Below are 115,343 nucleotides of genomic sequence, written 5' to 3' on the forward strand. Positions count from 1 at the left end.
TGACGGGAATGCTCCGGGATGAACTACTGGCCCCTCCTCGGCGTCGCCTGGGTCGTCGTCGGCTTCGTCCTGCGCGCCAACCCGGTGATCGTGGTCGTCAGCGCCGGACTGGTCAGTGGCCTGGCGGCGGGCAAGTCGATGCCGGAGCTGCTGGCCCTGGTCGGCGACAGTTTCATGTCCAATCGCGCCTTGCTGCTGTTCGCGATGACGCTGCCGACCATCGGCCTGCTCGAACGCGCCGGCCTGCGCGAACATGCCCTGCAATGGATCGCGCGCTGGCGCGGGCTGACCCTGGCGCGACTGCTGATCGTCTATCTCGGCGTGCGCCAGGGCCTGAGCACGCTCGGCCTGATCGACATCGCCGGCCACGCCCAGACCGTGCGACCGCTGCTGGCACCGATGTCGGAATCTGCGGCCAACCGTACTCCCGGCCTGCAGGAGCATGGCCCGCTGCCGCGCGAGGAAATCCAGCGCGTGCACGCCCTGGCCGCGGCCACCGACAACGTCGGCCGCTTCTTCGGCGAGGACGTGTTCCTGGCGTTCGGCGCGGTGCTGCTGATCCAGGGCTTCTACGCCGAGCACGGCATCACCCTTGAACCGCTGCAGATCGCGCTGTGGGCGATCCCAACCGCGATCGCCGCGTTCGTGATCCACGCCGTGCGCATCGTCTTCTTCCAGCGCGGTCTCGCCCGCCGGATGAGTTCCTCAACCGACCGTCCGGAACGACGCAACGATGCTGTCGATTGAGCATTTCTACATCGTGCTGGCGCTGTTCCTGTTCTTCGCCGGCGGCAGCAACCTGCGCGAGGGTCGCCATGCCCATGCCGCATTCTGGTCGTTGCTGGGCGTGCTGTTCGCCACCGGCAAGCTGGTGCTGACGGCAAGCAAGGCCGGCAATCCCCTGCCATCACAGCTCGCCGGCGCCGCCGTCATCGTGCTGGCGCTGCTGGCCACGCGGATGCGCCGGGAACACATCGCCGAAGCGCCCGAAGCGCAGCGCCAGGCCTCTGCATCGCGGCTGGGCCATCGCCTGTTCGTGCCGGCGCTGCTGATCCCGGCGATCACGGTGCTGATCGTGCTGTTCGGCAAACACATCGTCATCTTCGGCACGCCGTTGTTCGGCGAGGGCAGCATCACCCTGATCGGCCTGGCGCTGGCCTGCGTGCTGTCGGCCCTGGCCGCAGTCGTGGTGACGCGCGAGCGGCCGATCCGCGCCGTCAGCGAGGGCCGGCGCCTGCTCGACACGATGGGCTGGGCGGCGTTGCTGCCGCTGGTGCTGGCCACGCTCGGTGGCGTGTTCGCCGCCAGCGGCGTCGGCGATGCGGTGGCGTCGATCGTGTCGGCGGTGATTCCCGCCGACAGCCGGTTGGCCTGCGTGCTGGCCTACGGGCTGGGCATGGTGGTGTTCACGATGATCATGGGCAATGCATTCGCTGCGTTCCCGGTGATGACCGCCGGCATCGGCCTGCCGCTGCTGATCCATCAGCACGGCGCCGAACCGGCGATCCTCGGCGCGCTGGGCATGCTGACTGGCTACTGCGGGACGCTGATGACGCCGATGGCGGCCAACTTCAACCTGGTACCGGCGGCGCTGCTGGAACTCGATGATCCCAATGCGGTGATCCGGGTGCAGATCGCCACGGCGGTGCCGCTGCTGCTGGTGAACCTGGTGCTGATGTACTGGTTGGCGTTCCGATGACAACAGCGGCCCGTCAAGGACATTGCATCCGATTCCAACCGGGCTAAAGTCCATGGATTCCCGCCTTCGCGGGAATGACGATTGAACCCTCATGACTGACCCACTCCCCACCGTCCTGCTCACCGGTTTCGCCCCGTTCGGCGGCGAAGACAGCAATCCGAGCTGGGACGCCGTGTGCGCGCTCGATGGCGAGCAGATCCTCGGCCACCGCATCGCCACGCGTTGCCTGCCGGTCGAATTCGGTGCCTCGCTGCAAACCCTGCGCCGTGCGCTCGACGAGACGGCGCCGGTGCTGGCGATCTGCGTCGGCCAGGCCGGCGGCCGTGCCCAGATCGCGCTCGAGCGCGTGGCCATCAACGTCGACGATGCACGCATTGCCGACAACGCCGGCGCCCAGCCGATCGACGAGGCGGTGGTGGCCGGCGGCCCGGCCGCGTACTTCAGCGACCTGCCGATCAAGGCGATGCTGTCGGCGCTGCGCGCGGCCGGCATTCCGGCCGAGGTCTCGCAGTCGGCCGGCACCTACGTCTGCAACCACGTCTTCTACGGACTGATGCACGCGTTGCGAAGTGTGCCGGGCGTCCGGGGCGGCTTCATCCACATTCCGTATGCTCCCGCGCAGGCCGCGCGACACCCGGGCGCGCCGAGTCTGCCGCCAGGTGTGGTGAGCCAGGCTCTGCGCCTGGCGGTCGCCACCGCGTTGACCGTCGAACACGATGCCCGCCTCGCCGCGGGCACCACCTACTGAAGGACACCCTATGCGCAAGACCGTTGTCGCTGCCCTGCTGGCCGCGTGCCTGATCTGCCCTGCCCTGGCGCTGGCCGCCACGCAGTCCCAGTACGACAAGAAGGCTGCCGAGTTCGCCCAGAGCGGCCAGCAGACCGTGAGCCTCTACGTCGATGTCGACCTGGGCGCGCGCAAGAATGGCTCGGCCAGCGAGCTCAACCAGGCCCATCGCGCGTTCAACAGCAATGGCTACCAGGTGCAAAGCGTGGTGGGTTACACCGAGAACGGCGACCTGCAGGGGTTCTTCGTCACCTACGTGCGTCGCTGAGGGATTGCCCTCCCCTGGCCGCCGTTGGCGGCCGGTCCCTCCTCCGCCAGGAGGAGGGTGCGTGATGCCGGTCAGGTGCGCGGCAGCGTGACGCCGACCTGGCCCTGGTACTTGCCGCCGCGATCCTTGTACGAGGTCTCGCAGACTTCGTCGGACTGGAAGAACAGCATCTGCGCCACGCCTTCGTTGGCGTAGATGCGCGCCGGCAGCGGCGTGGTATTGCTGAACTCCAGGGTCACGTGGCCTTCCCATTCCGGCTCGAGCGGCGTGACGTTGACGATGATGCCGCAGCGCGCGTACGTGCTCTTGCCCAGGCACACCACCAGGGTGTCGCGCGGGATGCGGAAGTACTCGACCGTGCGCGCCAGCGCGAACGAGTTCGGCGGGATGATGCACACGTCGCTTTCGATGTCGACGAAGCTGCCGCTGTCGAAATGCTTGGGATCGACGATCGTCGAGTTGATGTTGGTGAATACCTTGAACTCGCGCGAGCAGCGCACGTCATAGCCGTAGCTGGACGTGCCGTAGCTGACGATGCGGTGGCCGTCGGCGGCGGTCTTGACCTGGCCCGGCTCGAACGGCTCGATCATGCCGTGCTGCTCGGCCATGCGACGGATCCAACGGTCGGACTTGATGCTCATGCGGGTGCGGGGGCCTTGGGCAACGGGAACGGGGATTGTGTCAGCCGGAGCGGCAACGGGAAACAGGCGGGCGGCAGGGCCTCAGAGCAGCGACACCGACAGCGGCGTCGCCACCTGCGGCCGCCGGGCCAGCTCCACGGCGATCCGTCGGGCGGTGATGCGGTAGGCCTGGGCCGCGGCGCTGTCCGGGGCGGCGGCAACCACCGGCACGCCGGCGTCGCCCTGCTCGCGGATCGCGATCTCCAGCGGCAGGCTGCCCAGCAGGGGCACGCCGTACTGGGCCGCCATGCGCTGGCCGCCGCCTTCGCCGAACACATGCTCGGCGTGACCGCAGTTCGAGCACACATGCACGGCCATGTTCTCGACCAGGCCCAACACCGGCACCTGCACTTTCTCGAACATCTTCAGCGCCTTGCGTGCGTCCAGCGTGGCCACGTCCTGCGGCGTGGTGACGATGACGGCGCCGGCCACCGGGATCTTCTGCGCCAGGGTCAGCTGGATGTCGCCGGTGCCGGGCGGCAAGTCGACGATGAGGTAGTCGAGCTCGCCCCAACGGGTTTCATTGAGCAGTTGCGTCAGCGCCGAGGTCGCCATCGGGCCGCGCCAGATCATCGGCGTGTCCTGCTCGACCAGCAGGCCGATCGACATGGCTTCCACGCCATGTGCGCGCATCGGCTCGATCGACTTGCCGTCGGGGCTGTCCGGGCGCCCGGACAGACCGAGCATGGTCGGGATGCTGGGGCCGTAGATGTCGGCATCGAGCACGCCGACGCGGGCACCTTCTGCCGCCAGCGCCAGGGCCAGGTTGACGGCGGTGGTCGACTTGCCGACACCGCCCTTGCCCGAACCAATCGCGATCAGGTTGCGCACGCTCGGCATCGGCGTGACGTTGGGCTGCACCGCATGCGAAACGATGCGCGCGTGCAGCTCCAGCCGCGCCAGCTGGCGGCCCGTTGCGGCCACGGCAGCGGCGACCTCGCCTTCCAGCCACGGCCGCAGGGCCTGGTTGGGAAACCCGGTGACGATCTCGACCACGACCCGGCCTTCGGCCTCGACAGCACGGATGCGGGCGCCCGTGTCGCCCAGCGTGACCTCGGTGTCGGGCAGGCGAAGGGCGGCGAGAACGGGAACAACGGCTTGCAGGGACTCACTCACGACAGCGACCTTGATCTTTCTTCGTTGCGGCAATGCTCGGGGCCGCCATGTTACGTGCTATTGCGTGATTGCCCCCACGTCCGCCCGGCAACGACCGCGCGAGGGCCCCCGGAGTCCGTCGACAATGGCCGCGATGCCGCCAGACAGGGACATTGCCAAAGCACCCTCCACGCCCGGTCCATACGCCAACGGATGCGGTATAAAGGTCCGCAACCGCACCACGGTGCGGGCCTTGCCGAATACATCCCTGGGAGGGGACCCATGCGTACGAAGTTGCTTGCCCTGCTGTTCTTGACTGCATTGCCGTTGAGCCTGCTGTCGAATGCCGCGTCCGCGCAGACGCCGGCGCCGGTCGGTCACTGGACCACCATCGACGACAAGACCCAGAAGCCCAAGTCGATCGTCGAGATCTACCAGACCAAGGACGGCAGCCTTGCCGGCCGCGTCACCGAGATCCTGCAGTCCGACCGCGGTCCGAACCCGATCTGCGACAAGTGCTCGGGCGAGCGCAAGGACAAGCCGGTCAAGGGCATGGTGATCCTGTGGGGCATCAAGCAGGACGGCGACGTCTGGGAAGGCGGCAAGATCCTCGACCCGGCCAGCGGCAAGATGTATTCGGTCAAGGTCACCCCGATCGAAGGCGGCCGGAAGCTGGAAGTCCGCGGCTTCATGGGCCTCTCGCTGCTGGGTCGTACCCAGACCTGGGTGCGCAAGTAATTGCTGTAGCCCCTCTCCCGTCGGGAGAGGGGTTGGGGTCAGCCCTCCGGGCAGCTTCTTCCGCGGGCGGGAGAAGGGAGCGGCAACGCGCGCATGCGATAATCCCCCGCTCTTTACGCGTCCCGGCCCCCCATGTCCCGCGAGTTCGTCGTTTCCTGCGCCCTGCCCTACGCCAACGGGCACCTGCACCTGGGCCATCTGGTCGGCTACACACAGGCCGACATCTGGTGCCGCGCGCAGCGCATGGCCGGCCACAAGGCCTGGTATGTCTGCGCCGACGACACCCACGGCACGCCGATCATGCTCGCCGCCGAAAAGGCCGGGCAGTCACCGGAAGCCTTCATCGCCGGCATGCAGGCCAGCCATGAGCGCGACTTCGCCGAGTTCGGCGTCGCCTTCGACCATTACGACTCGACCAACTCGCCGCGCAACCGCGCGTTGACCGAGGCAATCTACGCCAAGCTCGACAACAACGGCCACATCAGCCGGCGTTCGGTCGAGCAGCTGTACGACCCGGTCAAGGGCATGTTCCTGCCCGACCGCTACGTCAAGGGCATCTGCCCCAACTGCGGCACGCCCGACCAGTACGGCGACAACTGCGAGAACTGCGGCGCCACCTACTCGCCCAGCGAGCTGAAGGAGCCGCGCTCGGTGGTCAGCGGCGCGACGCCGGAACTGCGCGAGTCCGAGCACTTCTTCTTCGAGGTCGGCCAGTTCGACGCCTTCCTGCGCGAGTGGATGTCCGGCGACGTCGCCGCTCCCGGCGTGAAGGCCAAGCTGCAGGAGTGGCTGGACGCCGAAGGCGGCCTGCGCGCCTGGGACATCTCCCGCGACGCGCCCTACTTCGGATTCCAGATCCCCGGCCACCCGGGCAAGTTCCTGTACGTCTGGCTCGATGCGCCGATCGGCTACCTGTCGAGCTTCCAGGCGCTGTGCGAGCGCGAGGGCCTGGATTTCTGGTCGTACCTGACGCGTGACAGCAAGGCCGAACTGCACCACTTCATCGGCAAGGACATCGTCAACTTCCATGGCCTGTTCTGGCCGGCGGTGCTGCACGGCGCCGGCTTCCGCGCGCCGACGCGCCTGCACGTCAACGGCTACCTGATGGTCGACGGCGCCAAGATGTCGAAGTCGCGCGGCACGTTCGTGATGGCGCGCACCTACCTCGATGCCGGCCTGGATCCGGAAGCGCTGCGCTACTACTACGCCACCAAGACCAGCGGCGGCGTCGACGACCTCGACCTCAACCTGGCCGATTTCACCGCCCGCGTGAACGCCGACGTTGTCGGCAAGTTCGTCAACCTCGCCAGCCGCTGCGCCGGCTTCATCGAGAAGCGCTTCGACAGCCAGCTCGCCGCCGCGCTGCCCGATCCGGCTATGTATGCACGCTTCGTCGCGCAGCTGGCGCCGATCGCCGAAGCCTACGCACGCAACGAGGCCGCGACCGCGGTGCGCCTGACCATGGCGCTCGCCGACGAGGCCAACAAGTACATCGACGAGCACAAGCCGTGGGTGCTGGCCAAGCAGGAAGGCGCCGACGCGCAGCTGCAGTCGGTGTGCACGCAGGGCCTGAACCTGTTCCGCATCCTCAACGCCGCGCTCAAGCCGGTGCTGCCGCGCGTGGCCGTGCAGGCGGAGACGTTCCTGGCCGCGCCCGTCGCGCAATGGAGCGATCTCGAATCGCCCCTGCTCGCGCACCGCATCGGCACCTACACGCCGCTGTTCACCCGAATCGACCCCAAGCACATCGAACACATGATCGACGCATCGAAAGAATCGCTGAACCCCGACAACGCCAACGCAGTTGCAGACACCGCCGCGAAGACGACCGCAGCCCCGGCCAAGGCCGAGAAGGCCGCGCCCGCGGCACCGGCGGCCGCCGCAACGGCCGGTGCGACGGCTGGCGCGACCATTGGCATCGACGACTTCGCCAGGCTCGACCTGCGCATCGGCAAGGTGCTGGCGTGCGAGTTCGTCGACGGCTCCGACAAGCTGCTGCGCTTCGAACTCGATGCCGGCGAGCTGGGCAAGCGCCAGATCTTCTCCGGCATCCGCGGCTCCTACGGCGAACCGGAGAAGCTGGTGGGTCGCAGCGTGGTGTTCATCGCCAACCTCGCCCCGCGCAAGATGCGCTTCGGCATCAGCGAAGGCATGATCCTGTCGGCCGGCTTCGATGGCGGCTCGCTGTTCCTGCTCGACGCCGACGGTGGCGCAGAACCGGGAATGCCGGTCCGCTGACGGGAGGGGCCTGGGCCCCGACCGCTGACAGGCGAACAGGTCGCGGCGCAGGCCGCTCCCACATCAGCCGTCTGCAACCATTCCATGAACGTCGACCTGACCGAGCGACTCGACCGCATCCTGCCGCAGACCCAATGCGGCCAGTGCGGGTTCGCCGGCTGTCGCCCGTACGCCGAGGCGATGGCCGCGGGCGAGGCCGACGTCGACCGCTGCCCGCCCGGTGGCGATTCCGGGGCGCGTGCACTGGCGCGGCTGCTGGGTGTCGAAGCCCGTCCGTACGACCGCACGCGCGGCGCACACAAGCCGGCCCAGGTCGCGGTGATCGTGGAAGCCGACTGCATCGGCTGCACCAAGTGCATCCAGGCCTGCCCGGTGGACGCGATCATTGGCGCGTCCAAGCACATGCATACCGTCATCGAGCCGCTGTGCACCGGCTGCGAGCTGTGCGTGCCGGCCTGCCCGGTCGACTGCATCGTGCTGGCATCGCCCTAGCAGCGGGCTCGCTGCTACGCCGTCATAGCGCCGACAGTTGCTGCTCGCTGCATGCCGAGCACACGCGCTCGACCTTGTACCCCTTCTCGCGCAGCTTGCCGACGATGCCGTCGTCACCGAGCAGGTGCAGCGCGCCGACCACGACCAGGGTGTCGCCCTTCTTCGTGTTGTCGAGCATGCCCTGGATTTGCGGCAGCCATGCCTGGTTGCGCTCGACGTTGACCATCCGGTAGGTCTGCGGGGTCTTGTCGCGCATCTCCTCGCGGGTGAGCTTGTCGAGCCGTGCGACGTCGCCGTCGCGCCAGGCCGAGTGCAGATCGCCCAGCATCTGCGGCATCTCCAGCGGCTTGTCGAGGAATTCCTTCAACGAGACGATCTGCTCGTCCATCGGCGATGCATCGAGCACCTGCAGCTGGGTGTCGATCGACTCCAGGCCTGCGGTCGGCTTGTTGGCGGTGGCCGCGCGCTGCATCAGGTACTGGTCCACGCCCTTCTCCGGGCTGAAACCCAGCTGCTGCGACATCCCCAGCATCAGCGACAGGTTGATGAACCACGGCTCGTAGGCATCGAACTGTGCGATCGAGGCACCGCGCTGTGCGAGGATCCGGGCGAACTTCTCGCGCAGCGCTGCCGGCAGCACCTGGGTAAGCGTGCGGCCGTCGCCGTAACCGGCAGCGGTCAGGAACTTCTGCGCCATCGCCGGATCGGCCATCTGCTCCGGCGGAACTTCGAACACGACCTTGTCGGAGGCGGCGAAGGCGCTGTCGATGTCAGGCGAGAGCGGGTAGTCGTCGACCTTGAGCAGGTGGAACGAACCGAGCAGGTACACCGCGTTGTCGGCGTCCGAGACCTTCCACAGCAGCGGCAGCGGCGGCGCCTTGGCAGTGCTGGCCGCCGGCTCCGGCGCACGCGCCGGCGTGGCCACGCGCTCGACGGCAAACGCCACCGACGCCAGTCCGGTGACGGCGAGCAGGGTCAGGCAGAACATCTTCAGGCGACGCATCGGAACAGTGTCCTTCGGTTTTCAGGCGCGCCCCGGTCAGGGGCGATGTGGGTCAAGCGGTCGGGGCGGAGCCGTCAGGGTGTCGCATGCGCATAGGTCTTCTCGCCGGCGTTGATCGCCAGGTCGAGCCGGTTCTCCGGCGGCGGCAGCGGACAGGTCGCAAACGCGGTGAACGCGCACGGCGGGTTGTATGCCTGGTTGAAGTCGAGGGTCACGCTGGCATCGGCGCCAGGCTTGGGCGCATCGAGGAAGCGTCCGGCCGGATAGCTGCCATGGCCGCTGGTGCGGTCGGCGAACACCAGGAACAGCGTGTCCGCGCCCTCGTCGAGCGCCTCGATCCGGTACTGCTTGCCGCCACGCTCGAACTCGAGCGCGCCGGGGTTGGGCACTTCCTCGGTGATGCCGATGATGTTGGCGATCGGCAGGGTCTTGCCCGGCGGATGCGGCACGTAGTGCGCCTGGACTTTCCAGTCCGTGCTCGCCGGCCAGTACTCGATGCCGCGGAAGCCGGTCCGGCTCTGCGCATCGGCATGCTTCACCCGCAGGGCGTAGCGGTCACCGCGTTTGATCACGGTAACCAGGCCCTTGCCTTCGTCAAACGCCAGCACGCTCGGCCCGGTCGGTGAATCGTCCGCGCGCAGTTCGGTGGCGCCCTTCAGCGGTTCGCCGTCGAGGGTGACGACCAGGCCCTTCTCCGGCACGAAGCGCAGGTGGCCGTTGTTGAGGTCGATCATGCCGAAATGCTCCGGCCCGACCGCAAGCTGGATGCCGTTGCCGGCCGAGGCGCCGAAGTAGTGCGGGCCCGGATCGATCCAGTGCAGGCCGACCACGCTGGTCCAGCCGTCGGGCCGGGTCAGGTTGGCCACGCGCTGGCTGCGCCACTGTTCCAGGTCGCGCGAGAACGCGACCTGCCTGGCCTGGTCCTGCGCGGTCTTGTCGACGGAGTCCTCGGCGGGCTTGCTGCAGGCGCCGGCCGCCGCGACCACGGCCACGAGCAGCACACTCTTTGCGAACTGCCATTTTGCTGTTGCCGACATTCAGCGTCCTCGCAGGAACCAGCGGTCGATTTCGGGAAGGGTGAAGCGCGCCCAGGTCGGGCGGCCATGGTTGCATTGCCCCGAGCGCTCGGTGGCTTCCATCTCGCGCAGCAGAGCATTCATTTCGGGCAGCGTGAGGCGGCGGTTGGCGCGCACCGCGCCGTGGCACGCCATCGTCGACAGCAACTCGTCGCGCGCCGCGGCCACGCGCCGGGATTCGCCGTGCTCGCGCAGGTCGGCCAGGACGTCGCGCAGCAGCGCTTCGACATCGCCGTGCGCGAGCAGCGCCGGCACGCTGCGCAGCGTCAGCGACTGCGGACCGCTGCGGGTCACCTCGAAGCCGAGCGCAGCCAGCGTCTCGCCTTCACGCTCGGCCACCTCGGCCTCGCGCTCGGACACCGCCAGCGTCGCCGGCACCAGCAAGGGCTGCGTGCGCAGGCCTTCGCCGTCGTGGGCGCTCTTGAGTTTCTCGTAGCCGATGCGCTCGTGGGCGGCGTGCATGTCGACAACGATGAGACCCTCGGACGTCTCGGCGAGTACATAGATGCCGTGCAGCTGCGCGATCGCGTAGCCCAGCGGCGGCAGCGTGGAATCGCCACTTTGCGGCATCGCCATCGGCGCCGGGGACGTCATCGCCGGTTGCGCTGCACCGTAGAGTGCGGCGTAGCCCGAGCGCGCCTCGGCGACCTGCATCGGCAGCGGGGACTGCTCCTGGCGCCAGAACGGATGCGCGGCAGAGGCGTGGTCGGGCTGGCCCTCGTACGAAGGCGTCGCTGCCCAGTTCGGGGTCGAAGCGCCCATGCCCATGGCGCCACCCATGGCGCCATTTGCCGTGATCGCACCCGGCACCATGCCGGCGCGCGTCTCGGCCAGCGCGCCCTGCAGCGTGCGATAGACGAAATCGTGGATCAGGCGCGCGTCGCGGAAGCGGACTTCGTGCTTGGCCGGATGCACGTTGACGTCGACGCGGCGCGGATCGAGCTCGAGGAACAACACGTAGGCCGGCTGGCGCCCGTGGAACAGCACGTCGGCATAGGCCTGCTTGATCGCATGGGCGATGCTGCGGTCGCGCACGGCGCGGCCGTTGACGTAGAGGTACTGCTGGTCGGCGCTGGCGCGGTTGTAGGCCGGCTGGGCAATCCAGCCATGCAGGCGCAGGCCCTGGCCAGAACCCTCGGTGTGTGCCCCGCCGGCATGGTCGACGCGCAGCACGTTGCGCGCGAACTCCTCGCCCAATGCTTCGTGCAGGCGCACTTCCGAGAGCAGGTCGCCCTCGCCCTTCCAGCGCCGCGACGGCTTGCCGTTGTGCGAGACGCGCAGCTCGACATCCGGGCGTGCCAGCGCCAGCTGGCGCAGCCATTCCTCGATGTGGCCCAGCTCGGTGCGCTCGGCCTTGAGGAACTTGCGCCGCGCGGGCACGTTGAAGAACAGGTCGCGCACCTCGACCGTGGTGCCCTGCGGGTGCGGCTTGGGCACGACCGCGCCGATGCGCCCGCCCTCGACGTCAAGCGTCGCGGCATGGTCGTTGCCGGCACGGCGGGAGGTCAGTGCAAAGCGGCTGACCGAAGCGATCGAAGGCAGCGCCTCGCCGCGGAAACCGAGCGTGGCCACGCCTTCGAGGTCGTCGAGCGAAGCGATCTTGCTGGTGGCATGGCGCTGGATCGCCAGCGGCAGTTCGTCGGCGGCAATGCCGCCGCCATCGTCGCGGATGCGGATCAGGCGTACGCCGCCCTCTTCCAGGTCGATGTCAATGCGGTGCGCACCGGCGTCGAGCGCGTTCTCCACCAGTTCCTTGACCACGGATGCCGGGCGCTCGATGACCTCGCCGGCCGCGATCTGGTTGATAAGGGTGTCGGGGAGTTGGCGGATCGTCACGGCCTGGGCGACGCAGTCCTGCGTCGTCGGAGGAAACGATGCAGATGATAGCCGACGCGGGCCCCGATCCGAGGGTGCAACCTGCGCTTGATTCGTGCCGGTTTCGAGGTGACCCGCGTTTCAGCGCCGGACAGGCAGATTGCCAGCAAGCCGGCTCGGGGAAGCCTCGCCGCCGCAGCGGCCCTACGGGCTGCCGCCACCGGCTCCCACGTCTGCGGTCACATAGCTGGCATCGGCGCGCGCCGCGTACAGCGTTCCCGGCGGCGGCTGGCGGGTGAAGTAGGTATTGACGCCATCGAGCACCGCGCGCGCGAGGTTGCGCTGGTGCGCGGGGTCGGTCAGCCGGCGCTCTTCGTCCGGGTTGGAGATGAAGGCGGTTTCCACCAGCATCGCCGGCATGTCCGAGGTCCGCAGCACGGCGAAGTTGGCACGCTCGATGTGCGGCTTGTGGTTGCTGCCGACGCGCTTGAGCCCGTCCAGGACGTGCCCGGCGGCGTCTTCGGACGCCTTCATGTGGCCGCTCTGGGTCAGGTCGAGCAGCACCGAAGCCAAGGTGTTGCTGGTCTGCTCCAGGCGCACGCCGCCGATCAGGTCGGAGGAGTTTTCCTTGTCGGCCAGCCAGCGCGCACGCTGCGAGGACGCGCCCTTCAGCGAGAGCACGTACACCGACGAGCCCTTGGCCGAGCGGTTCTCCGCCGCGTCGGCGTGGATGGAAATGAACATGTCGGCCTTGGCCTGGCGTGCCAGCTGCGCGCGTCGCGGCAGCGGGATGAACACGTCGGTATCGCGCACCAGGTGCGCCTTCAGGCCTGGCGTGGCGTTGACCTGGCGCGCGAGCTCGCGGGCGATGGCCAGGGTGACGTCCTTCTCGCGCTTGCCCGACGGACCGAGCGCGCCGGGATCCTGGCCGCCGTGACCGGCGTCGATGGCGATGACCAGCGGGCGCATGCCGCGACCACGCATCACGTCCTTCATGGTCTTGACCGGCGCCTGGCCGGGCGCGGGCGCGACCGTCGACGCCACGGGTGCCGGGGGCGTGGTTGCGGTGCCGGCGACGGCGGCGCCCGGCATCAGCGTCGGCTGGCCAGTGGCGATGCGCGTCGGCACGCCGGTCGCGACCGTGGTCGGCAGGTTCGACGGGGCGGTGGCAACCGGGACCGGCGCCGGGCCCGGACCAGCGTTGCCGGCATTGGTGGCGACACTGTTCGTCGGCACGGGCGCGGTGGACACGGCAGGCGCCGCACCGTTGCGACCGGCCACGATCGCCGAGATCAGGCGGGTCGTGGCCTCGGAAGAGGCGGCGCTGACCTCGCCTGGCGAGGCTGGCTGGCCGGCAGCAGAAGCAGCCGGGCCGTTCGACGCAGCATTCGAAGCGGATGCGGACGCGGTCGTCGGGCCCGATCCCGGGAGCGAGGTCGCCACCGCAGTGGACGACGCAGGCTGCAGGGCCGGCGCAGCCGGCTCGGCAACCGTGGCGACACCCTCGATGGGTTCGGCGCCATCACCGGGCCACTCCAGCACCAGGCGCGGACCACTGGCGCCCTGCTCGATGCGTGGCTTGAGCACGGTCACCGGCTGCGACAGGTCGAAAACGATGCGGGACGTACCCGCAGCCGGCTGGCCGGTGCGCACGGACTTGATGACGCCGGCGCTGGCAGGGAGACGGAAATTGCCGGACAGGCTGGATGCGGGCAGGTCCACGACCAGGCGGTCGGGGTCTTTCAGGCTGATCACCTTGAATTCGCCGGCGCCATCGAGGGCGATCTCGGCGCGGGTACCCGTTGCCCCGGCGCTCAATTCCAAGCCTTTGATTTCACTGGCATGCGCCAGGTTCCAGGCAAGGGCGGTGAGCAGCGCGAGGCCGAGCAGAAACTTCTGGACGGTGGCGGCCTTGACGCGCATGACCGGTAGTCAACCACCGAGTCATGGAATTTGCAAGCACTTTTCCCTTACGAATCCACGACCTGCCGAACTTTCCTGTGAAACCGTTCAGGAGTCGGGCGCAACCTCATGGCTGGCGGCGGCGGACTCCAGCCGGCCCAGCCATGCCTCCCCCACCGCCGTTCCCGGCCGCAGGCGGGCCTGGCGGCCCTTTCCATGCATCCCCAGATCCACGGTGAGATCGGCCACCGGCAACGCGCCGGCGCCCCGTTCGGGCCATTCGACCAGCCACAGGCGAACTTCCGCACCGTCGAGACCGAGGAATTCAAGTTCACCTGCATCGGAAATCCGATACAGATCCAGATGCCATGCTTCGCCGCCATCGGCCAACGGATAGCGTTCGACGAGCGTGTACGTCGGACTGCGAATCGCACCTTGCACACCGAGCGCGCGCAGCAACGCACGCGCAAGCGTCGACTTGCCTGCACCAAGATCGCCATGCAGATGCACCACCGCATTCGCCGGCCGCGTATGCGCCAGCTGCGCACCCAGTGCGTCGGTCGCGTCGGCATCGGCCAACCAGATTTCATTCATGGCCTGAAGATTTCCCTGCAACATGCATCAACGCTCCGGATTGACGAAGTGGCGAAGCCAAGGCATCACATCGCTCGGCAACAGTCCGCGCTCGCCGCCTTCGTGCGCGGCTGCATCGCCTGCCGCTGCATGCAGCAGCGCGCCCGCGCTGGCCGCATCGAATGCGGAAAGTCCTTGCGCACGCAACGCGGCGATGACACCACTGAGCACATCTCCCATGCCACCGACGGCCATGCCGGGATTGCCGGCCGAAATGACGCGAGGCGTTTCGTGCGCTGCTGCAACGATGCTTCCCGCACCCTTGAGCACGACCACGCAGGCATAGCGTTCGCACAGCGCCCTGGCGGCGGCGAATCGATCGCGCTGCACATCTGCGGTACTGATGCCGAGCAGGCGCGCGGCTTCACCCGGGTGTGGCGTCAGCACTGCATCGGCAGGCAAGGCGAACGGATGCGTCGCAAGCAGGTTGAGCGCATCGGCGTCGAGCAGCAGTGGCCGGGCACTGGCGACTGCGCGTTCGTAGAGCCCGCGTCCCCATGCGCCCAGCCCCAGGCCGGGCCCCAGCGCAATAGAACCGGCACGATCCAGCCCGGGCTGCAGCGATGCCGCATCGTCAACGACATGCACCATCGCTTCGGGCAGGCGCGCCAGCAGTGGCGCGACATGTTCGGCACGCGTGGCCACTTCGACCAGGCCGGCGCCGCTGCGCAATGCAGCCTGCGCGCAGAGCATGATCGCGCCACCGCTGCCGGATTCGCCGCCGATGCACAGGACGCGACCGTTGCTGCCCTTGTGACTGTCGCGTTGGCGCGGTGCCAGCCAGCGCGAGAGCGCGATCGGCGTGAGCCGATGGGCGCGCGACGCAGCGCCGTCGAACCATTCCGCCGGAATCTCCAGTGCCGCCAGTGACAGCGCGCCGACGTGGTCGAGTGCCGCACCGGTGCGCAGCCCGGCCTTGCCTGCCATGAACTCGATGGTGCGCGCGGCGACGACGGCATCGCCGACCACGCAACCGCGATCGGCATCGATGCCGCTGGGCACATCCAGTGACAGGACCGGCGCGGCCTGCGCATTGATCGCGGCAATCAGCGTCAGCGTCGCTTCATCGGGTTCGCGCGACAGGCCGATGCCGAACAGCGCATCGACGACCACGTCGGCCGATGGCAGCACACCCTCGAACAGTTCGACCGCGCCACCGACGGCGAAGTAATCCTGCGCCGCGCGTCGCGCGACCTCGCTGCGAGGGACCTGCCCCGGCAGATGCACCACCACGACCTGGCGGCCGGACTGGCGCGCATGCCGGGCCAGCACGTAACCGTCGCCGCCGTTGTTGCCGGGACCGCAGACGACGACGATCCGCTGTGCCTGCGGCCAGTGCGTCAACAGCTCGCGCCAGGCAGCCCGGCCGGCCCGGCGCATCAGCTCGAAGTCATCGCCCAGCGCCTGCGCCGCGCGCGCCTCCACCTCGCGCAGCGCGGCGGCGTCGTAGAGCGCATCGGCGAACGCGTCGGATAGCGGCACGGCTTCGTGTGGCATCACCTGATTCTATACTTGTGCATCGTGAAACCCCCTGCCGCCCCATTTCCTGCCCTGCCCGTCGCGACGCCCGACTACGCCGCGCTGGCGGAGCGTGTGCGCCTGCTGGCGCGCGAGTTCGGTTTCCAGCGCTGCGGGATCACCGACATCGACCTGGGCCAGGACGAGGCCCACCTGCGCGATTGGCTGGCGCAGGGCCTGTACGGCTCGATGGACTGGATGGCGCGCCACGGCGACCTGCGTGCGCGCCCGGGCGACCTCCACCCCGGCACGATCCGCGTGATCTCGGTCGGACTCGACTACGGCCGCGATGGCGACGAAGCGTGGGCGACGCTGGACGACAGCGAGCGCGCCTACGTCGCCCGCTACGCCCTCGGCCGCGACTACCACAAGCTCATGCGCCAGCGCCTGCAGCGCCTGGCCGACCGCATCGCCGAAGAAGTGGGCCCGTTCGGCCACCGCGTCTTCGTCGACTCGGCGCCGGTGCTCGAACGCGCACTGGCGCGCAATGCCGGCCTCGGCTGGATCGGCAAGCACACCTGCCTGATCGACAAGGAAGGCGGTTCGTTCTTTTTCATCGGCGAGATCTACGTCGACCTGCCGTTTCCGATCGACACGCCGGCGAGCGCGCACTGCGGCACCTGCCGCAAGTGCATCGACATCTGCCCGACCCAGGCGATCGTCGCACCGTACCGGCTCGATGCGCGCCGTTGCATCGCCTACCTCACCATCGAGCACGAGGGCTCGATACCGGAGGAGCTGCGCCCGCCAATCGGAAACCGCATCTTCGGTTGCGACGACTGCCAGCTGATCTGCCCCTGGAACAAGTTCGCCAAACGCACCGACGAGGCGGATTTCCGCGCCCGCAACGACCTCGACAAGGCCACGCTGGTGCAGCTGTTCGCATGGAGCGAGGAGGAATTCCTGCAGCGCACCGAAGGCACTGCGATCCGGCGCAGCGGGCATGAGCGCTGGCTGCGCAATATCGCAGTCGCATTGGGCAATGCGCGCGGCAGCGCCGAGGTTATTTCGGCGCTGAAGTCGCGGCGCGAATCAGCCAGCCCGATGGTGCGCGAACACATCGAGTGGGCGCTGCGGCGACATCACGCGGGGTGACGGGCCTGGATCCCGGCGTTCGCCGGGATGACGGTGGCGCGGATGACGGCTCGCGTCAGCGCAGTCGCGCCAACAGCTCCCGCGTCACCGGATCGTCGGCCTGCGCTTCGCCCGCCAGCGCCGGCAGCAACCGGCTCGCCACCTGCTTGCCCAGCTCCACGCCGAACTGATCGAAGGCGTTGATGCCCCAGATCACCGACTGCAGGTAAACACTGTGCTCGTACATCGCCAGCAGCGCGCCGAACGCCTGCGGCGTCAGTGCGTCGAGCAGGATCATGGTGCTCGGCCGGCCACCGGCATAGGCACGGGCCGGATCGTCGCTGGCCTGGCCGTTGGCGAAGGCCTCGGTCTGCGCCAGCAGGTTGGCCTGCAGCGCGCGGTGGTTGTCAGGGTACGGCGCATCGGATCGCACCACACCGATGAAATCCGCAGGCACGATCGAAGTGCCCTGGTGCAAGGCCTGGAAGAAGCTGTGCTGGGTGTCGGTGCCGGCACCGCCCCACCACACCGGCACGGTGTCGACCGTGACCGGGGAGCCGTCCGTGCGCACCGACTTGCCCAGGCTTTCCATCACCAGCTGCTGCAGGTAGTTGGACAACAGCTTGAGGCGCTCGTCGTAGGCGAGCACCGCCTGCGTGGCATAGCCCAGGCCGTTGCGGTTCCAGATCGCGGTCAGGGCGTGCCAGGCGGCCAGGTTCTGCGGCAGTGGCGTGACCAGGACGTGCGCGTCCATCTGCGAGGCGCCATCGAGCATCGCCTCGAACGCGTCCATGCCGATCGCCAGTGCGATCGGGAAACCCACCGCCGACCACAGCGAATAGCGACCGCCCACCCAGTCCCACATCGGCAGGATGCGCTCGGGCGGAATCGAGAAGGCTTCCGCGGCGCGCTCGACATTCGCCGACACGGCAAACAGCCGCTCGGTTCCGCCCAGCCAGTCGCGCAGGATCGCGCCGTTGAGCAGCGTCTCCTGGGTGCCGAAGGTCTTGGAGATCAGTACCGCCGCGGTGCGACGCGGATCGAGGCGGGCCAGCACGCGCTGGGCGGCGTGACCGTCGACGTTGGACAGGAAGTGGACGCGGAAACGCCCCGGCGCGGCGCCCGTCAGCGCATCGACCGCCAGGCGCGGACCGAGGTCGGAACCGCCGATGCCGACGCTGACGATGTCGGTGACGTCGCTGGCAGCCAGCGCATCGACCAGCGCACGCATGCGGGCACGCGCTTGCAGTGCCTGCGCATGCGCGGCACGCGCCACCGGCGACGCCGACACGTCGCCGCGCAGCGCGGTGTGCAGCACGCTGCGGCCTTCGGTCAGGTTGATCTTCTCGCCGTCGAACTGCGCCTGCAGCATCTGCCGCACGCCGGCCTGCTCGGCCAGTTCGAACAGCGACGCCAACGCATCGCGGTCGTAATGCTGGCGGGCGAAGTTGGCGTAGACCGGACCGACGCGCACGGCAAACTGCTGCGCACGCGCCGGGTCTGCGGCGACCAGGTCCTTCAGCGGGGTTTGGATGACGCGCCCTGCCTGGGCGCGCAGACGGCTCAGACGGGCATCGGCATCCATGGGCAGGTCAGGCTGCCTGTGCCGGCATCGAACGGTTGGTGTGCGTCAGCGCGTTGTGGCGGTCGACATAGACCAGCGTCGGCTTGTACTTGGCTGCCTCGGCCTCGTCGCAGACGCCGTAGGCGCAGATGATCACCAGGTCGCCGGGCTGCGCGCAGTGGGCGGCGGCACCGTTGACCGAGATCACGCCGCTGCCCTCTTCGCCACGGATGGCGTAGGTGACGAAGCGCTGGCCGTTGTTGACGTTGTAGATGTGGATCTGCTCGTACTCGCGGATACCCGAGATGTCGAGCAGGCGCCCGTCGATCGCGCACGAACCTTCGTAGTGAAGCTCGGCGTGGGTCACGGTGGCGCGGTGGATCTTGGCCTTGAGTACGTTCAGTTGCATTGTGTGGGGCTCCGGCCGCGGGCATGCGGACGCGTCAGACCGCAAGTCTAGCAGCGCATGGCGCAGTGCAACATCTCCCCGCCCCCCGGATTGACACCGCCAGTGGAACGGTTCAGACCGCCGTGGAAGCCCGGTTCGGCGGACGCTTCAGCCGCCGAATTCGAGGTTGTCGATCAGCCGGGTCCGGCCCAGGCGGGCCGCGATCAGGGCCACCCGGGACCCGCCTTCACCGTCCGCCGGCTCGGTCAGGTCCTGGCGCCGCACTGCGGCGTAGTCAGGGACGAAGCCGTCCGCTTCCAGGCGCTGGATCGCCCCGGCCTCGACCGTCGCACGCGGCGTGCCGGCCGCGATCTCTTCGCGCATGGCCAGCAGGCAGCGGTGGATCGCCGCCGCCTGGCCGCGCTCGTCCGCAGACAGATACTGATTGCGCGAACTCATCGCCAGACCATTGTCCTCGCGGACGATGTCGGCACCGACCAGTTCGATCGCGAACGCCAGGTCGCGGACCATGTAGCGGATGACCGCCAGCTGCTGGTAATCCTTGCGGCCGAACACGGCCACGTCCGGCTGGACCTGGTTGAACAGGCGCGACACCACGGTGGCGACGCCGTCGAAATGCCCCGGGCGATGAGCGCCCTCCAGGGTCGTGCTGACGCCCGGCACCTGCACCCGCACCGTCGCCTCGACACCGTAGGGATACATGGTGTCCACCGACGGCAGCCACATCGCATCGCAGCCCGCCGCTTCCAGGCCACGGGCATCGGCTTCGGGCGTGCGCGGGTATTGGGCGAAGTCGTCGTTCGGGCCGAACTGGGTCGGGTTGACGAACACGCTGGTGATGACGCGATCGGCATGCTGGCGCGCCAGGCGAACCAGCGAGAAATGGCCTTCGTGCAGGTTGCCCATGGTCGGCACCAGCGCCACGCGCAGGCCGTCGCGGCGCCACTGCGCCACCCGCGCTCGCAGCGCGGCAAGTTCGGTGATGGTCTCGATCATGGCGTGCTTGTCGGAGCTTGCCTTGCGGGAGTCTGCGTTGCGGTGGTTTGCGACGTGCGCGCCGGAAGTGACGGGAGTGCGGCGGTCAGGCATAGGAGTGTTCGGCATCCGGGAAGCTGCCGTCGCGAACGGCCTGGGCGAAGGACTGGACAGCGCCCGCTACCGAGCCGCCCTCGGCGAGGAAATCCTTGACGAAACGCGGCCGGCGATGGCCCGAACCCAGGCCGAGCAGGTCGTGCAGCACCAGCACCTGGCCGTCGCATTGGGGGCCTGCGCCTATCCCGACGGTGGGAATGGCCAGGTCGGCGGTGATCGCCGCGGCGACAGGGGTCGGCACGCATTCGAGCACCAGCAGGGTGGCGCCGGCCTCGGCGACCGCGCGCGCATCGGCGCGCAGGCGCGCAGCCGCGGCTTCGTCGCGACCCTGGACCTTGTAGCCGCCCAGGCGCAACACCGACTGCGGCGTCAGCCCCAGGTGGGCGCAGACGGGAATCTCGCGCTCGACCAGGAATCGGATGACCTCGAGCTTGTGACCGGCCCCTTCGAGCTTGACCATCGCCGCGCCGGCCTGCAGCAGCTGCACCGAGGCATCGAGTGCGCGCTCGGGCGTGGCGTCGGCCTGGAACGGCAGGTCGGCGATCAGCAAGGCCTTGTCGAGACCGCGGGCGACGCAGGCGGTGTGGTAGGCGACGTCGGCCGTGGTCACCGGCAGCGTGCTGTCGTGACCCTGCACCACCATGCCGAGCGAATCGCCGACCAGCACCAGGTCGACGCCGGCGGCGTCCATGGTGCGGGCGAACCCGGCGTCGTAGCAGGTCAGCATGACCAGCCGGCGGCCGTCGCGCTTGGCGTCGGCCAGGGCCGGCACGGTCCAGGGCTTGTCGTTGGGGGTTCCGCTGTACATGGCGTGGGGTACCGGTTGTCGGCGCGGGTTGGCGAGGCACGGGGTTCACCCGCTGGGTGCGACGGCGACCGCCAGCCGGGGACGGCTACGGGCGATCGCGGGCTGGATCGACGAGAAGATCGGCATACGTTACCGCCTCGACCTCCCCCGGTTCCATCTTCGCCAGCGCCTGGTGCGCCGGGCCGATGCCGGGGATGACCGCGCCGGGGGCGATTTCGAGCAGCGGCACCAGCACGAACGCGCGCTCGTGCAGGTGCGGGTGCGGTACATGCAGGCCCGGTTCGTTGATCTGCGCGTCGCCGTAGAGCAGCAGGTCGAGGTCGAGCGTGCGCGGGCCCCAGCGATCGCTGCCGTCGGCCTGGCGGTCGCGGCCGGCGGTGCGCTCGATCGCGAGCAGGTCGGCGAGCAACTGCTGCGGCGTCCGCTGCGTTTCCAGCATCGCCACGGCATTGATGAAATCGGGCTGCTCGGTGACGCCCCACGCCGGCGTGCGGTACAGGCGCGAGGCTTTCAGCAGGCGCGTGCCGTCGCTCGCCGCCAGGGCGACAAACGCCGCGCGCAGGACGGCGATGCTGTCGCCCAGGTTGCTGCCCAGGCCAACGAACGCGGTGACTGTCATGGCCGGAAGTTCCGCCCTGCCCGCCTCATTCCTGGCTGGTGGCGGGCTTGCGGCGACGGCGGCGACGCTTGCGCGGTGCATCGTCGTCTTCGGCCTGCGCGGCGCGCTCGGTTTCCAGCTCGGCGATGGCAACGGCATCTCCGGGATTGGCCTGCGCCTCGCGCCAGAATGCGACGTCTTCGGCGTGCTCGTCCGACGCGGTCAGGCGCAAGCCGAGGAAATCGAACGCGGCGCGGAAACGCGGATGGGCAAGCGTGCGGAACACGCGCTTGCGCTGGCGCAGCGAGAAACGCGACTGCAGCAGCCAGATCTCCTGCATCGGCAGCGAGAAGCGGCGCGGCAGCGCGATGGTTTCGAGCTGGTGCACGGTGACGCGGTCGGCGGCGCGTCGCTGCGCCTCGGCCGTGTGCATGCCCTGCGCCTGCAGCGCCATCAACGCGCGGCAGTACGCCGGCCACAGCAGCAGCGCGAACAGGAACGCGGGCGATACCGGCTCGTCGTTGGCCACGCGCGCATCGGTGTTCTTCAGCCCTTCCAGCACCATCTTGCGCAGCGCACCGCTGCGGTTCGACTTGAGCGCGGCGGCGGTTTCCGGCAGCAAAGCAGGCAGCAGGCCATGGCGCTCCAGGCCGAGGAAGCTCTTGACCGCATTGCCCGACAGGAACAGCTTCAGGCATTCCTCGAACAGGCGTGCCGGCGCGGACTCGCGCAGCAGCGGCGCCAGCACCGGGATGGGGGCCGCGGTCGCAGGTTCGATCTCGAAATCGAGCTTCGCCGCCAGGCGCACCGCGCGCAGCATGCGCACCGGATCCTCGCGATAGCGCGTCTCCGGGTCGCCGATCAGGCGCATCAGGCGGTTGCGCACGTCCTCGAAGCCGCCGACGTAGTCGCGCACCGAGAAATCCTCGATCGCGTAATACAGCGCGTTGGCGGTGAAGTCGCGACGGACCGCATCGTCCTCGATGGTGCCGTAGACGTTGTCGCGCAGCAGGCGACCGCCTTCGTGCAGCTCGCGGTCGCCGCTGCCGTCATCGGTGTTGGCGCGGAACGTCGCCACCTCGATGATCTCGCGGCCGTAGACCACGTGGGCGAGGCGGAAGCGACGGCCGATCAGGCGGCAGTTGCGAAACAGCCCCTTGACCTCTTCCGGGGTTGCATTGGTGGCCACGTCGAAATCCTTGGGGTGGCCGCCGATCAGCAGGTCACGGACTGCGCCGCCGACGAGGAAGGCGTCAAAGCCACCCTCGCGCAGGCGATACAGCACGCGCAGGGCATTGGGGCTGATATCCCGGCGCGACACATTGTGCTGGTCGCGCGGAATGGTTTGCAGCCTGAGTTGGATTTGGTTGTCGGATTCCATCGAGCGGGCGTTGCCGCAGTCCATTTTGGGTGTGGGAGGCCATTGCCCAGGGCAGCGGCGCCGCATATACTAGCAAGCCGCGCTGGGTTGAGAGCTTCGCGCCGGGGGTTACGTTCCACTACCCGCTTTATCTGCACCCTTCGTCTAGAGGCCTAGGACGGTGCCCTCTCAAGGCATCAACACGGGTTCGAATCCCGTAGGGTGTACCAATTCCGAAGCCCGCGCAGCGATGCGCGGGCTTTTTCTTTGGAGCCTCGCAGCCCCCGTAGCCCGGGTAAGCGCAGCGCACCCGGGGGGCGACCGCCGCCGACCCCGATTCGCTGCGCTTACCCGGGCTACGGTGGTGGCGCGGCGAATCGCTACAATACGCAATGCCCGCCAGGGCCCTTCATTTCACGGAACCATCGCCATGCCCTTCGTCGTCACCGAGAACTGCATCAAGTGCAAGTACACCGACTGCGTCGAGGTGTGCCCGGTCGACTGCTTCCATGAGGGCCCGAACTTCCTGGTGATCGATCCGGACGAGTGCATCGACTGCACCCTGTGCGAGCCGGAATGCCCGATCAACGCGATCTACCCGGAGGACGACGTGCCGGCCGGACAGGAGGCGTTCGTCGCCCTCAACGCCGAGCTGGCCAAGGCCTGGCCGGTGATCACCACGCGCAAGGACGGCATGGCCGACGCCAAGGAATGGGAAGGCAAGCCTGGCAAGCTGGATATGCTGGAACGCTGAAGCGGCTCCGGCAGGACGAAACAACGGGATGAAAAAAAACGGGCGCCGATGGCGCCCGTTTTCCTATGCCGCCGCGGTGGCTCAGCGAGCGACCAGGGCCGTGCGCAGCGTGTCGATCAGCTTCTTCGGCGCGTCGCCCGTGGCCGGCACGCCACGCGGGTCGACTGCGGCGACGTAGGCGCCGACATCGGCACCGGCCACGCGCACCAGGAAGTTGCTGCCTTCGTAGCTGACGTCATACACGCCCATGGCCTGGGCGCTGCTGGTGATCGTCACGCCTTCGACGGCCGCCAGTGCGGTGCCGACCTTGGCAAACACCTCGTCCCGCGTGCCGGTGACGGTGAAGCCGGTGCCGGCCAATGCGGGGTTGCCCAGCGCGGTGGCCGGGGTCGGCAGGTTGACGGCGGTGTCGGTGCGCGGCGCGTCCAGGTCCGGCGGAACTTCCAGCGGGCGCATCTCCGGCGCCTGCGCGTACAGGTCATTGCCCTTGCGGAACCAGCTACAGCCGGAACCGGCGGCGACACCGGCCAGCACCAGGGCGGCGACGGCGACGCGGGACATCGAAACGTTGGAACTCATGTAGCTCTCCTGCAGGGTCAGGCCGCGAGGGAATCGCGGCAGGCGTGTTCGAGTTCGCGGACGAGCATGTCGATCGTCGCGACGGAAGCAGTATGGGCCGCAGACAGCGGCAGCAGCGGCAGGCGCAGGCCGTGGCCGATGCCCTGGCGCTGCAGCAGCGCCTTCACCGGGATGGGATTGGGTTCGACACCCAGGAAGTCGTAGGCAGCGTGCATGCGCGCATCCAGTGCCTGCGCTTCGTCGCGACGGCCGCCACGGGCCAGGTCGGCGAGGCGCCGGAATGCATGCGGGAGCACATTCGACGCCACCGAGATGACGCCGTCGGCACCGGCCAGCATCGCGCGGCACGCGGTCGGGTCGTCACCGCTGAGCACGGCGAAGCCCTCGTCCTTGAATGCCAGCAGCGCAGCCATGCGCTCGGGTTCGCTGCGCGCTTCCTTGATGCCAATGATGCTCGCGTGCGGCGCCAGTTCGGCAACGGTTTCCGGCAGCAGGTCGCCGCCGGTGCGGCCCGGCACGTTGTAGAGCACGATCGGCAATGCGCCGTCGTCGGCGATGGCGCGGTAATGGGCGACCAGGCCAGCCTGGGTCGGGCGCACGTACGGCGGGGTCACCACCAGCGCGGCATCGGCGCCAAGGGCAGCCACGCGTCTCGTCAGCTCGATGGTTTTGGCGGTATTCGAAAGACCGGTACCGGCGAGGACCGGGATCGCACCGGCGACGCGTTCGACCGCGGTGCGCAGCAGCGCGTCGTACTCGGCGTCGAACAGCGCGGCGGCCTCGCCGGTGGAACCGGCGACCACGATGGCCTGGGTGCCTGCCGCCAACTGCTGTTCGAGCAGTCGCTGCCAGGCGTCAAAGTCGATTTCGCCGGACGCGGTGAAAGGCGTCGCCAGCGCGGTGATGCTGCCGGAAAGTCGCAAGTTGGGGTGCTCGGTACGCTGTTTACGGTGAATCCCGCACGGCATGTGCGGGCGCTGGATCGGTGGCCTGGCGGTCGTCCGGACCGTGCCCTGCCAACATGTTCTGCCGGCGGCCGGACGGCCGATCGGACGGGTCGTTCGGCCGGGATGATCGCACGGGATGTTACTTGCGGGCCGAAAGCGCGGGCAAGTATGCTGCCCGGCAACCACAGCCCGCTCACGGGCCGCCATTCAGTATCTGAGCACGTTGCTCCCCAAGCAGGCGCCGCCTTGACCGATTCCGCTGCCCGGCCGTCGCCGAACGAAAACCACCTCCTGATCAACGCCTACACGACGCATCCGGAGACACCGCTGTTGTCGGTGACCCGCCGGATCGCCGATTCCGGCTGCAACCTGGTCGATGCGCGCCTGGCCACGGTCGGCCGCGACGTCTCTGTGACCGTGCTCGCGGTCGGCTCCTGGGACGCGGTCGCCAAGCTGGAGGCCATGCTGACGCGGCTGGAGCGCGAGGAAGGCCTGAAACTGGTCTGGTACCGCACCGGCGCCAAGCAGGTGCAGTCCAACCTGCTGCCGTACGTGGTCGAGGTCGTCGCCGCCGACAAGGCCGGGATCCTGTTCCAGCTGGCCGACTTCTTCGATCGCCAGGGCATCACCATCGAAAGCCTGCACAGCTCGCGCTATCGCGCCATGCAGACCGGGGCGGAGATGTTCTCGGCGCAGATCACCATTGGCGTGCCCTCGAGCATGCACATCGCCGCCCTGCGCGACGACTTCCTCGAGTTCTGCGACCACCTCAATCTCGACGCCATCATGGACCCGATGAAGTTCTAGGAATTCCGTGGTAGCGTCACGACAAAGCACGGCGACCTTCCCAGCGGAGTCGCCATCCCGGACGCAGTGAGGGGCTGCACCCGGGTTGCAGTAACGCAGAGCAGGTCCCTCACTGCGCTCGGAAGCACAAGGCGAAATGCCCGACACCGGCGACCGTATTGCAAAGGACGTCTCCGAACTGCCCCTGGCGCTGTCCAGCGGCCAGACTGCGCAGCTCAAGGATTTCGCCGGCCAATGGCTGGTGCTGTACTTCTATCCCAAGGACAGCACGCCCGGCTGCACCACCGAAGGCATCGACTTCAATGCCCTCCTGCCCAAATTCAAGAAGCTTGGCGCGACCGTACTGGGCGTCTCCCGCGACTCGCTGAAGTCGCACCAGAACTTCTGCGCAAAACAGGGCTTCAAGTTCGACCTGGTCAGCGACGCCGACGAGGCCCTGTGCAACGCCTTCGGCGTCATCAAGCTCAAGAACATGTACGGGCGCAAGGTGCTCGGCATCGAGCGCAGCACCTTCCTCATCGATTTCACCAGTGACCCCCAGGGCGTCATCGCCCAGTCATGGAGACCGGTGAAAGTCCCCGGCCATGCCCAGGCCGTCCTCGACGCACTCAAGGCTGCCGCAACGCAGTGACCCCCTTCGCCCGCCACCCACGCTGCCGTCCCGCCCCGCGGGCCACGGCAGCGTCGCCGTGTCCGCACCCCGTCCACGCGTTTCATCGTTCCACCCGGCCGTTCACCATGTTCAACCCGCATCGGAGCATTCGATGACCAGAAGCAAGCGGATCTACGTGCTCGACACCAATGTGCTCATGCACGACCCGACCGCGCTGTTCAAGTTCGAGGAACACGATGTCTTCCTGCCGATGCAGGTCATCGAAGAGCTCGACAACGCCAAAAAAGGCACCTCCGAAGCCAGCCGCAATGCGCGCCAGGTCAGCCGCTTCCTCAATGAGCTGATCCAGGCCGAAGGCACCGACAAGATTTCGTCCGGCATCACCCTCAGCCGTCCGCAGGGGCTGCAGCTGCGCGGCGAGCAGAGCATCGGCAAGCTGCGTTTCCAGACCCGCGACTTCGACTCGGGCAAGCGCTTTGGCGCGGTTATCCCGGACAACCACATCCTCGGCTCGATCCTGTCGCTGAAGGAGAGCGACCCGGGCGTGCCGGTGGTGTTCGTCTCCAAGGACATCAACCTGCGCATCAAGGCGTCCATCGCCGGGATCGTGTCGGAGGACTACGAGAACGACCGCGCCCTCGACGACTTCAGCCTGCTCTACACCGGCGCCACCGCGCTGCCGGAAGACTTCTGGCAGCGCTTCGGCAAGGACCTGCGCTCGTGGACCGAGAAGGGCCGCACCTTCTACGAGATCTCGCGCAACCGTGACAGCGCCGAGGACGACAACTGGCATCCGAACCAGTTCCTGTACCTGCCCGGCGACGACGAGTCGCAGATGAAGGTCGCGCGCCTGACCGACAGCAAGGTCGTGCTGCAGATCGTCGACGACTTCCGTCACCACCAGCATGCGGTGTGGGGCATCACCGCCCGCAACCGCGAGCAGAATTTCGCGTTGAACGCGCTGATGGACCCGGAGATCGACTTCGTCACCCTGCTCGGCACCGCCGGCACCGGCAAGACCCTGCTGGCACTCGCGGCCGGCCTGGCGCAGACGATGGACCAGCAACGCTATCGTGAAATCATCATGACCCGCGCCACGGTCAGCGTCGGCGAGGACATCGGCTTCCTGCCGGGCACGGAAGAGGAAAAGATGACGCCGTGGATGGGCGCGCTGACCGACAACCTGGAGGTGCTCACCCACAACCAGGACGGCGGCAGCTGGGGTCGCGCGGCGACCAACGACCTGCTCGCCAGCCGCATCAAGATCCGCTCGCTGAACTTCATGCGCGGCCGCACGTTCCTCAACCGCTGGCTGATCCTCGACGAAGCGCAGAACCTCACGCCCAAGCAGATGAAGACGCTGATCACGCGTGCCGGCCCTGGCACCAAGATCGTCTGCCTGGGCAACGTCGAGCAGATCGACACGCCCTACCTCACCGAGACCACGTCGGGCCTGACCTACGCGGTGGACCGCTTCAAGAACTGGGACCACAGCGCGCACATCACGTTGCGTCGCGGCGAGCGTTCGCGCCTGGCCGATTACGCTTCCGAAGTCTTGTAACGCGAAGGAAACGACGCGCGCAGGGGTTCGCCCCTGCGCTGCTGCCGATCGTTCCTTCATCGGCGGGGCAATGCTGAGCGGCGACCCGCGCCGGCTGTGGCTTGCCTGCTGGTCATCGGCGGTTCGCGCTGGGTGGCGTGGCCGGTTCGGCGCTGCTTCACCACTGGGGCCACCGCGCCCTGTACGTGCCGGCGGCATTGACCGGCGCGACCGCGGCGACCTACCTCGCCTGGACGCGAGGTCCGACGCGGAGCGCGGAGGCGGCCTGACACCCTATCGCTTCCGACACGCGGGCACAGGCAAACTGTGGCGATGAACTCCGCCCCCCGCCCTGCCTGTGCCCTGACCATCGCCGGTTCCGACTCCGGCGGTGGTGCCGGCATCCAGGCCGACCTGAAGACATTCGCCGCCCACCGCGTGCACGGCCTGAGCGCGATTGCCGCGTTGACCGCGCAGCACACGCGCGGCGTCACCGCTGTCCACGTCCCGGACGTGGGCTTCCTGCGCGCGCAGATCGATGCCTGCTTCGACGATTTCGCGATCGCCGCGGTCAAGCTCGGCATGCTCGCCAACGCGGCCGTCATCGCAGCGGTGGCCGACGCGCTGGCGCACTACCGGCCTTCGCACATCGTGCTCGACCCGGTGATGGTATCGACGTCCGGCGCACGCCTGCTCGAAGCCAGCGCGCTCGATGCGCTGCGCACGCGCCTGATGCCGCTGGCGACGCTGGTCACGCCGAACCTGCCCGAGGCCGAATTGCTGCTCGGCCAGCCGATCGCCGACGTCGACGCGATGCATGTCGCCATCTCGCGGCTGCATGAGCTCGGCGCCCGCAGCGTGCTGCTCAAGGGAGGCCACCTGCCGGGAACCGGCGACGTGGTCGATCTGTTTTCCCATTCCGACGCTGATGCCGACGGCACGGTGCGCGTCATAGCCCACCCGCGCCTGCAGCTGGAAGCACACGGCACCGGCTGCACGCTGGCATCGGCGGTGGCGGCCAATCTCTGCCTGGGTCGCGAGCTCGCCGACAGTTGCACTGCCGCCGCCGACTACGTCCATGCCGCGCTTGTCCGCGGCTATCGCCCCGGCAACAGTGACATCCTCGTGCTCGACCATTTCGGCGCCGCGCCCCATGAATGAGCCCCTCGCGGTGCAACCTCTCGAACTGGATGTGCAGGCCGTCGACGGCCATCGCTGGACACTTCTGGCGCGCATTCCCGCCAATCCGCAGGCGAGCCTGCTCTGGCTGCCGGCGCTGGGCGTGGCCGCGAAACACTACCTGCCCTTCGCCGATGCCCTGGCGGCGCGCGGGGTTGCCGTGTTCCTGCACGAATGGCGCGGCGGCGGTTCGAGCAACCTGCGCGCCGGCCATGACACCGATTGGGGCTATCGCGAACTGTTGTGCAACGACATTCCGGCGAGCGAAGCGGTGGTCGCCGGGCACGCGCCGGCCGTGACGCAGATCATTGGCGGCCACAGCCTGGGCGGGCAGCTGGCCTGCTGTCGCCTCGGTCTGTCCCCGACCACCGCGCAACGCCTGTGGCTGGTTGCCAGTGGCGCGCCTTACTGGCGCGCGTTCCCGCTGCGGACCAAATGGTTCCTGCCCTTTGTCTATCGCTTCCTGGCGTGGCTGGCCGACCGCCACGGTGCCCTGCCCGGTCGCCGGATCGGGTTCGGCGGACAGGAAGCGCGTGGACTGATCCGCGACTGGAGCCGCAGCGGCCTCAGCGGTCGCTACGCCGCCGGCGGGCTGGACATCGACCTGGATGCGGCGATGGCCGCGGTCGAAATCGAGGCGCACGGGATTGCGATGGACAGCGACTGGCTGGGGCCGGAGTCGTCGCTGCGCTTCCTGTTGTCGAAGCTGCGGCACTCGCAGACCCGGGTCGATGTGCTCGATGCGGCTGCGCTGGGTGTGCGGGCGGATCACTATGCGTGGATGAAGCAACCGGGGGCGGTGGTGGAGAGGTTGATGGGGTGAGGGGGGCCTTGTCCCGCCGCGTATCTGGCCCCGGGTGCGCTTCGCTTACCCGGGCTACGGGGCCGGATGGGTGTGTTTGTTTATGGGGAATTTACGCGCGGGGCGTGATCGCGGAATAGAGGCTTTACGGGACCGGTACCAACAATGACGCCGTGGCCAATCGGGCCTCGAATGTCATTCCCGGGTATCCGCAATGTCCCTTCATTTCATCCGCGTGCGCGAAGCGTCCGTGCCGTTGCTGTTCGCTGCCTGCGCGGGTATCGGCCTGCTTGCCATGGGCAGCCAGGCGCGCGCCGCGACGCTTTCCGGCAACGCCGCGCTGACCAGCGACTACGTCTGGCGCGGCACCACCCAGACCCAGGGCGATGCCGCCGTGCAGGCCGGCTTCAAGCTCGCCGGCGATTCGGGCTTCTACGGTTCGGCATGGGGCTCCAACGTCGAGTTCGCCCCCGACACGCATGCCAGCAGCGAGCTGGATTTCACCGTCGGTTGGGGCGCCGCCCTGTCCGACAAGTGGGCCGTCGACGTCAACCTGCTGCGCTACCAGTACCCCTCGACCACGGTCGACCTCAACTGGACCGAACTCAACGGCACCCTGACCTACGACAGCAACTACTGGCTGTCCATGGGCTATTCGACCGAAGCACTCGGCGGCGAGGAGGACGGGCTCTACACGCAGGTTGGCGCCAGGTTCCCGATCAACGATGCGTTCCGTCTCGAAGGCGCGGTTGGCTACTACACCCTCGACGGCTATAGCGCCGCTGCCGACAGCTACCTGCACGGCCAGCTCAGCGCGGTGTGGGCAGTGAAGGCTCCGCTGGAGCTGCGCGTGACCGCGCACGCGACCGATTCCAATGCCGAGGACATCTTCGGCGAAACGTTTGCAGGCAACCGCATCGAAGCGGCCCTGCAGGCTTCCTTCTGACCGGGAGAGACGACATGCCTGGCTGGCTTGCCCTTGTTTGCGGAGTCGCGGTGGCCGTGGCCTCCGCGTACCTGCTGTACGTGATTCTTCGACCCGAAGATTTCTAAGCCTGTATGACGGCTTGAGAGCACAACAATGACCGAGACACTACTTGTACTGGTGCTTGCGATCGGCCTCGGCTGGCCGCTCGGACACTACCTGGCCCGCGTCATGCGCGGCGACCGCTCCTGGGTGGACCGCGTGGTCGGCCCCGTCGAACGCGTGATCTACAAGGCACTGGGCACCGACCCGCATCGCGGCATGAGCTGGCGCGGTTACGCCAAGGCGTTTGCACTGAGCAACCTCGTTGTCGGCCTGGTGGTCTGGGTGCAGTTCATGACCCAGGCCTGGCTGCCGCTCAACCCCGATGACATCCCCAACATGCGCTGGGACACCGCCCTGCACACGATGGTGTCGTTCCTGACCAACACCAACCAGCAGCACTACTCCGGCCAGGCGCAGTTGAGCTACCTGTCGCAGATGATGGGCATTGTCGGCCTGCAGGTCGTCACACCGGTCATGGGACTGGCGCTGGTGGTGGCGACGCTGCGCGGATTGTTTGGCGGTCGCGGGGAAATGGCCCGGGCCAGCGCCACCAGCGGTCCGGTGATCATCGGTCACGGCACTGACGACACCCAGGACCGCGACGTCGGCAACTACTGGGCCGACGTGACCCGCGCCACGCTGCGCTTCGTGCTGCCACTGTGCCTGGTCTGGACCATCCTGCTGGCATCGCAGGGCGTGCCGTCGACACTGCAAGCCGGCCCGCAGATCACACCGGTCGATGCCAGCGTCGAGATGAAGACGCAGAAGATCCCGCTCGGCCCGGTCGCCCCGATGGTCGCCATCAAGCAGCTTGGCTCCAACGGCGGCGGCTGGTACGGCCCGAACAGCGCGGTGGCATTGGAGAACCCCACGCCGTTCTCCAACCTGCTCGAATTGCTGGCGATCCTGTTGATCCCGGTCACGATCACCTTCATGGTCGGCCCGTTCACTCGACGCAAGCGCCTGACTGGCCTGGTATTCGGCACCATGCTGGTGATGTCGGTGGTCTCGACCGGCCTGTCGATGGGCTTCGAGGCGTTTTCCTCCACCCGCGCCGACGTGGCGTTGATGGAAGGCAAGGAAGTGCGCCTGGGCGTCGAAAACTCGGCCCTGTGGTCTGGCATCACCACGCAGGTCAACAACGGCTCGGTCAACGCAATGCACGACTCGCTGGCGCCGCTGACCGGCGGCGTGGCCATGGTCAACATGCTGATCAACTCGATCTGGGGCGGTGTCGGCTGCGGCCTGCAGCAGTTCCTCGTCTACCTGCTGCTGGCCGTGTTCCTGGCCGGACTGATGACCGGGCGCACGCCGGAACTGTTCGGCCGCAAGATCGAAGCGCCTGAAGTGAAGTTGCTGGCGTTGCTGATCCTGCTGCAGCCGGCGGTGCTGCTCGTCTTCACCGCGGTCACCCTGATGATCCCGTCGATCACCGGCAACTCCAACCCGGGCTTCCACGGCATCAGCCAGGTGTTCTACGAGTACGCCTCGGCGTTCGCCAACAACGGCTCCGGCTTCGAAGGCCTGGGTGACGCCACGTACTGGTGGAACCTGAGCTGCGCGCTCGTGCTTGCACTGGGCCGTTTCCCCGCGCTGATCGTGCCCCTGGCCGTGGCCGGCCTTCTGGCGAAGAAGCGCGTCGCTCCGGAAAGCAGCGGCACGCTGCACGTGGAGACGCCGACCTTCTCGCTCACGCTGATCGCGGTGATCGTGATCCTGACCGTCCTGCAATTCATGCCCGCCCTGGTAATGGGCCCAATCGCCGATCACCTGACCCTGTACGGCGCTGCGCCGTCAGGGCTGTGAGGTAAAGAACGTGACTGACACCATGCAAACCCACCTGGGTACCGCCCGCCGCCAGCCGGTGGCGGGCCTCGACGGCGCGGCACTGCGCACGTCGCTGATCGATTCGTTCCGCAAGCTGTCGCCGCGCCAGGCGGTGAAGAGCCCGGTCATGGCCATCGTGCTGCTCGGCACGGTCCTGTCCGCCCTGATCACTGCGGCCTCAATCGGCGATGCGGCGCCGGGCAATCTCGCCTTCGGCATCGCGGTGACGCTGATCCTGTTCGTGACGGTGCTGTTCGCCAATTTCGCCGAAGCCGTGGCCGAAGCGCGCGGCCGTGGCCAGGCCGCCTCGCTGCGTGCGGCACGACGCGACCTGGTGGCGCGCCGCCTCAACGGCAAGACCCGCGTCGGCGGCGAGAGCCGCGTCGCTGCGGCCACGTTGCGGCCCGGAGACCGGGTCATTGTCTCGGCCGGCGAACTGGTACCCGCTGACGGCGAGATCGTCGAAGGCGTGGCCACCATCAACGAGGCGGCCGTCACCGGCGAGTCCGCGCCGGTGCTGCGCGAGGCAGGCACCGACCGCTCTGGCGTTATCGGCGGCACCAAGGTGCTGTCCGACGAGATCGTCGTGGAAGTCAGCGCCGAACCCGGACACAGCTTCCTCGACCGCATGATCGCGCTGGTCGAGGGCGCCAACCGGCAGAAGACGCCGAACGAGATCGCGCTGACGATGCTGCTGGCGGCGATGACGCTGACGTTCCTGATCGTCGTCGCCACCCTGCCCGCACTGGCCGGCTTCGTCGGCGCCAGTCTCGACCCGCTGCTGCTGATCGCGTTGCTGGTGTGCCTGATCCCGACCACGATCGGCGGCCTGCTGCCGGCAATCGGCATCGCCGGCATGAACCGCGCACTGTCGGCCAACGTGCTGGCGAAGTCGGGCAAGGCGGTGGAAGTGGCCGGCGACGTCGACGTGCTGCTGCTCGACAAGACCGGCACGATCACCCACGGCGACCGCCAGGCCACCGTGTTCCATCCGCTCGCCGGCGTCGACCTGAGCCAGCTGCGCGACGCAGCGCTGCTGTCCTCGCTCGCCGACCCGACCCCGGAAGGCAAGTCGATCGTGCGCCTGGCGCGCGAGCTCAAGAGCACGGTGCCGGAACCCGAGCGCGCCAACTACGTGCAGTTCACCGCGCAGACGCGCATGTCGGGCGTCGACCTGCCGGTCGAAGGCGGCAACGACCGCGTGATCCGCAAGGGTGCGGGCGACTCGATCGGCAAGCACGTGCAGGCGCTCGGCGGCCAGATCGTGCCGGAGCTGGCAGCGCGCATCGAACAGGTCGCCCGCGGCGGCGCCACGCCGCTGGTGGTCGCCGAGGGCCGTCATATCCTCGGTGTGATCGAGCTGAGCGACGTGGTCAAGCACGGCGTCAAGGAGCGCTTTGCCCGACTGCGCGCGATGGGCGTACGCACGGTCATGATCACCGGCGACAACCCGCTCACCGCCGCTGCGATTGCCGCCGAAGCCGGCGTCGACGACTACATCGCCGAAGCGCGCCCCGAGGACAAGCTTGCCCGCATCCGTGCCGAACAGGCCGGCGGCCGTCTGGTGGCGATGGTCGGCGACGGCACCAACGACGCGCCGGCACTGGCCCAGGCCGATGTCGGACTGGCGATGAACTCGGGTACCCAGGCGGCCAAGGAGGCCGGCAACATGGTCGATCTGGACTCCGATCCGGCCAAGCTGCTGGCAGTGGTCGAGGTCGGCAAGCAACAGCTGATCACCCGCGGCGCGCTGACCACGTTCTCGCTGGCCAACGACGTGTCCAAGTACTTCGCAATCCTGCCGGCGCTGTTTGCCGCGGCGATCCCGCAGATGGCAGCGCTCAACGTGATGCACCTGTCGAGCCCGACCAATGCGGTGCTGGCGGCGCTGATCTTCAACGCGATCATCATTCCGGCGCTGATTCCGCTGGCCCTGGCCGGCGTGCGCTTCAAGCCTGCCAGCGCGGTGTCGCTGCTGCGCCGGAACATGCTGATCTACGGCGTCGGCGGTGTGCTGCTGCCGTTCGCCGGCATCAAGCTGATCGATCTTGTCCTTGTGGCTGTGGGGTTCTGAGATGACTTCCGTGACTTCTGTTTCGTACGCTCCGCCGGCCGCCCACGCGGCCGTGCTGGAGGACCGCACTTCGTTGCGCGCTCCGCTGGTGTTCGCAGCGGTGATCCTGGTTGGCTTCGGCCTGCTGTATTCGCTGGCCGGTTCCGCCATCGGTGGCCTGCTGTTCCCGCACCAGGCCGCCGGCAGCATCGTGATGGTCGATGGCAAGGCGCGCGGTTCGGCCCTGGTGGCCCAGCCGTTTGCGGACGCCCGCTACTTCCAGCCGCGTCCGTCGGCCGCCGGCTACGATCCGATGGGCGCTGCCGGCAGCAACCTGGCGCGCAGCAATCCGGACCTGCGCAAGCGCATCGACGAATTGACCCGGGAAGTCGCCGCGCGCGAAGGCATTCCTGCGGCGCAGGTGCCGGGTGAGCTGGTCACCCAGTCGGGTGGCGGGCTGGATCCGCACCTGTCGCCGGCGGGCGCGCAGGTACAGATTGCCCGCGTCGCCAGGGCGCGCGGCCTGGGCGATGCCGATGTTGCCGCCGTGGTCGCCGCGCACACCGAGGCGCCGCAGTTCGGCGTGCTGGGTGAGCCGCGGGTCAATGTGCTGCAATTGAACCTCGCACTGGACGCAATCAAGCCATAGCGAACCGTAGCCCGGGTAAGCGCAGCGCACCCGGGGTTTCGCGAGTTGCGAGGCGCGAGGCGCGGGTGGGACCCCGGGTGCGCTTCGCTTACCCGGGCTACGCCGCAACAGGTATCGGGCAACAAGGCACAATGACCGCATGACCGACTCACGCAGCGATGCGCTTCGCCAGCAGCAGGCCGACGCACTCATCGGCGAGCTGCAACGCCAGGGCGCCGGTCGCCTGACGATCTTCCTCGGCGCCGCGCCCGGCGTCGGCAAGACCTACACCATGCTCAGCCGCGGGCGCGAACTGCAGCGCCGCGGCCTCGACGTCGTCGTCGGCCTGGTCGAGACCCACGGCCGCGCCGAAACCGCGGCGCTGATCGAAGGCCTGGAGGTGCTGCCGCGCAAGCGCGTCGACTACCAGGGCAAGATGCTGGAGGAGCTCGACCTCGACGCCCTGCTCGCCCGCAGGCCCAGGCTCGCCCTGGTCGACGAGCTCGCCCACCGCAACGTCCCCGGCAGTCGCCACGAGCGTCGCTGGCAGGACGTGATCGAACTGCTCGATGCCGGCATCGATGTCTTCACCACGATCAACATCCAGCATCTGGAAAGTCTCAACGACGTCGTCCACCGCATTACCGGCGTGCGCGTCAGCGAGACCGTGCCCGATGCCGTGTTCGACCGCCTGCGCGACATCGTCCTGGTCGACCTGCCGCCGCGCGAGCTGATCGAACGCCTGCAGCAGGGCAAGGTCTACGTGCCCGACCAGGCCGCGCACGCATTGCAGGCCTTCTTCTCGCCCAGCAACCTGACCGCCCTGCGCGAACTGGCGATGCAGACCGCCGCCGACCGCGTCGACAGCGACCTGCGCGAGGCGCAGACCGCGCGCGGCCTGCCCGGCGTTCCGTTGCGTCGCGGCGTGATGGTGGCGATCGACGGGCGCGGCCAGTCCGAGTACCTCGTGCGCGTGGCCCGGCGCATCGCCGAGCGCCGCGACTCGCCCTGGACCGTGGTGACCGTACAGGGGGCGGCCGCCGCAGGCGAGGCGCAACAGCTCGAACTGGACCGTGCCTTCGCCCTGGCGCGTCGCCTCGGCGGCGACGCACTGGTGCTGCACGGCAACAGCATCGTCGACGCCCTGCTCGACCAGGCCGCGCGATCCGGCGCCAGCACGATCGTGCTCGGCCGGACCCGCGAGCGGCCGGTCGCGCGCATGTTCAACCGGACCCTGACGCAACAGCTGATCCAGCGCGGCGCCCATTACGAGCTGACCATCGTCAGCACGCCCGAGGCAAGGGCGCGGTCCCGTCGATCCTGGCGCAGCCCCGGCGGCTACCTGACCCGCAGCGATACCGCGCTCGCGGTGACCTCCGCCGCGCTGGCCACGGCGCTGGCCTGGATCGCCGAGCGCTGGATCGCACTGGACGACCTGTCGCTGATCTTCATCGTCGCGGTGGTGCTGGTGGCCGCGCGCACGCGCATGGCCGCGGCCGTGATCTCGGCGGTGCTGTGCTTCCTGGCGTACAACTTCTTCTTCATCGAGCCGCGCTACACGCTGCTGATCGGTGCACGCCAGGGCGTGACCACGGTGGTGCTGTTCCTGATCGCGGCACTGGTCGCCGGCCGCCTGGCATCGAAGCTGCGCATGCAGGTGGTGGCGCTGCGCGCAGCCAATGCACAGGCCACCGCGTTGCAGACGCTGGGCCGGCAGCTGGCCAGCGCCGCCGACCTGGGTCAGGTGTTGCAGGCCGGGCGCGATGCGCTGCGGCGCGCGCTCGACGCCGAGGTGATGCTGCAGGTTGGCGATCACCAGGTGCATGCCGAGCTGCTGACCGAGAAAGACCGCGCTGCCGCCGACTGGGCGATCCGTCACCGGCAGGCGTCGGGGCGCTACACCGACACGCTTGCCGGCTCGGAATGGTGGTTCCAGCCGCTGCCCCTGGGCGAGCGCGAGACCGGCCTGCTCGGCCTGCGCTTTCCGCCGCAGCTGCACCGCCTTGGCATCGAGCAACGCCGCCTCGCCGAAGCCATGGCCGAAGACATCGCCCAGGCCATCGTGCGCACGCGCCTGGTCGCCGACCTCGAAAACGCACGCGTCAGCAACGAGACCGAACGCCTGCGCTCGGCGTTGCTGTCATCGGTCTCGCACGACCTGCGCTCGCCGCTCGCCTCGATCATCGGATCGGCCAGCAGCCTGGACCACTACGCCGACGCGATGGACAAGCAGGACCGGCACAGCCTGCTGGAGACCATCCGCATCGAAGGCGAGCGCCTGGACCGCTACATCCAGAACCTGCTCGACATGACCCGGCTCGGCCACGGTGGACTCACCCTCAACCGCGACTGGATCGGCGTCGACGAGCTGATCGGCTCGGCGGTGACGCGATTGCAGCGTTACGCACCCGGGGCGACGTTCGATGTCTCGATCGAACCCGACCTGCGCCCGATCTGGGTGCACCCGGCGCTGGTCGAGCAGGCGCTGTTCAACGTGCTGGAAAACGCCGCGAAGTTCTCGCCGCCGGGCGCAGCGATCGCGATCGATGCCCGGACCGTCGACGACGACCGGCTGCGCATCGACGTGCGCGACCGCGGCCCGGGCATCCCCGAGGACGAACGCAAGCGCATCTTCGACATGTTCTACAGCGTTGAGCGAGGCGACCGCGGCCGCCAGGGCACCGGCCTGGGCCTGGCGATCTGCCAGGGCATGATCGGCGCACACGGCGGCAGCGTGGAGGCCCTGCCCGGTCCGGACGGGCGCGGCACGACGATCCGCATTACGCTTCCGCGCATGGAGCCGCAGTGACGCACGACAGCCCAACCACCCCGCCCGCGCGCGTCCTCGTCATCGACGACGAGCCGCAGATCCGCAAGTTCCTCGACATCAGCCTGCGCGCGCAGGGCTATGCGGTCGAAAGCGCGGAGACCGGCCAGGGCGGGCTGGAAGCGCTGGCCACCCACGGCGCCGACCTGGTCATCCTCGACCTGGGCCTGCCCGACCGCGACGGCCACGAGGTACTGCGCGAACTGCGCCAATGGTCGACCGTGCCGGTGATCCTGCTGACGGTGCGCGCCGGCGAAGCCGAGAAGGTCGCCGCGCTCGACGCCGGTGCCAACGACTACGTCACCAAGCCCTTCGGCGTGCAGGAGCTGATGGCGCGCGTGCGTGCGCTGCTGCGTTCGAATGCCGCGCCCGCCGGCAGCCAGCCGCTGTACGACGATGGCCGCCTGCACGTCGACCTGGCGCGTCGCGAAGTGCGCCTGCAGGGCGAACCGGTGGCGCTGACGCGCAAGGAATACGCCCTGCTCGCCCTGCTGATCCAGCATGCCGGGCGTGTCGTCACCCAGCCACAGCTGCTGCGCGAACTGTGGGGCCCCACCCACCAGCACGACACCCATTACCTGCGCATCCTCGTCGGCAAGTTGCGGCACAAGCTCGGCGACGATGCTGCAGCGCCGCATTGGATCGCGACCGAACCGGGCGTCGGACTGCGTTTCATCAGTCGGGACCCGACACACTCCGGTCATTGACCTGTGCTAGGGGCCGGACCCGGTGGACTGCCAGCGCAGCCGCCGGGCGGGCGGGCCGAGCGAGGGGCGGTGCATGTCCAAGTGGGCAGGCAAGTGGGCGCAGATGAAGGCGACGACGGTGGGACTGGTCGTCCTCAAACTGGTGTTGATCGCGGTCTACCTGCTGGGCACCAACCGCCTGCTGGTCGATCGCGTGGCCCATATCGGGCTGAAACCGGGACTGGCGGTGTTCGCCGCCGTCTGGCTGGTGTGCCTGGTGTCGATGCTGGCGCTGGCGTTCCACTCGCGGCCGGCGACCCGCGCGGGCTGGAGCGTCGCCTTCTTCCTCAGCAGCGCCTTCAACCTCAGCCACGCGCTGATCACCTCGCGCCACCTCGGCCTGGCCGACTTCGAACAGTTGCTGGGCCTGATCGGGTTCGCCGGCAACCTCGCCGGCTTCCACGATGCGCAGCTGGCCCAGGCGCTGCTGTGGTCGCTGCTGGGCGTGGTCGCGCTCAACCTGCCACCGTGGTTCCCGCCACCGGCCTGGCTGCCGGCGCCGCTGGCCTGGCCGCTGCGGCACGCCGGATGGATGCAGGTCGTGCCGATCGTGCTGATCGCGGCGATCCTGTACCTGCGCGGCGGCGAAGGTTCCAACGGCTTCCCCGGGCAGTACAACCCGGCAGCATTCGCCTTCGTGCTCGGCGCAGAGAAGGTGCTGGCGCCGGCCACGCCACCGCGCCAGGACGTCGCGCTCAAGCCTCCGGGCCAGCGCCCCTTCCGCCACGTCGTGCTGGTGATGGACGAGAGCGTGCGCGGCGACTATGTCGACATCAACGTCGACGACGGTGTCGAGACCGGCCTGCGACCGCTTGGCCCGGCGCTGTTCAATTTCGGCATCGCCGCCTCGGCCGCCAACTGTTCCTCCACCTCCAACGCCAGCGTGCGTTATGGCGTCACCCGCGACAGCTACCAGCGCGATCTCGACGTCAATCCGTCGTTCTGGCGCTACGCCAGCCGCGCCGGCTACCGCACGATCTACATCGACGGCCAGCGCCATGGCGGCAAGCTGCACAACTTCATGGACGAGCGCGAGCGCGCCGAGATCGACGAGTTCGTGCAGATCGACGCCTCGGTGCCGCTGGAGCAGAAGGACGTCCAGGCCGGGCACATGCTCGGCCAGATGCTGAAGCGGTCGCGGCCCAGCTTCATCTACGTCAACAAGGTCGGCTGCCACTTCCCATACGAAGGCAAGTATCCGGCCAGCAAGACGCTGTACTCGCCGACGATGGAACGGACCTACTTCAGCAACGAGGCCGATCCCGATGTCGCCCCGCAGCCGCACGAATCGGGCACGGCCAGCTCCGAGGATCGCTGGCGCCAGGTCAACAGCTATCGCAACTGCGTGGCCTGGAACACCCGCGAGTTCTTCCGCGAGGCCCTGGCCGACGCGCCGCTGGACGACGTCCTGGTCCTTTACACCGCCGACCACGGCCAGAACTTCCACGAGGACGGCTCGCCGGGCGCGCAGACCCACTGCACCACCGGCCAGGCCGCGGCCGGCGAAGGCCGCGTGCCGCTGGTCGCCATCACCCGCAATGCCGCCGTGGCGCCGATGCTGCGCGATGCCGCCAACGACAACCGCGACAAGGCCAGTCATTTCAACGTCTATCCGACCGTGTTGCGGGCGATGGGCTACGACATGCCGGCGACGGTCGACGGATTCGAACCGGACCTGTTCGCCAGCCTGGCCGGCGACAACCAGCGCTTCCTGTCGACGTACTTCGTGCGTTTCGGCCGCGAGCCGGTGTGGAACCCGATCGGCAAGCCTGCGCAGCTTCGCGACGGCCTGCAGCGGGCGCTGGCAGGGGATCGTGAGGTCAACGAAGGGACTGCGAGCGGCTCACGCTGAAGGGCACGGCTTGCCGGCGGGAGCGGTTTCAGGCTCCGGCAAGCCTTGCGACCACGCGGCGCGGGCGCTCGACGCGCGGCGCGGCGGCACGACGCAGCGGCGAGCGGTAACCCTGGGGGTTCATCGCCTGCCAATGCCAGGCGTCGCGGCACATCGCATCGACGTCGAACTGGGCGCGCCAGCCGAGCAGTTCCTGGGCCAGCGTCGGATCGGCGAACACTTCGGCCGAGTCCCCCGGCCTGCGCTCGACGATCTCGAACGGGATGCGCCGTCCGCTGGCGCGCTCGAAGGCGTGCACCAGCTCCAGCACGCTGACGCCGCGCCCGGTGCCCAGGTTGACGGTGAAGCCGCGGTCGGCCGCGACCAGGTACTCGAGCGCGTCGGCATGTGCCTGCGCCAGGTCGACGACGTGGATGTAGTCGCGCACGCCGGTGCCGTCGACGGTCGGGTAGTCACCGCCGAACACGCGCAGGCGATCGCGCAGGCCGACCGCCACCTGGCAGATGTAGGGCATCAGGTTGTTGGGCTCGCCGCAGGGGTCTTCGCCGATCAGGCCCGAGGGATGCGCGCCGACCGGATTGAAGTAGCGCAGGTTGGCAGCGCGGAAGCTGTCGTCGGACTGGCACAGGTCGCCAATCAGCTGCTCGGCGACCAGCTTGGTCCGCCCATATGGATTGAGGGCCTGCAGGCCGGCGTCCTCGCGCACCGGCACCTGGCTGGGATCGCCATAGACCGTCGCCGAGGAACTGAACACCAGCCGGCGCACGCCGGCCTCCTGCATCACCTGCAGCAAGGCGATCGTGCCGCTGATGTTGTTGTCGAAGTAGTCCAGCGGCTTGCGGCACGACTCCCCCACTGCCTTGAGGGCAGCGAAGTGCAGCACGGCATCGAAGCGATAGGTCGCGAACAGCGCGGTCATCGCCCGCCGGTCGCGGATGTCGACGCGATGCAGCGACACCGGTGCCCCCACCAGTCGCTGCAGCCGTTGCAGGACGCGCGGCGAACTGTTGACCCCGCTGTCGGCGATGACCACCTGGTGGCCGCGAGCGCACAGGGTCACGCAGGCATGGCTGCCGATATAGCCTGCACCGCCGCATACGAGGATTCGCATTGGATGTCGGAAGTCCTGGTCAAACGGGCCGACCGCCCCGGGCGATCGTTGCGCAGTCCGGCACATGCGGCCGCACTGCACGGGCACCAGCACCCTGCGCCGCGATCCCGGCCGGTTGCTCCCCAGACGTCGGGCAATTCCTTCGTCCTGTACTTGTGAACGCAGAACACCGGCATTTCCGGCACCCCCGGCAACGCCGCGAATGAGAACGCGCATCGCTCGCACCGGAATCGGCAAAAGGTCATGCGTGAAGGCATCGGGCACCCCCTCGCCCCGGCTCGGCGATGGCCGGATTCGACACTTCCCGCCGTTGGATTGACACGAATGCAAGGGGGGCTCATTGCCATGCGCTTGATCCAGATCATCCAGACCGTCGGCTTGTTGCTGTTCCTTTCGGCGTGTGCCTCCTCCGGCGACACCGCCGGCGCACCGCCTCCCAGCAGCGAGCATTCGGTCGACTCCTACCAGATCGGCATCGACGACATCGTCCAGGTGTCGGTCTGGCGCAACCCGGAACTGGGCATCACCGTCCCGGTACGTCCGGACGGCAAGATCTCGGTGCCGTTGATCGGCGATGTCTCCGCCGGTGGCCGTACCCCCGACGAGGTCGCCAAGGACATCCAGACCCGGCTCGCCACCTTCGTGCGTGATCCCCAGGTCGCGGTGATCCTCACCGACCTGCGCAGCCACGAGTACCTCTCGCGCGTGCGCGTGACCGGTGCGGTGCGCCAGCCGATCTCCATCCCCTATCGCCAGGGCATGACCGTGCTCGATGCCGTGCTCGCTGCCGGCGGTGTCACCGAGTTTGCCGCGCCGGCGCGCTCGGACCTGTACCGCAAGACCGGTGAGAGCACGCGCAGCTATGCCGTGCGCCTGGACCACATCCTCGAGGACGGCGACCTGTCCACCAACTTCAAGGTCGCCCCCGGCGACGTCATCACCGTCCCGGAACGCACGCTATGAACGGATCGTCCATGGACCTGGTGGTGGCCGAGGCGCGGCCATCGGCCGTGGCGGCATTGGTGCCGGTGGCGTTCGAGGAGAGCCGCCGCCATCCGGTGCTGCTGGCGTCGGTCTTCACCGTGATTGCGCTGGCCGCGCTGCTGTTCGGCCTGCTGCTGCCGAAGAAGTACAACTCGGCCACGACCATCCTGATCGAGGAAAGCAACATCATCAAACCGCTGATGGAGGGCCGTGCGGTGCCGACCGGTGTGGTCAGCCGCGCCGGCATCACGCGCGAGGTCGCCTTCAGCGCCAAGGTGATGAACGAGATCCTCAAGACCGGCGGCTGGCTGGCGAAGAATCCGAGCCCCCTGCAGAAAGAGCAGCTGATCGAGCAGATCACCAGCCGCACCGTCATCTCCAACCCGCGCGAGAACCTGATCCGCATCTCCTACACCGACACCAGCGCGGAGCGCGCGCACGACGTCACCAAGCGCTTCGCCGAGATGATCATGCAGGAGAGCCTGGCCACCAAGGAGCGCGAGAGCCGCGACGCCTACGAGTTCATCGACTCGCAGGTGCGCCAGTACCACGCCAAGCTCACCGACGCCGAGACCAAGCTCGAGAACTACCGCAAGTCCAACCCCGACGCGCGGCCGGGCATCGACGGCGACGTCAACTCCCGCATCGGCGAGCTGCGGCGCATGGTCGACACCTCGCGCATGGAGCTGATGGACCTGGACTCGCAGGGCAACGCGCTGCAGTCGCAGTTGTCGGGCGAGAACGAGATCAACGTCGTCCAGACCCGCTCCGGGCAGGTGATGGCGCAGATGGCCGAGCTCGAGAACGAGCGATCCCGGCTGCTGATGAACTACACCGAGCAGCATCCCGACGTCGTGCGCGTGCAGCACCAGCTGCGCGACCTTGAGGAACAGCTGCGCCAGGACGATGCCCGCCAGGATGCGCGCAAGATCGGCGCGCCGACGTCGCTCGATGGCGTGGCTTCGTTCAACCCGCTCTATGGCGAACTCAAGAGCAAGTACGCCGAGAACCGCCGGCAGAGCGCCGCGGTGTCCTCGCGCATCGCCACCAGCCAGCACCTGCTCGACCAGGAACTGGGCCGCAGCCGCCACATCGCCGCGTCCGAAAGCACCCTGGCGGAACTGTCGCGCGACTACGAAGTCAACCGCGAGCTCTACCAGGACCTGCTCAAGCGCCGCGAGAACGCACGCGTGTCGATGAGCCTGGACTCCGAACAGCGTGGCCTGAGCTTCCGCATCCAGGAACCGGCCAGCTACCCGCTGCGTGGCGTCGGCCTGCGTCTGGTCCATGTCGCCGGTGCCGGCCTCGGCGCCGCCGCGCTGGCACCGCTGTTCCTGCTGATCGGATTCGTCCGCCTCGACCCGCGCGTGCGCTCGCCGCACCAGATCGAGACGGTCGCTGCCCTGCCGGTGATCGGCTCGGTGCCGCGCTACCAGACCACCCCGGCACGCCGCCAGGGCAACCGCAGGTTCGTGATCGCGGCAATGATCGCCCTGCTGGTCCCGCTGATCTACGGACTGACCCTCGCCCTGAAACTGGTGTACGCCCAATGAGCGCGAACCCGATCTTCGAACGCGAAAGCGCCGTGTCAGACGACCGCAGCAGCCAGCGCTCGATCGCGCCGGCCCCCGCGCCCGTGACGCTGACGCCCTCGGAACTCGAGGAGCGCTCGATCATCCACCGCACCGCGGTCTCGCGGCCGGAGGTGGATGCATTCCGCGAACTGCGCACGCGCCTGCTGGCCGCGGTCGAAGGCAGCTTCGTGGCCCTGGTCGCGCCGGTCAGCAGCGGCAGCGGCGGCAGCTTCGTCGCCAGGAACCTGGCCACTGCCCTCGCCTTCGACGACACCAAGAGTGCGCTGCTGGTCGACTGCGACCTTCGCCACCCTTCGCAGCACAAGACGATGAAGATCGACACGCCGACCGGGCTGGTCGAGTACCTGGAGGATCCCGAAGGCGATCTGTCCGACGTGATCTACGAGACCGGCGTGCAGGGCCTGCGCCTGATCCCGGCGGGCATGTCGCGCGAGATCGGCGCCGAGTATTTCTCGTCGTCGCGGATGCGCCTGCTGCTCGACTCTATCCGCAGCCGCCACCCGAACTGCTACGTGTTCCTGGACGGCCCGCCGGTACGCGGTACGCCCGACGCGCGGATCCTGGCCGACATCGCCGACGTGGTGATCCTGGTGGCCGGCTACGGGCGTGATACCGCCGCGTCGATCGCCCAGGCCGCAGCCAACTTCGATCCGAACAAGTTCGCCGGCGTGGTCTTCAATGAAGGCGTATGAGGGAGCGCGAATGGCCAGGGAACGACGTCATCCGTTGGGCAAGGCCCGACAGTCCACCTTGTGCATCGCCCTGCTGGCGGCGATTCCACTGGGCGCCGACGCGGCCAAGATCAACTACTCCGTCGGTGGCTACGTCGAGCACAGCGACAACATCGGCCTGACCGAGACCAACCCGGAAAAAGCCGAAACACTGGGCGCGCTGTTCGACTTCGACCTGACCCAGACCGGCAAGAACACCAATCTCACCGCGCGCGGCGGTGCCGAGTACCTGTACTACACCGGCGACACCTTCGACGACGACATCCGCGCCACCCTGGTCGGCCACCTCGACTGGAACACCATGCAGGACCGCCTGCAGTTCGTCCTGGAGGACTACCTCAACTACGAGCCGATCGACGTGCTCGCGGCCAATGCGCCCAACAACCAGCAGCAGGTCAACGTCTTCCTGGCCGGCGCCACGCTCAACCTGCGACCCGGCGCGGCCACGCGCACGCGCCTGGACATCCGCTACAACAATTACTACGCCGAGGAGACGGAAGAGTTCAACGGCGACCGCTTCAACGCCGCCTTCACCCTGTGGCAGGACACCAGCGCGACCACGCGCATGTCCGGCACCATCGAGGCCAGCCAGGTCGAGTACGACCAGCCCAACCTGGGCGCCGACTATCGCCGCCTCGACACCTACGCGACCATCAACCGCAACCTGGCCAACTTCGACCTGAACCTGCGCGTGGGCTACTCGTGGGTGGAGCTGCTCAGCTTCGAGGGCGAACAGTCCTCGCCGCTCGTGCGCGGCGTCCTGACCTGGCGCGCCAGCCCGCGCAGCACGTTCAACGGTGCTCTCTACTACCAGTTCTCCGATGCCGCGCAGGAGCTGATCACCCGCTCCGACGACATCGGTTCGCCGAGCGTCGTCGCACCGCCGCCCAGCGACCAGGCCGCCAACGACCTGCTGATCGGCCCGGACATCTACAAGCAGCGCCGCGTCGAGTTCGACTACCGCTTCACCGGCGAACGCTACGACTTCGCCATCGGTCCGTACTACGAGAACAACGAGTACCTCGACCCGACCGTCGACAGCGAAGGCAGTTACGGGCTCGGCGTGGGCGCCACCTGGCGCATCCAGCCGATGCTGCACCTGACCTGCCTGCTCTCGCGCAGCTACCGCGATTTCGACACCTTCGACCGCGACGACGATGACTTTGCTGCCTACCTGAGCCTGGTCAAGATCTTCACCCGCAACTGGAGCGCATCGATCGACTTGCGCCACCAGGAACGCAACAGCAACGTGCCCGAAGCCAGCTATGACGAGAATGCCGCCATCTTCAGCGTTCGCTATACCCGCTGATGCGGCGGTTGTCGGCAGCGACGATCGACGCATCCGCCTGTTGCTGCTGACCGACACGGCGGTGTTGGCGCCGGGCGGCAGCGAGCGGTTCCTGCTGAACCTGGCCTCGCGGCTGCCGCGGGACCGCTACCGCATCACCCTGGTGCAGCTGCACGGCGGGAGCATGCCCGCCAACGGCCAGCCGGCCCGGCAGCTGCCGCACGTGCAACTGCGCGCGTTGCCCGTGCATGCGGTCTACGACGCCAGCGGCCTGCGCGCGTGGAATGCGCTGCGGTCGATGTTGCGCGAGGAGCACTTCGACATCGTCCAGTCCCAGCACGAGAAGGCCGACCTTCTCAACGCGCTGTTGCCACGACGCGCCGGCGGAGTTCGGATCTCCAACCGCCGCGACATGGGTTTCAAGAAGAGCGCCAAGCTGGCGCAGGTGTTCCGCCTGCTCAATCCGCGCTTCGACCGGGTGGTGGCACCGGCGCGGCAGATCCTGTCGGGCCTGGCCCACTGCGAGCAGCTCGACGCCTTGCGCATGGTCTGGATTCCCAATGGCGTCGATACCCGGCGCTATTGCCCGTCGACCTACCAGACCCGCCTGGACAGCCGCCGCGCACTGGGCCTGGACGAGGACGCGATCGTGTTCGGCTGCGTCGCCCGGCTGACGGAAGTCAAGCGCCACGCCGACCTGCTCGATGCCTTCGCCCGCGTCCATCAATCGCTGCCGCAGGCGCGACTGGTACTGATCGGCGATGGCCCGCTGCTGGGCGAGATCCGTTCGCGCATTGCCGAGCTCGGCATTGTCGACGCGGTGACCCTGCTCAACTTCCGCGACGACGTCGACACGCTGCTTCCGGCGCTCGATGCGGTCGTGCTCGCCTCCTCCAGCGAGGGCATGTCGAATGCGCTGCTGGAAGCGATGGCCTGCGCGTTGCCGGTCATCGCCACTGCCGTCGGCGGCAACCTGCACCTGGTGCAACACGAAACCAGTGGACTGCTGGTTCCGCCGCGGGACCCGATCTCGCTGGCGGCGGCCATGCAGACGCTGGCCCGCTCGCAGCACATGGCCCGGCGCATGGGCATGGCCGCCCGCGCCCGCGTCGAACGCGAGTTCTCGCTGGATGCGATGGTCCACGCCTTCGACCAGCTCTACCGCCACGTTTTGGGCCGGGCATGAACGCGCAGGCGCTGTCCGCGCTGCAGTTGCGCTCGAGCGCGGGTCTCTACGGTGCCGAACGCATGGTGCTCGCGCTGGACCGCGGACTGGTCCGCGCTGGCGTTCGCAGCCGCCTGCTCAGCATCAACAACTACCGCATGGACGAACAGGCGCTGCATGACACCGCCAGCGCCGCCGGCCATGACGCGGTGCTGCTGCCGTGCCGCGGCCGGATGGATACGGGCACCGTCTCGGCACTGGCGGCGCAGATCACCGCAGCCGGGTCGCGCGCAGTGGTCCACAGCCACGACTACAAGAGCGCCTTCTACGCCTGGCTGGCCACGCGCCGGCAACCGGCGCGACTGGTGGCGACCCTGCATGGCTGGGTCGAAGGCACTTCGTCCCTGCGCCTGTACACGCGCCTGGAACTGGCCCTGCTGCGCCGCTTCGATGCCCTCGTCGCCGTGTCCACCGACCAGGTGGCGCGACTGGCCCGCGCAGGCGTGCCGCGTTGGCGTATCCACTGCATCGACAACGGCATCGACTTCCCCGCGGCCGACGCCATCGGTGCAGCGGCGCTGCGCGACGAGCTCGGCATCGCCCCCGACACCCATGTTTTCGCCGCCGTGGCGCGGCTGTCGCCGGAGAAGAACCTGGCGATGCTGCTGCAGGCCTTCGCGCCCGTGGCCCGGCGCTCGCCTGGCGCAGTCCTGCTGGTGGTCGGCGACGGTCCGGAGCGAGCGTCGCTGCAGTCACTGGCTGGCGAACTCGGACTGGGCGCGCAGCTGCGCCTGCTCGGCAGCCGCAGCGACATGGGCGCGATCTACGCGCTGACCGATTGCCTGGTGCTGCCATCGCTGACCGAAGGCATGCCGCTGGTCGTGCTCGAAGCCATGGCCTGTGGCGTACCGGTGTTGGCCAGCGCCGTGGGCGATGTCCCGCGCCTGCTGGCCCACGCCGACCATGGCCGGCTCGTGCCAGCCGGCGATCGTGAAGCCTTGCAGGGCGCACTCGCCGACACGGCGGCGCTGCCGCGGCGGGTCGACCTGCGCGCGCGCCAGTACGTGCGGGAGAACCACGGCGCGCAGGCGATGGCCGAGCGCTACCTCGGGCTGTACCTGCGCCTGCAGGAGAAGACGCATGACCGCCGTGCGTCCTAGCTTGCCGCGTGGTCCGTCCGATGCCGCTCCTGCCCAGGGGCCGGCGCAGCCGCGCTTCCCGCTGGCCGCGCGTGCCCTCAACAGGACCGGGCCGACTACGCGCGGCACCGATCCTCGCAGTATTGATGCTCGCGGCAATGCCCGCGGCACGGCGGCCGCCTCGCAGGCCGCGGCCGCGCTGCGGTTGCCCGCCGCTCCGCGCAACTGGGCGCTGTACCTGTTCCTGGTCCTTCTGCCCCTGCAGAACATCACCGCCGGCTATCTGCCCAACATCGGCGGCGGCTTCAACTTCCTCAACATCATGTTCCTGCTGTCGCTGGCCACGGCGATGTCGCAGCAGGGGCACCTGGCCAAGGGCGAGGCCGTCAACGGCTGGGTGATGGCCTACAGCGTCTACGCGATCATTTCGATGTGCATCGGCTACCAGTACGTCACCGCGGCCGAGAACCACCTCAACCAGCTCAAGGACCACCTGGTCGGCCTGTTCGTGCTCTACGTCGTGCAGATGAGCGTGCGCGACTGGAAGGGCGTGCGGCTGGTGGTCCTGGCCACGCTGGTACCGTTGCCATACATCGCCAAGGTGGTGTGGGTGCAGCACTTCAGCGTGGCACGGACGCACTACACCGACGACCTGCGCATCAGCGGCACCTTCGCCCTGCTCGGTGCCAACGAGTTCGCCGCCTTCTGCGTCACCGTCACCATCGTGCTGTTCTCGCTGCTGCTGGCGTGCCGGCTGTCGCGGCGCTGGCGCATGGTGCTGGCCGGCGGCGTCGCCTGCATGGTGCTCGGCGTGCTCTACGCCTATTCGCGCACCGCCTACGTCAGCCTGATCGTCGGCCTGGTGGCGGTGATCCTGGTCTGGCGCGGACGCTGGAAGCTGATCCTGCCGCTGGTCCTGGCCGCGGCGCTGCTGCCGGCGATACTCCCGGCGTCTGTGGTGGAGCGCTTCGACAGCACCACGGTCGAGGAAGGCCAGCGCGACGAGAGCACCGAGTTGCGCATCGAGTACTGGAAAGTGGCCTGGGCCAACTTCCTGCGGCATCCGGCCACCGGCACCGGCTACCACACCTTCCACCACCGCGAGATCAATCCCTACGGCAAGGACACCCACAACCTCTACATCCGCACGCTCAGCGAGGGCGGCGTGATCGGAGCGGTGATGCTGCTGGGGGTGATGCTGTCGGTGCTGTTCCTGGCCTTGCGCGAACTACGCCATTCGCGCTCGGGCACCTGGCACTACTCGCTGGCGCTGGGCCTGCTCGGCGCCTGGCTCGCAATGGTCATCGCCAACCTGTTCGGCGACCGTTTCACGTATTACCCGGTAATCGCCTACTTCTGGGCCTACGTCGCCCTGGTGTTGAAGGCGCGCCATCTGCCACCGGAGGACGTCACGCGATGACCGCACAGCTGCGATCCTGGCTTCGCTACCTGCTGGCGTTGTGCAGCCACTACAGCGGGCTGGACTGGCTGTACCGGCAAGTCAGCGGCGCCGGCCTGGTGATCCTGATGCTGCATCGCCTGCGCGACGACCCCGATCCCTATCCGCTGAGCATGTCGCGCGGCAACCTGCGCCAGATCATCCGCTGGCTGCGCGGCCAGCAGGCGCTGGTCGGCCTGGGCGAAGGACTGCGCGACCTGTTGCCGTCGGCGCCGCAGCGGGTGCGCTATGCCCTCACCTTCGACGACGGCTACCACGACAATCTGGGCCTGATCGACGCCAGCCTCGGCCACGTGCCGGCGGTGGTCTACATCGCTACCGGCCATATCGGTGGCGAGCCGATCTGGGCGTACCGGCTTGCCCACGCGATCGAGTCGCGCAGCCGCGACCAGATCGACCTGGGTGGCCTGGGGCTGGGCCATTTCGACCTGGCCGAGGCCGATGACCGCTATCGTCTCTATACCCTGCTGCCGCCACGACTGAAGACCCTCGAGCCGGCAGAACTGGAGGCGTGGATCGACCACGTCTGCGAGCAGGCGCGGCCGCGCCCGATCCCGCACGAGAGCCGCGAGATGCTCGACTGGGACGACGTGCGCAAGCTCTACGTCAACGGCATCGAGATCGGCGGGCACACCTGCAGCCACGCCATCCTCAGCCGGCTCGACGAGACCGCGGCGCGCGAGGAAATCGGCCTGGCGCATGCCAGCATCACCACCGAACTGGGCATGCCGCCGCGCCACTTCGCCTATCCCAATGGCGGCATCGATGACTTCAGCGAGCGCGATGCACGGCTGGTTCGCGAAGCCGGCTTCGAAACCGCAACCACGTCCATCGAAGGCATCAACCGTCCGGGCGCCGACCCCTACCGGCTGATGCGCTTCAACGTCCACGAAGAGCGCTTCCGTGCGCCATCCGGCCGGCTTTCCAGGGCGCTGTTCTTCAGCGAGACCAGCGGCCTGCTGGGATGGCTGCGCGGTTGCCGCGCCGCCGCCGACCCGCTTCGCGACAGCAGCGTGCAGCCGGGGTGACGCCGTGACTACCGATGCCGTGAGCGGCCCCGCGCGACTGCCGATCCTGATGTACCACGGCCTCCACGTCGACGCCGATTCGCGCGGGCGCTTCGATCCGGTGTACAGCGTCGAGCCGGACCGGTTCGCCCGCCAGCTCGACTGGATCCAGGCGCAGGGCTTGCGCAGCATGCTGCTCGACGAGGCGATGCAGCAGCGTGGCGATCGCGCCGTGGTCATCAGCTTCGACGACGGCGACGTCTCCAACGTCGAGGTCGCGCTGCCGCAGCTGCTCGAACGCGGCATGAAAGCCGAATTCTTCATCACCACCGGGTTCATTGGTGCAACCGGAATGCTGTCCGCCGACGAAGTGCGCGAGCTGGCTGCGGCCGGCATGGGCATCGGTTCGCACGGTTGCAGCCATGCCTTCCTCGAGGACCTGGACACGACCGCGCTGATGTCGGAACTGGACGACAGCCGCTGCCGGCTGCAGGCGCTCAGCCGCCGCCCGGTCGAGGCGATCGCGCTGCCGGGTGGCCGCGGCGGCGAGCGCGAACTGCGCGCGGCGCAGTCGTTGGGGTACCAGCATCTGCTCGGTTCGGTGCCCGGCCCCAACCTGCGCGCCCGTGGCGACTGCTGCCTGCAGCGGCTGGCGATCACCCGCAACCTGGGCATGGACGACTTCGCCGCACTGGTGCGCTGGCAAGGCCTGTCGCCGCGGCTGCTGCAGGCGCGCCACGCCGCCCTCTCGCTGCCCAAGCGCGTGCTTGGCAACAAGGGCTACGAACGCCTGCGCGAGCGTCTGCTATGACGATCCTGACCGCCAGCGCCGAGAGCGTGTTCTGGTTGTGCATCGCCCTGGTGGCCTACGCCTATGCCGGCTACCCGTTGCTGGTCGCGATGTTTTCGCACCGCTATGGGCAGGTGCCGTTTGAATCACGGATCTGCCCCGCCCTGACTGTCGTCGTAGCTGCCTACGACGAAGAGCTGCGCATTGCCGCGCGCATCGACGACATCCTCGCCCAGGACTACCCGCCGCAACGCCTGCAGGTGCTGGTGGTGAGCGACGGCAGCCGCGATGGCACCGCCGACGCCGCCGCCATCGGCGACCCGCGCGTGCGCGTGCTTGCACTGCCGCGCAACGTCGGCAAGGCGGCGGCGATCAACGCCGCGATGCGCCATGTCGAAACCGAACTGGTGGCGTTCACCGATGTTCGCCAGCGCTTCGCCCCGCGTGCGCTGCGGGCGCTGGTGGCGCCATTCGCCGACCCTGCCATCGGCGCGGTCACCGGTGAGCTGGTCATTGCCGCCGGCAACCGCGGCGCGGCCACCGAGGGCGTCGGCCTGTACTGGCGCATGGAAAAGCGCCTGCGCGCCGACGAAGCGCGGCTGGGCTGGCTGCATGGCGTCACCGGTGCGATCCATGCGATGCGCCGGCACCTGTTCCGGCCGATCCCGCCGGGAACCGTGCTCGACGACATGTGGATGCCGCTGAAGGTGCTGTGGTCCGGGCACCAGGTGTGGATGGCACGCGGTTCGATCGCACACGACCACGCCAGCTCCAGCGCCGACGAGGAGTTCCACCGCAAGCTGCGCACGCTCGCCGGCAACTGGCAGTTGCTCGCGCGCATGCCGGCGCTGATGAATCCGTTCTCCAACCCGGTGTTCTTCGCCTGGTTCTCGCACAAGTTCCTGCGCCTGCTGGTGCCGTGGGCCCTGCTGCTGGCGCTGGCCTCGTCGGCGCTTGCACCGGCACCGTTCTATCGCTGGGCGTTCTATGCGCAGTTGCTTGGCTATACCGGCGCAATGATCGGCCTGGGCCTGCCCAAGCTCGCCGCGCGACTGCCGCTGCTGCCTGCGGCAAGCGGCTTCGTCATGCTCAACCTGGCGGCGTTGCTGTCGCTTCCGGCGTCGCTGGCCGGGCCGTCGCGCCTGTGGCGGAAACACTGATGGCGCGCATCCTCGCCCTCACCAGCCGCCTGCCCTATCCCCCGCGCGAGGGCCATCAGTTGCGCGCCTGGCACGTGCTCAAGGCGCTCGCTTCGCGCCACGAAGTGACCCTGCTCAGCTTCCTGCGCAGCGACGACGCGCTGGAAGAGGCCGGGCCGCTGCGTGCGGTGCTGGCGCGCCTTGAAACCTTCCCGATCGCCAGCGAGCACTCGCGCGTGGCACTGGTGACCGCCGTGCTGCGCGGAACCCTGACACCCATGCCGTTCCTTGCCGCCAAGTACCAATCGGCTGCGCTGCGCAGGCGTCTGGCTGAACTTTCGCGGGACGCCGACCTCGTCCATTTCGACATGCTGCCGCTGATGGCGCACGTTGACTGCGTTCCGGCTGGTGTGCCGGTCGTGCTCAACGCCCACAACGTCGAGCACCACCTGCTCGCCAAGCGCGCGCAGATCGAACCCCGGCGGGCCGCACGCGCGTTCCTGTCCACGCAGGTGTCGCGCCTGCGCGCCTTCGAGACCGGCGCCTGCCAGCGCGCCGATGCGATCCTCGCCTGCTCCGATCCCGATGCGCAGGCCCTGTGCGAGCTGGCACCCGGCCGCAGCGTCGAGGTGATCGCCAATGGCGTCGACCTCGATGGGAATCGTCCGGTGCAGGCGGCGCCGGATCCGGCGCGGCTGGTGTTCGTCGGCCAGATGGGATGGTTTCCGAATCGCGACGGCGTCGACTGGTTCCTTCAGTCGGTGTTCCCGCGCATCCTCGCCGTTCGGCCGGACGCGCAGTTCGTACTGGTCGGCAAATCCGACGGCTATGAGGTCCCCGCGGCGGTGGCCGGCAACGTCCGCCTGGCCGGTTTCGTCGACGACTTGCGGCCGGACGTGCACGCAGCCGCTGTGTACGTGGTGCCGTTGCGCGCCGGCAGCGGAACGCGACTGAAGGTGCTCGAGGCGATGGCGCTCGGCAAGGCGATCGTCACCACCACCATCGGCAGCGAAGGCATCGAACTGGAGCATGGCGAGAGTGCGCTGTTCGCCGACGACGCCGAGGGCTTCGCCCACGCCACGCTGGCCCTGATGGACTCGCCGGAGCAGGTGGCGCGCCTGGGCGCGGCAGCGCGCCGGCTGGCCGAATCACGCTACGGCTGGGACGCGATCGGTGCGCAGCTGCTCGATCGCTATGACCGTTTGCTTGGCCGCGCGAACGTGCCGGGCCACGCACGTGCAATGGATGCGACCGTCGCGTTCGCTGCACCTTCAAGCCGGTCATCTTGACGCCACTCCATCGCTTGCTTGCCGCCATGCGGTGTACGGACCCGCGTCAACGATCGACCGAACGCTGCTGCGTTCGGCGGGCTGCTTCCAATCAGACAATTCTTATGTGACAGCGAGCACAAGGGTGCTTGAATCCAACGCCCCTCCGGGTGTCCGGGTCCGCACGGACCCGTCGATTCATTCCCTCTTGGATGCCTCCCTGATGAAGAAGACTTTGCTGTTCCTTGCACTTTCCTGCGTCTCCATCGCCGCCAGCGCCACCGAAGCCAACGGCCTGGGCTATTCCCATGTCGAGCTCGACTACATCTATAACGACTCACCCCTCCGGGACTACAAGGGGCCCGGCTTTAGCGGTTCCTTCGAACTGGGCAACGGCTTCTTCGCCACCGGCAGCTACAGCCGCCAGAAGATCAACCACTTCGGTGGCCACAACGACCTGTCCGAGTGGAGCCTGGGCGGCGGCTATGCCATGGCACTGAGCGAGAACCTCGACTGGGTCAGCCAGGCGGCCTATGTCGAACAGGATGCCAACCTGAGCCTCGGGCAGTTCCAGATCGCCGGCACCCCGGACCGCATCGGGGAAGACGTCTCCGGCTTCCGCCTCAGCAGCGGCGTACGCGGTCGCATCGCGCCGAAGCTGATCGGCCACGCCTACCTCGGCTACCAGGACCTGGGCAACATCCGCAACCAGCTCGGCTCGTTCAAGTTCGACGGCGACGTGTTCGCCGACCTCGGCCTGGAGTACCACTTCACCGATCGCTGGGCCGCGACCACGCGCGTCAACCTGTCCGAAGGTGTCTCCGAGTACACCGCCGGCGTGCGCCTGTCGTTCTGACCTGCGCAGACCGCCCACGCAACGAGCCCGGCCCTCGCCGGGCTCCTGCTGTCCTGCAGGTCAGTGACGAGAACGCGCATCACTGAGCAGGAGGCGCAAGCACAATGTACTTGATGCCAAGCGAGCCAACCTGCTCGCGCAGCCTCTCCCCCTTCGCGGGGGTTCCAATCAGCGTGAGCGTCAAGTAGGGCAACTGCTTCCCATCAATCGCGCACGGCGTTCCTGCCATTGCACGGACTACCACGGGTGAAGGAGGCAATACACGCCTGCGCGACCAACCGACTGCTGGTTCGCTCCAATGTCTAAATTAATTGGCGGCGCTGGCGCAATCTATGAGGCAAATCCCAAAATGCCCTCAGTAGGGGCTGCGCCACTTTCTCGATTGGCGCCAGGACTGGACCATATGGCCGGTACACACCGGGACGTTTCGACGCGCGCAGCCAGGTCCTAGCGCGATGCCGTGGTCGGAGCTTGCTTGCCCGCACGCATCCGGTAATTGATCATGCCGGCCAGCTCATACAGGGCGGTCTGGGTCTTCTCCACCGCCGAAACCTGCGGCAGGAAGTAGCCGACGCTGCCCATCGGCACATAGTCCGAATCGCTGGCGTGCACGCAGGGATCGAACCCGGCGCTGCGGAATGACAGCAACGCACGCGGCAGATGCGCCGCCGAACTGACCAGACGCATGCGCGCGGGCAGCGTGCCGCGCAGGGCGAACGCGCTTTCCCAGGTGGTGGTCGAGGCAACCTCGGTGCGCAAGGCCGACTCCGGCACGCCCCAGTCGCGCGCCAGCCGTCCCATCACCGTCGCTTCCTTGATCTGGAACGGCCCGCCGCCAGCGATCACCAGTGGCGAGCCGGGATCGGAGCGCCACAGTTCCACCGCGCCGTGCAGGCGTCGCCAGCTGGCCTGGGTCAGCGCCGCGTAGTCGTCGTTTGCACGGGGTTCGCCGTCGAGGCCACCGGCCAGCACCACGATCGGCGTGCCCGGGGCGACGCAATGCGCAGTGGCCGGGATGCGCGATTCGAGATCGCCAATCAGCAGGTTCGCGGCCAGCGGGGTGCACAGCACCAGCACCGCGAACATCAGCACGACGCCGAGCGCGCGCATCGGCACCCACAGCCGTGACCAGGTCAGCCACAGCAAGGCGGCCAGCAACAGGCCCCAGGTCATCGGCGAGAGCAGGAGTTGGTACATCGCGCCGAAGTCTTGCATGAACACGGGGCGGGTGCGAGGTGGTTGCGACCGACTTTAGGCCGAACCGCGACGGCCACCGCGTTCTACAGGGTGTACCGGGCGGACGACCGCGGGTACACCCTGCCTTCTCTTCGGGATACGTCATGCGCGCCCTCCCCCGTCGTCACCCGTTCCGCCCGGAAATGATGCTGCCCACCCTGCTTGTCCTGCTGGCCATGCTGTTGCTGGGCGCCTGGCGCGATGCATCGGCGGCGGGCACCTATTACGTCCGCACCGACGGCGGCGACGAGAAACAGTGCAACGGCCGCGCCGACGCGGCCTACCCCGGCAGCGGCAGCGACGTGGACTGCGCCTGGAAGCACCCGTATTACGCGTTGCCGACCAACGACCGCCCGCGCATCGACGGTGGCGACACCCTGATCATCGGCCCGGGCGACTACATGATCGGCTGGGGCGCACCGGGACTGTCGGAGAACAGCACCCGCTGCGACCGCAGCGCGACCTACGACTGTTACCCCGCCGCACCGCCGAGCGGGCCCGATCCCGCCCACAAGACCCGCATCCTCGGCCAGGGCTTCGACAGCGGCTGCAAGGCGCCGCCGAAACTGTGGGGAACCGAGCGCGTGGAACTGGTGTTCAACCTGCAGGACAGCGACAACGTCGAAGTCGGCTGCCTGGAAATCACCGACCGCAGCGACTGCGTCGAATTCCACACCGACAGCGACCTGCGCTGCGAGCGCGACAGCTTCCCGTACGGCAACTGGGCCTCCATCGGCATCGGTGCCAAGCGCTCGCGCAACGTCTGGCTTCACGACCTCAACATCCACGGCCTGTCCGGTCGCGGCGTCATGGCCGGCGGCCTGACCGACTGGACCATCGAGCGGGTCAGGATCATCGCCAACGGCTGGGCCGGCTGGGACGGCGACGTCGGCGAAGGGGAAAGCTCCAACGAGGGCGACATCATCTTCCGCAACGTCGAGATCGCCTGGAACGGCTGCGCCGAGCGCTGGCAGACCGGCGAACCGATCGGCTGCTGGGCGCAGGAAGAAGGCGGCTACGGCGACGGCCTGGGCACCGGCAAGACCAACGGTCATTGGGTCGTCGAGGATTCGCGCATCCACCACAACACCTCCGACGGCCTCGACCTGCTGTACATGGACGAGTCCAGGACCGGGACCACGGTGGTGCGTCGCGTCTACGCCGCCGCCAATGCCGGCAACCAGATCAAGACCGCGGGCAACGCGCTGATCGAGAACTCGGTGGTGATCGGCCAGTGCGCCTATTTCCACAAGAAGTTCAACATGACCGACGGCGACATGTGCCGCGCCTACGGCAATGCACTGTCGATCGGGGTCGGCCGCAAGCACACCGCCACGGTCCGCCACAACACCATCACCGGCGAAGGCGACTGCCTGATCCTGACGGCCGGCGGCGATGCATCCTCGCGCATCGACATCCAGAACAACGCCCTGGTCGGCCAGCCCGACCTCACCTCGGGCGACAAGGGCGAGATGAGTTGCGGCCACTATGCCGACGAGAGCAAGGCCGTCGTCACCTTCTCCGGCAACGCCTTCTGGAACGTCAAGGACGACCAGTGCCCGCCGGGCAACCTGTGCCGCCGCGATCCCAAGCTAAAGGGCATGGACATGGCCGACTTCGACGCCGTCCCGCTGGAAGGCAGCCCGCTGATCGATCACGCCTCGCAACTGACGGAAGTGACGTCGGACTACCTCAAGCACGCACGCCCGGTCGGCGCAGCCGCCGACATCGGCGCGATCGAAGTCCAGGGCGCGCGCGCGGCGGCACCGGCGGCAGGTGCGGTCGACAGTGGCAGCGAGCCGCAGAAGACGACGGGGTCCGACGCGGGCGCGGCAAGCAAGGGCGCGCCAGCCGCCGAACAATCCTCGGCGATGACCATAGGCGCCATCGTGATCGCGTCGCTGCTGGCGGGCGGTGTTGCCGCAGTAGCGCGGAAGCAGCGCTCGCGTAGCGCTGCCTGACCCTGCCGGGCCTGACATTGCCGGCGCTCAGCCGGCGAGGGTTTCGCCAACGCCTGCCGCTGCGGCTTTTCGCTTGAGCGGCAGCATCGCGCGCAGGCGCGAGTCCAGCACCAGCACGGTCAGCAGATAGGGCACGCCGATCAGCAGGCCGCCGAGCATCAATCGCTCCCAGCCCGGCCGCAGCTGCAGGTACGACGCCAGCCAGGCACCGGCCAATCCCGCCGCGAGCGCCGCGCCGGTCGTGGTCAGCGTTCGCCGGTCGGGGAACTGCCGCAGCGCCGGCGACACCAGCAGGCAATGGGTGATGGCCGCCGCAATGGAACTGGCCAGCGTTGCGTAGACCGCGCCCATCACCCCATAGGCCGGAATCATCACGAAGTTCAGCGCCGTGTTGAGCAGCACCGAGCCGCACATCATCACCAGCACCACCTTGGTGCGACGCTCGAGCACCAGGCCGTAGCCGCACACCAGCGCCACCGGCAGCAGTGCGTTCATCGCTCCCATCCAGGCGAACACCGGCCCGGATGCGGTCTTGCCGTGTCCGCTCAGGGCGATGATCGTGTCGGTGCCCAGGCACCACAGCAGCAGCGCCACCGCGACCGCGGCGTAGGTCATCGGCATCAGCATCCGCAGCTTGAGCGCGCGCACCGCCGAAGCGTCCTGGGTCACGTAGAGGCGGTTGGCCACCGGCGCGAACGACTCGAACACCGTGAGGTTCATGAACATGTGCACCTGCATCGCCAGCGATGCACCGACGCTGTAGATGCCGACCAGGGCGAAATCGCCGGACAGTCCCTTCAGCATCAGCCGGTCGATCGACACCAGCGCCACGGCCAGGATCTCGGTCGCCACCAGCGGCAGGCCGTAGCCCATCGACTGCTTGACCGACGCGGTGTCCACGGCGTCACGCGAGAACCCCAGGTTGCGATGCGCCCAGGCGATGTAGAACACGCAGCCGATGGCCACCGCCAGCAGCTTGCCACCGTAGGCCGCGGTCGCACTCTGCTGCAGGGCGAGCACGGCGACCAGCATCAGCAGCAACTGCAGCCAGCGCCAGCCGACGCGGGTGAGCATCACCATGCGCGAGCGCTCTGTGACGCGCAGGATGGTCTCCACCAGGCTGCCGTAGACCAGCATCGGCGTCATCACCAGCGCCATCCAGAACACCGGCGAATGGCCGATGCCGGTGGCCTTCCCGTAGGCGATGACGCCCAACCCGACGATCACCCACAGCAGCAGCGAACCGGCCAGGGGCAGGTAGAACAGATTGGTCGAAAAGGCGCGCTGGCTGGCGCCGTCGCCGTTGTGCGGATAGAAGCGCTGGATCGAATGCTGCGCGCCCAGCTTGGCAACGGCCACCGCCATCAGCACCCAGGTGTCGTAGTAGCCGAGGATGCCGAACTGGGTGTTGTCCAGCAGGCGCGTCAGCACCGGGAACGAGACCAGCCCGGCCAGGATCACCAGGACGTTGGCGGTCGAATAGCGCAGGTAATGCGTGCCAATACCAGCCGAACCAGCGGAACCAGCCGAACCAGCCGAACCATTGTTCATGTCGATGCGTTCTCGGGAGGTGCGCCGGACGGTTGCCCCCAGCTCGATGCCATCCAGTGGCTGATCCGGGCAAACAACATCTCCCGATGCTTGCGCAGGTAGAAGGTGTGGTCGTACTCGCGCCAGTATTCCAGGCTCACCTGCGACGAACGTGCCGCGCGGCCCAGGCAGGCCGTGAGCTGCGAGCGATGGTTGAAATAGGTGTAGGCGCCGCCGGTGAACACGAACAGCAGGCGGGTATCGCGCGCGACCATGTCGGCCAGCATCCGGGCCGCATCGGCCTTGGCCGGGAAGTCGCGGAAGTCTGCAAGCGAGGGACCGGCATTGCGACGCGAGCGGAGGTAGGCGATGACCTTGGCCGGATTGAGAAGCCGCGGCAGCGCATGGCGCAACCAGAAGCCCTGGGTCGGATACGCCAGGCCGTCGAGCAGGATCGCGCCGGCGACGCGGTGATCGGCCGCGGCCACGTGGAAAGCATCGTCCGCACCCGAGCACAGGCCGCACAGGACGAAGCGCTCGGCGCCGGTGTGCTGTGCCAGCAGCGCCATCGCCGCGTCGATCTCATGACTGCGATGATCGGCGTCGGCCTGGTCCGGCAGCGCGCTGTCGCCCAGGCCGGATTGGTCAAAGCGCAGGACGGGATAGCCTTCGCGCGACAGCCGGCGGGCCAGTTCGGCATAGGCGCGATAAGGGCCGATGTGACGGGTCAGGCCGGCGTTGAGCAGCACGACGCCGATCTTGGATGCATTGATGCGCGAGGGATTGTACGCCTGGCCATGGCTGATCACACCGATCAGGCCATCGCCGAAACGGTGCGCGGTCTCGTCGATGGCGTCTTCGGCACGCGGCAGGGTCACCGCCGCGTCCGCTGCCACGGCCTGGGCGCGTCCCTGTTCGAGGTAGTCGACCTGCAGATTCATCGCGCCGACTCCAGTCGCTGCGAAATCTTGGCGACGCTGCGTCGCGGGTAGGCCTGGCTGCCGAACTGGGTGGGTTCCTCCCAGCCGGGGCGGTCGAGGTCCTCGAGCAATACGGTCTCCACTGTCACACCGTGCATGCGCTGGGAATGACTGAAGCGCACGATGTCCTCGTCCGCCTGCCACAGCAGCAGGCGCACATGGCTGCCACGTGGAAGCTGCAGCTGCGTCGCATCCAGGGCCCGCAGCGTGCCGAGCAGGGAGGCATCGACGGCGAAGCCCAGGAGTTCGTCGGGTTCCGGCTCGTGGCGTGCGTGCGGATAGCGGCCGCTGCCGTACATCTGCGCGCGGTGCTGCTCGTACCAGGATTCGACCAGGGCCGTCCCCGACAGTTGCGGATCCCACAGCACCAGCTCGACCGGTTGCGACTTCGCGGCCAGGTGCACCAGCAACGGCAGGGCCGCGCTGCGCAGTGCCAGCCACTCGATGCGGTCCGTGCCTGCCCGCACCGACAGCGTCTGCCGGGCCAGGTCCAGGTCGGCGAGCATCCCGGCCAGACTCAAAGCAGTGTCTTCGCCGCCCGAGTCGCCGGTCCCGTACCAGTCGAAGCACAGGCTGGCGACGCCGCTGGCGGCTGCCGATTCGGCCAGCACCCACAGGGCGCGATGGCTACGGATGCCTTCCTGCAGCAGCGGCGCACACAACACCATCGCGCGCCGCTGCGGCCCGGGCTGCGAATGCAGCAGCCCGAACAGCGTCCGTTCGCGAGCACCAAAGAACAACGGCTCGTGCAGCGGCGCCCGGTTCACGCCCCCGACGTTCGTGCCCCCAACGTTCATGACCCCACCGTTCATGACTCTACGGTTCCGGCGGCACGCAGCAGCCGCTTCATCTTCCGCGCCATCTTCGCGCCGACGCCGTCGTTGCCTTCGCTGGCAAACGATACCGGCAGCTCGGCGGCGATCTGCGCCAGGTTCTGCGTCGCCAGTCGCATCAGCTGGATGCGCACGCCGGTGTCCTTGACCACGCGACTGGACATCTGCACGGCGAGCATGGAGTTGCCGCCGAGGTCGAAGAAGTTGTCGCCATCGCCGACATCCACGCCCAGCAGCTCCTTCCACAAGCTGCGCAGGTAGGCCGATCGCGCGTCGTCCCGGCCGACAGGCACGGCGTCGCTGGCTCCGGTCGCAGCCGGCATGACCGGCACGACGGCAGAGACGATTTCTTCCTCGCCCGCCTGCCCGTGCTGGGCGCGACGGATGACCTGGCTGAGCGTCTGCACCAGCACCGGCGCCTCGATCATCCCGCGGTGGCTGCCCGGTATCGCGATCACTTCGACCGCGCCGACCATCGTCTCCCAGCCCAGCGCCGGCTTGTCGTGCAGCTGCGGTGGCTGCTCGCTGGCGCGGAACAGCACCATCGCCGCCGGGTACGGGCGAACGACGTAATCGATGTATGCACGCGTGTGGGTGGCTTCGATCTCGGCATAGCGCACGTTGTGCGGAAGCTCGGCACCGCTGGCACGCGCCTGTTGCGCCTGCTGCCGCAGCTGACGCGCCTGGATGCGGCCGTTGACCATGCTGCTGATCGTCGCCAGGCGCTCACCGAACGATTGCCCCTGCAGGCGCTGCTGCAGGCGCTGCACTCGCGAGCCGAGGCCATTGCGGGCCTGCTTGCGGTAACCGACGCCGAACTCGGCCGAGGTATCGATCAGGCCCAGCAAGCCCACGCGCTCACCGGCAGCAACCAGCTGCTGCGCGATCTCGTAGGCGATGATGCCGCCCATCGAACCACCGGCCAGGTGGTACGGCCCCTGTGGCTGCACGTTGCGGATCTCGCGGACGTAGCGCTCAGCCATCTTCTCCACGCTGGTCAGCGGCGACGTCCTGCCGTCCAGTCCCAGCGCCTGCAGGCCATAGACCGGGATGCCCTGCGGCATCGCATCGGCCAGCGAACGGTAGTTGAGCACGTTGCCGCCCACGGCATGGATCAGGAACAACGGCAGCTGGTCGCCCTGCGGACGGATCGGAACCAGCGGCGACCACGGGTCGTGGCCAGGCGCCGTGGCATCGTCCTTGTGTGCGCCTGCGCGCCGGTATTCCTCGGCGAGCGCGCGCACGGTACGCGCAGTCAGCAGTGTCGCCAGCGGCAGGTTGATGTCGGTTTCGCGATTGAAGCGGTGGAACATCTGCACGGCCTGCAGCGAATGACCGCCAAGGGCGAAGAAGTCGTCGTCGGGCGTGATCCGCGGGTTGCGCAGCAGGTCGCGCCAGATCGCCAGCAACTGCTGGCCTAGCGGGTCGAGTTCGGCCGCGACAGCGGCATTCGCCACCACGGGCTCGGCAACAGCGACTGCTGGCGCGGCTTCCTGCGTCTTGCCGAACAGCTGCGGCTGGCCGTCGTCGAAGGCGGTCAGCTCCGCCAGCGTCTTCGACGGATCGTTGCCGAGTGCTTCGAGCACGGCGATGTAGCGATCTCGCAGCAACGCGGTGGTGTCGTCGAGGAAGATGTCGGCGTTGTAGATGAAGCCGCCCGACAGGCCGGTGTCCTGCTCGACGAACCACAGGCCCAGGTCCTGGGTCGACGCGGTCTGGAACACCGGATAGCGCTCGTGCCGCAGCGGACCCCAGTCGCACATGCGCTGGCGGATGTCCTGGAACGAGAACAGCGCGTGGTAGAGCACTGCCCCGCCCTCGCGGCTGCGCACGCTCAGTTCGCGCACCAGGTCCTCCAGGCGGATGTCGGGATGGGCGAAGCTGTCGAGCACCACGTCCTTGACCTGCTTCACCGCCTGGGCAAACGTCAGGTTCTGGTCCATCTCCATGCGCAGCGGCAGCAGGCTGGTGAAATAGCCCATGAGGTTCTCGACCTCGGCCGTGTTGCGGCCACGCACCGGCGTGCCGACGATCAGTTCGCGCAGACCCGAAGTGCGGCTGATCAGCGTGAAGTACGCCGTCAGCAGCACCATGTAGAGCGTCGCATCCACCTTCAGCGCGGTGTCGTGCAGCTTCTGCGTGGTTGCGTCCGACACCACGATGCGATGGGTCACGCCGCGCCCGGACATGCCCGGGCGACGCGGCATGTCGGTGGGCAACGCCTCCACGCTTTGCCCGGCGCTGCCCAGGCGCTCGCGCCAGAACGCCAGCTGCTTCGCGTACTCCGGCCCCTGCAGCCACTGCCGGTGCCAGACGGAGAAGTCCAGGTAGGACACCGGCAACTCGGGCAGCGACGGTTCGCGCTGTTCAAGCTGCGCGGCATAGAGCTCGGCCATGTCGGTGTACATCAGGTCGAACGACCAGCCGTCCCAGATCAGGTGATGGGTCATGAAGAACCACACGTGCTCTTCCGGACCCAGGCGGAACAGGCGCGAACGGATCAGCGGCGAACGGTCCAGTTCAAACGGCGTCTGGATCAGCACGTCCATGCGCCGCGACACTTCCTTGTCACGCTGGTCGGCGAGGAAGCTGCCGACATCCTCGACGTCGGTGATGTCCAGATCGACGCTGTCGTGGACGACCTGCACCGGCTCGCCGTCGACGATGCCGATTGTCGTGCGCAGCGCGCTCTGGCGCTGGATCATCGCGGTCACGGCGCGCTGGAAGGCGGCCACGTCCAGCGGACCGCGCAGGCGATGCGCGGACGGCGTGTTGTAGGTGATCTGGCCGGGATTGAACTGCTCCAGCAGGTACAGGCGCTCCTGCATCACCGACATCGGCCCGTGCGACTGGTCGGCCAGGGCCACGATGGGTTCGCGCACCGGTGCCGCCTCGCCGTCGTGCTCGCTGACCAGGCGCGCCAGCCGCGCCACGGTCGGACCGTCGAACAGGGCACGCAGCGACAGCGAGATGCCCAGCTCCTTGTTGATGCGCGAGGTCAGCTGCGCCGCCAGCAGCGAGTGACCGCCGAGCGAGAAGAAGTCGTCGTCCACGCCCACTTCGGCCACGCCGAGAACCTGTGCCATGGCCTGGGCGATGGTGCGCTCCAGCGCGTTGCGCGGAGCCACGCGCTCGCCGGCGAGTTTGATCGCCATGTCCGGCACCGGCAGCGAGTTGCGGTCGATCTTGCCGTTGGGCAGCAGCGGGATCGCGTCGAGGAACATGATGTGCTGCGGGATCATGTAGTCCGGCAGCGACGACTTGAGGAAGGACGCCAGCGCAACTTCTTCCAGCGCGGCGCCGGGCTGCAGCACCGCGTAGGCGACCAGGCGCACGTCACCGGGCCGGTCCTCGCGCGCGACCACGACCGTGCGCGCCACCTGCGGATGCGCGGCCAGCAGCGCCTCGATCTCGCCCAGTTCGATGCGGTAGCCGCGCACCTTGACCTGGAAGTCGAGGCGGCCCATGTGCTCGAGCACACCGTCCGCGCGCCAGCGGCCACGGTCGCCGGTGCGATAGAGCAGCGCCGACGGCGCCGTGGAGAACGGATCGGCAACAAAGCGCTCGCCGGTCAGTTCGGGGCGATTGAGATAGCCCTGGGTGACGCCATCGCCACCGATCCAGATTTCGCCCGGCACGCCGAGCGGACACAGCTCGCCACGCGGATCGAGGATCCAGACCTGGGTATTGGCGATCGGCCGGCCGATATGGATGTCCATCGACTGCCCCGCCCTCAACAGCGTGGGCGCCGGCGCGACGATGCGCGCACAGGTCGACCAGACCGTGGTCTCGGTCGGGCCGTATACATTCCACAGCGAGCCGCAACGCTGCAGCAGCTGCGCCGCCAGGTCGACCGGCAACGCCTCGCCACCGCACAGGATCTTGAACGTCGCATCGCCCTTCCATTCGGCGTCGAGCAGCAGACGCCACGATGCCGGCGTGGCCTGCATCACCGTCGCCCCGCTCTGCTTAAGCAGTGCCGCCAGGGCGACGCCGTCGGCAGCGGTGACGCGATCGGCCAGGATCACTTCCGCGCCAACGCTGAGCGGCAGCAGCAGCTCGAGCACGGCAATGTCGAACGACAGCGTGGTCACCGCGACCAGGCGGTCGTCGATGCCCAGGCCGGGCTCGTCGCGCATGCTGGTGAGGAAGTTGCTCACCGCACGATGCGGCACCTGCACGCCCTTGGGGCGCCCGGTCGAGCCGGAGGTGTAGATCACGTACGCGATCGATTCGGGCTGCGCCGCGCCGTCGTCACGGCCGATGGGCGTGCCCGGCATCGCGGCCAGCTCGTCCTGCAGTCGGTCCAGCGCGAGCACCGGGCGGCCTCGCAGGTCGAAGTTGCCTGCGTGCGACTGGGTGGTCAGCAGCGCGGCAAGGCCGGCATCGCCGGCCATGTAGGCCAGTCGTTCGGCCGGGAAATTCGGATCCAGCGGCACGTAGCCAGCGCCGCACTTGAGCACGCCGAGCAGGCCGGCAAGCATGTCGACGCCACGGTCGAGCACCAGGCCGACCAGGGCACCGCGGTGGACGCCGCGCGCACGCAGCAGGTGGGCGATGCGATTGGCGCGGTCTTCCAGCGCTGCATAACTCACGGCCTCGCCGTTGAAACGCACGGCGACGCGGTCGGGCGTGCTGGCGCACTGGCGCTCGAAGAATTCGTGCATCCGGCATTCGCGGTCGAATGGCGTGGCGGCAGGCTGCAATGCCAGCAGCTCCTCGCGCGCGCGCTCCGACACCAGCGGCAGCTTGCCGTAGGCCATGTCCGGCCGGGCCACGGCCGAACGCAGCAGGGTTTCGTAGGCGCGCAACCAGCGGCGCACCGTCTCGTTGTCGAACAGGTCGGTGTTGTACTGGCACTCCAGGCGCATGCCGCCACGCACCTGCACGGCGTTGACGAACAGCTCGAAGTTCTCGTAGCTGCGCGGATTGGTGATCAGCTGCATCGACAGGCCGTGGAAGCCGGTGTGCTCCTGATCGAGCGCCTGGTCGATGTTGAACATCACGCTGACCAGCGGCAGCCGCGCGGGATCGCGCTGCAACGGCAGCTTGCGCAGCAGCGTGCCGAAGGTGTAGCGCTGGTGCTCGATCGAGTCGAGCAAGGCCTCCTGCGCCTGCGCAAGCGCCTGCTCGAACGGCTGGGTCAGGTCCAGTTCGAAGCGCAGCGGCAGCAGGTTGACGCAATGGCCGACCAGATGATCATGGCCGTCCAGCGACTGTCCGGCGGCGGGGATACCCACGACGACGTCCGACTGCGCCGTCAGTCGCGTCAGCAGGCCGGCGAACCCCGCCAGGAGGGTCGCGAACAGGCTGGCGCCATGACGGGCACCGAGGCGGCGGATCGCGGCCACCAGTTCGTCATCGAGGACATGGTCCTCGCGAATCGAGGCGAACGTGCGGCGAGGCGGACGTGGCCGGTCGGTCGGCAGGTCCAGGATCGGACCGCCGTCGGCAAAGCGCTGGCACCAGTAGGCTTCGTCGTCGCGATAGAGGCTGCACGAGGGATGCTCGGCCTCGGCCAGGGCGTAGTCGGCGAACGACTCCGCCGGCGGCAGCGCCTCGGCGGCATGGCCCAGGGCCTGGGTGTACAGCGTGCCCAGCTCGCGCACGATCACCCACCACGACCAGCCGTCGCAGACCAGGTGATGGGCAGTGAGCACCAGCAGGTGTTCCTCGCCCGCCAGCTTGAGCAGCTCGGCGCGCAGCAGCAGGCCGTGGTCGAGCTCGAACGGTGTTTCTACGACCTCGCGCGCGTGCGCGGCAACGCGCGCCTCGCGCTGGTCCGGCGCGAGCGCGGACAGGTCGACCAAGGCGAGGTCGAAGTCCACGCTCTCTGCCACACACAGGGTCTTGCCGTCCGGGCCGAAGTTCGAGCGCAGCACATCGTGGCGAGCCACCAGCTGGCGCAGGGCGGTGCGTAGCGCATCCGCATCCAGGCGACCGTGGAAGTGCAGCGAGATCGATTCGTTGTAGGCCAGCGATGCATCGCGGCCAAGGCGGTCGGCCAGCCAGACCTCGCGTTGCGGCTCCGTGGTCGGAGCAACGCGGGCCAGCCCACCTTCGGCGAACGGGTCGTAGTCGACGCTGGCGTCGGCCGGACGCGTCATGTCCAGGCTGCCGTAATGGATCTCGGCCGCATTCATGCACTCACCTTCATGTACTTTCCGGGCTGCTCGGGGTTCGGCACGAACCACGCCGGGGTGCCATCGGGCTCACGGCCAATGCGCGCACCCGGCACGACCGGCTTGCTCGCATCCATCACCGTGCGCGGCGTGGCGCTGTTGCGCGGCAGGAATTCCATGTCCTGCATCTCGACCACCGACTCCTTGTAGGCGGTGGCGATCTTGGCAATGTCCTCGTCGCTGTGGGCCGTGGTGAGGAAGCACGGGAAGTTGTCCAGGATGTGGATGCCGCGGCTGCGCATCAGCGCGAACAGCAGGTCCTGCAGCGGATGGTTCTCATGGAAGTGGGTCTTCCAGACCGAGGCGAACTGCTTCACCGACACCGGCGCGCCGGCTTCTGCGCAGAACGCATTGATGTCGGCGACCATGGCCTCGGTGCGGGCATTGAGACCCTGCTGCAATGCCCCGCCCTCGCGCTTGAAATGCTCCAGCACGGCCTTGGCCGCGACCAGCGCCAGCGGATGGCGGACGAAGGTGCCGGCGAAGTAGGTCACGCCTACGGTAGGCACCGAGTCGTCGCCGTACTGCCAGTGGCCGCCATCGAGGGCGTCCATGTACTCGCGCTTGCCGGCGATCACGCCGATCGGGAAACCGCCGCCGATGACCTTGCCGTAGGTCGCCAGGTCGGCCTTGATGCCGAAGATCGACTGCACGCCGCCCGGGTTGGCGCGGAAACCGGTGACGACTTCGTCGAAGATCAGCAGCGCGCCATTGTCGCTGGTGATCTGGCGCAGGTCCTTGAGGAACTCGACCGGACGGAAGTCCAGGCGCCGGCTCTGCACCGGCTCGATCAGGATCGCGGCGATCTCGCTGGCGCGCGAACGGATGATCTCCAGCGACTCGGGCGTGCCGTAGTCGAGCACCAGCACGTTCTCGGAGGTGTTGCGCAGGATGCCCGGCGCGGCCGGCACCGCGCGCAGCGACTTGGTGCCGCGCACGATCACTTCATCGACGATGCCGTGGTAGGAACCAGTGAACAACACCACCGTGCTGCGGGCGGTAACGGTGCGGGCGACGCGAAGCGCGCCGAGCACGGCTTCCGAACCGGTATTGCACAGCGCGGCGCGCTCGTGCCCGGTGACCTCGCAGATCAGCTGCGCGACTTCGCCGGCCACCGGATGCTGCGGGCCGATCTCGTAGCCAAGGTCGAGCTGCTTGCGCACCGCGTCGAGCACGAACTCCGGCTGCCAGCCGAACAGGCTCATGCCGAATCCGTTGAGCGCATCGACGTAGTCGTTGCCATCCAGGTCCTGCACGTGCGAGCCCTTGGAACGCTCGACGACGATCTGGTAGACGATCTCCTTCACCAGCGGGCGGAACCCGTTGACCACGCGCGGATCGGCGAGGTGGCCGCGATGCTCCTGGGTGTAGTCCTTGGACTTGCGGGTGCGGGCGATGTAGCGGCTCATGAAAGCATCGAGCTTGCGCCGCTGCTGCGGGTTGAGCTCGAACTGGGCGTTGTTGTCGATCCGGGCGATCGCACCGAACGCCTTCTTGATGTCGTACTTGATCTGCGGCGCGGCCACGTCTTCGTCGCCGGCATCGCTGGCGGCTGCGGGACTGGAGGCGGCAGGCGTAGCAACGACGGGTGCCGGCGCGACGGGCTGCTGCACCGGTGCCGACACGGCAACGGGAGCGGCGACCGCACCGCCCGACAGCAGCGCCAGCTGCTGCGACATCAGCTGCATCTGCTGGGCGATCACCTGGCGGGTGAAGTCGTTGCCGCCATCGAGGGTGGGCATTGCCATCGCCATTGGCGCGGTGGCGGTGGCGGCGGCCGCTGGCGCCTGCACGGATGCAGGCGGCGGCGCCACGGGCGCTGCCACCGCGTCCGGCGGCAGCTGGGCATCGATCGCGCTGACCAGCCGCTGCAGGCTGGAGCACTCGCCCATCAGCTGGCGGAACCCGATCGAGACCGGGAACGTCTTCTGCAGCTGCAACGCCACCTGGGTCAGCATCAGGCTGTCCAGGCCCAGCTCGATGAAGTTGGTATCGGTGTCGGCATCGGCCATGTCGAAGCCGGCGACGTTCTCGAACAGGCCGCGCAGCTGGCCGATCAGGCGGTCGCGGCGAGCGGAGCCTGCCTCGGGCTGTGCGGACGGCGCGGCGGCTGGCAAGGCGGACTGCGGCATGACGGGCTCCAGTTTCGGGGTTGTCGCAATAGCGGGATGGGGGATGACGTTGGACGTGGCGTGAGTGACCGCCTCCACCCAATAACGTTGCCGCTCGAACGGATAGGTCGGCAGGCGAAGGCGAAGTCGACGCTCGCGCCGGTCGAAGCTGGCCGGATCGATCGCCACGCCCTGGCTCCAAAGCCGTCCGCTGGCCGCGCGCAGGTCGCGCAGCTCGTTTTCGGGGCTGTCGGACAAGGTCGAAACCGTGGCCATGCGCTGCTTCTGCACCGCGGGCTGCTGCCGGGCGAGGGCGTTGAGCGTGGTCCGCGGCCCGACCTCCAGCAGCACGCGGGTCGGCACGTCCAGCAGGGTCTGCAGCGCGGGCGAGAAAGAGACCGGCTCGCGCAGGTGGCGGGCCCAGTAGTCGGGCGAGGTCGCCGTGGCGGCATCCAGCCAGGCGCCGGTGACGGTCGAGACCACGGGCAGCGAGGGCGCATTCATCGACACCGCCGCGACGGCTTCGCGGAACGGCGCGACCACCGCTTCCATCATTGCCGAGTGGAAGGCGTGCGACGTCCGCAATGCACGGCAGGCGACGCCTTCTGCTTCCAGCTCGGCCTGGAACCGGGCGACGGCTTCGCCGGGGCCGGCGACGACGCTGGCCAACGGCGAGTTCTCCGCCGCCAGCGAGATCCCCTCGGGCAGTCGCGAACGCAGCGAATCGGCCGGCAGGCGCACCGACAGCATCGCGCCCTGCGGCTGCGCCTGCATCAGCGCACCGCGCCTGGCGACCAGGCGCAGCGCATCGGACAGGGTGAACACGCCGGCGAGCGTCGCGGCGACGAACTCGCCGACGCTGTGGCCGATCATCGCCGAGGGCATCACGCCCCGGCTCATCCAGGTCCGCGCCAGCGAATACTCGATCGCGAACGTGGCCGGCTGCATGACCGAGGTCGGCAGCAGCCGCTGTGCGTCCTCGTCGAACATCGCCTCGCGCAGGTCGAAGCCCAGCACGTCGCGCGCAATCATGGCGCACTCGTCGAGGGCGTCGCGGAATGCCTCCTCACGCTCGTACAGGCTGCGGCCCATCCCCGGGTACGTGGCGCCCTGCCCCGGGAACATGAAGACAACCTCGCCCGCCCGCGCCGGGCGGCTGCGCGCCGCTTCGGCCTGCGCATCGGGATCGCGCAGCGCGGCGATCGCGCCCGCGTTGTCGTCGGCGACCACGGCGATGCGATGCGAGAACGCCTTCCTGCCGACCGCCAGCGTCCAGGCGACATCGGCCAGGTTCTCGTGCGGGTTGGCCTGCAGGTGGTCGGCCAGTCGCGTCACCGCCGCGCCCAGCGCGGCCGGGGTACGCGCCGACAGGACCAGCAACTGCGGGTCCTGCGCGGGCGTCGACGGCGCCTGCTCCGGCGCCTCTTCCATCACCACGTGCGCATTGGTGCCGCCCAGGCCGAACGAACTGACGCCGGCGCGGCGCGGACCGCCATCGCTGTGCCACGGGCTCAACTGCGCGTTGACCACGAACGGCGACGCGGCGAAGTCGATGGTCGGGTTGGCGGAGTCGAAATGAATGCTCGCCGGGATGCGCTTTTCGTCCAGCGCCAGCGCGGTCTTGATCACGCCGGCCGCACCGGCGGCGGTCACCAGGTGGCCGACGTTGCTCTTGAGCGAGCCGATCCGGCAGAAGCCGGTGTCGGCGGTGCCCCTACGGAACGCCCGGGTCAGGCCTTCGATCTCGATCGGATCGCCCAGCGGCGTCGCCGTGCCATGCGCCTCGACATAACTGATGCTGCGCGGATCGATCCCGGCGCGGTCGTGCGCCATCGCGATCACCGCCGCCTGGCCCTCGCTGCTCGGCGCAGTGAAGCTGGCGCGGTTGCTGCCGTCGTTGTTGAGCGCCGCGCCGCGGATCACCGCGAAGACGTGGTTGCCATCGGCCACCGCGTCCGACAGCCGCTTGAGCAGCACCACCGCAGCGCCGTCACCGAACACGGTGCCCCTGGCATTGGCGTCGAAGGTGCGCGTGTGCCCGTCCGGGGACAGCATCGAACCTTCCTGGTAGAGGTAACCGCTGCGCGGCGGACAGGTCACCGCGATGCCGCCGGCCAGGGCCATGTCGCACAGTCCGGACTGCAGGCTGTCGACTGCCTGGCAGATCGCCACCAGCGACGTCGAGCAGGCGGTGTTGAGGCTGATCGCCGGGCCGTTGAGGTTGAGCTTGTGCGCAACGCGCGTCGCGATGTAGTCCTTCTCGTTGCCGAGCATCACCTGCAATGCACCGACGCGATTGATCAGCTCCGGATGGGCCGATGCATGCCGCTGGAAGTAGGTCGCGTTGTTCATGCCGGCGAAGACGCCGACCGGCACGGTCGTCGCATCGGGCGCATGACCGCCGCGCTCCAGGCATTCCCAGCACAGCTCCAGGAAGATGCGTTGCTGCGGATCCATCAGTTCGGCCTCGCGCGGGCCGATGCCGAAGAACGCCGCGTCGAACATTTCCACGCCGTCGATCACGCCGCGCGCCGCGACGTAGGCCGGATCGCTGCGCTCGGCGGCGCTGACCGCCGGATCGAGTTCGTCGATGCGGAACTTGCTGATCGTGTCGCGCCCCTGCAGCAGGTTGTCCCAGAAGCCCTCGACGTCATCGGCGCCGGGGAAGCGGCCGGCCATCGCGATGACGGCGATCGGCTCGCGGTTGTCGAGCACGCGCGACTTCGCGACCCGCTGGCGCACCGCGCCGCCGCTGCCATCGATGGCGGCCGCGAGGGCCGCGACGGTCGGATGCTGGAAGATTGTCGTTGCGGCGACGCGGATCCTGGCCGCCGATGCGGCGTCCTGCCAGCCCTCGTTGCGGATCTGCTCGGCCAGGCGTACGGCCAGCAGTGAGCTGCCGCCGAGTTCGAAGAAGTTGTCGTTGCGGCCGACGCCCTCGATATCGAGCAGCGCACCGAACGCCTCGCAGATGCGCGTCTCCAGCGGCGTCGCCGGCGGCGCGTAGTCGCAGGTCAGTTCGGGACGGCGACGGTCCGGCGCCGGCAGCGCGCGCCGGTCGACCTTGGCGTTGGCGGTCAGCGGCAGTTCGTCGAGGCAGACGTAACGGGTCGGCACCATGAAGTGCGGCAGGCTCGCCGACAGGTGTGCGCGCAACTGCTGTGGGGTTGCGCCGTTGCCGGTCGTTGCAGCGACGTAATAGGCCACCAGGCGCTTCTCGCCCGGGAAATCGGCACGCGCCTCGACCACGCACGAGGCCACCGACGGGTGCCGTGCCAGCACGGCCTCGATCTCAGTCAGCTCGATCCGGTAACCACGGATCTTCACCTGCGCATCGGTGCGGCCGACGAACTCGAGCAGTCCATCGGCGCGATAGCGGACGTGATCGCCCGTGCGATAAAGCACCTCGCCCGGCGCGCCGAACGGATCGGGCACGAAACGCCCGGCGTTGAGTTCGGGTCGGTTGAGGTAACCCCGGGCCACGCCGGCACCGCCGACGCACAGCTCGCCGATCACGCCGACGGGTACCAGCTGCCGGCGCGGGTTGAGCACGTAGACGCTGGTGTCCTGGACCGGACGGCCGATCGGAATGGACGACACCTCAGGCGTCAACGCCGGGATCGGATACTGCGTGCACAGGATCGTGCACTCGGTCGGCCCATAGCCGTTGCCGATACGCAGTGCCGGAGCCAACGGCTGCATGCGCCGCACGTGGTCGGCGGAAAGGGCTTCCCCGCCGATGAGCAGGTCGCGGAAGTTCACGAACAGTTCCGGCGACTCGTCGACGACGGCATTGAACAGCGCTACCGACATCACGCCGCCATTGGGCGCGTGCTGCGCGATCGTGCGGGCCAGGCCACCGATGCTCGGCACGTTCTCCTCGTTGACGACAACGACGCCTCCGTTGAGCAGCGCGCCCCAGATCTCCAGGCCGGAGATATCGAAACCCAGCGGTGCCGCATGCAGCATCCGCGTCTGCGCATCCAGCGCCATGTAGTCGACACCGTGCGCGCGCCGCAGCAGCGAACGGTGGCGAACTTCGACGCCCTTGGGCGTGCCGGTGGAGCCGGAAGTGAACAACAGGTACGCGAGCGAATCCGCGTCGGTCCCGCACTCGCCGCTCCACACCGGCTCGTCGCCATGGACGGGCACCTTGACCACCGTGTCAGGCAGCAGCAGCGTGGTGCCGTCGGCAACGACCACGGCATGGACCTGGGCATCGCCGAGCATGAATGCCACGCGCTCGGCCGGCAGCGACGGTTCCAGCGGAAGGTAGGCAGCACCGCACTTGAGCACGCCGAGAAGGGTGACGATGGAATCCACCGAGCGCGGCACGGCCATGCCCACGACCTGCCCTGTCGTGACGCCGGCGTTGCGCAGCCGGGTGGCCAGCGAGCCGGCGCGGCGATCGAGTTCGGCGTAGGTCAACGACGAACGCGAGTCGACGACCGCGATGGCATCCGGCGTCTGCGCGCAGGCTTGGGCGAAGCGGGCATGGACGGTGCCGTCCTGGGTGCGCGCGGCCGGAGCGGTGCTCCACTCGCGCAGCTGCCGTTCGCGCTCGACGGGATCGACCACTTCGATGGCATCGCTGGACAGCTCCGGGGAAGCCACGGTGGCCTGCAGAACGCGCAGCACGCAGCCGGCCAGCAGCGTGGTCGCGGCAACCGAGAGCGGAGCCCGGAACACGACTTCCAGGGTGGCTTGCGAACCCAGCCGCAGGCACCACGAAGACGCAGCGCCCTCATCCGTCTGCCCTCCGGAGACACTGGCCCACAGCACCGGAGCGGCCTGGCCGTCGACGGATTCCGCCTGGCCGATGCTTGCGCGCAGCGACGACAGCGCGCCGTCAACCCGGACGCGCGCCTGGCGTGCGCCATCGGCGCCGACGATGCGCACCGTCACTTCATCGGCACCGCCCAGGCGCGACTCGACCAGCGCCAGCGCCGTCGCGAGCCGGCACGCCGTAGCCGCCGAATCCGCCGCATCGGCGGCCTGCGCTTCGCGCAATGCCTGCGCCAGCGTCGCCTCGACGGAGAACGCCAGGGTGCCCTGCTGCTGGCCGGCCAGGCTCGCCGCCGACTGCGGCAGCACATCCAGGAGCGATGAGTCGAATGCATCGGGCAAACCGCCCGTGCGAACCTGCGACGCTGCCATCGTTCCAGCCGTTCCAGCCTGCGTGCTCATGCAACTTTGCTCCCAAGTTTCGTCTGGCAACGGCCGCTTCCTGCCCCGCTGGCAGCCATTACGTGCAAATCCGGCACGAACGGCCGACGGCATGGTTGCGCCATCCGCGCTTGCGCCATCTGGATTCGGATCTGCAGGCGGGTGGATGGCCCGAGGCCGCGCATCGTGTCCGGCGTGCCGTCACGGGCGGCGCATTGATGCGTAGCTCCAACCCCGGACGACACCCGCTCCGACTCCCTGTCCTGCAAGACGCGTTCTGGTGGAAACGCAGGCACCCACCGGTCCTTCCGCCCCAATCACCTGATCAAACGGTTCGCGCCGCCTTCAGCGGCCATGCAATGGAAGAAAACACAGGCTAGGATTAGCGCGACCCGGGGGGCCTCCATGAGTCAGGACTTCGCGCTCTTGTACTACCAGCTCGGCCTTGAGCCCGGCTGCAGTCTCGAAGACCTCAAGCGTGCCTACCGCGTGCGTGTCGGCGAGCTTCATCCGGACCGGCACCTGGACAAGGCCGCATCGGCCGACACGCACCTGGCGCTGACCGAGCTCACCGCGCTCTACTCCAAGGCCATCCGCTTCCATCGCATCCATGGCCGCCTGCCCGGCGCTGCGCCCAAGGTCACGGTCCACGCTGCGCGCGGCTTCGAAGCTGCCGCGCCGCCCCCGGGGCCACGCACCGCGACGCTCGACGACCGCGTGTCGCAGAACCACACACCGGCACTGGCGACGATCACGGTGCTGGCATTGATCGTGATCATGGTGGCGCTGCACTGGTCGGAGAACCAGGTTGCGAAAAAGGCCGAAGAAGACCTCCAGGCCCAGCAACAGACCGTGCGCACTGCCGGCACGGAGCAGCCGATCCTCGAACTGGGCATGGAAGAGGCCGCGGTGATCTCGATCCAGGGTGCCCCGGTGCTGGTCCAGGACAACGTCTGGAACTACGGCTCGTCCTGGGTGCGCTTCGAGGAAGGTCACCTGGTGGACTGGAGCAGCGTGCCGCCGAACCGGCTGATGACGCTGACGCCCAGGCCGGTGCGCGAGGAAGCCGAAGAAGAAGCCAACTAGCCGGTCGAAGCCGGTCAGCGTGCCCCACGCTGGAACAGCACCACCTCGACCGTCTGCAGCAGGATGATCAGGTCGAATGCCAGGCCGTGGTTCTTGACGTAGAACAGGTCGAACTTGAGCTTCTCCTCGGCATCGCGCACCGAAGCCCCGTACGGGTAGCGCAACTGCGCCCATCCGGTCAGGCCCGGCTTCACGCAATGGCGCACCGCGTAGTAGCGGATCTCACGGCTGAGCATGTCGACGAACTGCGGGCGTTCCGGCCGCGGACCGACGATGCTCATCTCGCCGCGCAGGATGTTGAACAGCTGCGGCAGCTCGTCCAGGCGGGTCATGCGGATGAAACGGCCGACCCGGGTGGTGCGATCGTCGCCGGTCTGCGCCCAGCGGGCGACGCCGTCGTTCTCGGCATCCACGCGCATGCTGCGGAACTTGATCAGCTCGAACGGGCGGCCACCTTCGCCGATGCGAGTCTGCTGGTAGAGGATCGGGCCGTTCGATTCCAGGCGGACGCAGATCGCCACCAGCGCCATCAGCGGCCAGGTGACCATCAGCAGCGCGCCGGCGGCGAGCACGTCGAAGAAGCGCTTGTTCATGCAGCGCGAGGTCGAATGGTCGAAACCGCCGGAGAACACCAGCCACGAGGGATCGACCAGGTTGGTGGTGACGATGCCGGCCTCGCGTTCGAAGAATGTCGACAGGTCGGTCATGGTGACGCCGAGCTGCACGCAGGCCAGCATCTCGTCCATCGGCAGGCCGCCGCGGCGCTCGTCCGGAGCCACCACCACTTCGCTGATCTGCAGGCGGTGGGTCAGTTCGGCCAGCCCATCGGAAGGGGGCACGAGCAGGTTGGCGGGCACCGCCGCTTCCTGCCCCGGAATCGGCACATAACCGACCAGGGTGAAGGCACGACGATCGCTGTTGCGGCGCAGCCGGTTGTTGATCAGGTTGGCGTTGTGGCCGGCGCCGAGCACCAGCACGCGGCGGCGGAACAGGTCGCCGGCGAACACCTGCAGCACGCCCAGCCGAAGCAGGGCCATGCCGCCCAATGCCAGGATCAGCGCGATCACGATGACGCCACGGCCGATGTACGCCGCCGGCACCAGGTAATACAGCACCATCAGGCCGACGCCGCCGATCGCGAACGAGACCAGCATGCGCAGCGCGAACTCGAACCGGTTCAGGCGCCCGTGCACCTCGTACAGTCCCAGCGCCGCCATGGCCGTGGTGACGAACATCGCCACCAGGAAGGCCCTGACCGCGAGGTTCTCGGAGAAGATCTCATGGCCCTCCGGGTCGTTCATGAAACGCAGCCACGCCGCGCCTGCAACCGCCGCCATCACCAGCAACAGTTCCAGCAACCAGATGAGCACCAGCGCCCGGTTCTTGAGACTTGCCTTGCCGAAGACCATGAAACCGCACTCCCGCGGGGGGCATGCAAGACCCGATCGTTGCGGGCTGCATGCGGTTGACGCACACGCTGCGTGGGGGCTCCACGGCATCGCGTGCCATGGCAACCGTGCATTGCGTCGAGGGGTGTGGGCGGATCTGGTCAGGATGGCTGTCGCCATCTCCCCGGCCGTCGTTGCCTATCCCCTCAACGACTGACTCACGACACGTACAACGCCGGCTCGGCGACCACCCGGCCACCGACCGGTCGCAACCAGACGCCTTCGATCACCGCATCCACCGGCGCGGCAACAGCGGCGCTCCAGCGCGCACCAATCTCCAGCATCGACAACCGCACCGGACCGGCGTTGTCGGCCGTCGACGCAGTCAACGGCAGGACCGCGCCGTCGGCCGCGACAAAACTGGTCATTTCACGCTCAAGGCCGATGCCTTCGGCCTTCAGCAACGCTTCCTTGCGCACCCATAGCGCCAGCAGCTCACGGCTGTAGAGCGGCTCGCGCAGCCCGGCGAGCTGGCGCGCCTCTGACGCGTGGCAGACACTGGTCGATACCTGCGGCAACTCGCTCGCACGTAGCGACGGTTCGATGTCGATGCCCACCGGCCCCATCGCGCAGACGGCGAAGGCGGCCACGCCCTCGGCGTGGCTGAGGCTGGTGTGCAATGCCATGCCGGGCAGGCATGGGCAGCCACGCTCGTCGCGCGACAGCGGCACCTCTGCCGCCGGAATGCCGAGCACGCCGGCCAGCACCATTCGGTGCAGGGCGTAGGCAATGGTCAATGCTTCGCGGTCGGCCGGCAGTCGCCGATGCAGCACGCGCGAGCGTTCGGCCGGATCGAGCAGGGTCCAGGCTTCGTCCAGCCAGGACTGCCACGCCTCAAGCTCGGCGAACGCGACCACGCACGAGCGCGCCCGCGAGGGCCGCAGGTCCGGCGCGGCGGGCATGGCGCCAGGCACTCCGAGCGGGCGCACGGGCACGATCAGTGTCATCCGACACCCCGCGCCGTGTTGAATCCCCGTGCCATCTGTTCCCCCTGCCCGGCCTTGCGCCAGCTCACTGTCGATCACGACTACCCTCAACGCGGGAGCGCACGTGCTCAGGCCAAGTCGCCCATGGCGGGCCGCTTGCGGCACCTTCGCGTCGCCCGCGCGTCCTGTTCCGGCCCCGCTGCGCGTTATCTGCTGCGAGGCCGGATATCACCACCGTGATGTCGCCTCCCACAGGGGCCACCATGCGCGAACGCCAGCACAGCCATCCGTCCACGCCTTCGCGCGGCGCGTGCCGCGTCGGCGCCTGAGCACCATGGACACCACCGATTTCGAGGGCGGGCACGTTCCTGGAGGGCACGTTCCTGGAGGGCACGCTCACGGCGCCACCCGTGAAGGGCGCGGCGCCGATGGCCGTGCAGCCGCGCACGGCGCAAGCGCGGCACCCGCGCCGGCGACTTCGGCACCAACGTCGCTGCAGACCGTCAAGGTCGGCGTCGTCGGGCTGGGCTACGTCGGGCTGCCGCTGGCGGTCGCGTTCGCCAAGTATTTCGACACGGTCGGCTTCGACATCAATGCCGCCCGCGTCGAGGAACTGCGCCAGGGCCAGGACAGCACGCTCGAAGTCGATCCGGCCGAGCTGGCCGCGGCGCGCCGGTTGCGCTGCAGCTGCGACCTGGACGAGCTGCGCGAGTGCAATGTCTACATCGTCACCGTGCCGACCCCCATCGACGCGGCCAAGCGCCCCAATCTCGGGCCGCTCGCGCGCGCAAGCGAAACGATCGGCAAGGTGCTCAAGCACGGCGACGTGGTCGTGTACGAATCCACCGTCTACCCGGGTTGCACTGAAGAAGTCTGCGTGCCGATCCTGGAGCGCTCGTCGGGGCTGGTGTTCAACCGCGATTTCTTCGTCGGCTACAGCCCGGAGCGGATCAACCCCGGCGACAAGGATCATCGCCTGACCTCGATCCTGAAGATCACCTCCGGATCGACGCCGGAGGCCGCCGACTTCGTCGACCAGCTATACGGGTCGATCATCGAAGCCGGCACGCACAAGGCAAGCTCGCTGAAGGTCGCCGAAGCGGCCAAGGTGATCGAGAACACCCAGCGCGACCTCAACATCGCGCTGATCAACGACCTGGCGATCCTGTTCAACAAGCTCGGCATCGACACCCTGGAAGTGCTGCAGGCGGCCGGCACCAAGTGGAACTTCCTGCCGTTCCGGCCGGGCCTGGTCGGCGGCCACTGCATTGGCGTCGATCCCTACTACCTGACCCACAAGGCGCAGGAGATCGGCCACCACCCGGACGTGATCCTCGCCGGTCGCCGCACCAACGACGGCATGGGCTCCTACATCGCCAGCGAAGTCGTGCGGCTGATGGTGCGCAAGGGCATCAACCCGGTGCAGGCGCGGATCCTGATCCTGGGCCTGGCGTTCAAGGAGAACTGCCCGGACCTGCGCAATACCCGCGTGGTCGACATCGTCCACGCATTGCGTGGCTACAACGCCAACGTCGACGTGCACGACCCCTGGGTCGATGGCGACGAAGCCGCTGCCGAGTACGGCATCACGCCGATCGACGTGCCCGCGACGGGCGACTACGACGCGGTGATCGTGGCCGTCGCCCATCGCCAGTTCGCCGAGCTCGGCGCACGGGGCGTGAAGGCGCTTGGCAAGCCGGTGTCGGTGCTCTACGACGTCAAGTACGTGCTGCCGCGCGACGCGGTCGACGGCCGGCTGTGACATCGCCCGCCCATTCCAACCCTTCCCCCACCCCTTTCGGAGATCCACCGCGATGAAGGTCCTCGTTACCGGCACGGCCGGATTCATCGGCTCGCATGTCGCGCTGGAACTGCTGCGGCGCGGTGACGAAGTGGTGGGATTCGACAACCTCAACAACTATTACGACGTCGGCCTGAAGAAGGCGCGGCTGGCGCGCTTCATCAGCCACCCGCGCTACACGCACCTGCATGCCGACCTGGCCGACCGCGACGCCGTCGAGGCCGCGTTTGAGCGCCATCGTCCGCAGCGGGTGGTGCACCTGGCCGCGCAGGCGGGCGTGCGCTACGCAGCGGAGAATCCGCACGTCTACATCAACAGCAACGTCACCGGTTTCCTGCACGTGCTGGAAGGTTGTCGCCGCCACACCAGCGAGCACCTGGTATTCGCGTCGACCAGTTCGGTCTACGGCGCGAATACGTCGATGCCCTTCTCCGAGCACCAGCCGACCGAACACCCGTTGACGCTCTATGCGGCGACGAAGAAGGCGAACGAACAGATGGCGCACAGCTACGCGCATCTGTACGCGATCCCGAGCACGGGCCTGCGCTTCTTCACCGTCTACGGCCCCTGGGGACGTCCGGACATGGCGCTGTTCCTGTTCACCAAGGCCATCCTGGCAGGCGAACCGGTGCCGGTGTTCAACCATGGCCGGCACAAGCGCAGCTTCACCTACATCGACGACATCGTCGCCGGCGTGGTGCGCGCCCTGGACCGGATCCCGACGCCCGACGATGGTTGGCGCGGCGAATCGCCGGACCCGGCCAGCAGCGGCGTCGCGCCGTACCGCCTGTACAACATCGGCAGCCGCGAGAGCGTGGAGCTGCTGCGCTACATCGAAGTGCTGGAGCAATGCCTGGGACGCAAGGCCACGCTGCAGATGCTGCCGCTGCAGGCCGGCGACGTCCCGTCGACCGAAGCCGATTGCAGCGACCTCGCGCACGACATGGGCTACAGCCCGCAGTTCACGGTCGAGGAAGGCGTGGAGAATTTCGTGCGCTGGTATCGCGACTACTACCACCTCGGCGCAGCAGTACCAGCACGCCAATACGCCTGACACAAAGCAAAAGGGCCGATGGTTTCCCATCGGCCCTTCGCTTTCTTGTGTGGCGCGCCCGGAGAGATTCGAACTCCCGACCACCAAGTTCGTAGCCTGGTGCTCTATCCAGCTGAGCTACGGGCGCTGAGTTGAAAAATTATGACGGGTCGATTTCGATTCGTCAAACATTTTTCGAACATTTTCCTGTCGATTGCCTCGCTCATTGCGAGGGTCTTCAGGACCACGAAACACCCGGAGGAGTTTCGTGATTGGCGAAGTCCGCGGTTCCGGGCATCGCATGGAGCCATCCATGTCGACGCGTTCTCAGGAGGTGCATTGCACTACCTGCGGAACCCGGCCCCGCCGGAAAAACTGGCGGAGACTGAGGGATTCGAACCCTCGATGGAGCTTTTGACCCCATACTCCCTTAGCAGGGGAGCCCCTTCGGCCTCTCGGGCAAGTCTCCGCGACAAACTCAATTCGGCGCGGGCGCAAAGCATAACGGCTCGCCCCGCGCACGGCAAACAATTTGTGTCAGCCGTCGGTGCTCTTGCCCGCATCGTCAGCGGGTTCTTCGCCGCGCTGGATTCGCTGGTAGATCTCTTCGCGGTGCACAGCGACATCTTTCGGTGCGGTAATTCCGATACGCACCTGGTTGCCCTTGACGCCGAGCACGGTGACAGTCACCGAGTCGCCGATCATCAGGGTCTCACCGACGCGACGCGTCAGGATCAGCATCTAACATCTCCTATGGCCGGCAGGTCCGCCGCCGGCAAATGGACGCTCCCGGGAGCGCCTCCAGTTCTGTACACAAACGTGAACCATATTAGCGGCCGGTCAAACGTGACCGCAACCGCAGAAGGTCATGTTTCTCGTTCAGTTAAGCTTGCCTTCGACCCACCCGGCGACGCCTGCCAGCGCCTGGACCAGGGCCGGGCCGTCATCGCCGCCGCCCTGGGCCATGTCTGCCCGACCACCGCCCTTGCCGTTGATCTGACTGGCCACGTGGGCCAGGAGTTCCCCGGCCTTGACCTTGCCGGCCGCGGCACCGTTGACGCCGGCGACCAGGGCCGCCTTGCCGTCGCTGGCACCGGCCAGCACGATCACCGAATCGCCAAGCTGCTGCTTGAGGCGGTCGACCGCATCGCGCAGGGCCTTGGCATCGAAGCCCTCCAGACGCGTCGCCACGACCTTGATCGCGCCGACCTGCGCCGCCGAAGCGCCCAGGTCGGACGTCGCGCCGGAGGCGGCCTTGGCCTTGATCGACTCGAGCTCTCGCTCGAGCTTCTTCTGCCGGTCGAGCAGGCTGCGCAGCTTGTCGGCGACGTCCGCGGCGTTGCCGCCCAGCAGGCTCGCCGCTTCGTCGAGGCGACGCTCTTCCTCGGCGACGAAGTCCAGGGCGCCCTGCCCGGTCAGCGCCTCGATGCGACGCACGCCAGCGGAGACACCGCCCTCGGACACAATCTTGAACAGACCGATGTCGCCGGTGCGCGACACATGCGTGCCGCCGCACAGTTCGGTCGAGGTATCGCCCATGCGCAGCACGCGCACTTCATCGCCGTACTTTTCGCCGAACAGCGCCATCGCGCCAAAATCCAGCGCTTCCTGCATGCCCATGTGGTGCACTTCGGCGGCATGGTTGCGGCGCACTTCGGCGTTGACGCGACGCTCGATCTCGGCCAGGTCGCTGGCACTGACCGGGGCGAAGTGGGCGAAGTCGAAACGCAGGCGATCGGGCGCGACCAGCGAACCCTTCTGGGTGACATGGTCGCCGAGCACGCTGCGCAGTGCCGAATGCAGCAGGTGCGTGGCCGAGTGGTTGAGCACGGTTGCGGCACGACGCACTGCATCGACGCTGGCGCGGACGCGATCGCCGCGCTTGAGCGAGCCGCTGGCGAGGTTGCCGACGTGGCCATGGAACTGGCCGGCGAACTTCTGCGTATCGCGCACGGCAAAGCGCGCCGCACCGGCCTCTAGATCGCCGGTGTCGCCAACCTGGCCACCGCTTTCTGCGTAGAACGGCGTGCGATCGAGGATCACCACCGCATCGTCGCCGGCGTCGATCTGGTCGACCGGGCGGCCGTCCTTGAGCAGGGCCAGCACGTGCAGGTCATCGGCACGCAGTTCGTCGTAGCCCAGGAAGCGGGTCGGCGACAGCTGCGCGGCCAGTTCGGCCGGCATCGTGGTGGCGTTGCCGAACTTGCCGGCCTCGCGCGCCTTGCGGCGCTGTTCGTCCATCGCCTGGTCGAAACCGGCCATGTCGACCGACAGGCCGCGCTCGCGCGCGATGTCGGCGGTCAGGTCAACCGGGAATCCGTAGGTGTCGTAGAGGCGGAATGCATCCGCGCCCGGAATGACCCCCTGAGAGCGCGAAGCCACTTCATCGAACATGCGCATGCCCGAATCCAGCGTTTCGGCGAAGCGCTCTTCCTCGGCCAGCAGGGCGCGCTCGACGAACTCGCGCTTGGCGGTCAGTTCCGGATAGGCATCGCCCATCACTTCGACCAGCGGCGCGACCATGCGGCTGAAGAACGGGCCCTTCTGGCCCAGCATCCAGCCGTGGCGCAGGGCGCGACGGATGATCCGGCGCAGAACGTAGCCGCGGCCTTCGTTGCTCGGCAGCACGCCGTCGACGATCAGGAACGAGCACGCGCGGATGTGATCGGCGATCACGCGCAGCGACTTGTTGCCCAGGTCGGGCGTCGAGGTGAACTCGGCAGCCTTGGCAATCAGGTGGCGGAACAGGTCGATCTCGTAGTTGCCATGCACGCCCTGCAGCACGGCGGCCAGGCGCTCCAGGCCCATGCCCGTGTCGACGCACGGCGCCGGCAGCGGCACCAGGGTGCCGTCGGGCTGGCGGTCGAACTGCATGAACACCAGGTTCCAGATCTCGATGAAGCGGTCGCCATCTTCCTGCGGCGAACCCGGCGGGCCACCGGCGATGTGGTCGCCGTGGTCGTAGAAGATCTCGGTGCACGGGCCGCAGGGGCCGGTGTCGGCCATCTGCCAGAAATTGTCCGAAGCGTACGGCGCGCCCTTGTTGTCGCCAATGCGGATGATGCGCTCGGCCGGGATGCCCATCTTCTGGTTCCAGATGGCATAGGCCTCGTCATCGGTGTGGTAGACCGTGACCAGCAGGCGCTCGGCCGGCAGCTTCCAGACCTTGGTCAGCAGCTCCCAGGCCCAGGCGATCGCGTCTTCCTTGAAGTAGTCGCCGAACGACCAGTTGCCCAGCATCTCGAAGAAGGTGTGGTGGCGCGCGGTGTAGCCGACCTGGTCGAGGTCGTTGTGCTTGCCGCCGGCACGCAGGCAGCGCTGCACGTCGGCCGCGCGCACGTAGCCGGGCTTCTCGCTGCCGAGGAAGACGTTCTTGAACTGGACCATGCCCGAGTTCGTGAACAGCAACGTCGGATCGTTGGCGGGCACCAGCGGCGCCGACGGCACGATCGTGTGGCCCTTGCCACGGAAGAATTCGAGGAAATCGCTGCGGATTTCGCTGGTGCTGATGTGATGCGGGTTCTTCATGCCTGCGCGCGGAGTCAGTGACCGGACTGGGCGGACCGGCCCATGTCCCTCACGATGGGGACGTCGACAGGAGCAGGCAACCCAGGACCCGAAAGCCGGTTAGGTTAACAGGACCGCGCAAGCTCTGCGCGAAGGCCCGGGAACCCCTGGCCGGTGCCTGGCAGCGGCTGCGCGGATGCGTCGATCAGTACCAGCATCTACGAAAAGTTCGCCGGTGTGTGCCATCCGGCTCGGCAGCCGGGTCAGTCGTCCGGATCGAAACGGGTGGCGGCGCGCACGCTGGCGCCGTCGAAGCCCCGACGCATCAGGAAATCCGCGGCCTTGCGCCGCAGGTTCAATTCTTCGGTCACCCCGGGGCCGAACCGGCGCTGGACCAGCTCACGGGCGTTCTCGGCCCAGTCGCCCTCATAGGTCTCCATCGCCCGGGCGACGGCCTCGCGGTCCAGCCCGTGGGTGACCAGTTCGGCGCGGATCCGGACCGGCCCGTAGCCACTGCCGGCACGGCCACGGACCAGGCTTTCGGCGAAACGCTTGTCGTCCTGCCAGCCCTCGCCTGCCAGACGGCCCACGGCCGCCTCGACCTGCCCGGCATCCAGTCCGCGCGAGGTCAGCTTGCGACTCAGTTCCTTGCGCGAATGCTCGCGCCGGGCCAGCAGGCCCAGCGCTCGCTGCAACGGCGTCTGCTCCGGGCGCCCGCGGCGACGGGCTGGGCCGGGGCCGGCGCCGGGGTCGGCGCCGATACCGTCGCGGTCACCGGCCCCGGACCCGATGCCCGGTGCGTCATCGTCTGGCGAGTCGCCGTGCATCGACGCCTACCCTTCCCTTGCGGTCCGTCACTCTTCGGCGACTTCGTCGTCGCTGCCTTCGTCACGACGGGCATCGGTCGCCACGAACTTCTCGCGCAGCGCCGCTTCCAGGCGCTTGGCGATCTCGGGGTTGTCCTTGAGGTACTGGCGGGCATTTTCCTTGCCCTGGCCGATGCGCTCGTCGTAGGCGCTGTACCAGGCACCGGACTTCTCGACCAGCTTGGCGTCCACGCCCATGTCGATCAGCTCGCCTTCGCGCGAGATGCCCTCGCCGTACAGGATCTCGGTGACGACCTGCTTGAACGGCGGTGCCAGCTTGTTCTTGACCACCTTGATGCGGGTCTGGTTGCCGATGATCTCGTCGCCCTTCTTGATCGCGCCGATGCGGCGGATGTCCAGGCGCACCGAGGCGTAGAACTTCAGCGCGTTGCCGCCGGTGGTGGTTTCCGGGCTCTGGCCCGGCATCATCACGCCGATCTTCATGCGCAGCTGGTTGATGAAGATGACCATGCAGTTGGAGCGCTTGATGTTGCCGGTCAGCTTGCGCAGCGCCTGGCTCATCAGGCGGGCCTGCAGGCCCGGCAGCTGGTCGCCCATCTCGCCTTCGATTTCGGCGCGCGGGGTCAGCGCGGCGACCGAGTCGACCACGACCATGTCGACCGCGCCCGAGCGCACCAGCATGTCGGCGATTTCCAGGGCCTGCTCGCCGGTGTCGGGCTGGCTGACCAGCAGGTCGTCGACGTTGACGCCGAGCTTGGAGGCGTAGGTCGGGTCGAGCGCGTGCTCGGCGTCGACGAAGGCCGCGGTGCCGCCCAGCTTCTGGCACTCGGCGATGGTCTGCAGGGTCAGCGTGGTCTTGCCCGAGGACTCAGGACCGTAGATCTCGACAACGCGACCCTTGGGCAGGCCGCCAATGCCGAGCGCGATGTCGAGCATCAGCGAACCGGTGCCGATGACCTCGGCCGGCTCCGCCACGCGGTCGCCCATGCGCATCACCGAGCCCTTGCCGAACTGCTTCTCGATCTGGCCCAGGGCGGCCGAAAGGGCGCGCTTCTTGTTCTCGTCCATCGTGGATTCCTTGAGGTCTGGTTGGCGTGTTGACGGCATTCGTGTTGGGGACAACTTAGGCTTGGCAGGTCGCACGGACTGAGACTCCCGTGGATGGACTGCAAATCTGTTCGATCAGGGAACCGGTGGGCATTGGCGCACTCCAAAGCGGATGGTGGGGAAAGGCCGCACCGCGGTGCTGGAACACCCCGCTCCGGGTCATGAAAAAGTTCATCGGTTCGGCCTCACCAGCCCGCAGTACAGGCCTTCGATGGCGAAATCCTGGTCGGGCTCGACCTCGATCGGCGCGTAGTCCGGGTTGCGCGGCAGCAGGCGGATGCGGTCCTTGCCGATCTTGAGCAGCTTTACGGTGATCTCGTCGTCGATGCGGGCGACCACGATCTGCCCCGAGCGCGCGTCACGGGTGCGGTGCACGCCGATCAGGTCGCCGTTGAAGATGCCTTCGTCGCGCATCGAGTCGCCCTTGACCTTGAGCAGGTAGTCGGGCGTCGGCGAGAAGAACACGCGGTCGAGCAGGACGAAATCGTCGGAGCCGATGTCGGCACCGATCGGCCGGCCGGCGGCGACCTGCCCCAGCACCGGCAGCCGCAGGGCATCGTCGGAGACGGCGGCGGGGTCGGCGGCAGGGTCCACGGCCTGGACGGCAACCGTGTCGGCCACCTCCGCCACCGGCGCCACCAGGCGGATGCCGCGGGCCCGGCCCGGCATGCGCTGGATCGCGCCGGCCTGCTCGAGCGCCTCGAGGTGGTACTGGGCCGCACGCACGCTGCTGAAGCCCATGGCGCGGGCGATCTCGGTCTGCGAAGGCGGCACGCCCTCGGCTTCGATCCGCTCGGCGATCAGGGTGAGGATGGCGCGCTGGGTGCTGGTGATGTCCATTAGTAGCAATACTACTAACAGGCTTTTCCCGCCGTCAACCCCCTGCCCGCCCTGCCTTGCGCCCTCAGGCCATCAGCTCGACCAGCCCGTGCAGGGCCGCGGCCACGGTCTGCCGGCGCACGTCGTCGCGGTCGCCGTCGAAATGGAAGGTCACTGCGGTCGGGTAACCGCCACGCCGCTTCCAGGCGATCCAGACCGTGCCGACCGGCTTGTCCTCGGTTCCGCCACCGGGTCCGGCGATGCCGGTCACGGCGACCGCCAGCGTCGCGCCGGAATGCACGAGCGCGCCGGAGACCATCTCGATCACCGTGTCGCGGCTGACCGCGCCGTGCTGTTCGAGCGTTTGCGGGCGCACGCCCAGCAACGCCTGCTTGGCCTCGTAGCTGTACGCCGCCATGCCCGCCTCGAACCAGTTCGAGGAGCCGGGGATGTCGGTCAGCATCTTGGCGATCCAGCCGCCGGTGCAGCTTTCGGCGGTGACCAGGGTCTGGCGGTGGTTGCGGGCCGCTTCGCCCACCTGCTCGGCGAGGCGATGCAGGGCGGCATCGGAGACGTCGTTTTTCATGCGCGCATCATAGCCGCAAGCGAAGCGGCAATCCCCTCTCCCGCGAACGCGGGAGAGGGGCCACATCTGCGATCAGTACAGGATCCGCAACGTCATGCCGTAGGTGCGCGGCGCGCCGAGGAATCCGTTGAACGAGTTGAACGGATTGTTCGGCGCCGGCGACACGTTCTGCAGCGGCGCGTCGAAGCCGACCTGGACATAGTCCTCGTCGGTGAGGTTCAGCGCCCACAGCTCGACCATCCAGTTCCTGTTCTGCTTGCCGATGCCGATGCGTGCATTGACCACGGTGAAGCCGTCCTGGACCTTCTCCACGTCCAGGTCCGAGCCGGTGTTGTACTCGGACATGTACTTGGCGCCGAGGTTGAAGCGCGCCAACAGGTCGCCGGCGAACGGATAGTCGTAGGTCACCGAGGCCGATGTCGACCAGTACGGGGCGAAGCTCACCCGGCTGCCCGGCAGCTTGTACAGCGCGCCCGTGGGCGCGACGAAATCGCCGCCGGGAATGTTGTCGCCGTAACGGGTGTCTGCATAGGTCACGCCACCCTGCACCATGAGCCCGCGAGTGGCCTGCCACAGCACCTCGGTGTCGATGCCCTTGGAGATCACTTCGGGAATCGAGCGCACCACGAAGCTGGTGCCGAGGAAGCTGTTGAGCTGGAAGTCCTCGTAGGTCTGGTGGAACAGCGTGGCGTTGAGCAGCAGGTTGCCTTCGTCCCAGGTGGTCTTGGCGCCGAGCTCGTAGCTGTCGACGAACTCGCCCGGGAACGAGGTGTCGTTGACCGGCAGGATGCCCGAGCCGCCACTGGACAGGCCGGTGTTGGACTGCACGCGGTCGAGGTTGAAGCCGCCGGCCTTGTAGCCGCGTGCGGCCGAGGCGTAGCCCATCCAGTGCTCGTTCCAGCGGTACGCCGCCTTGAGCGTGCCGGACCATTCCTTCTCATCGCTTTCCTGGTGGGTGACGCGGCCGTTGTGCAGCGGATTGGCCCACGGCAGGCAGGAGAAGCCGATCACCTGCGGGATCACCGTCGGCAACGCCGCCTGCGGGACGCCGCGCGCCAGCAGCGCCGCCGCCACGCGTTGCTGCCCGCCCGGTCCGAGCATCGCCGAGCAGCCGGGGCTGCCATTGGGATTGCTGTAGGCCGAATCGAGCTCCTTCTCCTCGCGGGTGTAGCGCAGGCCCAGGGTCAGGTCCAGCGCATCGGTCGCGTGCCAGGTGTTGTTGGTGAAGATCGCCGCACTCTTGGCGTTCTGCTTGTAGACGTCGTCGGCACCGAAGCCGGCGAACACCGTGCCGAACGGCCGGCCGCTCGCCTGCGACAGGAACAGCGGCGCGGTCGGGCTGCGCCCCAGTGCCGGGTTGATCATCGACAGCAGCGCCACCGACAGGTAAGGCTCGTAGGCATTGCCGATGCGGTAGGTCTCGTTGCGATCGAGGTCTTCGTCGGAATAGAACAGCCCGACCATCCAGTCGATGCTGTCGCTGGCGCCGGTCAGGCGGAATTCCTGGGTGAAGGTCTCGAAGCCGGTCAGCGACTCGTCTTCCTCGCCGTTGCGGTAGAGGATGTCGGCGCTGCTGAAGTCGAAGTCCAGGCCATTGATCGAATCCCACTCGCGCCAGGCGGTGATCGAGGTCAGCGTCGCCCCGTCGAACCACGGCGTGATCCAGTTGACCTCGGCGGCGACACCCTTGTCCTTGATGTCCTGCTTGGTGCTGCGGTTGCTCCAGGCCACGCGTGCGAACGGATCGGCCACTGGCGCCACGCCTTCGTCCGGCGACAGGGCGTTGACGATGTCGCCGGTCGCGCCGCGCACCGTGGTCACGCCGACGCAGCAGTTTTCCTCGCGACTGGTGAAGTCGGCGATGAAATTGATGTCGAGGTTGTCGGTCGGCTCCAGCAACAGCTGGCCGCGCAGGGTGTGGAAATTCTGGTCGCCGTCGTCGGTCTCCACGCGCGGGCCGGCGCCGGTGTGCACGTCGGTGAATCCGTCGCGCTTGCGCTTGGCGGCGTAGACACGGAACGCTGCCATGTCGCTGATCGGCACATTGAGCGAGCCGGCGACACCGACCGCGTTGTAGTTGCCGACCGTCAGCTCGCCTTCGACCTGGGTGAGGTAATGCGGGCGCTTGGTGATCACGTTGATCACGCCTGCGGAGGTGTTCTTGCCGAACACGGTGCCCTGCGGCCCCTTCAGCACTTCGATGCGCTCGATCTCGCCGAGGTCGCCGAAGCCGACGCCGTTGCGCGGCCGGTACACGCCGTCGATGACCACGCCGACCGACGATTCCAGGCCGGCGTTGTCGCCGACCGTGCCGATGCCGCGGATGCGTGCGGTGGTCTGGGCTTCGCTCTGGGTGCTGGTGACGGTCAGGCCGGGCACCAGCACCTGCAGGTCCTTGACGTCACGAACGCCGGTGTCCTGCAGCAACTGCTCGGGCAAGGCGGTGATGGCGATCGGCACGTCCTGCAGCGCTTCCTCGCGCTTCTGCGCCGTGACCGTCAATCCAGCCAGCGTGGTCGGTTCTTCATCCTTCTTCAGCTCGCCGCCCTGCAGGACCGGGGCCGCTGCAGCCTCCTGGGCCTGGACCGACCAGACTGGCGTCGCGAGCGTCGTCGCGATCGCGAGCGCAAGCAGCTTCCTGGTCACGTTCTTTGTGGTGCCCACTGAAATAACTGGCTTGCACGAAACCATCGCGTCCCCTCCCCTCGAGTAATTGGATGTACGGCGTCCTGACCCAACAGCCAATGCACACGCCCCCTTTTGGCGCGACCGGCGACACCCCCACCCAACGCAACACGGTCCCGATGGGCATACGGCAGCGAACGGCAACGGAAACGTAACATGTCCTTCGGACAGGCAATGTGGCAGTGCAGCAGGGAGTGGGGCGCGGCCGGCCAGCGAGCACGGATTCGCCCTGCAGGCAACGGGGTCCCGAATCCGCCCACGGCTGATAGCCTAGCGACCTCCCTCGCCGGCCCCCTGCGCCGGCCCTCCCGCACGCATACGAAGATCCACGATCCATGAGTTCAGCCGAACGGCCGCCCGAGCACACGCCCCTGATGAAGCAGTTTTTCGCCGCCAAGGCGGAGCATCCGGACGTGCTGATGTTTTTCCGCATGGGCGACTTCTACGAGCTGTTCTTCGACGACGCGCGCAAGGCCGCGCGCCTGCTCGACATCACCCTGACCCAGCGCGGCCAGTCCGGTGGCCAGCCGATCCCGATGGCCGGCGTCCCGCACCATTCGGCCGAAGGCTACCTGGCGCGGCTGGTGGCGCTGGGCGAATCGGTGGCGATCTGCGAGCAGATCGGCGACCCGGCCCTGGCCAAGGGCATCGTCGAGCGCAAGGTCGTGCGCATCGTCACCCCGGGCACCGTGACCGACGAGGCGCTGCTCAACGAGCGCCGCGACACGCTGCTGCTGACCATTGCGCGCGGAAAGAGTGGCTACGGCCTGGCCTGGGCCGACCTCGCCGGCGGCCGCTTCCTGGTGAACGAAGTCGCCAGTGAGGACGCCCTCGAAGCCGAGCTGGCCCGCCTGGAACCGGCCGAGACCCTGATCGCCGACGAGGACGGCTGGGCGCCGTTCGTGGCCGAACGCACCGGCCTGCGCCGACGCGCCCCGTGGCTGTTCGACGCCGACAGCGGCCGTCGCCAGCTGCTGCGCTTCTTCAACCTGCACGACCTGTCGGGCTTCGGCCTGGAAGACAAGCCGCTGTCGATTGCCGCCGCCGCGGCACTGCTCGGCTACGTCGAGGAAACCCAGAAGCAGCGCCTGCCGCACCTGACCTCGATTGCGGTCGAGTCGGGCGACGGCGCGATCGCGATGAACGCCGCGACCCGCCGCCACCTGGAAATCGACAGCCGTCTCGACGGCGACCACCGCCACACCCTGCTCGGCGTACTCGACTCGACCATCACCCCGATGGGCGGACGCCTGCTGCGGCGCTGGCTGCATCGTCCGCTGCGCGAGCGCACGCCGCTGCGCCTGCGCCAGCAGGCGGTGGCGACGCTGCTCGATTCGCGCGCCGGCGATGCCCTTCGCGAACGGTTCCGCGCGCTCGGCGACCTCGAACGCATCCTCTCGCGCATCGCCCTGCGCAGCGCCCGTCCGCGCGACCTGTCGACGCTGCGCGACGGCCTGGGGATGCTGCCGGAGGTCCGCGCCGAAATGGCACCGCTGGATTCACCGCACCTGGCCGCGCTGGCCGCGGAGCTGGGCGAGCACGACGAACACGCGCACCTGCTGCAGTCGGCCATCGTGACGCAGCCGCCGGTGCTCGCCCGCGACGGTGGCGTGTTCGCCGAGGGCTACGACGCCGAGCTCGACGAACTGCGCACGCTGTCGACGCATGCCGACCAGTTCCTCATCGACCTGGAGGCACGCGAGCGCGCCAGCAGCGGCATCGCGACGCTCAAGGTCGGCTACAACCGCGTCCACGGTTATTACATCGAGATCAGCAAGGGCCAGGCCGACAAGGCGCCAACCCATTACACCCGTCGCCAGACCCTGACCGGCGCCGAGCGCTACATCACCGAGGAGCTCAAGCAGTTCGAGGACAAGGTGCTGTCGGCGCGCGAGCGTTCGCTCAGCCGCGAGCGCCTGCTCTACGAACAGCTGCTCGACGCGCTGAACGAACGCCTGGAACCGCTCAAGCGCTGCGCCGCGGCGCTGGCCGAGCTCGACGTGCTGTGCTGCTTCGCCGAGCGCGCGCAGTCGCTGGACTGGGTCGCACCGACCCTGGGCGACGAGCCCGGGCTGCACATCGAACGCGGCCGCCATCCGGTGGTCGAGGCCGTGCGCAGCGATCCGTTCGAGCCCAACGATCTGGTCCTGGGCGAAGACCGGCGCATGCTGGTCATCACCGGTCCGAACATGGGCGGCAAGTCGACCTACATGCGGCAGAACGCATTGATCGTCCTGCTCGCGCACACCGGCAGCTTCGTGCCGGCATCGCGCGCGACGATCGGCCCGATCGACCGCATCCTCACCCGCATAGGCGCGGGCGACGACCTGGCCCGCGGGCAATCGACCTTCATGGTCGAGATGAGCGAGACCAGCTACATCCTCCACCACGCCACCGCCCAGTCGCTGGTGCTGATGGACGAGATCGGCCGCGGCACGTCGACCTACGACGGCCTGGCCCTGGCGGAGGCGTGCGCGCGACACCTGGCGCACCACAACCGCGCCTATACGCTGTTCGCCACGCACTACTTCGAGCTGACCACGCTTGCCGAACCCGGCAGCGGCATCGCCAACGTCCATCTCGACGCGGTCGAGCACGGCGACCAGCTGGTGTTCATGCACGCCGTCAAGGACGGCCCGGCCGATCGCAGTTTCGGCCTGCAGGTGGCGGCGCTGGCAGGCCTGCCAAGGGCGGTCGTGCAGCAGGCGCGTGGACGACTGGCCGAACTGGAACAGCAGAGCCGCGATGCACCGGTGCCGTCGCTGGCACCGGTGGCGCTGGATGCACCGCAGCAGTTCGGCCTTTTCTCGCCATCGTCGGCCGCACTCGACGCACTGGCATCGCTGGAGCCTGACGAGCTGACGCCGAAGCAGGCGCTGGAAGCGCTGTATCGCCTCAAATCCCTGAGCTGAGTCCGCACTGCCACTCTGCGACCACATCGCTACACTAGGTCGCAGAACGGGGACAGGGGTGGTCATGGAGCTTTGGTGGTTCGCGGGCGGCGCGTGCGTCGCCCTGGCGGTTCGTTTCTTGTTTGGCATCCGGCGCACGCCGCCGGCGGTACCTGCCCCCTCGACCACCGTCGATGCGATGCCCGACGTCGCGTCTGGCACGGCGACCGATCCCCCCGCGGCCGCGAGCGAGGCACCGGCCGATCGCCTGCATCGCCTGAAGCTGGAACTGGAAGCACAGGACGATCGCATCCAGCGCCCGGCCGACCTGGCCGCGCTGCCTGCGTTCGACGAAGGCGTGCGACTGCTGGCCGGCAGTGATTTCAGCGCCGAGGACCTGACCAATGCCCTCACCAGCCCCGGCTACGTGCTGCCTTCCATGGCCGCCGCGGCGCTGCGGTCGCGGCCGGATGTCAGCATCGACGCCGCCGTGGCGGCGGCCCCGAGCCTCGGCGGCTTCGCCCTGCAATTCCTGCTGGCGCACTTGCAGGCCCAGCCCGATGCGGCCGCCCTGCCGCAATTGATGCGGCACGCCCGCGACTGGTGGTGGGATTTCCAGCCCTGCCGCCTGCGCTTGCGCGACTACCTGCGCTGGGCCGACGCCCACGCCGCCGCGCACGCCACGGTGGCGCCGCTCGACGACCTCGACGAGGACGCACTGGAGAAACTGCGCCAGGTCCTGGAGAAGTTCCAGGAGCCGGCACTGGGCGCGGTCCTGGCCCGGGTCGATGCGGACCTGGCGCTGCGACGCGAACGCCGCGTGCTCAGCGGTTTCGGCCGGGTGATGTCACGCCCGACCGAACGGCGCCGGATCGATCACACCGAGCTGGACCAGAACTGGCAGCGCCTGCATGACCTGAGCGCCGGCCAGGAACCAACCTCGGTGCTGGTGGTGGGCGAGTCCGGCGTCGGCAAGACCACGCTGATCGACCGCCTCGTCGATGGCCTGCTTGGCGAGGGCTGGCTGGTGTTCGAAGCCTCCGCCGCGGAGATCCTGGCCGGGCAGAAGTACATCGGCGAACTCGAGCAGCGCGTGCGCGAAATGCTCGGCGTCATGCACCGCAAGCGCGCGTTGTGGCGCGTGCCGGACTTCTTCGACCTGCTGAACAAGGGCAGCCACGACCGCGATCCGCGCGGCATCCTCGACCTGCTGATGCCGGCGGTGGAGCGTGGCGAGTTGCTGCTGGTCGGCGAACTCACGCCGCGCCAGCTGGCGCAGTTGCTGCTCGCCCGTCCAGCGGTCAAGCACCATTTCGACATCGTGCAGCTGCAACCCATCGCCGCACCCGTGCTCGGCGAGATCGCAAGCGGCTGGGCCGCGATGCAGGCACATCGCGCCGGCACCGGCGTCGCCGACGCGGCGACCCTGGATGAAGCCGCGCGCATGGCCGCCCAGTACTTCCCCGAACAGCACGAACCCGGGCGCACGCTGCGCCTGCTCGAAGATGCTCTGTCGACCGCGACCGCGGCCGAACCGCCGCGCCTGCCCCTGGACGGCGAAGCGCTGCTGGCGGCGATCGCCAACCGCAGCGGCCTGCCGCTGGAAGTGCTGGACGACCGCCAGGTGCTCGATCTGGATACGTTGCGCGCGTTCTTCGGCCAGCGCGTGATTGGCCAGCACGAAGCGGTCGAATGCCTGATCGATCGCATCGCCATGCTCAAGTCCGGCCTGGTGGACAGTTCCCGGCCGGTCGGCGTGTTCCTGTTCGCCGGGCCCACCGGCACCGGCAAGACCGAAATGGCCAAGGCCCTGGGCGAACTCCTGTTCGGCAGCAGCGAGCGCCTGTTGCGCCTGGACATGAGCGAGTTCCAGTCCGAGGACTCCGCCTGGCGCCTGACCGCCGACGACGCCAACGGCAGCGCCCGCTCGCTGACCTCGATGATCCGCGCACAGCCATTCTCGGTAGTGCTGCTGGATGAGTTCGAGAAGGCCCACCCCAAGGTATGGGACCTGTTCCTGCAGGTTTTCGACGACGCCCGCCTCAGCGACCGCAGCGGCAACACGGCCGACTTCCGCCACAGCATCATCATCCTCACCAGCAACGTCGGCTCGACCATTTCGCGCAGCGCCGGCCCTGGCTTCACCGCCTCCACGGCCGGCAGCTATTCGCGCAGCCACGTCGAGAAGGCGCTGTTCGAAACGTTCCGGCGCGAGTTCCTCAACCGTCTAGACCGCATCGTCCTGTTCAACCCGCTCGATCGTTCGCTGATGCGCGAGATCCTGCACAAGGAGCTCAACCGCACGCTGACCCGTCGCGGCCTGCGCAATCGCGACTGGGCGGTGGAATGGGAGCCGTCGGCGATCGAGTTCCTGCTCGACCGCGGTTTCACCCCGGACCTTGGCGCGCGCCCGCTGCGGCGCGCGATCGAGCACCACCTGCTGGCGCCATTGGCGCGCAGCATCGTCGAGCATCGCGCGCCGCACGGGGGGCAGTTCCTGTTCGTGCGCAGCGCCGGCGATCACCTCGACGTCCAGTTCATCGACCCGGACGAGGCCCCGGCCACTAGCGGAACTGCGGCGGCGAGCGGGCTTGCGCACGATGCCGACCTGCGCGACCTGGTGTACCAGCCGTCGACCGGGCCGGACGCACGCGCCCGCCTGCTCGAACGGCTGCAGCAGTTGCAAAGCGCCGTCACCACGGATGCGTGGATCCAGGCACGCGACGCTGATTTCTCGCGCATGGCCCACACCGACTTCTGGTCCGAACCGACGCGTTTCGACGTGCTCGACCGGATCGAGCGACGCGACCGCATCGAAAGCGCGCTCGACAGCGCGCAGCGCCTCAGTGCCCGACTCGCCGGGGACGGCGGCAATGGCGAATTCGCCGCGCGCCTGACGCAGCTGCTGTTCCTGCTCGGCCTGGCGATCGACGCCGTGCTCGAGGGCCGCGCACAGGATGCCCTCATCGACATCAGCGCCAATGAATCCGACCTGCGTCGCGATGGCGCGCAGACGCGGATCTGGTGGCAGCAGGTCCTGGCCATGTACCTGGAATGGGCGCAGCGCCGAAACATGCGGGTGGAAGTACTTGCGCAGGATGCGCAGCAGTGCAGCGCATGGCTGGCAGTCAGCGGCTTTGGCGCGCTCGACCTGCTCCAGGGCGAGGCCGGCCTGCACGTGATGGAGCAGGAGGCCGAAAACCAGGCATCGCGTCGCATCGCGCTGCATGTCCAGGTCGCCGCCGATCTTCCGGGACAGGCACGCCGGCCACTGCGTCGGGATGCCGAGGACCGGCAAATCAGCCGGCGATACCGCTCCTCGCCCTCGCCGCTGGTGCGCGACACGGCGCGCGGCTGGCGCAGCGGCCGCCTCGACCGCGTGCTGTCGGGCGAGTTCGACGTCATCAGCGACAACAGCGGCTGACTCGGGGGCCGGCAGGGGCGCAGAAATCCGGCCTGCCTTCGCCCTGGTTGGCCCCGTCGCTCTGCTGACATCTCAACAGTCGCGGCATGTAGACGCCGCGTGAACGCCTGAACGTTTACAACACCACTGCGCCCGCCACACGGTCGCGGTGCGATTGACCGTGCACGTCAATAGCTTCCCCCTATCGGGTCATTCGCCAGAAACGATTTTCCTTGATCGTTATTCCTCCTTAGCCTCGTAGCCACATCGCCAACGAAGGAACGCGCCATGAGCAACAACCCCACCGACAAGCCCGAAAAGACCCCGCTGACCACCGCCTTTGGCGCACCGGTGGTCGACAACCAGAACAGCATGACCGCCGGCCCGCGCGGCCCGGTCCTGATGCAGGACGTATGGCTGATCGAGAAGCTCGCCAACCTCAATCGCGAGATCATTCCCGAGCGCCGCATGCACGCCAAGGGTTCAGGCGCCTTCGGCACCTTTACCGTCACAAACGACATCAGCAAGTACACGCGCGCGAAGATCTTCAGCGCCGTGGGCAAGAAAACCGAGATGTTCGCCCGCTTCACCACGGTCGCCGGCGAGCGTGGTGCCGCCGACGCCGAGCGCGACATCCGCGGCTTCGCCCTGAAGTTCTATACCGAGGAAGGCAACTGGGATCTGGTCGGCAACAACACGCCGGTGTTCTTCCTGCGTGACCCGCGCAAGTTCCCGGACCTCAACAAGGCGGTCAAGCGCGACCCGAAGACCAACATGCGCAGCGCGCGCAACAACTGGGATTTCTGGACCAGCCTGCCCGAAGCGCTGCACCAGGTCACCATCGTCATGAGCGACCGCGGCATTCCGGCCAGCTATCGCCACATGCACGGCTTCGGCTCGCACACCTACAGCTTCATCAATGCCGCCAACGAGCGCTACTGGGTCAAGTTCCACCTCAAGACCCAGCAGGGCATCAAGAACCTGACCGATGCCGAAGCCGCGCAGATCGTCGGCAGCGATCGCGAAAGCCACCAGCGGGACCTGTTCGACGCGATCGAGCGTGCCGAATTCCCGAGGTGGACGATGTACATCCAGGTGATGCCGGAAGCCGACGCCGAGAAGGTGCCCTACCACCCGTTCGACCTGACCAAGGTCTGGCCGAAGAAGGACTACCCGCTGATCGAAGTGGGCGTGATGGAGCTCAACCGCAATCCGGAGAACTTCTTCGCCGACGTCGAGCAGAGTGCGTTTGCTCCGAACAACCTGGTCCCGGGCATCAGCGTTTCGCCGGACAAGATGCTGCAGGCGCGCCTGTTCGCCTATTCCGACGCGCAGCGTTACCGGCTCGGCGTCAACCACCACCAGATCCCGGTCAATGCCGCACGCTGCCCGGTGCACAGCAACCACCGCGACGGCGCGATGCGCGTGGACGGCAACTACGGCGGCACCCTGCACTACGAACCCAACAGCTACCAGCAGTGGCAGGAGCAGCCCGAGTACCGCGAGCCGCCGCTGAAGATCAATGGCAACGCCGATTTCTGGAACTTCCGCGAGGACGATGCCGACTACTACAAGCAACCCGGCGACCTGTTCCGGCTGATGTCGCGCGAGCAGCAGCAGGTGCTGTTCGACAACACCGCCCGCGCGATGGGTGACGCGCCGGAGTTCATCAAGCTGCGCCACATCGGCAACTGCTCGAAGGCCGACCCGGCGTATGGCGCCGGCGTGGCGAAGGCACTGGGACTGGAATCGGCGGTGGCTGCACAGCGCAGCAACGAACCGATGGAAGCGGGCTGAGGCGCCACGCCGTGCCCACCACGAGGGGAGTCTGAGACTCCCCTCGACGTCATCGGGCGAGGCGCGATGACGACTTCACACCATCACAGCCACTGAACGGCGCAGCGCTAGCATCGGAGCCCCACCCAAAGGACTGACAGAAATGACCACTTCGTTGACCGATGATCTTCTCAACCAGCTGCAGGGACAGCCGCTGGCGCAGATCGGACAACAACTCGGACTCTCGCCGTCGCAGGCCACCGGTGCCGTGTCTGCGGCGTTGCCCTTGCTGCTGGGCGCACTCGGTCGCAATGCCGGGCAGCCACAGGGCGCGCAGGCGCTGTACGGCGCGCTGGAACGCGATCACGCCAGCCTCGACCTCGGCAGTGTGCTCGGCTCGGTGATGGGCGGCGGCGGCGCTGGCGCAGGTGGCCAGATCCTCGGCCACATCTTTGGCGCGCGCCAGCAAGGTGCTGCGCAGGGACTCGGTGCCGCAACCGGGCTTGGCAGCAATCAGGCCGGCACGTTGCTGCAGGTGCTTGCCCCGATCGTGATGGCCTATCTGGCCAAGCAGGTGTTCTCCAGCGGCGGCAACACGCTGGCCAGCCAGTTGCCGGCATCGCCGCAGTCGCTGGAGCAGGCGCTGGGCCAGGAACAGCAGACGATCACCCAGCAGGGTGGCGTCGGAGGCGGCCTGCTCGGTGCGGTGCTCGACCGTGATGGCGATGGCGACACCGACTTCTCCGACCTGATCGGACTGGCCGGTTCGATGATGGGCGGGAGCGAGCCGAGGCGCTGATCGCGCCCCTCGCAGTGAAGTCCGGGCATCCAGGTACCGGTCGCCGACCATGGCGACCGGACACGTGCCTGCGCTAGCCGGCCTTCTTCGCCCAGGCCGAACACCAGCCTTTCGCCGCGACCGTGTTCTGCGGAAACATCAGGCACGGGCCGTAGGCCTGCCCGGCGGCGCCCTTGTAGAAGTTGCAGTTCGCGCAGTCGCTGCCGGGCTTGAATAACGGATGCTTTACGCCGGCGGCGTTCTCGGCATAGCCCAGGGCCTGGGCCTGCGGGTTGGTCAGTGGCAGTTTGGGCAGCGCAGCCGGCTTGCCGGCCGGCGGCTTGGCCTGGCCTGCCGCCGTGCCCACGGCCAGGGCCGACAGCGCCAGAGCCGCCAGACGGGCAAGGAAACCGCGTCGCGAAGGGTCGTATGCGTTCACGGGGCACCTCCAGGCGCAAGTATGCGCCCGCGGCGTTGCCCCGGCGTTGCGGCCCATTGCCGAAACACGGCATTGCCCCCGGTTTCGCTACACTTTCGCCATGACCACCCCACTGCCTTACGACCCCCAGCGCCTGGCGCATTGCGCCGGGGAGATCATCGTCAACGTGCGCGAGCTGTCGGAGCTGGGCTGGACGCCGGCGACCAGCAGCAACTTCTCGCGCCGCATGGACGACCAGTACATCGCCATCACCGTCTCCGGACGCGACAAGGGTCGCCTGACCGAGGCCGACATCATGGTCGTCGACCTGGAAGGCAATCCGGTCGCGACCAGCAACAAGTCCTCCGCCGAGACGCTGCTCCACACCCAGCTGTACAAGCGCTTCCCCGAGATCGGCTGCGTCCTGCACACCCACTCCAAGGTGCAGACCGTGGCCTCGCGCCTGTATTCCGGCCAGGGCCACGTGCACCTGGAAGGCTACGAACTGTTGAAGGCCTTCAGCGGCAACACCACCCACGAGATGAGCGTCGAGCTGCCGGTGCTGCCCAACAGCCAGGACATGCACACGCTGGCCGCGCAGGTCGATTGCCTGCTGGACCGCAAGTGCATGTGGGGCTACCTGATCGACGGTCACGGGCTGTACGCCTGGGGCAAGGACATGCCCGAGGCCCGGCGCCACCTGGAAGCATTCGAATTCCTGCTCGGCTGCGAGCTTGAAATCAGGAGACTGCAGCGATGAGCCGCCTGCGCATTTTCAACGAAACCGACACCACCACGCCGACCCTGGCCACGTCCGACCAGGCGGAGATCGCGCGCGAGCTGCAGCGGATCGGCGTCGCCTTCGAGCAGTGGCAGGCCAGCGCGCCGGTGGCCCCGGGCGATGCACCGGAGACGATCATGGAGGCCTATCGCGCCGACATCGATCGCCTGGTCAGTGAGCGCGGCTTCAAGACCGTCGACGTGGTCAGCATCGCCCCGGACAATCCGCAGCGCGAAACCATGCGTGCGAAGTTCCTCGACGAGCACTTCCACAAGGAAGACGAGGTGCGTTTCTTCGTCGCCGGATCCGGACTGTTCACCCTGCACGTCGGCGAGCAGGTCTATGAGATCAAGTGCGAGCAGGGCGATCTGATCGCCGTGCCCGACAGCACCCGCCACTGGTTCGACATGGGGCCGGAACCGAGCTTCATCGCGATCCGCTTCTTCACCGAGCCCGATGGCTGGGTCGGCCACTTCACCGGCACCGACATCGCCCAGCGTTTCCCGCGCTACGAGAAAGGACAGGCGGGCTGAGGCCTGGCTGCATCCTTCGGCCTACCTTCACACACCGTCATTCCCGCGCAGGCGGGAACCCATGGACGTTCTGCTCCCAGGCGTCCGGCAAGCCACGTCCAAGGATTGCCGCCTGCGAGGGAATGACGGGACCGACAGGCAACTGGAAATTCCATGACCACCCGCGCCATCCTCACCGACATCGAGGGCACCACCAGCAGCATTTCCTTCGTCAAGGACGTGCTGTTCCCGTACGCGCGACGCGCCCTGCCCCGCTTCGTCGCCGCCCGCGGCAAGGAGCCGGCCGTGCGCAAGTGGCTCGATGCCGTCGCCACCGAGAATGGCGGCATGTGCGACGACGCCATGATCGTCGAGGTGCTGCAGGGCTGGATCGACGAGGATCGCAAGCACACGGCGCTCAAGGCGCTGCAGGGCATGATCTGGGCCGACGGCTACAAGGGCGCCGACTTCACCGCCCACATCTATCCCGACGCCGCGCCGGCGCTGCGCGGCTGGCATGCCGCCGGGCTGCCGCTGTACGTGTACTCCTCCGGCAGCGTCCCGGCGCAGCGCCTGTTCTTTGGCCACAGCGATGCCGGCGACCTGACCACGCTGTTCTCGGGCTGGTTCGACACCGAAGTGGGCGGCAAGCGCGAAGCGCAGAGCTACCGCAACATCGTCGAGGCAATCGGCACGCCGGCCGGCGACATCGTGTTCCTCTCCGACGTCGTCGAGGAACTGGACGCCGCCCGCGAGGCCGGCCTGCAGACCGTGCTGGTCGATCGCTTGCAGGACTATCCGCAGTCTCGACAGGGTGACGCGGCGCACGGGCACACCCGCGTGGAGCGTTTCGACCAGGTCGATCTGGCCTGAGATGACGTCATACCGGCGAAAGCCGGGGTGCAGTGGCTGCGGCACTACGGGTGGATCTTCTCGCCCCTGGCGAGCATCTCGACGAACTTCGCCGCACGCGCATTGCGCGTTTCCGGCTTCTTCGCCGTGTGCACGCGCCAGCAGAACGCATAGCGGTTGGTGCCATCGAGTTGCTCGAAGAACCTGCGCGCCTTCGCATTCTTCGCCAGCGCCGCGGCCAATTCCGGCGGGACCTCCATGCCACTGGCCGCGTGGTATGCCGCCTGCCAGCGGCCGTCGGCGCGCGCCGCTTCGACTTCGCGCAAGCCGCCGGCCTGCATGCGCCCTTCCGCGATCAGCCGTTCGATCTTGCCGACGTTGATCTTTGACCACAGGCTTTTGGCCCGGCGCGGCGTGAAGCGCTGCAGGAAGTACTGCTCGTCACAGGCTCGCTTGAGGCCGTCGATCCAGCCGTGGCACAGCGCCACATCCAGGGCCTCGGCATAGGTCACCGAGACCACGCCCTGGTCCTTCTTGGCGATCTTCAGCCACAGTCCAGGCGCGCTGCCGTGACCCAGCAGCCACTGCTCGAAGGCCGCGGCATCGCGGAACAACTGGATCGGCAGGTCGGTCGGCAGCGGCGAAGCCATGGCCGCTACTCCTTGGCCTGGTCGAGACGGTAGCGCGTTTCCGACGTCAGCTCACCGCGCCAGCGATCGAACACGCGCACCTGGATGCGATGCTCGCCAGCGCCCACATCGGTCGGCAGGACGCCACGCCACAGGTGGGTCGAGGGGACGGCTTCAGGCGAGCGGTCGTAGCCACGCAGGCGCTCGGCGCTGTCGTCGGCGAGGTTCTCCGCCACCAGGGTCGGATCCGGCTGCGACACCCGACGCATCGGCTTCCACGCGCCTTCGTCGATGCGGTACTCGACGCGGCTGTCGGCGTCGCCCATGAACACGTTGGCATAGACGCCATTGGCGGCCCAGGCGCCCAGTCGCAGCACCTTCGGCGCGTAGAGCGCCATCGCCCGGTCTGCCGGCGCACGCGCGACCTGGTAGCGCAGCGAGTATTGGCCGTCAGGCTTGAAGGTCAGCCAGGCGTAGCCGTTGGGCGTGCCGTCGCTCATGGTGGTGTCGGGGATTCCCTGGGCATCCTTGACGCCCGACCAGAACGCGCCGCAGGTCGCACCGACGTTGTACTCGTGCAGCGGCTGCGCGCCGTGCCAGCCGGTGCTGGCGTCATGGCGGTAGTGGCGCTGGTTGTGGGTGTGCGCGCTGAGCAGCAGGACCTGGCTGTGGTCCTTGAGCATCGCGAACAGGCGATCACGGTCGACACGGCGGAAACTCTCCACGCCCGGGTACGGCTCGAAGAACGGGATGTGCACGGAGATGACCACGCGCCGGTCCTTGGACAACGTCGCCAGGTAGGCCTGCAGGAACGCGAACTGGTCTTCGCGCAGCCCACCGATGTAGGCCGGCTGCTGGCCCGGCAGGTAGACCACGTCGTCGAGGACGATGAAACTCGCCTGCGGTTCTTCCCAGGCATAGCTGTCGGGGCCGAAGACGTTGCGGAACGACAACAGCGCATCCTCGTCGCGCCCGGCGTCGAAATCGAGGTCGTGGTTTCCGGGCACGTGCATCCACGGCACGCCCAGCTGCGAGGTGACGCGGTTCATCGCCGGATACAGGCTGATGTCGTCGTTGACGATGTCGCCCAGGCTAAGCCCCAGCCGCACGTCGTGCTTGCCCACCAGCGGCTGCACGATGTCGCGTTCGTAGTAATCGACATCGATCAGGCTCTTGGGCTGCGGGTCGCCGAACACCAGCATCTTCAGGTCACCGCCGGACCGCTTCAGGTCACCGCCCGCCAGCCTGCGCAATGGGAAATCCAGCTCGCCGGCCGTGGTGGCCGCGATGCCGCCGTAGCGCAGCTTCGGCGAACCGGCAGGAAAGACGTGATGCCAGAACAGCGGCAAGCCGTTGGCGCCGGTCGCAGTGGAGTATCCGGGCGGCTTGATCACGAACACCGTGCTGCCGTCGCGTGCCGGCAACCGGTAGCGGCCCTGCGCGTCGCTGGTGGCCAGCTCGCGCCCGTTGGAGACCTTGATGCCGGCGATTCCGCGCTCGGATGCGTCGCGTCGCTGGTTGCCATTGCTGTCGTTGTAGACGGTCCCGGTCAGTTGCGCGGTCTGCGCCTGCACATCGGCATGGCTGGCGGCCAGCAGGCCCAGGACGACGGCGCAAAGGGACGATCGCAGCATATGGCGTTCCAGGGATTCGCGGTGGCCGGGTGATTATCGGCCCGGGCTGCAGCAACCGGAAGGGTCGCCCGCCGGCCCGCCACACTCAGCCACGATGGCGTTGTCGCAGCAGCGCTTCGACCTCCGCCAGCCCGAGGCCGCGCGCGCGCAGCAACACCATCAGGTGGAAGATCAGGTCGGCGGCCTCGCCCAGCAGTTCCTCGTCCGGCTGCGCCACCGCGGCCAGGGCGGTTTCCACGCCCTCCTCGCCTACCTTCTGCGCGATGCGGCGCATGCCGCCCTCGAACAGCGACGTGGTGTAACTGCCCGCCGGACGCTCGCGGTCACGCGCGACGATCAGCGCATCGAGTTCGCCCAGGAACGACGAGCGCGCAGGCGCCTGCGGGAAGCAGCTGGCGCGACCGAGGTGGCAGGTCGGTCCCTGTGGCCGGGCAAGTACGAGCAGCGTGTCGGCATCGCAGTCGGGCTCGACCGACACCAGCTCGAGGAAATGGCCGGAACTCTCGCCCTTGGTCCACAGGCGCTGGCGACTGCGACTGAAGAACGTCACGTGGCCGCTGGATATCGTTGCCTGCAACGCATCGCGGTCCATGTAGCCAAGCATCAGCACCGCGAGCGTGTCGGCGTCCTGCACGACGGCGGGCAGCAGACCGCCCTGCTTCTCCCAGGCGAGCTCGTCGAAAGGTGACTGCAGCGAAGCAGCTTCAGCGGTCATGCGCGCACCTCGATGCCCTGCTCGCGCAAGTGCCGTTTGAGTTCGGGAATGGGCACGGCGCCGGAGTGGAACACGCTCGCCGCCAGCGCGGCATCCACATCGGCTTCGCGGAACACGTCGGCGAAATGGCCGATGCTGCCGGCGCCGCCCGAGGCCACCAGCGGCACCAGGCAGCGCTCGCGCACGGCCTGAAGCTGCTCGATGTCGTAGCCCTCGCGGACGCCATCGCTGCCCATGCAGTTGAGGACGATCTCGCCGGCGCCACGCTGCTGAGCCTCGTCGACCCAGTCGAGCGTGCGTTGCGGCAATGCCCGTGTGCGCGACGGGTCGCCACTGTACTGGCGCACGCGCCATTGGCCGTCCTCATCGCGCAGGCTGTCGATACCGACCACGACGCATTGCTGCCCGAAGGCATCGGCGATCTCGCCGATCAGCTGCGGACGCTCCAGCGCCGGGGTATTGATCGAGACCTTGTCGGCACCGGCATGGAGCGCCGCGCGTGCGTCCTCCACCGAGCGGATGCCACCGGCGACGCAGAACGGGATGTCGATTTCGCGCGCGACGCGTTCGACCCAGGCGCGGTCGACGCTGCGGCCTTCCGGGCTGGCCGTGATGTCGTAGAACACAAGTTCGTCGGCGCCCTCGTCGCGATAGCGCAGCGCCAGCTCGACGATGTCACCCATGTCGACGTGGTCGCGGAAGCGCACGCCCTTGACCACGCGGCCGTCGCGCACGTCCAGGCACGGCACGATGCGCCGGCTCAGCATCGCCGCACCCGCTCGAGCGCATCATCGAGGGCAAAGCGTTGCTCGATCAGCGCCTTGCCCAGGACCGCGCCACTGCAACCGGCCGCGCGCGCAGCCAGGATGTCGGCGACGTCGCGGATACCGCCCGATGCCTGCACGAGCAGCTCCGGCGCCAGACTGGCAATCAGCCGGTACAGATCCAGGTTCGGTCCGCCGAGCGTGCCGTCGCGGGAAATATCGGTGCAGAGCAGATGACGCACGCCGCCATTGGCGAAACGCCGTACCAGCGTCTCGAGCCGGGCGGCGCTGCTTTCGGTCCAGCCCGATACCGGCAGCTGCCATTCGCCGTCGGCGTCCTGACGCGCGTCGAGGGCGATGGTGATGCGCTCCGGGCCGAAGCGCTCGACCCACTCCAGCACCCGCTCGGGTTCGCGCACCGCCAGCGAGCCGACCACGACGCGGTCGGCACCGGCCTGCAGGATCTCGGCGACATCCTCCTCGCTGCGTACCCCGCCACCGGTCTGCACGCGCAGCCAAGTCGTGCGCGCCAGCACCCGCAGCAGCGGCTGCAGGGTGTAGCCGCCGTGACGCGCGGCATCGAGGTCGACCAGGTGCAACCAGCGCGCACCCAGGCGGGCATGGCGCATCGCCATCTCGAGCGGGCGTTCCCCGTAGCGTGTCTCGCGCCCGTAGTCGCCCTGGTGCAGGCGCACCATGTGGCCTTCGCGCACGTCGATGGCCGGATACAGCTCGAATTCCATTCCAGGCACCGGCATCTGCAACGGATCGGCGCTCATGCCGCCTCCATTGCCAGGAAATTCGCCAGCAGCCGCTGGCCCACCGCCGCCGACCGTTCCGGGTGGAACTGCGCGCCAAAGCAGCGGCCGTGCCCGGCCACCGCGGTGAAGCCGCCGCCATGATCGCTGCTGGCCAGCGTGGCCGCGCTCAAAGGTGCCGCGTAGCTGTGCACGAAGTAGGCGTGCGCGCCGGCATCGATGCCGTCGAGCAGCCCCGTCGGCTGCGACGGTTGCAACTGGTTCCAACCCATGTGCGGCACGCGAACCCCCGGTCCAGATGTCATGCGAACGATGCGGCCGGGCAGCAGGCCCAGGCATTCGACGTCGCCCTCGTCGGAGGACTCGTACAGCAGCTGCATGCCCAGGCAGATCCCGAGCAGCGGCTGCCGCAGCCGACGGATCGGCTCGACCAGCCCGAGCTCGCGCAACCGCGCCATCGCCGGCGGCGCAGCACCGACCCCGGGCAGGATCACGCGTTGCGCAGCGGAGATGGTCGCGGCGTCGGCACTGAGCACCGCGCGCGCACCCAACCTCTCAAGCGCGTAACGCACCGAGCCGATATTCCCCCCACCCCAGTCGATCAGCACCACTTCGGTCACTTGTGATTGCACTCCAGTCACATTCATCACTTCATTGCGCGGCAAGCGCTACAGGCTGCCCTTGGTGCTGGGCAATTCGTTTCCCTCGCGCCGTATCGCCTGGCGCAACGCGCGCGCAACCGCCTTGAAGCAGGCTTCGACCTTGTGATGGTCGTTTTCGCCTTGCACGCGCAGATTGAGGTTGAGCCCGGCGCCCTCGCACAGCGAGCGGAAGAAGTGCGGCACCAGTTCGGTCGGCAGGCCGCCGACACGCTCGCGGTTGAAGGCACCGTCGAAGACGAAGTACGGGCGGCCGGAGAAATCCAGCGCGGCACTGGCCAGGCTTTCGTCCATCGGCAAGGTGAAGCCGTAACGACCGATGCCACGTTTGTCGCCCAGCGCCTCGCGCAGGGCCTGGCCCAGCGCCAGGGCACTGTCTTCGACGGTGTGGTGCTCGTCGATATGGAGGTCGCCTTCGCAGCGGAGCTCCAGGGCGAAACCACCGTGCTTGCCGATCTGCTCGAGCATGTGGTCAAAGAAGCCCAGGCCGGTCGTCACTGCCGGATCGGCGCTGCGGTCCAGGTCGAGGCCGACTTCGATCCGGGTCTCGCAGGTGGTGCGCGTGACGCGTGCGGTCCGCGGCACGTCCGCCAGGGCATGGGCGATACCGCTCCAGTCCCACTCGCCGCCGAACTGGGCGGTGCGCAACTGGAAGGCGCGGATGCCGAGGTTGCGGGCGAATGCGTTGTCGGTTTCGCGATCGCCGACCATGGCCGAGCGCGTCCAGTCGATTCCACGGTCCTGCAGATACGGCAGCGCCAGGCCGATTCCGGGCTTGCGCGTGGGCGCGTTGTCGGCCGGCAGGCTGGTGTCGATCAGCACGTCGCGGAACCGGATTCCCTGGCTTTCGAACACCTGCATCATCAGCGTGTGCGGGCCTTCGAAGTCCGCGCGCGGGAACGCCTCGCTGCCGAGGCCGTCCTGGTTGGTGACCATCACGAACTGGTAGCCGGCATCGCGCAGCCGCAACATCGCCGGGATCACACCGGTGACGAAGCGAAGCTTGTCGAAGCGGTCGATCTGGAAGTCGGACGGTTCCTCGATCAGCGTGCCGTCGCGGTCCACGAACAGGATGGGCGTCGCACTCATGGCGCGCCCTCCGCCGGCATGGACAGCACGGACAGCACCTGCCGGTTCTGCTCCGGCGTTCCGAGGCTGATGCGCAGCGCATCTTCGAGGCCGGCGGCGGCGCGCATGTCGCGGACCACCACGCCGGCGGCGAGCAGGCGGTCGAATGCGGCCTGGGCATCGTCGAAACGCGCGAGCACGAAATTGGCGCGCGAGTCGTAGGCACGTCGCACGCACGTCAGGCTGGACAGCGCCGATCGCAGGACATCGCGCTCGCTGCGAATGGCGGCGACACGCTCGACAGTGCGTGCGCGTGCCACCGGCGCCAATGCCTGCAGCGCCTGCGCGGTGCAGGCGGCAGGCAGCGGGTACGGCGCCTGGCAACGTCGCAGCACTTCGATGAGATCGGCATCGGCGATCACGCTGCCGATGCGTGCCGCCGCCAGCGCATGCGCCTTCGACAGCGTGCGCAGGACGACGACGTTGCGTTGTCCCGGCAACAGGCCGATGGCAGACGGCGCGTCGGCGTACTCCAGGTAGGCTTCATCGACGACGACGAGTGCCTGGCCGTCGAGTTCGCGCGCCAGGGCCGCAATGTCCTCGAGCGCGAGCAGCGCGCCGGTCGGATTGCCCGGCGAGCACAGGAACACCAGCTTCACGCCATCACGCCGCACCGCTGCAGCGATCGCAGCGAAGTCGCACTGCCACCCCTGCGCGGTTTCGGACAGCGGCACGTCGACCACGCGCGTGCCATGCAAGCGGGCACTGACGGCATACATGCCGAACGTGGGCGTGGTGACCAGCACTGCATCGCCACCGGGGCGGCAAACCGCACGCACCAGCAGATCGATGCCTTCGTCGCTGCCGCGCCCCGCCAGCAGTTGTGCCGGCGCGCAGCCATAAAGCTCCGCCAGGGCGCTGCGCAGGGCCTGCGGTTGCGGATCGGGGTAGCGGCGCAGGGTTCCTTCGCGGTCGGCGTCGTTGCACCACGGCGATTCGTTGGCGTTGAGCCAGACCTGTCCCTGCAGGCGCTGGCTGCGCGCGGACTGGTATCCGGCGAAGCCGCGCAGGTCCTCACGCACCAGCTGCAAGGGGCTGGTGGCCGGACGCAGCGTGTCGGCGGCCGCGCTCATGCCGCCACCGCCTGCAGGCGCAGCGCCACGGCCTGGAGGTGCGCGTCGAGCCCTTCTGCTCGCGCCAGTTCCACCGCGCACGGCCCGATCGCCTCGATACCCTGGGGCTGCACTTCCTGCACGGTGATCGCGATCTGGAAGCTGGCGACATTGAGGCCGCCGCTGAATCGCGCCGCACCGCTGGTAGGCAGGACGTGGTTGGTGCCGCTGCAGTAGTCGCCGAGGGCTTCCGGAGCCCAGTCGCCGAGGAACACCGAACCGGCGGCCTGCACGCGCGGCAACCATCGGCGTGCCTCGCGCACGGCCAGGATCAGGTGCTCGGGTGCGTAGTCGTTGCTTACCTGCAGGGCCTGCTCGATGGAGTCGACACGGATTGCGCACGAGGCAGCCAGCGCCTCCAGGGCGATGGCGGCGCGCGGCAGCGCCTGCAGTTGCTCGCGCACTTCGGTCGCAACCGCATCGAGCATTGCCTCATCGTCGCTGAGCAGGATCACCTGCGAATCCGGGCCGTGTTCGGCCTGCGACAGCAGGTCGGCGGCGACGAACGCGGCGTTGGCGCCGCCGTCGGCGATCACCAGCACTTCCGAGGGACCGGCCGGCATGTCGATGGCCGGGCCGTCCTGGCCCATCGCCACCTGCCGCTTGGCCTCGGTGACATAGGCGTTGCCGGGACCAAAAAGTTTGTCGCAACGCGGCAGGCTGTCCGTGCCCAATGCCATCGCGGCGATGGCCTGGGCACCGCCGACCTTGAAGATGCGATCGATGCCGCAACGCTGCGCTGCGTACAGCACGGCCGGGTCGGCCGTGCCGTCGCGCCGCGGCGGCGTGCACAGCACCACCTCGGGACAGCCGGCCAGGTGCGCCGGCACGCCCAGCATCAGCGCGGTCGACGGCAGTGGCGCCGATCCGGCCGGAACGTACAGGCCGACGCGACGGATCGGCCGCAGCACGCGCTCGCAGCGCACGCCAGGGGCGGTGTCGATGGCGTAGGCATTGCTCATGCCGGCCTCGTGGAACAGGGCGATGCGGGCGGCGGCTTCGTCGATGGCCTGGCGCAAAGCCGGTGTCAGCTTCGCGTCGGCGGCACGCAGTTCGTCGGCGCCGACGCGCAGGTCGTCCAGTGCGACGCCGTCAAAGCGCAATGCGAAGGCACGCAATGCGGCATCCCCGTTGTCGCGCACCTCCTCGATGATCGCCGCGACCGCGGTCGTGGTGATCGTCGACGTGCGCTGCGAGGGACGACGCAGCAGCTGGCTGCGTTCGGCATCGTCGAGCCGGTTCCAGTCGGCGCGGCGCATCAGTAGCGCAGTGGCAGTGGCGCTCATGCCAGCATGCCCTCGACCGGCAACACCATCAGCCCACGCGCGCCGGCGCGCTTGAGTTCCTCCAGACGCTGCCAGGTGACGGCACCGTGGCACAGCGCCTGCAACGCCAGGTCGTCGCCATCGTCCAGGCGCATCACCGTCGGTGCTTCGGCGTCGGGAAGCAGCGGCAACAGGCTCGGCAACAGGTTGCGCGGGGCCTGGAACATCAGCAGCTTGCTGTGGCGGATGCGCAGCGCGCCATCGAGGCGGCGCAGCAGCAGGTCGGCGAGTTCGCCGCGAACCGGGTCGAACGCCTCGGCGGGTCCGGCCAGCACCGCTTCGCTCTCCAGCAGCGTCATCACCGGCTTGAGCTGGTTGGCCGACAGCGTGGCGCCGCTGGAGACGAGGTCGCAGATCGCCTCGGCCTGGCCCAGTCGCGGCGCGATCTCGACCGAACCCGAAAGCAGCACCACGTCGGCAGCGATGCCCTGCTCCTCGAGCCAGCGCGACAGCAACGCCGGGTAGCTGGTGGCGATGCGCTTGCCGGTCAGCTGCTGCGGACCCTGCCAGTCCCAGGCATCGGGCACCGCCAGGGCCAGCCGGCAGCCACCGAAGCCGAGTGCACGCCACTCGCGGAACGCCGACGCGCGGCCGTTGCCTGCGCCTCGATCGGTAGTGCGGCTGCCGTCCTGCTCGAGCAGGACATTGCGGCCGACGATGCCCAGGTCACAGACGCCGTCGGCGATCAGGCCGGGGATGTCGTCGTCGCGCACCAGCAGCAGATCGATTGGCAGGCTTTCGCCGTAGCAGAACAGGCGATCGCGGCTCTCCCGCCAGCTCAGGCCGCACGAGGCGAGCAGCGCGCGCGCCGGTTCGGCCAGTCGGCCGGATTTCTGGATGGCGATGCGCAGACGATCGCGCACCGGGGTATTGGCTGGGGGACTCATCGACGGCGGACTCGGCTAATCGCTGTTGCGGGGGGACGCCGGTCCGGTCTCGCCGGTCTGACGCTGGTAGGCGATGGCGTAGCCGCCGGCGCCGCGTTCGAGGGTGCGGGCGACGCGCCCGATGGTGGTGACGCTGACCTGGGTGCGGTCGTGGATCTCGCGGTACGGGACGTTGCCGTACAGCAGCGGGACCACACGCCAGCGGTCGGTCATCGCCTCCAGCTCGGCCGGCGTGCACAGGTCCTCCAGGAAGGCCCGGACCTCCTCCGGGCTGCGCAGCCCCAGCAAGGCCGAGGCGAGGCCGGCGAGGTCGTCCTCGCCACGATCCATTTCCTGGGGACGTCGCTTCATGATCTTGTATTAATGTAATAACGTGCTAATACATTAATCCGGCATCGGGACCCCCGTCAACCCTGCGGGCGACGCCCCTGCCCGGCTGAAGGCCTGTCGGCGGCATTCACGCCGTTTGCCAGGCGATACGGATATAGGTGTCAGCCGAGCCTGACGGGGACGGATGGCGCAACTGAATCGAGCGCGCATAAGCTGCGCGCACGCCGACACCGTCCGCTCCGCGGCGGCACCGGCGACTGGGCAAGGGGGAGACATGGGACGTGGTTCTTGGCGTTGGTGGTGGCCATGGCTGGCAAGCCTGTGCCTGCTGTTGGCCGTACCCGTCCAGGCCAGCACCACGGGCTCGATGACGCTGCCACTGGGCGCGAATGTCGAGCACGTGGCCCTGTCGCCCTACCTGGGTTACTACCACGACGCTTCTGCCGAAGATGATGTCGACGCGGTCGCGCGGCGGCTGGCGCAGGGACAGTTCGCACCCCTGCCGGGCGGACGCAGCGCATTCGGTTTCCGCACCGGCGCTTTCTGGTTCCACACGCGCGTCGTCAACCACGGCAACCCCGAGCAGCGCTGGTTGCTGGTGCAGAGCTACGCGCTCAGCGACAACATCGATGTGTATGCGCGCTACGCCGACGGCCACACGACCTTCCAGGCCGGTGGCGACCACCTGCCCTTCAGCGCCCGCAGCGTGCGTTACCGCCACCCCAATTTCTGGCTGACGTTTCCGCAGGGCCAGCCGGTCGACGTATTCGTGCGCGTGCGCAGCGAGAGCTCGATGCAGGTGCCGCTGGACATCTACACGCCCGTCGCTTTCGCCGAACTCTCGCGCGATGCACAGCTCGTGATCGGGCTGTACTACGGCATCCTGCTCGCGCTGTTCTTCTACAACCTGGCGCTGTGGCTGAGCCTGCGCGATGCCAGCTACTTCTGGTACCTGTTCCACCTGTCGGCGTTCGGGCTGGTGCTGTTCACCCTCAACGGCTTCGGCTTCGAGTACCTGTGGCCGCAGTCGTCATGGCTGAGCGACCGCATGGTGCCGCTGTCGATCTGCCTGGCGCAGATCGGCATGCAGCAGTTCGCCCGCATCTTCCTCGGCCTGCGCGAACGCTGGCGCCTCGGTGACCGGATCGGCCTGGGCCTGATTTCGTTCTTCGCCCTGCTCGGCATCGCATCGACGTGGTTGCCGTACCACATCTCCACGCCGATCGCGTCGGCGGCGGTGCTGGTCAGCATCGCCTGGATCGCGGTGGTGTCGATCTCGGTCGTGCGCCGCGGCTATGCGCCGGCGCAATTGTTCCTGCTGGCGTGGGCGATGTTCCTGCTCGGCACCGGCCTGTTCGTCGCCATCGCCTTCGGCATGATGCCCAAGACGTTCATCACGGAGTATGGGGTCCAGATCGGTTCGGCGCTGGAGATGCTGCTGCTGTCGATCGCACTGGGCCACCGCTACGCGGCGCTGCGCAACGAGAACGAGCGCATCGTCCGCGAGGCCAGGGACCAGCTCGAGCACAAGGTCGAGCAGCGCACCACGGAGTTGCGAAGCGCGCTGGGTCAACTCGAGGATGCGCACGCACGCCTGCGCGAGAGCAGCCAGCGCGACGCCCTGACCGGGCTGCACAACCGCAGCCACTTCCGCGACCGCTTCGAGTCGTTGCTGCGGCAGTCGCGCGAGCATCGGCGCCCGCTGTCGCTGCTGATGATCGACCTGGACAACTTCAAGCTGATCAACGACCAGCACGGCCATCTGATCGGCGACGACTGCCTGCGCTGGGCTGCGCGGACGCTCGGCCATGGTCTGCGTCCGCATCACGATGCGCTGCTGGCGCGCTTCGGCGGCGAGGAGTTCGTGATCGTGCTGCCGGGCCTGAACCTGTCGGCGGCGACCCAGGTGGCCGAGGACCTGCGCCAGCATCTGCGCGATCAGCCGTTCCAGAGCGCCGACAGCCACATCACCGTCACGGCCAGCATCGGCGTGCATGCGATCGAGACGGTGTCGTTCGGCGGCATCGATCCGCTGCTGCAGCTGGCCGACCAGGCGCTGTACCGGGCCAAGGCCGACGGCCGCGACTGCGTGCGGACGTCGCAGGTGGAGACGGTCTGAAGTGAGGGATCTGCTGGTGCTGTTGCTGCTGCGTGCTGGGCTTGTGCTGCGGAACGGCGTCGGCCGCCGGGCCGGGGATTCGTTGCAGAGACTTCGATAGCGTCGGAACCCGTTCATTCCCGTGAAGGCGGGAACCCATGGACGTTGCTCCCAACGCGCTCTAGCCCTTCATTGGGGACTACGAGCTTCAAGCACGCGCGGCTGCCAGGATGGTGCCTTGCTTCACCAGCCGCACCGCGGTGGCGACTTCGCCATCCATGGCGCGGTCGCGATCGAGGAACGGAATCGCTTCGCGGATTGCCGCGTGCGCGGCGGCCACTGCTCGACCGGGATGGAATTCGCCGGCTGCGGCCAGTTCGGCGCGCAAGCCTTCGACTTCGGCCAGGAAGGCGTCGAACTCGGGGCTGTCGGCGGCCGGTGCGCCCTGCACCTTCGCGGCCAGTGCACGCGCATCGGCACGATCGGCCAGGTCGCGCGCGGCGT

At 68.1% G+C, this 115,343-nt stretch carries 89 protein-coding genes, 3 tRNA genes and 3 pseudogenes (2 of these 95 running past the window's edge); 48 read left to right on the forward strand and 47 right to left on the reverse strand.

Going from position 1 to position 115,343, the window contains the following annotated elements:
• The 5 genes from MNR01_RS04095 to MNR01_RS04115 all read left to right on the forward strand — a co-directional run.
• Positions 1–22, forward strand: partial view of a 5-oxoprolinase subunit PxpA gene (locus tag MNR01_RS04095; RefSeq protein ID WP_241919700.1) — the end only. Its footprint begins 776 nt before the window's first position; only the last 22 of its 798 coding nucleotides appear in the window; its start codon lies beyond the left edge, outside the window; it ends in the stop codon at positions 20–22.
• Entirely contained in the window at positions 19–747 is a 729-nt protein-coding gene (locus MNR01_RS04100; RefSeq protein ID WP_241919701.1) for a DUF969 domain-containing protein, read from the forward strand. The genes MNR01_RS04095 and MNR01_RS04100 overlap by 4 nt, the downstream gene beginning before the upstream one ends.
• Positions 734–1,699, forward strand: a complete 966-nt coding sequence (locus tag MNR01_RS04105) for a DUF979 domain-containing protein (RefSeq protein ID WP_241919702.1) — start codon at positions 734–736, stop codon at positions 1,697–1,699. Before MNR01_RS04100 ends, MNR01_RS04105 begins: the two co-directional genes overlap by 14 nt.
• Before the next feature lie 91 nt (positions 1,700–1,790).
• Positions 1,791–2,447: a pyroglutamyl-peptidase I gene (pcp, locus tag MNR01_RS04110; RefSeq protein ID WP_241919703.1), complete on the forward strand. Its 657-nt coding sequence runs from the start codon at positions 1,791–1,793 to the stop codon at positions 2,445–2,447.
• A gap of 10 nt (positions 2,448–2,457) precedes the next feature.
• Entirely contained in the window at positions 2,458–2,754 is a 297-nt protein-coding gene (locus MNR01_RS04115) for a hypothetical protein (protein ID WP_241919704.1), read from the forward strand.
• Positions 2,755–2,825: 71 nt separating this feature from the next.
• On the opposite strand, the gene dcd is transcribed toward MNR01_RS04115, so the two are convergent.
• Both dcd and apbC read right to left on the reverse strand, forming a co-directional pair.
• Positions 2,826–3,395: a dCTP deaminase gene (dcd, locus tag MNR01_RS04120; RefSeq protein WP_158730638.1), complete on the reverse strand. Its 570-nt coding sequence runs from the start codon at positions 3,393–3,395 to the stop codon at positions 2,826–2,828.
• 81 nt (positions 3,396–3,476) lie between these two features.
• Positions 3,477–4,550, reverse strand: a complete 1,074-nt coding sequence (gene apbC, locus MNR01_RS04125) for an iron-sulfur cluster carrier protein ApbC (RefSeq protein ID WP_256451867.1) — start codon at positions 4,548–4,550, stop codon at positions 3,477–3,479.
• 261 nt (positions 4,551–4,811) lie between these two features.
• Here apbC and MNR01_RS04130 point away from each other — a divergent pair, with 261 nt between their 5' ends.
• The 3 genes from MNR01_RS04130 to rnfB all read left to right on the forward strand — a co-directional run bounded on the left by MNR01_RS04130 (position 4,812) and on the right by rnfB (position 7,997).
• The gene (locus tag MNR01_RS04130) at positions 4,812–5,267 is read left to right on the forward strand and encodes a DUF2147 domain-containing protein (protein WP_241919705.1); all 456 of its coding nucleotides are present in this window, start codon (positions 4,812–4,814) and stop codon (positions 5,265–5,267) included.
• A gap of 132 nt (positions 5,268–5,399) precedes the next feature.
• On the forward strand, positions 5,400–7,505 hold the full coding sequence (gene metG, locus MNR01_RS04135; protein ID WP_241919706.1) for a methionine--tRNA ligase: 2,106 nt from the start codon (positions 5,400–5,402) through the stop codon (positions 7,503–7,505).
• Positions 7,506–7,589: 84 nt separating this feature from the next.
• A complete protein-coding gene (rnfB, locus tag MNR01_RS04140) occupies positions 7,590–7,997 on the forward strand; it encodes an Rnf electron transport complex subunit RnfB (protein ID WP_241919707.1) in 408 nt (135 codons plus the stop codon).
• A 22-nt stretch (positions 7,998–8,019) separates the two neighbouring features.
• Here rnfB and MNR01_RS04145 read toward each other — a convergent pair whose 3' ends face one another.
• From MNR01_RS04145 to MNR01_RS04170, 6 genes are all read right to left on the reverse strand, one after another.
• Entirely contained in the window at positions 8,020–9,000 is a 981-nt protein-coding gene (locus MNR01_RS04145) for a TraB/GumN family protein (RefSeq protein WP_241919708.1), read from the reverse strand.
• A 74-nt stretch (positions 9,001–9,074) separates the two neighbouring features.
• On the reverse strand, positions 9,075–10,037 hold the full coding sequence (locus MNR01_RS04150; RefSeq protein WP_241919709.1) for a DUF1684 domain-containing protein: 963 nt from the start codon (positions 10,035–10,037) through the stop codon (positions 9,075–9,077).
• The gene (gene mutL, locus MNR01_RS04155; RefSeq protein WP_241919710.1) at positions 10,038–11,912 is read right to left on the reverse strand and encodes a DNA mismatch repair endonuclease MutL; all 1,875 of its coding nucleotides are present in this window, start codon (positions 11,910–11,912) and stop codon (positions 10,038–10,040) included.
• Positions 11,913–12,095: 183 nt separating this feature from the next.
• Positions 12,096–13,814, reverse strand: a complete 1,719-nt coding sequence (locus MNR01_RS04160; protein ID WP_241919711.1) for an N-acetylmuramoyl-L-alanine amidase — start codon at positions 13,812–13,814, stop codon at positions 12,096–12,098.
• 87 nt (positions 13,815–13,901) lie between these two features.
• Positions 13,902–14,387: a tRNA (adenosine(37)-N6)-threonylcarbamoyltransferase complex ATPase subunit type 1 TsaE gene (gene tsaE, locus MNR01_RS04165; RefSeq protein WP_241920525.1), complete on the reverse strand. Its 486-nt coding sequence runs from the start codon at positions 14,385–14,387 to the stop codon at positions 13,902–13,904.
• Between the two features lie 27 nt (positions 14,388–14,414).
• The gene (locus MNR01_RS04170; RefSeq protein ID WP_241919712.1) at positions 14,415–15,923 is read right to left on the reverse strand and encodes an NAD(P)H-hydrate dehydratase; all 1,509 of its coding nucleotides are present in this window, start codon (positions 15,921–15,923) and stop codon (positions 14,415–14,417) included.
• Between the two features lie 54 nt (positions 15,924–15,977).
• On the opposite strand from MNR01_RS04170, the gene queG reads away from it, so the two are divergent.
• Entirely contained in the window at positions 15,978–17,039 is a 1,062-nt protein-coding gene (queG, locus tag MNR01_RS04175; protein WP_241920526.1) for a tRNA epoxyqueuosine(34) reductase QueG, read from the forward strand.
• Between the two features lie 55 nt (positions 17,040–17,094).
• On the opposite strand, the pseudogene pgi reads toward queG, so the two are convergent.
• The 6 genes and pseudogenes from pgi to pcnB all read right to left on the reverse strand — a co-directional run.
• A pseudogene (gene pgi, locus MNR01_RS04180) lies at positions 17,095–18,540 on the reverse strand (glucose-6-phosphate isomerase); the annotation flags it as partial.
• Positions 18,541–18,610: 70 nt separating this feature from the next.
• The gene (panD, locus tag MNR01_RS04185; protein ID WP_158730628.1) at positions 18,611–18,991 is read right to left on the reverse strand and encodes an aspartate 1-decarboxylase; all 381 of its coding nucleotides are present in this window, start codon (positions 18,989–18,991) and stop codon (positions 18,611–18,613) included.
• 147 nt (positions 18,992–19,138) lie between these two features.
• Positions 19,139–19,987 (reverse strand): pantoate--beta-alanine ligase, encoded by an 849-nt coding sequence (gene panC / locus MNR01_RS04190; RefSeq protein ID WP_241919713.1) that lies wholly within the window; start codon positions 19,985–19,987, stop codon positions 19,139–19,141.
• A gap of 85 nt (positions 19,988–20,072) precedes the next feature.
• On the reverse strand, positions 20,073–20,891 hold the full coding sequence (panB, locus tag MNR01_RS04195; RefSeq protein ID WP_241919714.1) for a 3-methyl-2-oxobutanoate hydroxymethyltransferase: 819 nt from the start codon (positions 20,889–20,891) through the stop codon (positions 20,073–20,075).
• A gap of 85 nt (positions 20,892–20,976) precedes the next feature.
• A complete protein-coding gene (folK, locus tag MNR01_RS04200) occupies positions 20,977–21,510 on the reverse strand; it encodes a 2-amino-4-hydroxy-6-hydroxymethyldihydropteridine diphosphokinase (protein ID WP_241919715.1) in 534 nt (177 codons plus the stop codon).
• A 25-nt stretch (positions 21,511–21,535) separates the two neighbouring features.
• Positions 21,536–22,840, reverse strand: a pseudogene (pcnB, locus tag MNR01_RS04205) (polynucleotide adenylyltransferase PcnB); the annotation flags it as partial.
• A gap of 163 nt (positions 22,841–23,003) precedes the next feature.
• Between pcnB and MNR01_RS04210 the strand changes: the two are divergent.
• Both MNR01_RS04210 and fdxA read left to right on the forward strand, forming a co-directional pair.
• A tRNA-Glu gene (locus MNR01_RS04210) sits at positions 23,004–23,079 on the forward strand.
• A gap of 200 nt (positions 23,080–23,279) precedes the next feature.
• The gene (gene fdxA, locus MNR01_RS04215; RefSeq protein WP_241919717.1) at positions 23,280–23,603 is read left to right on the forward strand and encodes a ferredoxin FdxA; all 324 of its coding nucleotides are present in this window, start codon (positions 23,280–23,282) and stop codon (positions 23,601–23,603) included.
• Positions 23,604–23,684: 81 nt separating this feature from the next.
• On the opposite strand, the gene MNR01_RS04220 is transcribed toward fdxA, so the two are convergent.
• Positions 23,685–24,182 (reverse strand): hypothetical protein, encoded by a 498-nt coding sequence (locus MNR01_RS04220; RefSeq protein ID WP_241919718.1) that lies wholly within the window; start codon positions 24,180–24,182, stop codon positions 23,685–23,687.
• Between the two features lie 83 nt (positions 24,183–24,265).
• A pseudogene (dapA, locus tag MNR01_RS04225) lies at positions 24,266–25,150 on the reverse strand (4-hydroxy-tetrahydrodipicolinate synthase); the annotation flags it as partial.
• A gap of 147 nt (positions 25,151–25,297) precedes the next feature.
• Here dapA and MNR01_RS04230 point away from each other — a divergent pair.
• The 13 genes from MNR01_RS04230 (at position 25,298) to MNR01_RS04290 (ending at position 41,033) form a co-directional block, all read left to right on the forward strand.
• A complete protein-coding gene (locus MNR01_RS04230; RefSeq protein ID WP_200604861.1) occupies positions 25,298–25,936 on the forward strand; it encodes a glycine cleavage system protein R in 639 nt (212 codons plus the stop codon).
• Positions 25,937–26,072: 136 nt separating this feature from the next.
• Complete coding sequence (locus tag MNR01_RS04235; protein WP_241919720.1) at positions 26,073–26,567, forward strand: peroxiredoxin; 495 nt, start codon at positions 26,073–26,075, stop codon at positions 26,565–26,567.
• 133 nt (positions 26,568–26,700) lie between these two features.
• Complete coding sequence (locus tag MNR01_RS04240) at positions 26,701–28,110, forward strand: PhoH family protein (RefSeq protein ID WP_200604859.1); 1,410 nt, start codon at positions 26,701–26,703, stop codon at positions 28,108–28,110.
• A gap of 312 nt (positions 28,111–28,422) precedes the next feature.
• Positions 28,423–29,250 (forward strand): bifunctional hydroxymethylpyrimidine kinase/phosphomethylpyrimidine kinase, encoded by an 828-nt coding sequence (gene thiD, locus MNR01_RS04245; protein ID WP_241919721.1) that lies wholly within the window; start codon positions 28,423–28,425, stop codon positions 29,248–29,250.
• Positions 29,243–30,091 (forward strand): alpha/beta hydrolase, encoded by an 849-nt coding sequence (locus MNR01_RS04250; protein WP_241919722.1) that lies wholly within the window; start codon positions 29,243–29,245, stop codon positions 30,089–30,091. Before thiD ends, MNR01_RS04250 begins: the two co-directional genes overlap by 8 nt.
• Before the next feature lie 193 nt (positions 30,092–30,284).
• A complete protein-coding gene (locus MNR01_RS04255) occupies positions 30,285–31,016 on the forward strand; it encodes a TorF family putative porin (RefSeq protein ID WP_241919723.1) in 732 nt (243 codons plus the stop codon).
• Positions 31,017–31,030: 14 nt separating this feature from the next.
• Positions 31,031–31,123, forward strand: a complete 93-nt coding sequence (locus MNR01_RS04260) for a potassium-transporting ATPase subunit F (protein WP_241919724.1) — start codon at positions 31,031–31,033, stop codon at positions 31,121–31,123.
• Between the two features lie 28 nt (positions 31,124–31,151).
• Positions 31,152–32,906, forward strand: coding sequence for a potassium-transporting ATPase subunit KdpA (gene kdpA, locus MNR01_RS04265; protein WP_241919725.1), 1,755 nt, complete (start codon positions 31,152–31,154; stop codon positions 32,904–32,906).
• A gap of 22 nt (positions 32,907–32,928) precedes the next feature.
• Positions 32,929–35,001, forward strand: coding sequence for a potassium-transporting ATPase subunit KdpB (kdpB, locus tag MNR01_RS04270; protein ID WP_241919726.1), 2,073 nt, complete (start codon positions 32,929–32,931; stop codon positions 34,999–35,001).
• 10 nt (positions 35,002–35,011) lie between these two features.
• Positions 35,012–35,629, forward strand: coding sequence for a potassium-transporting ATPase subunit KdpC (gene kdpC / locus MNR01_RS04275; RefSeq protein WP_241919727.1), 618 nt, complete (start codon positions 35,012–35,014; stop codon positions 35,627–35,629).
• Positions 35,630–35,768: 139 nt separating this feature from the next.
• Positions 35,769–38,417, forward strand: coding sequence for a sensor histidine kinase KdpD (locus MNR01_RS04280; protein WP_241919728.1), 2,649 nt, complete (start codon positions 35,769–35,771; stop codon positions 38,415–38,417).
• Positions 38,414–39,142, forward strand: a complete 729-nt coding sequence (locus MNR01_RS04285) for a response regulator transcription factor (RefSeq protein WP_241919729.1) — start codon at positions 38,414–38,416, stop codon at positions 39,140–39,142. The genes MNR01_RS04280 and MNR01_RS04285 overlap by 4 nt, the downstream gene beginning before the upstream one ends.
• A gap of 73 nt (positions 39,143–39,215) precedes the next feature.
• Positions 39,216–41,033, forward strand: coding sequence for a sulfatase-like hydrolase/transferase (locus MNR01_RS04290; protein ID WP_241919730.1), 1,818 nt, complete (start codon positions 39,216–39,218; stop codon positions 41,031–41,033).
• Positions 41,034–41,061: 28 nt separating this feature from the next.
• Here MNR01_RS04290 and galE read toward each other — a convergent pair whose 3' ends face one another.
• Complete coding sequence (gene galE / locus MNR01_RS04295) at positions 41,062–42,144, reverse strand: UDP-glucose 4-epimerase GalE (RefSeq protein WP_241919731.1); 1,083 nt, start codon at positions 42,142–42,144, stop codon at positions 41,062–41,064.
• A gap of 345 nt (positions 42,145–42,489) precedes the next feature.
• Here galE and MNR01_RS04300 point away from each other — a divergent pair, with 345 nt between their 5' ends.
• The 12 genes from MNR01_RS04300 to MNR01_RS04355 all read left to right on the forward strand — a co-directional run bounded on the left by MNR01_RS04300 (position 42,490) and on the right by MNR01_RS04355 (position 55,565).
• On the forward strand, positions 42,490–43,107 hold the full coding sequence (locus MNR01_RS04300) for an XrtA/PEP-CTERM system exopolysaccharide export protein (RefSeq protein ID WP_241919732.1): 618 nt from the start codon (positions 42,490–42,492) through the stop codon (positions 43,105–43,107).
• Positions 43,104–44,681 (forward strand): XrtA system polysaccharide chain length determinant, encoded by a 1,578-nt coding sequence (locus tag MNR01_RS04305; protein ID WP_241919733.1) that lies wholly within the window; start codon positions 43,104–43,106, stop codon positions 44,679–44,681. Before MNR01_RS04300 ends, MNR01_RS04305 begins: the two co-directional genes overlap by 4 nt.
• Positions 44,678–45,415 carry a CpsD/CapB family tyrosine-protein kinase gene (locus tag MNR01_RS04310; protein ID WP_241919734.1) on the forward strand — a complete coding sequence of 246 codons (738 nt, stop codon included), beginning with the start codon at positions 44,678–44,680 and terminating at the stop codon, positions 45,413–45,415. Before MNR01_RS04305 ends, MNR01_RS04310 begins: the two co-directional genes overlap by 4 nt.
• A gap of 10 nt (positions 45,416–45,425) precedes the next feature.
• Positions 45,426–46,763, forward strand: a complete 1,338-nt coding sequence (locus MNR01_RS04315) for an outer membrane beta-barrel protein (RefSeq protein ID WP_241919735.1) — start codon at positions 45,426–45,428, stop codon at positions 46,761–46,763.
• The gene (locus MNR01_RS04320) at positions 46,729–47,928 is read left to right on the forward strand and encodes a glycosyltransferase (RefSeq protein WP_241919736.1); all 1,200 of its coding nucleotides are present in this window, start codon (positions 46,729–46,731) and stop codon (positions 47,926–47,928) included. Before MNR01_RS04315 ends, MNR01_RS04320 begins: the two co-directional genes overlap by 35 nt.
• A complete protein-coding gene (locus tag MNR01_RS04325) occupies positions 47,925–49,067 on the forward strand; it encodes a glycosyltransferase (RefSeq protein WP_241919737.1) in 1,143 nt (380 codons plus the stop codon). The genes MNR01_RS04320 and MNR01_RS04325 overlap by 4 nt, the downstream gene beginning before the upstream one ends.
• Positions 49,048–50,466: an O-antigen ligase family protein gene (locus MNR01_RS04330; RefSeq protein ID WP_241919738.1), complete on the forward strand. Its 1,419-nt coding sequence runs from the start codon at positions 49,048–49,050 to the stop codon at positions 50,464–50,466. The genes MNR01_RS04325 and MNR01_RS04330 overlap by 20 nt, the downstream gene beginning before the upstream one ends.
• The gene (locus tag MNR01_RS04335) at positions 50,463–51,533 is read left to right on the forward strand and encodes a polysaccharide deacetylase family protein (RefSeq protein WP_241919739.1); all 1,071 of its coding nucleotides are present in this window, start codon (positions 50,463–50,465) and stop codon (positions 51,531–51,533) included. The genes MNR01_RS04330 and MNR01_RS04335 overlap by 4 nt, the downstream gene beginning before the upstream one ends.
• A 4-nt stretch (positions 51,534–51,537) precedes the next feature.
• A complete protein-coding gene (locus MNR01_RS04340; protein ID WP_241919740.1) occupies positions 51,538–52,323 on the forward strand; it encodes a polysaccharide deacetylase family protein in 786 nt (261 codons plus the stop codon).
• Entirely contained in the window at positions 52,320–53,462 is a 1,143-nt protein-coding gene (locus MNR01_RS04345; RefSeq protein ID WP_241919741.1) for a glycosyltransferase family 2 protein, read from the forward strand. Before MNR01_RS04340 ends, MNR01_RS04345 begins: the two co-directional genes overlap by 4 nt.
• Positions 53,462–54,730 (forward strand): glycosyltransferase family 4 protein, encoded by a 1,269-nt coding sequence (locus MNR01_RS04350; RefSeq protein ID WP_241919742.1) that lies wholly within the window; start codon positions 53,462–53,464, stop codon positions 54,728–54,730. The genes MNR01_RS04345 and MNR01_RS04350 overlap by 1 nt, the downstream gene beginning before the upstream one ends.
• A gap of 202 nt (positions 54,731–54,932) precedes the next feature.
• On the forward strand, positions 54,933–55,565 hold the full coding sequence (locus MNR01_RS04355; RefSeq protein WP_241919743.1) for a hypothetical protein: 633 nt from the start codon (positions 54,933–54,935) through the stop codon (positions 55,563–55,565).
• A 447-nt stretch (positions 55,566–56,012) separates the two neighbouring features.
• Here MNR01_RS04355 and MNR01_RS04360 read toward each other — a convergent pair whose 3' ends face one another.
• On the reverse strand, positions 56,013–56,762 hold the full coding sequence (locus MNR01_RS04360) for a YdcF family protein (protein WP_241919744.1): 750 nt from the start codon (positions 56,760–56,762) through the stop codon (positions 56,013–56,015).
• Between the two features lie 143 nt (positions 56,763–56,905).
• On the opposite strand from MNR01_RS04360, the gene MNR01_RS04365 reads away from it, so the two are divergent.
• The gene (locus MNR01_RS04365) at positions 56,906–58,762 is read left to right on the forward strand and encodes a right-handed parallel beta-helix repeat-containing protein (RefSeq protein ID WP_241919745.1); all 1,857 of its coding nucleotides are present in this window, start codon (positions 56,906–56,908) and stop codon (positions 58,760–58,762) included.
• A gap of 27 nt (positions 58,763–58,789) precedes the next feature.
• Here the strand turns inward: MNR01_RS04365 and MNR01_RS04370 are convergent, their stop codons facing one another.
• The 5 genes from MNR01_RS04370 to MNR01_RS04390 are packed head-to-tail and all read right to left on the reverse strand — an operon-like array spanning position 58,790 to position 75,585.
• The gene (locus MNR01_RS04370; RefSeq protein WP_241919746.1) at positions 58,790–60,313 is read right to left on the reverse strand and encodes an oligosaccharide flippase family protein; all 1,524 of its coding nucleotides are present in this window, start codon (positions 60,311–60,313) and stop codon (positions 58,790–58,792) included.
• On the reverse strand, positions 60,310–61,233 hold the full coding sequence (locus tag MNR01_RS04375; RefSeq protein ID WP_241919747.1) for an alpha/beta fold hydrolase: 924 nt from the start codon (positions 61,231–61,233) through the stop codon (positions 60,310–60,312). Before MNR01_RS04375 ends, MNR01_RS04370 begins: the two co-directional genes overlap by 4 nt.
• Positions 61,230–62,039 carry a hypothetical protein gene (locus MNR01_RS04380; protein WP_241919748.1) on the reverse strand — a complete coding sequence of 270 codons (810 nt, stop codon included), beginning with the start codon at positions 62,037–62,039 and terminating at the stop codon, positions 61,230–61,232. Before MNR01_RS04380 ends, MNR01_RS04375 begins: the two co-directional genes overlap by 4 nt.
• Positions 62,040–62,080: 41 nt before the next feature.
• On the reverse strand, positions 62,081–68,248 hold the full coding sequence (locus tag MNR01_RS04385; protein WP_241919749.1) for a non-ribosomal peptide synthetase: 6,168 nt from the start codon (positions 68,246–68,248) through the stop codon (positions 62,081–62,083).
• Positions 68,245–75,585 carry a polyketide synthase gene (locus tag MNR01_RS04390; protein WP_241919750.1) on the reverse strand — a complete coding sequence of 2,447 codons (7,341 nt, stop codon included), beginning with the start codon at positions 75,583–75,585 and terminating at the stop codon, positions 68,245–68,247. Before MNR01_RS04390 ends, MNR01_RS04385 begins: the two co-directional genes overlap by 4 nt.
• A 384-nt stretch (positions 75,586–75,969) precedes the next feature.
• On the opposite strand from MNR01_RS04390, the gene MNR01_RS04395 reads away from it, so the two are divergent.
• On the forward strand, positions 75,970–76,650 hold the full coding sequence (locus MNR01_RS04395) for a J domain-containing protein (RefSeq protein ID WP_241919751.1): 681 nt from the start codon (positions 75,970–75,972) through the stop codon (positions 76,648–76,650).
• Positions 76,651–76,664: 14 nt separating this feature from the next.
• Here MNR01_RS04395 and MNR01_RS04400 read toward each other — a convergent pair whose 3' ends face one another.
• Together MNR01_RS04400 and MNR01_RS04405 are read right to left on the reverse strand one after the other, a co-directional pair.
• Entirely contained in the window at positions 76,665–78,059 is a 1,395-nt protein-coding gene (locus MNR01_RS04400; protein WP_241919752.1) for a TIGR03013 family XrtA/PEP-CTERM system glycosyltransferase, read from the reverse strand.
• Between the two features lie 197 nt (positions 78,060–78,256).
• A complete protein-coding gene (locus MNR01_RS04405) occupies positions 78,257–79,045 on the reverse strand; it encodes a 4'-phosphopantetheinyl transferase superfamily protein (protein WP_241919753.1) in 789 nt (262 codons plus the stop codon).
• A gap of 472 nt (positions 79,046–79,517) precedes the next feature.
• On the opposite strand from MNR01_RS04405, the gene tviB reads away from it, so the two are divergent.
• Positions 79,518–80,786, forward strand: coding sequence for a Vi polysaccharide biosynthesis UDP-N-acetylglucosamine C-6 dehydrogenase TviB (gene tviB, locus MNR01_RS04410; RefSeq protein WP_241920527.1), 1,269 nt, complete (start codon positions 79,518–79,520; stop codon positions 80,784–80,786).
• Between the two features lie 52 nt (positions 80,787–80,838).
• Complete coding sequence (locus MNR01_RS04415; protein ID WP_241919754.1) at positions 80,839–81,879, forward strand: NAD-dependent epimerase; 1,041 nt, start codon at positions 80,839–80,841, stop codon at positions 81,877–81,879.
• A gap of 50 nt (positions 81,880–81,929) precedes the next feature.
• Here MNR01_RS04415 and MNR01_RS04420 read toward each other — a convergent pair.
• The 9 genes from MNR01_RS04420 to MNR01_RS04460 all read right to left on the reverse strand — a co-directional run bounded on the left by MNR01_RS04420 (position 81,930) and on the right by MNR01_RS04460 (position 91,350).
• Positions 81,930–82,006, reverse strand: a tRNA-Arg gene (locus MNR01_RS04420).
• 228 nt (positions 82,007–82,234) lie between these two features.
• Positions 82,235–82,327 (reverse strand) — tRNA-Ser (locus tag MNR01_RS04425).
• 68 nt (positions 82,328–82,395) lie between these two features.
• Positions 82,396–82,599: a carbon storage regulator CsrA gene (gene csrA / locus MNR01_RS04430; protein WP_241919755.1), complete on the reverse strand. Its 204-nt coding sequence runs from the start codon at positions 82,597–82,599 to the stop codon at positions 82,396–82,398.
• Between the two features lie 138 nt (positions 82,600–82,737).
• Complete coding sequence (gene alaS, locus MNR01_RS04435) at positions 82,738–85,386, reverse strand: alanine--tRNA ligase (protein WP_241919756.1); 2,649 nt, start codon at positions 85,384–85,386, stop codon at positions 82,738–82,740.
• Positions 85,387–85,628: 242 nt separating this feature from the next.
• Positions 85,629–86,192 (reverse strand): recombination regulator RecX, encoded by a 564-nt coding sequence (gene recX / locus MNR01_RS04440; RefSeq protein ID WP_241919757.1) that lies wholly within the window; start codon positions 86,190–86,192, stop codon positions 85,629–85,631.
• Positions 86,193–86,219: 27 nt separating this feature from the next.
• The gene (recA, locus tag MNR01_RS04445) at positions 86,220–87,260 is read right to left on the reverse strand and encodes a recombinase RecA (protein ID WP_241919758.1); all 1,041 of its coding nucleotides are present in this window, start codon (positions 87,258–87,260) and stop codon (positions 86,220–86,222) included.
• Between the two features lie 210 nt (positions 87,261–87,470).
• Positions 87,471–88,139 (reverse strand): transcriptional repressor LexA, encoded by a 669-nt coding sequence (gene lexA, locus MNR01_RS04450; protein WP_241919759.1) that lies wholly within the window; start codon positions 88,137–88,139, stop codon positions 87,471–87,473.
• A 64-nt stretch (positions 88,140–88,203) separates the two neighbouring features.
• On the reverse strand, positions 88,204–88,704 hold the full coding sequence (locus MNR01_RS04455) for a CinA family protein (protein WP_241919760.1): 501 nt from the start codon (positions 88,702–88,704) through the stop codon (positions 88,204–88,206).
• A 72-nt stretch (positions 88,705–88,776) separates the two neighbouring features.
• Entirely contained in the window at positions 88,777–91,350 is a 2,574-nt protein-coding gene (locus tag MNR01_RS04460; protein WP_241919761.1) for a TonB-dependent receptor, read from the reverse strand.
• Positions 91,351–91,763: 413 nt separating this feature from the next.
• Here MNR01_RS04460 and mutS point away from each other — a divergent pair, with 413 nt between their 5' ends.
• From mutS to MNR01_RS04480, 4 genes are all read left to right on the forward strand, one after another.
• Positions 91,764–94,301 (forward strand): DNA mismatch repair protein MutS, encoded by a 2,538-nt coding sequence (gene mutS, locus MNR01_RS04465; protein WP_345779028.1) that lies wholly within the window; start codon positions 91,764–91,766, stop codon positions 94,299–94,301.
• Between the two features lie 64 nt (positions 94,302–94,365).
• Positions 94,366–97,704 (forward strand): AAA family ATPase, encoded by a 3,339-nt coding sequence (locus MNR01_RS04470; protein ID WP_241919763.1) that lies wholly within the window; start codon positions 94,366–94,368, stop codon positions 97,702–97,704.
• Between the two features lie 267 nt (positions 97,705–97,971).
• A complete protein-coding gene (locus MNR01_RS04475; RefSeq protein ID WP_241919764.1) occupies positions 97,972–99,480 on the forward strand; it encodes a catalase in 1,509 nt (502 codons plus the stop codon).
• A 142-nt stretch (positions 99,481–99,622) separates the two neighbouring features.
• A complete protein-coding gene (locus MNR01_RS04480; RefSeq protein WP_241919765.1) occupies positions 99,623–100,258 on the forward strand; it encodes a DUF937 domain-containing protein in 636 nt (211 codons plus the stop codon).
• A 73-nt stretch (positions 100,259–100,331) separates the two neighbouring features.
• On the opposite strand, the gene MNR01_RS04485 is transcribed toward MNR01_RS04480, so the two are convergent.
• The gene (locus MNR01_RS04485) at positions 100,332–100,676 is read right to left on the reverse strand and encodes a high-potential iron-sulfur protein (protein WP_241919766.1); all 345 of its coding nucleotides are present in this window, start codon (positions 100,674–100,676) and stop codon (positions 100,332–100,334) included.
• 100 nt (positions 100,677–100,776) lie between these two features.
• Between MNR01_RS04485 and MNR01_RS04490 the strand changes: the two genes are divergently transcribed.
• The 3 genes from MNR01_RS04490 (at position 100,777) to mtnC (ending at position 102,821) form a co-directional block, all read left to right on the forward strand.
• The gene (locus MNR01_RS04490) at positions 100,777–101,415 is read left to right on the forward strand and encodes a methylthioribulose 1-phosphate dehydratase (protein WP_241919767.1); all 639 of its coding nucleotides are present in this window, start codon (positions 100,777–100,779) and stop codon (positions 101,413–101,415) included.
• A complete protein-coding gene (locus MNR01_RS04495) occupies positions 101,412–101,969 on the forward strand; it encodes an acireductone dioxygenase (protein WP_241919768.1) in 558 nt (185 codons plus the stop codon). The genes MNR01_RS04490 and MNR01_RS04495 overlap by 4 nt, the downstream gene beginning before the upstream one ends.
• A 153-nt stretch (positions 101,970–102,122) precedes the next feature.
• Positions 102,123–102,821 (forward strand): acireductone synthase, encoded by a 699-nt coding sequence (gene mtnC / locus MNR01_RS04500; RefSeq protein ID WP_241919769.1) that lies wholly within the window; start codon positions 102,123–102,125, stop codon positions 102,819–102,821.
• 44 nt (positions 102,822–102,865) lie between these two features.
• Here the strand turns inward: mtnC and MNR01_RS04505 are convergent, their stop codons facing one another.
• The 11 genes from MNR01_RS04505 to MNR01_RS04555 all read right to left on the reverse strand — a co-directional run bounded on the left by MNR01_RS04505 (position 102,866) and on the right by MNR01_RS04555 (position 112,762).
• The gene (locus MNR01_RS04505) at positions 102,866–103,450 is read right to left on the reverse strand and encodes a YdeI/OmpD-associated family protein (protein WP_241919770.1); all 585 of its coding nucleotides are present in this window, start codon (positions 103,448–103,450) and stop codon (positions 102,866–102,868) included.
• Positions 103,451–103,455: 5 nt separating this feature from the next.
• Positions 103,456–105,063: a calcineurin-like phosphoesterase family protein gene (locus MNR01_RS04510; protein ID WP_241919771.1), complete on the reverse strand. Its 1,608-nt coding sequence runs from the start codon at positions 105,061–105,063 to the stop codon at positions 103,456–103,458.
• 85 nt (positions 105,064–105,148) lie between these two features.
• On the reverse strand, positions 105,149–105,778 hold the full coding sequence (hisIE, locus tag MNR01_RS04515) for a bifunctional phosphoribosyl-AMP cyclohydrolase/phosphoribosyl-ATP diphosphatase HisIE (protein ID WP_241919772.1): 630 nt from the start codon (positions 105,776–105,778) through the stop codon (positions 105,149–105,151).
• A complete protein-coding gene (gene hisF / locus MNR01_RS04520; protein WP_241919773.1) occupies positions 105,775–106,545 on the reverse strand; it encodes an imidazole glycerol phosphate synthase subunit HisF in 771 nt (256 codons plus the stop codon). Before hisF ends, hisIE begins: the two co-directional genes overlap by 4 nt.
• Positions 106,539–107,285: a 1-(5-phosphoribosyl)-5-[(5-phosphoribosylamino)methylideneamino]imidazole-4-carboxamide isomerase gene (hisA, locus tag MNR01_RS04525; protein WP_241920528.1), complete on the reverse strand. Its 747-nt coding sequence runs from the start codon at positions 107,283–107,285 to the stop codon at positions 106,539–106,541. The genes hisF and hisA overlap by 7 nt, the downstream gene beginning before the upstream one ends.
• Before the next feature lie 32 nt (positions 107,286–107,317).
• Positions 107,318–107,920, reverse strand: a complete 603-nt coding sequence (gene hisH / locus MNR01_RS04530) for an imidazole glycerol phosphate synthase subunit HisH (protein WP_241920529.1) — start codon at positions 107,918–107,920, stop codon at positions 107,318–107,320.
• Positions 107,921–107,968: 48 nt separating this feature from the next.
• Positions 107,969–109,048, reverse strand: a complete 1,080-nt coding sequence (hisB, locus tag MNR01_RS04535; protein WP_241919774.1) for a bifunctional histidinol-phosphatase/imidazoleglycerol-phosphate dehydratase HisB — start codon at positions 109,046–109,048, stop codon at positions 107,969–107,971.
• Complete coding sequence (gene hisC / locus MNR01_RS04540) at positions 109,045–110,160, reverse strand: histidinol-phosphate transaminase (RefSeq protein WP_241919775.1); 1,116 nt, start codon at positions 110,158–110,160, stop codon at positions 109,045–109,047. Before hisC ends, hisB begins: the two co-directional genes overlap by 4 nt.
• Positions 110,157–111,458 (reverse strand): histidinol dehydrogenase, encoded by a 1,302-nt coding sequence (gene hisD / locus MNR01_RS04545; RefSeq protein ID WP_241920530.1) that lies wholly within the window; start codon positions 111,456–111,458, stop codon positions 110,157–110,159. Before hisD ends, hisC begins: the two co-directional genes overlap by 4 nt.
• Before the next feature lie 23 nt (positions 111,459–111,481).
• Positions 111,482–112,411, reverse strand: coding sequence for an ATP phosphoribosyltransferase (hisG, locus tag MNR01_RS04550; protein ID WP_241919776.1), 930 nt, complete (start codon positions 112,409–112,411; stop codon positions 111,482–111,484).
• Between the two features lie 15 nt (positions 112,412–112,426).
• Positions 112,427–112,762 carry a YerC/YecD family TrpR-related protein gene (locus tag MNR01_RS04555; RefSeq protein WP_241919777.1) on the reverse strand — a complete coding sequence of 112 codons (336 nt, stop codon included), beginning with the start codon at positions 112,760–112,762 and terminating at the stop codon, positions 112,427–112,429.
• 253 nt (positions 112,763–113,015) lie between these two features.
• On the opposite strand from MNR01_RS04555, the gene MNR01_RS04560 reads away from it, so the two are divergent.
• Positions 113,016–114,860 (forward strand): diguanylate cyclase, encoded by a 1,845-nt coding sequence (locus tag MNR01_RS04560; protein WP_241919778.1) that lies wholly within the window; start codon positions 113,016–113,018, stop codon positions 114,858–114,860.
• A 187-nt stretch (positions 114,861–115,047) separates the two neighbouring features.
• Here MNR01_RS04560 and MNR01_RS04565 read toward each other — a convergent pair whose 3' ends face one another.
• Positions 115,048–115,343 carry the final stretch of an aromatic amino acid lyase gene (locus tag MNR01_RS04565; protein ID WP_241919779.1) on the reverse strand. 1,591 nt of this gene lie beyond the right edge of the window, so only the last 296 of its 1,887 coding nucleotides appear in the window; the start codon falls outside the window, past its right edge; it ends in the stop codon at positions 115,048–115,050.

The sequence above is a fragment of the Lysobacter sp. S4-A87 genome (genome assembly GCF_022637455.1).
Lineage (GTDB): Bacteria > Pseudomonadota > Gammaproteobacteria > Xanthomonadales > Xanthomonadaceae > Lysobacter_J.

Bases quoted from the DNA above. Each gene is read 5' to 3' on its own strand.
- MNR01_RS04230 (WP_200604861.1), top strand. From the start codon at position 25,298: ATGCTGCCCGGCAACCACAGCCCGCTCACGGGCCGCCATTCAGTATCT.
- MNR01_RS04475 (WP_241919764.1), top strand. From the start codon at position 97,972: ATGAGCAACAACCCCACCGACAAGCCCGAAAAGACCCCGCTGACCACC.
- MNR01_RS04160 (WP_241919711.1), bottom strand. From the start codon at position 13,814: ATGCGCGTCAAGGCCGCCACCGTCCAGAAGTTTCTGCTCGGCCTCGCG.
- MNR01_RS04130 (WP_241919705.1), top strand. From the start codon at position 4,812: ATGCGTACGAAGTTGCTTGCCCTGCTGTTCTTGACTGCATTGCCGTTG.
- kdpA (WP_241919725.1), top strand. From the start codon at position 31,152: ATGACCGAGACACTACTTGTACTGGTGCTTGCGATCGGCCTCGGCTGG.
- MNR01_RS04370 (WP_241919746.1), bottom strand. From the start codon at position 60,313: ATGAACAATGGTTCGGCTGGTTCGGCTGGTTCCGCTGGTTCGGCTGGT.
- MNR01_RS04100 (WP_241919701.1), top strand. From the start codon at position 19: ATGAACTACTGGCCCCTCCTCGGCGTCGCCTGGGTCGTCGTCGGCTTC.
- MNR01_RS04310 (WP_241919734.1), top strand. From the start codon at position 44,678: ATGAGCGCGAACCCGATCTTCGAACGCGAAAGCGCCGTGTCAGACGAC.
- MNR01_RS04470 (WP_241919763.1), top strand. From the start codon at position 94,366: ATGGAGCTTTGGTGGTTCGCGGGCGGCGCGTGCGTCGCCCTGGCGGTT.
- MNR01_RS04115 (WP_241919704.1), top strand. From the start codon at position 2,458: ATGCGCAAGACCGTTGTCGCTGCCCTGCTGGCCGCGTGCCTGATCTGC.
- MNR01_RS04345 (WP_241919741.1), top strand. From the start codon at position 52,320: ATGACGATCCTGACCGCCAGCGCCGAGAGCGTGTTCTGGTTGTGCATC.
- hisIE (WP_241919772.1), bottom strand. From the start codon at position 105,778: ATGACCGCTGAAGCTGCTTCGCTGCAGTCACCTTTCGACGAGCTCGCC.
- mutS (WP_345779028.1), top strand. From the start codon at position 91,764: ATGAAGCAGTTTTTCGCCGCCAAGGCGGAGCATCCGGACGTGCTGATG.
- MNR01_RS04260 (WP_241919724.1), top strand. From the start codon at position 31,031: ATGCCTGGCTGGCTTGCCCTTGTTTGCGGAGTCGCGGTGGCCGTGGCC.
- MNR01_RS04315 (WP_241919735.1), top strand. From the start codon at position 45,426: ATGGCCAGGGAACGACGTCATCCGTTGGGCAAGGCCCGACAGTCCACC.
- MNR01_RS04220 (WP_241919718.1), bottom strand. From the start codon at position 24,182: ATGAGTTCCAACGTTTCGATGTCCCGCGTCGCCGTCGCCGCCCTGGTG.
- panD (WP_158730628.1), bottom strand. From the start codon at position 18,991: ATGCAACTGAACGTACTCAAGGCCAAGATCCACCGCGCCACCGTGACC.
- MNR01_RS04255 (WP_241919723.1), top strand. From the start codon at position 30,285: ATGTCCCTTCATTTCATCCGCGTGCGCGAAGCGTCCGTGCCGTTGCTG.
- MNR01_RS04305 (WP_241919733.1), top strand. From the start codon at position 43,104: ATGAACGGATCGTCCATGGACCTGGTGGTGGCCGAGGCGCGGCCATCG.
- MNR01_RS04455 (WP_241919760.1), bottom strand. From the start codon at position 88,704: ATGAAAAACGACGTCTCCGATGCCGCCCTGCATCGCCTCGCCGAGCAG.
- MNR01_RS04300 (WP_241919732.1), top strand. From the start codon at position 42,490: ATGCGCTTGATCCAGATCATCCAGACCGTCGGCTTGTTGCTGTTCCTT.
- metG (WP_241919706.1), top strand. From the start codon at position 5,400: ATGTCCCGCGAGTTCGTCGTTTCCTGCGCCCTGCCCTACGCCAACGGG.
- fdxA (WP_241919717.1), top strand. From the start codon at position 23,280: ATGCCCTTCGTCGTCACCGAGAACTGCATCAAGTGCAAGTACACCGAC.
- recX (WP_241919757.1), bottom strand. From the start codon at position 86,192: ATGCACGGCGACTCGCCAGACGATGACGCACCGGGCATCGGGTCCGGG.
- galE (WP_241919731.1), bottom strand. From the start codon at position 42,144: ATGCGAATCCTCGTATGCGGCGGTGCAGGCTATATCGGCAGCCATGCC.
- MNR01_RS04290 (WP_241919730.1), top strand. From the start codon at position 39,216: ATGTCCAAGTGGGCAGGCAAGTGGGCGCAGATGAAGGCGACGACGGTG.
- MNR01_RS04280 (WP_241919728.1), top strand. From the start codon at position 35,769: ATGACCGACTCACGCAGCGATGCGCTTCGCCAGCAGCAGGCCGACGCA.
- MNR01_RS04505 (WP_241919770.1), bottom strand. From the start codon at position 103,450: ATGGCTTCGCCGCTGCCGACCGACCTGCCGATCCAGTTGTTCCGCGAT.
- MNR01_RS04335 (WP_241919739.1), top strand. From the start codon at position 50,463: ATGACCGCACAGCTGCGATCCTGGCTTCGCTACCTGCTGGCGTTGTGC.
- hisF (WP_241919773.1), bottom strand. From the start codon at position 106,545: ATGCTGAGCCGGCGCATCGTGCCGTGCCTGGACGTGCGCGACGGCCGC.
- MNR01_RS04150 (WP_241919709.1), bottom strand. From the start codon at position 10,037: ATGTCGGCAACAGCAAAATGGCAGTTCGCAAAGAGTGTGCTGCTCGTG.
- panB (WP_241919714.1), bottom strand. From the start codon at position 20,891: ATGTACAGCGGAACCCCCAACGACAAGCCCTGGACCGTGCCGGCCCTG.
- hisA (WP_241920528.1), bottom strand. From the start codon at position 107,285: ATGGAATTCGAGCTGTATCCGGCCATCGACGTGCGCGAAGGCCACATG.
- MNR01_RS04325 (WP_241919737.1), top strand. From the start codon at position 47,925: ATGAACGCGCAGGCGCTGTCCGCGCTGCAGTTGCGCTCGAGCGCGGGT.
- panC (WP_241919713.1), bottom strand. From the start codon at position 19,987: ATGATCGAGACCATCACCGAACTTGCCGCGCTGCGAGCGCGGGTGGCG.
- MNR01_RS04320 (WP_241919736.1), top strand. From the start codon at position 46,729: ATGCCGCCATCTTCAGCGTTCGCTATACCCGCTGATGCGGCGGTTGTC.
- MNR01_RS04355 (WP_241919743.1), top strand. From the start codon at position 54,933: ATGAAGAAGACTTTGCTGTTCCTTGCACTTTCCTGCGTCTCCATCGCC.
- MNR01_RS04360 (WP_241919744.1), bottom strand. From the start codon at position 56,762: ATGTACCAACTCCTGCTCTCGCCGATGACCTGGGGCCTGTTGCTGGCC.
- MNR01_RS04375 (WP_241919747.1), bottom strand. From the start codon at position 61,233: ATGAATCTGCAGGTCGACTACCTCGAACAGGGACGCGCCCAGGCCGTG.
- pcp (WP_241919703.1), top strand. From the start codon at position 1,791: ATGACTGACCCACTCCCCACCGTCCTGCTCACCGGTTTCGCCCCGTTC.
- MNR01_RS04235 (WP_241919720.1), top strand. From the start codon at position 26,073: ATGCCCGACACCGGCGACCGTATTGCAAAGGACGTCTCCGAACTGCCC.
- kdpB (WP_241919726.1), top strand. From the start codon at position 32,929: ATGCAAACCCACCTGGGTACCGCCCGCCGCCAGCCGGTGGCGGGCCTC.
- hisD (WP_241920530.1), bottom strand. From the start codon at position 111,458: ATGCGCCGCGCCGACTGGAACCGGCTCGACGATGCCGAACGCAGCCAG.
- MNR01_RS04365 (WP_241919745.1), top strand. From the start codon at position 56,906: ATGCGCGCCCTCCCCCGTCGTCACCCGTTCCGCCCGGAAATGATGCTG.
- MNR01_RS04170 (WP_241919712.1), bottom strand. From the start codon at position 15,923: ATGCCACACGAAGCCGTGCCGCTATCCGACGCGTTCGCCGATGCGCTC.
- csrA (WP_241919755.1), bottom strand. From the start codon at position 82,599: ATGCTGATCCTGACGCGTCGCGTCGGTGAGACCCTGATGATCGGCGAC.
- MNR01_RS04560 (WP_241919778.1), top strand. From the start codon at position 113,016: ATGGGACGTGGTTCTTGGCGTTGGTGGTGGCCATGGCTGGCAAGCCTG.
- MNR01_RS04555 (WP_241919777.1), bottom strand. From the start codon at position 112,762: ATGAAGCGACGTCCCCAGGAAATGGATCGTGGCGAGGACGACCTCGCC.
- MNR01_RS04480 (WP_241919765.1), top strand. From the start codon at position 99,623: ATGACCACTTCGTTGACCGATGATCTTCTCAACCAGCTGCAGGGACAG.
- folK (WP_241919715.1), bottom strand. From the start codon at position 21,510: ATGACAGTCACCGCGTTCGTTGGCCTGGGCAGCAACCTGGGCGACAGC.
- MNR01_RS04405 (WP_241919753.1), bottom strand. From the start codon at position 79,045: ATGACACTGATCGTGCCCGTGCGCCCGCTCGGAGTGCCTGGCGCCATG.
- MNR01_RS04145 (WP_241919708.1), bottom strand. From the start codon at position 9,000: ATGCGTCGCCTGAAGATGTTCTGCCTGACCCTGCTCGCCGTCACCGGA.
- hisG (WP_241919776.1), bottom strand. From the start codon at position 112,411: ATGAGTCCCCCAGCCAATACCCCGGTGCGCGATCGTCTGCGCATCGCC.
- MNR01_RS04240 (WP_200604859.1), top strand. From the start codon at position 26,701: ATGACCAGAAGCAAGCGGATCTACGTGCTCGACACCAATGTGCTCATG.
- MNR01_RS04400 (WP_241919752.1), bottom strand. From the start codon at position 78,059: ATGGTCTTCGGCAAGGCAAGTCTCAAGAACCGGGCGCTGGTGCTCATC.
- MNR01_RS04490 (WP_241919767.1), top strand. From the start codon at position 100,777: ATGACCACCCCACTGCCTTACGACCCCCAGCGCCTGGCGCATTGCGCC.
- MNR01_RS04390 (WP_241919750.1), bottom strand. From the start codon at position 75,585: ATGAGCACGCAGGCTGGAACGGCTGGAACGATGGCAGCGTCGCAGGTT.
- MNR01_RS04385 (WP_241919749.1), bottom strand. From the start codon at position 68,248: ATGAATGCGGCCGAGATCCATTACGGCAGCCTGGACATGACGCGTCCG.
- tsaE (WP_241920525.1), bottom strand. From the start codon at position 14,387: ATGAATGAAATCTGGTTGGCCGATGCCGACGCGACCGACGCACTGGGT.
- recA (WP_241919758.1), bottom strand. From the start codon at position 87,260: ATGGACGAGAACAAGAAGCGCGCCCTTTCGGCCGCCCTGGGCCAGATC.
- MNR01_RS04350 (WP_241919742.1), top strand. From the start codon at position 53,462: ATGGCGCGCATCCTCGCCCTCACCAGCCGCCTGCCCTATCCCCCGCGC.
- MNR01_RS04330 (WP_241919738.1), top strand. From the start codon at position 49,048: ATGACCGCCGTGCGTCCTAGCTTGCCGCGTGGTCCGTCCGATGCCGCT.
- rnfB (WP_241919707.1), top strand. From the start codon at position 7,590: ATGAACGTCGACCTGACCGAGCGACTCGACCGCATCCTGCCGCAGACC.
- MNR01_RS04510 (WP_241919771.1), bottom strand. From the start codon at position 105,063: ATGCTGCGATCGTCCCTTTGCGCCGTCGTCCTGGGCCTGCTGGCCGCC.
- MNR01_RS04250 (WP_241919722.1), top strand. From the start codon at position 29,243: ATGAATGAGCCCCTCGCGGTGCAACCTCTCGAACTGGATGTGCAGGCC.
- dcd (WP_158730638.1), bottom strand. From the start codon at position 3,395: ATGAGCATCAAGTCCGACCGTTGGATCCGTCGCATGGCCGAGCAGCAC.
- mtnC (WP_241919769.1), top strand. From the start codon at position 102,123: ATGACCACCCGCGCCATCCTCACCGACATCGAGGGCACCACCAGCAGC.
- lexA (WP_241919759.1), bottom strand. From the start codon at position 88,139: ATGGACATCACCAGCACCCAGCGCGCCATCCTCACCCTGATCGCCGAG.
- MNR01_RS04495 (WP_241919768.1), top strand. From the start codon at position 101,412: ATGAGCCGCCTGCGCATTTTCAACGAAACCGACACCACCACGCCGACC.
- MNR01_RS04415 (WP_241919754.1), top strand. From the start codon at position 80,839: ATGAAGGTCCTCGTTACCGGCACGGCCGGATTCATCGGCTCGCATGTC.
- hisC (WP_241919775.1), bottom strand. From the start codon at position 110,160: ATGAGCGCGGCCGCCGACACGCTGCGTCCGGCCACCAGCCCCTTGCAG.
- MNR01_RS04395 (WP_241919751.1), top strand. From the start codon at position 75,970: ATGAGTCAGGACTTCGCGCTCTTGTACTACCAGCTCGGCCTTGAGCCC.
- thiD (WP_241919721.1), top strand. From the start codon at position 28,423: ATGAACTCCGCCCCCCGCCCTGCCTGTGCCCTGACCATCGCCGGTTCC.
- MNR01_RS04105 (WP_241919702.1), top strand. From the start codon at position 734: ATGCTGTCGATTGAGCATTTCTACATCGTGCTGGCGCTGTTCCTGTTC.
- hisB (WP_241919774.1), bottom strand. From the start codon at position 109,048: ATGAGTGCGACGCCCATCCTGTTCGTGGACCGCGACGGCACGCTGATC.
- alaS (WP_241919756.1), bottom strand. From the start codon at position 85,386: ATGAAGAACCCGCATCACATCAGCACCAGCGAAATCCGCAGCGATTTC.